We start from the raw sequence: 114,416 nt of genomic DNA on the forward strand, positions 1-114,416 counted from the left end.
GGCGAGGCTATGGCGTATGCGGCGCACGCGAAAGCTCTCAGCGAACTTGGGAACCGCGAAGATCCGATGCAGTCATTCGCCGCAGCAGTGGAGGCGCTTCGTCGGGCACGGGTCGAGGTCGTGGATCCCGGCCGGCGTGCCGACCACGACTTCGCGCTGCGCGACGTCACCACAACGTTGCTGACCGTCGGGGCCGCGGTTGGTGGTGCCGTCGCCGAGCGGGCGTGCTCCAATCTTCTGCTCGACTCGGCACCATTGGGGTTGCGGGCGGACCTCACGGCTCGTTCGCCGGGTCCCGCCATCTCCGACTTCATCTCGAGAGTCGCCGATCTTCCCCGTAGTCGCGGCATCGATACGGCCGTTCGGCGCGCCCTTCTGCAGCAGCTGTCGGCGACAGTCGCCGTGATCGGCACGCACTCCCGGGTCCCATGGTTCGACTTCTCCGACATCCGGACCAACCACCCCGATCACGCGCTGCTGGTGATCGGCGCACCGCAGCACGATGCCACACTTCCGCTTGCTTGGGCGGTGCCGACCGCGACCGGTCCCAGCTTCGTACTCGTGCCGCTGGATCAGGAGGTGGTGGACAGCCTCGACGGTCTGGGGTCCGCGATAGGCTCCGATCGCTCCGCCCCGTTGTGGGAAGAGTTGGCACGTCAGTGGCAGGTCCAGCTAACCGAGGTGCTGCTGCCGGCGGAGCTGCAACGATGGGTGATGCATCCGGGTGGCCGGCTCGCGGTCATCTTGCCGTCCGTACTGGCACACCTACCTATCGAGGCTCTGCTGATCGATGACGTACCACTCGGGGTGCGCGCAGCGGTGAGCCGGATACCCGCGCCCAATGGAGCGCCCCTCGGACCGGCGCAGTCAATGGCCGACATCAACGGCTACCTGGATCCTGCGTTTTCGTGGGCCCCCGAGAAGGCGGCGCTCGGTGCGGAGGATGCACATTGTGTTGGTGATGTGGCGCAGGTTCCCGAGTTGCTTGGCACCGACACCCTTACGCTTGTCGGCTGCCACGGAACTGCCGATACACGTCTCGACGGGGCCCTGGTGTCCACAGCAGGAGAGCGGGTCCTCGATGCGATCGATCTCCTGCGCCGACCGCTCACCGATAGTGTGGTCGTCTTCGAATCCTGCTACTCGGGCCGCTACATGGGCGAGCGAACCGGGGAGCAGTTGACGCTCGCCACCTCTGCTCTGATTGCAGGTGCGACCGCTGCGGTCGCCGGGCTATTCAGCCTCCCCGCCGACGACCACACGACCGGCATCATTGTGGCGGCGCTGATCAGAGCCGTCGCAGGGGGTGAGGACGCTGCCGAGGCGCTCCGCCAGGCACGGGAGATCTATTGGGAGAGTCGTCCCGAGCGCGTCCGACGCCCTGGAGGGGAGTCGGATTCGATGCCGTCCGATGCTCCGTGGGCATGGGCAGGGCTCGTAGTGTTTACGTCGTGAGTAAGGGGCGCCTGGTACGGCGCCGGTGCTGTCTGCGCACGAGAGGGCCACAGGTCCGCACGGTGGAAGTCGACCCCGGGACGTCGCGTACCGGCCTAATGGAATCTCAGAAGCACAGGTCCCGAATCGCGTGCAGGTCGATTCCGTGGTGAGTGCAGATCGTGGGGTGTTCTCGCCGGTGAAGCCGGTGCGGCTGTTCGATCGTCAGACGTCGATGCAGGTCACATCTCCGGCCAATCGTGTTCGAGTCCGGTCAGAATGAACTCGACCTTGGTGTCCATCGCCGACCGGGTTGCCCAGGATTCCTCCGGGCGAAATGCGCCGTCTGCCTCACCGACGGCGCCGCGAACCCGGTCGAGTCCGCTGGTGCCGCTGTCATCGACGGCCCGCATGCTGTCGACACCCAGGTGTGACGCGAAGACGGTGTCACCGATGAAGTCGAGGGCGAACATCGCCTGCCGCGGCGTCCTGCCCTGCGCGGCAAGGTTGTCCGCGTAGGCGGCGAAGACGTGGGCGATCCGGGTGGGCGCAATCGGGAAGGCGTACACCAGGCGGCTCAGCCCTGGATAGTCCTCGCAGACGCGCCAGCATTCGTCGGCCCACAGCCGCAATGTGCTGCGCCAGTGCATATCCGGCTGAGGGAGGGCGATCGACGCGCCGGCGGCGTCCAGGCAGGCGATCACCAGGTCCTCCCGCGAGGGGAACAGCCGGTAGATCGCGGTGGTGACCACGCCGAGGCGTTCGGCCACCGCGGCGAGGGTGAAGCGGTCGATGCCCTCGGCCACGGCGGCGCCCACCACCTCGGCGGCGGTGAAGGCCGGTTTGCGTCCGACCTTGCGGCCACCCCGCACCGCGCCACCCCGACTCGCGCCGCCACGTGCCGCCACCGAGTCGCTCACCGCATCAACCCTTCGCGTCGGCCAATTGCCACCCCTGTGCCTGGTGCAGGCGCTCCCAGAATCGCGCATAGGTGCCGCCCGCGGCGACCAACTCGCCGTGCGTACCCTGCGCTTCGACACCGCCGTCGTCGTCCAGGGACACGATCAGGTCGGCGGCGGCGATGGTGTCGAGCCGGTGCGCGATGATCAGAATGGTTGCCTGCCTGCGCAACTGTTCCACCGCGGCGACGATATTCGCTTCGTTCTCCACGTCGAGCGCCGAGGTGGCCTCGTCGAGCAGCACGATCGGCGACCGCTTGAGCAACGCCCGGGCGATCGCAACCCGTTGGCGTTCGCCACCGGAGAGGGCGCGCCCGCCTTCGCCGACCCGCGACTGCCACCCGTCGGGCAGCCGCTCGGCGATCTCGGTGACACCGGCCAGATCGGCGGCCCGCCGAATCTCCTCGGGACTCGCGTCCTCCCGGCCGACGGCCACATTGGTCTCCAGGGTGTCGTCGAAGAGGTAGACGTCCTGGAAGACCATCGACAGCTGACTCATCAACTGTTCGGTCGTTTGCTCGGTGACCGGCACGCCGCCGACCTTCACCGTTCCCGAATCGGCGTCGTGGAAGCGACTGATCAGCCGAGCGATCGTCGTCTTTCCGCTGCCGGACGGCCCGACCAGGGCGACCATCGCCCCCGCCGGAACCGACAGCGAGACCCCGCGCAGCACCGGTTCGGCGTTCGGTGAATATGCGAAGGTGACGTCTTCCAGTTCGACGGTTCCCGGTGCGGACAGCTCGGCCGCGGATGTCGGCTCGGGCAGCGGCTCGGCCGTGAGCACCTCGTCGATCGCGTCCAGTAGCGGCCGTCGCGATTCGAGACCCATCGCGCTTTCGGTGATGGTCGACAGCGTCGACGAAAAGCGCAGGGCCAGGCCGATGAACGCCAACGCCGGGATCGGCTCCAGGGTGCCGGCCACGGCGAGGGAGCCGGTGACGGTGATCAGCGCGACGATGACACCCTGAGTGGCGGCACCGCTGAGCAACAACCCGACGGTCTCGATCCACTGGGCGCGGGTCTTCGCGGCCCGGGTGTCCTCCAACGCCGCCGCCAGCGGCGGGAAGTTGTCGCTGCGACCGCAGGAGCGCAGGGCGCCCTGGCACTGCGCGAACTCGACGATGCGGTTCGCCAGGTTGACCTCCTCCGGCTCGTGAATGGCGCTGCCCCGCCGCATCAGATGGGTGGAGGCCAGGGTGATCAGGACGAAGACCGGGATCGAGACGGTCAGCACCAGACCCAGCAACGGGTTCCAGAACCACGCGGCGATCACGATGGTCAAAGCGGCGGTCACGCGGCTGACCAGCGGCCCCATCATGTGCGCAAAGATCTCGCCGGACATCATCAGTTCCGACGAGACCATCCGCGACAGGCGTCCGGCCAACGGTCGAGCGAACCAGCCGAGCGGCTGCTTGGCCACCTGGTCACCGACCAGACGGTGGATGCTGTTGAGGAAGTCCAGTGCGACGGCGTAGGTGCGCTGCTGTTGCAGGTAGTACAGGCCGAAGCTGGCGACGGCGAGTATCGCGAGCACCCATAGCCAGCCGCCGATGGTCAACCCCCACACGGGCTCACCGGATGCGAGCGAACTGATCGCGGGCAGCAGCGCCGCCAGGGCGAGGCCCTCGGCCAGGCCGGTGACGGCGGCGATCCCGAGGGCCGGACCCAGCCGTTCGGGCCGAGAGGTCATGCGCCGCAGGCGCGGAACGATATCGATCAGAGGCAGATTCATGCGTCCACTCCTCGATTCGCAGGTGCCGTCGTCGATGTCCACAGATGCGCATAGCCGGGGTGATCACGCAACTGGTCGTGGGTCCCGGTGGCGACGACGCGGCCGTGGTCGACCAGCACGATCTGGTCGGCGCCCGCGACCACCTCCGCGCGGTGGCCGATCAACAGAACCGTCTTGCCCCGCGCCAGATCCGACAACGCCTGCTGGATCTGATGTTGTGATTCCGGATCGGTCAATGCGGTCGCCTCGTCCAGGATGAGCACCGGGGCGTCGACCAGGATCGCGCGCGCGATCGCGATGCGCTGCGCCTGACCGCCCGACAATCCGGTATCGGCTCCGTAGACCGTGTCGAATCCGCCTGGCAGTGCCTCGATCTCGTCGAGAATCCGGGCGGTGCGCGCCGCCTCGCGGACCTGTTCATCGGTTGCGTCGGGGCGGCCCAGGGCGATGTTGTCGCGGATGCTGATCGAGGGCAGTTGCGGATCCTGCAGCACGAAGCCGACGTGCGCGTACAGTTCGCCGATCCGGTCGATCGGGACACCGCCGATGCGGATCCGTCCGCGCAGTGGATCGTCGAAGCGGGCGAGCAGGGTGGCGATGGTCGATTTCCCGGACCCGGACGGACCGATCAGCGCCGTGATGGTGCCCTCGCGCAGGGTGAAGGACACGTCGTCGAGGGCGAGTTCGGCATCGGTGCCCGTGCGGTAGGAGTAGCTGACGCCGTCGAAGACGACGTCGTGCCCGTTCGGAGTCAACTGCTCGGAGGTGTCGGGGAGGATCGGCGTTTCCAGAAGGTCGGTGAGACGCCGAGCGGAGGCGCCGGCCATCTGCTGGGCCCACATCGAGTTCATCAGAACCTCGAGGCCGTACGGAATGAGCAGAGCGATCAGCGAAGTCGCCAGCACGTCCGCCGCGGTGACCCAGCCGCGATCGACCATCCACGCACCGCCGCCGATGTTGACCAGCAGGATCAGCGGCACCGCGAGCAGGGAGTTACCCAGCGCGCTCACCGTGATCAACGGCCGCACCCAGTCGTAGTAGAAACTCTGGAACTCCTCGGCGGCATCCTGATACGCGCCGTGTGCGCGGCCGACCCGTCCGAAGGCTTTCACCACGGTGATCCCGGTGACGAACTCGACCATGCGGGCCGAGACGACGCCCAACTTCGCGTCCATCTGCACGGTCTTGGCGCCCATGCCACGCATCGACAGCGCCATCGCCGCGACGTACAACGGAAGTGTCGCGATCGCGAGAAGTCCGAGCCGCCAATCGATGACGAAGGCATAGACCATCAGCGCCACCGGCATCACGATCGCGTTGGTTGCCTCGACCGGCCGGTGTGCGATCAGGTTGTGGATCGTGCCGATGTCGTCCTGCAAGGCCTTGCGCACGCGTCCGGAGTTGGTCGAGGTGAACCACACGAGCGGCACCCGCGAGAAGCGTTGCACCATGCGCCCGCGGATCAGATGGCCGAGTTTGATGTCGGCCAGGTGGGTGATCAGCAGAGCCAGGAAGTAGACCGCGAGCCGAAGGGCGAAGGCGATCAACAGGATACGCAACCACCGGTCGACCTCGTCACCATCGACGCCGGTGCCCGTTCGCGCCGCGGCGAGAAGCAGGTCTCCGATCTGTACGAGCGCGACATACGGAACCACTGCCAGGCCGGCCGAGACCACGGCCAGCAGGCGGCCGAGGGTGAGGTTCCACGCGACCGGCCGCATCAGATTCTTCAGCGCGACCGCATCGGCCTTCTGCTGAGCTTTCGGGTCGACGGGATCGTCGTCGGGTGTGGCCCCCGTAGTGGCGTCGGTCGGCGCCTCCGTCGTGGTCAAATCTCTCCTCGGTCGATCCATAGCCGAAGGGCCATTGGTCGGGAAGCTAAGGCTATCCATAATCAATGATGAATGACGTTCAGATTAGAGGCGGTGGGAAGACGGCACAAGTCCTCCGCGACGGCCGACCACACGATCGCGCGGGTGCTCGAGGGGCGGATTCGGAAGGGACGGCCGATTCTTCGAGATTCCTTGGAACCACCGGAGTGAGGTGAGGCTAAACGTCCCGGCTCTGAGAGCGGTGCACCGTGTTGGCGAACTATCTGATCGGCTTTCGAGAGGGTCTCGAGGCGGCGTTGATCGTCGGGATCCTGGTGGCCTACGTCATCCGGGTGGGTCGCCGCGACCTGTTGCCGGGTATCTGGTTCGGCGTCGGTATCGCGGTCGCGCTGTCCTTCGGCTTCGGCGCCGCGCTCACCTGGGGACCGTACGGGCTGACCTTCCAGGCGCAGGAGACGATCGGCGGCGTGCTCTCGCTGATCGCCGTCGGCTTCGCCACCTGGATGGTGTTCTGGATGGGCGCGACCGCCCGCACGCTCAAGGGTGATCTCGAAGGGCGGATGGCGCGGGCCGTGCAGGGCGCCGGGTGGGCGATCGTCCTGTTGGCATTTCTGAGCGTCATCCGCGAGGGCCTGGAGGCCTCGCTCTTCGTCTGGGCCACCGTCAATTCCGCCGCGGACGGGTGGTTTCCCCTCATCGGCGCGCTGCTCGGGATCGCCACCGCCGTCGGGCTGGGGGTACTGCTCTTCCGCGGCGTCGTGCGGATCAACCTCGCGGTCTTCTTCCGGTGGAGCGGAGCGTTCCTGATCCTGGTCGCCGCCGGCGTCCTCGCCTACGGCATCGGCGAATTGCAGAACGTCGGGCTGCTGCCGGGAGCCGGTCGCATCGCCTACAACATCGCCGACGTCGTCCCGCCGACGAGTTGGTACGGCACGGTCGCCCAGGGCATCGTCAACTTCAACGCCGCCCCCACCGTGCTGCAGGTGGCGTCCTGGTTGCTCTTCGTCGCGGTCGTCGGGGTGCTGTACGCGCGCCGACAATGGCCGACCCGAAGGGCGCCGAGCGCGGCGGGCACCGTCCGCGTCGACTCGCAGGAGCGCACCGCATGAAGCGCCGACTGCCGGTGGTCGTCGCCGCCCTGCCGCTGACCATGGCCTCGCTGCTGACCGGATGTGGTGCCTTCGTGGCGAATACCCCCGGCGGCGGCGACGCCGCGGCCCCCACGGTTGTTGTCACCGACGACGCCTGCGATGTCTCCACCGACTCGGCCCCCAGCGGAACGGTCACCTTCTCGGTCACCAACTCCGGAAGCCGGCTCAACGAATTCGAAATCCTGGCCGAGGATCAGCTGCGGATCGTGGGGGAGAAGGAAAACCTCGGCCCCGGCGTCTCCTCGGAACTGGTCGTCCAACTCGCCCCCGGCACCTACTTCACCGCCTGCAAGCCCGGCATGGTCGGCGACCCGGTCCACCTCGCCGCCTTCACCGTCACCCCCGCCGGCGACGGCTCCGCCGCCACGGCCGATCCCTTCCTCGGCCAGGCCGTGCAGGATGCGGAGGCCAACTACCTCGGCTACGTGCGCGACCAGGCCGGACGGCTGTTGACCGCGACGCAGACGTTCGCGGCGGCTTTCGCGGCCGGCGACACCGCGACCGCGCGGGACCTCTACCCCCGGACCCGGGCGTTCTTCGAGCGGATCGAACCGACCGCGGAATCGTTCGGCGACCTCGATCCGCTGCTCGACCGCCGCGAGGCCGACCTGCAGCCGGGCGAGGTGTGGAGCGGCTGGCACCTGATCGAAAAGGACCTCTGGGCGCCGGCCGGGTACACCCCGATGTCGGCCCCGCAGCGCGCCGCCGCGGCCGCCGACCTGGTGACCAATACCCAGAGCCTCTACAACCTGGTCTACGAGCCGTCGTTCACCCTGAGCCTCGACGCGATCGGCAACGGCGCGGCCGGCCTGCTCGAGGAGGTGGCCCGCACCAAGGTCACCGGCGAGGAGGAGGTCTTCTCGCATACCGATCTCTGGGACTTCCAGGCGAACGTCGAGGGCGCCCGGGTCGCCTACGGCACGGTCAGGGACATCCTGGCCGCCAAGGGCAACGCCGGCACCGCCCTCATCGCCCGGATCGAACCGTCCCTCGACGCGATCACCGCCGAACTGGCCGGCTACGGCTCGATCGACGGCGGATTCCCGAGCTACGACACGATCGACGACGCGCAACGGCGGACCCTGTCCAATCACGTGAACGCCCTGTCGGAACCGCTGTCCCGGCTGACCGGAGTGCTCGTGGGCTGAACCGATTGCCGGCACTCTGAGAACGGCCCACCCACCCGATGTGGCAACCGAGCGGAGGACCCGTGGCAGCACCCGCGTCGCCCCGACTGCTGCTGGTCGAGGACGATCCGCGACTCGGCCCGATCATGGTCGACTACCTGTCGGATACCTACGCGGTGACCCACTGCGCGGACGGGGAGTCGGGGCTGAGCGCCGCCATCGAGGAGCCCTTCGCCGTGATGGTCGTCGACCGCCGACTGCCCGGCCGGGACGGCATCGATCTGGTGCGGGCGGTGCGGCGCGCCCGGATCGCCACGCCGATCCTCATCCTCACCGCCCTGGGCACCGTGCCGGACAAGGTGGTGGGGCTGGACGCGGGAGCGAACGACTACCTGGTCAAACCGTTCGAGTTCGACGAGCTGCTCGCCCGGCTGCGGGCGTTGCTGCGCACGTACGACGACGAACGGTCCATCCCGGTTGGGACCTGGGACTTCTATCCGGAGAGCCGCTGCATCTACTCGCCGTACATGGGACCGGTCGTGCTCACCCCGAAGGAGAACGAACTGCTCGCGCTGCTCGCCGGCTCACCGCACCGCACCTTCTCGCGCGAGCGGATCGTCGACGCCGTCTTCTCCGGCTCCGAGCAGTCCGGCACCGTCGACACCTATGTGCACTATCTGCGCCGCAAGACCGAGCCCGGCATCATCGTGACCGTTCGCGGGCAGGGGTACCGGCTGGGGGCGCTGTGAGCGGTGACCTCGACACCGATGCCCGCTCCGTCCGGCGCGCGGCCCGGGTGGTCAGCGTGCAGATCACGGTCGCGTCGTGCCTGCTGGTGCTGGCGATCGTCGTCGTCGCGATCCTGGTGGTCATCGATCAGTCGCGACCGGAGGAGTTGCTCGAACCCCGCGACCCGGGACAGAGCATCTACGTCGACGTCAACGAGATCCTGACCGCGCTCGTGATCGCCGGCGTCCTGGCGATCTGCTTCGCCGGAGTCGTCAGTTGGCTGATCGCCCGTCGTGCGGTGCACCCCCTCGGTGAGGCCCTACGGGTGCAGCGCGCCTTCGTCGCCGATGCGAGCCACGAGCTGCGGACTCCGCTGGCTGTACTCGACGCGCGTATTCAGTTGCTGCAGCACCGCGCCCCGCCGCAGTCCGATGTCGCCGCGGGGTTGGGCGAACTGCGCGCCGACTCGCGCGCCCTGATCGAGATCGTCAATGATCTGCTGCTCGCGGCCGGCGGCGATCCCGGCGACCCGGCGGCGGCACCCACCGACGCCATCGCTGCGGCCGACAGCGCCGTCGACGCGCTGCGGGTGCTTGCCGACGCGCGGGATATCCGCCTGGTGTTCGAACACGGCGACGCGGCGCCGGTACGGATGCCGGAGGCGAGCTTCCGACGCTGTGTGACCGCACTGGTCGACAATGCGATCGCCCACTCCAACGACGGAGCCGACGTCGTCGTCCGGGTGCTGGTCGAGGGTGGCTACGTCACCCTGCGGGTCGTCGACCACGGAAGCGGCATTCGGGGCATTCCACCGAGCCGCATTTTCGATCGCTTCGCCCACACCGACGCGTCGGCGGCGTCGAGCGGCGTGCGGCGCACCGGATTCGGCATCGGCCTCGCCCTGGTCCGCGACCTCGCGGTGCGGCACGGCGGCGACGTCACGGTCACCGACACCTCCGAGCGGGGCACCACCATCGTTCTGCGTCTTCCCGTCGCTGCCTGACCCCCGGCGGTGACTGCCGCATCACACCGAGGCCCGGGAGGCGGCCTTCTTCGACGTTTCTTGGAGACTGCGGCGCAGTATCGGAGATGACCGAAGGGAAGTCCAACCGATGTACACGGCTCTCGCGCTCACCGCCGCCTCCGCCAATCCGCTCGATCCGACCGCGCTGCTGCACAGCTTCGGATCCTGGGCCCTGGCCGGCATCGCCGTGGTGGTGTTCATCGAGTCCGGTGTCCTGTTCCCTTTCCTCCCCGGCGACTCGCTGCTCGTCACCGCCGCGATCCTCGCCCCGGCGCTCGGGCTCTCGTCGCCGACCATCGCGATCGTCGCCACGCTCGCGGCGATCGCCGGCGATCAGGTGGGCTACACCCTGGGGCGCCGCTTCGGACGCCGGCTCTTCACCCCCGACGCCCGGGTGCTGAAAACGTCGCGACTCGAGGAGGCGGAGCGGTTCTTCGAACGCTACGGGCCCGCCGCGCTGGTGCTCGGCCGGTTCGTACCGGTCGTGCGCACCTATGTGCCGCTCGCGGCCGGTACCGCCGGCCTGCACTATCCGCGATTCCTGATGTGGAACGCCCTCGGCGGCAGCCTCTGGGCGTGCGGAATGGTCGCCGCCGGCGTCTTCCTGGGCGGTATTCCACTGGTCGCCAACCATATCGACGTGCTGATGATCGTCATCGTCGCCGTCTCGGTTCTGCCGATCGTGATCAACATCCTGCTGCGTCGGCGACGCGGACACACGACGGTTGCGAGCGATCTGAGCCGGTGAGGGCCGGCCCTCCCGACGCGGATAGTTGATTACAGTCGGGTTTCTGGCCGATGGGCGACGCGCGGAGTTGTGTTAAGTCGCGTGAAAAGGCGGTAAATCAGCGGGCTTCGAGTTGTGGGCATGGCCGATTTCGAGAAAAGCTGACTGTAGTCAAGATTTCGGATCAGCTCCTCGGAAGGAACCGTCATGACCGATCCAGTAGGGGATTCCTCACTGTCGTTTCTCTATCTCGATGAAGCCGCCATGATCGAGGCAGGGGCCACCGACATCGCCGCGTGCATCGACGTCATGGAGGAGACCTTTGTTCTCCTGCGCGACGGCGACTTTCGCATGGCCGGCGCCAATGGCTCCTCCCACGGCGCGATGATCGAATTTCCGCAGAACCCGACGTTTCCCGGAATGCCCGCCGACGGACCGGACCGCCGCTTCATGGCGATGCCCGCCTACCTCGGCGGGCGTTTCCAGATGACCGGCATGAAGTGGTACGGGTCGAATGTGGACAACCGCGAGCACGGACTGCCGCGCTCGCTGCATCTGGTCGTCCTGAACGACAAGGACACCGGCGCTCCGCTCGCCCTGATGGCCGGCAACCTGATCAGTGCCTACCGCACGGCGGCCGTGCCGGGGCTCGGCGTCAAGCATCTCGCCGCCCGGGATGCGACCACGGTGGCGGTGATCGGCCCGGGTGTCATGGCCAAGACCACGGTCGAGGCGATTCTGGCGGTGCGGCCGGGTGTGCACACCCTGAAGATCAAGGGGCGCAGCCGCGCTTCGATCGACAGCTTCCGCGAGTACTTCACCGCCACGTACCCGCAGATCACCACGATCGAGGTCGTCGACAGCATCGAGGCGGCGATCGAGGACGCCGACGTGATCATCTCGGCCGTCACCACCGGCAGCGGTGGGCCCACGACGTTCCCGCACTATCGCGAGGAGTGGATCAAGCCGGGCGCGATCGTACTCTGTCTGGCCGCAGCGCATTTCGACGACGACTTCCTGATCGAACGGGCCCGCAATGTCGTCGACAGCCACGGGCTCTACGAAGCCTGGCACGAGGAATACGGCGTCACCGGCTACCAGGCCTTCGGCATCATCGGCTGCCATATGTACGACCTCGCGCACGCGGGCCGCCTCGACCTGTCGACGATCGAGCAGATCGCGGACATCGCACAGGCGGAGGGACCGAAACGACGCAGCGAGGACGAGATCATCGTCTACTCGGTCGGCGGCATGCCGGTCGAGGATGTCGCCTGGGGCACAACGGTATACCGCAACGCTCTGGAACGGGGAATCGGACAACGGCTGCGCTACTGGGACAGTCCGACGCTGGTCTGATTCGACCGCGACCGTCGAATACGGAAGGGCAGGAGGTTACCGTGATGAAGCAGGTGGACATCGTCGTGATCGGTGCCGGCAGCCTCGGTGCGATGGCGCTGTGGCAACTCGGCCACCGATCCGATCTGCGGGTGCTCGGTATCGAGCGATACGGCCCGGTCAATAGGCACGGCTCGTACGCCGGCGAATCCCGGCTGTTCCGCACCGCCGTCAAGGAGGGGCGGATCTTCAACGACCTCGCCGACCGCTCGGTGGGGCTGTGGCAGGACCTGGAGGAGCGGACGGGTCGCTCGATCCGGCTGCCCTGCGGGGCCTTGAGTATCGGCCCACCCGACATCGCACCGATGGCCGCCACCGCGCGGGTGATCGACGAGTTCGGCATACCGCATCGGATGCTCGACGAACGGCAGTTGCGCGACGAGTACCCGCAATTCGCCATCGACGCGGGGGATATCGGCATCCTCGACATTCGCGGTGGGGCGCTGCGGCCCGAGGTGGCCGTCTTCTCCGCGCTCCAGGTCGCCGAGGAGCATGGCGTTGACATGTGGTACGGGACAGAGGTTGTCGATATCGCTCCCGAGGAGACCGGCGTCGTGGTGACCACGGGGACCACGACGGTGCGGGCCGATCGGGTGATCGTCACCGCCGGCTCGTGGACGACCGAGCTGCTCCCCGAATTGGCCGGGCTGATCGACGTTCGGCCGATCGGGCTGACCTGGGCGATGCCCACGGACATCGCCCGGTACACACCGGAGTATCTGCCGGTGTTCCTGCGGGATCGGGTCGAGCCGGACGGCTCGATCGTCCACTGGTTCGGCACCCCGACCCTCGACGGGTACAGCATCAAGATCGGCCTGTATCCGGAACGGTGGGATGTCGTATCGGCCGTGTCGGACGTCCCGAAGGCCTATACCGAGGAGCGGCTCGACGAGATCGGGCCGCGCTTGGTCGAGTGCATGCCGGGGCTGATGGGTGCGCCGGTGCGCGCGTCGGTGCACCACGACGGCTATACCGGCAACGCGGTGCCCGTCGTCGAACGGTTCGGGGGAGGCCGGGTCATCGTCGCCGCCGGCCTGTCGGGCAACGGGTTCAAGTTCGCACCCGCCTACGGGCTGATGCTTGCCCAGCTGGCCATCGGCGACGAATCGGATCTGCTGCGACCGGAGTTTGCCGCCGACCGACATCCGGAGCGCGGCCCCGTCGCGGGATGACCGCCGCCCGGGTTCGCCGGCTCGGGGTGTTCCGGCCGACCGTTGCGTGGCGAAGGTTGCGGCGCTGACGTACGCGGGCGGCAGGTCAGGGGCCGGGGGTGGCGATCACGGTGGCGAGGTAGGCGCGGGTGGCCCGCTTCGCCCGATCGACGAGGACCGGGTCCGGAGTGGCAGCGCGTCCGTCGACGTGCGCGAACCGGGTGAGGCGATCGGCGATCTCCACCAGCACCAGCAGGTCGTTGTCGTCGCCGAGGAAGGTCATGCCCAGCTGCTCGACCGTCTCGCGCACGAGCAGGCCCAGGTAGCGGTTGGCTTCGAGTTCGGTGATCCGGACCGGCGTCGGCAGTTGGTGGACCATCCACAACATCCGGGCCGACGGCGCCTCGAAGAATCGCACGATCGCGTCGACGAGACGGTCGGCGGCGTCCTGCCACACGGCGCTCGGCTGCGCGAACTCCCGATCGCCGACACCGTAGATCCGTCGGATGCCCAACTGCCGCAGACACTGGACGACCGCTTCGGAGTTCTCGAAGTAGCTGTAGAAGGTGCCGGTGGGCATCCCGGCCCGTTCGGCGATCAGGTGCGGACCGTGCAGGACCGCCTCGAGGCCCTGCTCCTCGAGGACCGCCTGGGCCGCCTGCAGGACATCCAGTACGCGTTGCCAACTGCGCGACTGTTCGGGCGTGCGCCGCAGCAGCGGAAGCAGCGACGCGCGCTCGTCGTCGCCGAGGCGATCGGAGACCACCCGCTGGGCCGGTGCCTCCGTCGGTTCCGCCGCACACATGGCGCTCATGCTAACCCCGGCCCCGGACGCCGAATAGTCGATTACAGCCGGGTTCGTCGGGTGTGACCAGGGTCCCCTCGTCGTGTTACGTCCGGTGACAAGGATGTAAACCCAGTCATCTCGGCTTGTGCCGGACGAATCGGACATTGAAACTTGACCACGGTCAATATTCGACAACCGCTGCCGGCGCCGATCACGAGGAAGCAGACACCATCACCGGCACCGCGGCCGTTGGTCGCGCGTATTGACCCGGATGAAGCCGCCATGATCGAGGCGGGGGACCGATCGCTGCGCAGCGAAATCCGTCCACCGCCGTACTCTTCACCTCGAACGGAAACTCAATGCCTGCAGCTGATCTCGCATGGATGCTGGCCGCTTTCGGCCTGGTCCTGCTGATGTTCCCCGGGCTGGCGCTGTTCTACAGCGGCATGCTCAACGGTCGTAGCGTCCTGAACATGTTCATGATGGTCCTCGGGGCCGCGGCGGTCACGAGCGTGCTGTACGTGCTGTTCGTGCACGGCATGGTCGTCGGCAACTCGGTCGGCGGCTGGGGAATCATCGGTAATCCGTTGGAATTCCTCGGCTTCCACGACTTCATGACCGACTCCGGCGAGGGCGACATCATCGGCGCCGACGCCTTCTGGGGTGCCTTCTACCTTCTCTTCGCCGCGATCAGCATCGGCATCGTCGCCTCGGGCGCGGCCGGTCGCATGAAGTTCGGTGCGTGGCTGGTCTTCTCGGGCCTGTGGATCATCCTGGTCTACGCACCCCTCGCGCACTGGGTCTTCACCTTCAGCGACCCGGACGCCGGCTACGTCGGCGGTTGGATGCGCAATGTCCTCGGTCTGCACGACTATGCCGGCGGCACCGCGGTGCACATGAACGCCGGTGCCTCGGCCGTCGCGCTCGCCCTGGTGCTCGGACCCCGCACGGCCCCCGTCGGCCGCCCGCACAGCCTGCCCCTGGTCCTCATCGGTGGCGGCATCCTGTTCTTCGGCTGGATCGGCTTCAACGGCGGTACCGCCGGCGGCGCCAACTTCCTGGCCAACTACGTCGTGCTGACCACGCTGCTCGCCGGCTTCGCGGGCATCCTCGGCTACGTTCTCGTCGAGCGGATCCGCCGCGGATACTCCACCGTCCTGGGCCTGGTCACCGGCATGATCTCCGGCCTGGTGGGCATCACCCCGTCGGCCGACGCGGTCAGCCCCATCGGCGCGATCGCGGTCGGCTTCCTGTCCGCCGCGGTGGTCGCTCTGATCATCACCTGGAAGGAGCGCGCCAAGATCGACGACTCGCTGGACGCGTTCTCGGTGCACGGCATCGGCGGCATCGTCGGTGCGCTGTTCGTGGTCTTCTTCGGTGCCGCCGCGGCTCCGGGCGGGGTCCAGGGCGTCTTCTTCGGCGGTGACTGGGCGCTGCTCGGCAAGGAACTGGTGGCGATCGCGGTCACGCTGATCTATGCCTTCGGCGTCACCTGGTTGATCGCGACGGTCATGAACCGGATCTCGCCGATTCGCGTCAGCGACGAGGTGGAGAGTGCGGGTCTCGACGCGAGCCTGCACGCCGAGACCGCCTACGACCTCAGCCCGCGCTGACCTGTCGTTCGACCCGACAGTCTTTCGACCCGGCAGTCTTTCGACCCGACACCGACGCGTGCGGCACCGTTTCGATCCGGTGCCGCACGCGTTCGGCGTTGTCGGGGTCGGGCCGATGCGCCGGCGGCTTACTCGCGCATGATCAGGCAGGTCGTCACCGCGTGCGCGATCGTCCGCTCGGCGGCGTCGACGATGCGTCCCTCGGCTGTGGCCGTGCGCCGGCCGATCGTGATCACGGTGCCGGTGCAGGTCAACCGGCCCGCGGCGAGCGTCGCCGCCCGGGTGAACTTGATCGTCAGGTCGAGCGAGGTGTAGCGGGCACCGGCCGGCAGCTTGGTGTGCACGGCGCAGCCGAGGGCGGTATCGGCGAGCGTCGAGAGGATGCCGCCGTGGACCGATCCGATCGGGTTGTAGTGCCACTCCTGCGGGGCCAGCTCGAAGGTCGCCCAGCCGTCGCCGACCGCGACCGGTTCGATGCCGGTGGTGGACGCGACCGGCGCCGCCGGATACTCGCCGCTGCCGATCTTGTTGAGGAACTCCAGGCCGGACTCCCCGGCTGCGGCCGTCGCCAGCACGGTCGGATCCGCCCAGGTGTAGGTGCGCGCTCGGGCGGTGTCGGTCACGGCGCGACTCGCTGCAGCTGCGGATAGAGCGCCTCGAGCGGTCCGGCGAGCCCGGCCTTGAGTCCGCGGCTGACCTCGTCGACCAGGATCTCGTAGTCGCCGCGCTCGATGCCCTCGTAGGCCGCGCGCACCACGTCCGCCGGATCGAGCTTCGGCGCATCCGTTCCGCTGGTCATCGGGGTGTCGGCGTAGCCGAGGTGCAGCGAGGCGACGTGGATGCCCTCGGGGACCAGCGTGGCGCGCTGGGTATTGGTCGCCGACCACAGCGCCGCCTTGGTCGCGCTGTAGGCGTCGCCCATGCCGTGCCAGCTCAGCGCCGACAGGACGTTGAGGATCACCCCACCCGTCGGCAGAACCGGACGAAAGCCGTTGGTCACCTGCAGGGCGCCCCAGAAGTTGGTCTCGAACAGCTCGCGCGCTCCGGTCAGGTCGCCCAGCACGCTCGAACCGTTGACCGCGCCCGCGTTGTTGATCAGCACGGTGACGTCCCCCGCGGCCGCCACCGCTTCGGCGATCGAATCGAGCGAGGTCACGTCGAGACGCAGCGGAACGATTCGCTCGTCGTCCCAGTCCCGTGGGGTGCGTGCGGCCGCGTAGACCTTGGCCGCACCGCGGTCGAGTGCCTGACGAACGAAGTGGGCGCCGAGACCACCGTTGGCGCCGGTGACCAGGACCACGGAGTCGGGGAGTGAGGGCATCGCAGTGCCTTTCGGTGCGGGCGCGGGCGGAAGGGCCGCGCCGATCATCTGACTGACCTAAACACTAGCCAGACTCTCACACTGACTATCGAAAAGGCGAGCCAGGGGTACCATGCAGGGATGGTGGACGACGAAGGGGCGAACGGCGCTCGGCCGATCGTGCGTCGGCTGGGCGCCTTCGAGGAGCGCGACGACTGGTCGGCGGCCGGGTGGTGTCGCGTCGAGCGTGCGCTCGAGGTCGTCGGCACCCGCTCGGCGATGGTGCTGGTACGCGAACTCTTCTACGGCGGAACCCGTTTCGACGATCTCGCGCGCCGCGCCGGGATCAGCGAGGCGGTCGCCGCCCGCCGGCTGCGGCAGCTACTCGACGACGGGATCGTCGAACGGGTGCCCTATCGCGAGCCGGGGCAGCGCACCCGGGAGGGCTATCGGCTGACCGATCGTGGACGAGCGCTCTTCCCGATCGTCGTCGCACTGACCCGCTGGGGCGACACGTTGAAGGACGACCACCGCACCGGCCTCGAATTTGTCCACGACTCCTGCGGGGCGCCCCTCGACGTCGAGGTGCGGTGTGCCGACGGTCACGTCGTCGACCTCGCCGAGAGCGCCGTCCGCTTCACGGACGAGGAATTCGCCTTGCGCTACAAGGCCGCCCACCGCCCATAACGCGCGCGGTGCCACACTTCTGTGCACAATCTGCTGCGACGGAACGTCACGACAGCGCGTGCGAAGAGGTGTGGGATGAGCGTTCGTGCCCTGGCCCGGTCCGGGCCGCATCGGTCCGAGGTCGGCCCGGTCGAGCTGTTCTTCGACCTGGTGTACGTCTTCGCGATCATCCAGCTCTCGCACTTGTTGATCGACGACCTCACCGCGACCGGCGCCGCCCGCACGGTGGTGGTCTTCGCCGCCGTCTGGTGGGGCTGGAACTACACCGCCTGGGCGATGAACTGGCTCGATCCCGGCCGAACACCGGTACAGCTGTTCACCGGGGTGCTGATGCTCGCCGCATTGGGCATGTCGATCGCCATCCCGAACGCATTCGACAGCGCGGCATGGCTCTTCGTCGGGTGCTATCTGTTCATGGGCATCGCCCGGCCGGTGTTCATGATGGTGAGCTACCGGGGTACACAGCTGGCGACCAACTACCGGATGCTGCTGATGTGGACGCTGCTGGCCGGTGTCTTCTGGGTCATCGGCGCGGCCCTCGAACCAGAATGGCGTCTGGCGGTCTGGCTGATCGCCGTGCTGATCGACTACGCCGCGCCGCTCGCGCATTTCCGCGTCCCCGGGGTCGGGGCGGCCCCGATGCACCTATGGGACACCGATGCCGAGCATCTCGCCGAACGCAATCGGCTGGTCTTCATCATCGCGCTCGGCGAATCGATCCTGCTGATGGGCGGCTCGATCGTCTACCAGGGGCAGCTGACGACGTCGTCGGCGATCGGGCTGGTCGTCGGCTTCGCGACGCTGTTCGTCCTGTGGTGGAACTACTTCGCCGTCGCCGGTCACGACGCGCACGGCGGTGACTCGTCGACCGGCGCGCTGCGCTCGGCCTACGCCTACGCCCACGCGCTGATGGTGCTCGGCGCGATCCTGGTCGCGGTGTCGATCGAGGTGCGCCTGACCCACGAACACCTCACTCCGGCGATGATCGCGGTGACCATCGCCGGACCGGTGGTCTACCTGGCCGGCAACCTGCTGTTCCTGCGATCGAGATTCGGGGGCCTGGCGCGATCCCGGGGTGCCGCTGCGGTGGTGTTGATCGCGATCGGCGCGGTGCTGCTGCCGATCCACGAGAACGTTCCGGTGGTGGTCGCGGGCCTGGCGGTACTCGCCGTCCTGACCGCTCTGGCGGCCTATACCGCCCACTCGCGTTCGACGGTGGTCGCCGGCCGAGCCGCGGGGTAGCTGTGGTCAGCCCGCCGTGATCCGTGGGCCGGGATCGCCGAGGTTCGGATTCGCCTGCAGGTACGCCTCGAAGACGTCGAGATCCGGTCGGCCGACCACCTCGTCGGTGCCGGAGGTGAACACCGTGAAGCCGTCACCGCCGGAGGCGAGGAAGTTGTTGGTCGCCACCGGGTAGACCGCGACGGGATTGAGCGGGGCGCCGCCGACCAGCACGCTCGCCCGATCGACCTTCGCGCCGGCGTCCGCGGCCGGGTCGTAGCGATAGGTCATCCCGGCCACGTCGAGGATCGCGACGTCCTGCGGGTCCTGCCACTGCTGCTCGAGCAGGTCGAGGATCTGCGTGCCGGTCAGCGAGACCGTGACGATCTGATTGCCGAACGGCTGGACGGTGTACGCGTCACCGAAGGTGACCTCCCCGGCGGTCAGGTCGGCCCGGACGCCGCCGGGGTTCATGAACGCGATCACCGCCTCGGCGGGGTCGGGGGCCCTGGTGGCGGCGAGCATCGCATCGGCGATCACATTGCCCAGGGGAGTGTCGCCGCCCGGGTACTCGTCGCGGGTCAGATCGACCGCGATCGAGCCGACCGGGCGGGAGGCGCGCGGGGCGGCCTCGGCGGCGTAGAAGTCGATCAGCTGCCGGGTCTCGACATCGGGGGCGACCGTGCGGGTCACCGCCCGATTGACCGCGGACGCCTGCACGCCGTCGCTCCCGAAATGCAGGGTGAGGTCGGTGATCAGCCGCCCGTAGGAGGCGGCCTGGGTGAGCGGTCGCCCGTCGACGGTGCACGCATAGAACTGGTGGGTATGCGCGCTGAGAACCGCGGTGACCGCCGGGTCGAGCCGCTGGTTGATCCCGACGATCGGGCCGTCGAGGTTGTCGCAGCTGTTGGGGTCGGCGGTGGTGCCCTCGGACGGTTCCTGCGCTCCGCCCTCGTGGATATAGGCGACGATCGCCTCCGCGCCCGCTGCCCGCATGTCCGGGACGTACCGGTTGATCGCGTCGGCCTCGTCGCCGAAGGTGTATCCGCGAATACCCTCGGGGAAGACGATGCGCGGCGTCTCGGTGGTCACCGCGCCGACCACGGCGATCCGCCGACCGTCGATCTCGAGCATCGTCCACGGCTGCAGCCCCACGGGAGGTTGCCCCTGATCGTTGGTGACATTCGCCGCCAGGTACTGGAATGCCGCCCCGGTGAAGGGCTCACCCGGCTCGCAGCCGGACGGCGCGCAGCCACCCGCCTGGAGTCGTTCGAGTTCGAGCACGCCCCGGTCGAATTCGTGATTGCCGACCGTCGAAGCCGAGACCCCCTGCATGTTCAGGAAGTCGATCGTCGGTTCGTCGGCGAACAGCGACGAGATCAGCGGGCTCGCACCGACGTTGTCGCCACCGGCGATCACGGCGCTGTTCGGATACGCCTCGCGCAGCCGCTTCAGGTGCGTGGCCAGGTAGGCGGCGCCACCGGCCTCGACGTCGCCGATCCGCCCGGTCGACCCCGACGGCGGCTCGAGGTTGCCGTGGAAGTCGTTGAAGGCGAACAGGTGCACCTCGTCGGGCCCCGCCTCGGGCAGGTCGTCGGTCGAGGGGAGCCCCGTGCCGGTGGTGCTCGACTGCGCGGAGGTGCCCGACTGCTCGGCGGCCGACTGCTCGGCGGAACCGCACGCGGGGACCAGGACCAGTATCGCGGCGGTGGCGGCCGCAAGGATTCCGTGACGTCGCACGGCACGAACACTGCCGTCTCCGCCCACCCGGGTGGTGATCGCGGGATGTCATTCGGGTGAACTCCGGCGTGCGGCATAGGTCCGACATGGAGCGCACTCCAGTAAAGACTCCGCTGCCCGCCGTCGCCGGTTCGGTTGCCCTCGCGTCGCGGTACGGTCGCCGCGTTGTGGCGTGCATCTCATGATGTGGGAACTCGATTTCATTATTCGGCGGAGTCGGCGCATGATGGAGGTCGGCTCGGCGAGGAACCCGCACGAGCGCTTGTATCGTCACGCAGCACCGCCCCGCGGACCCGGGACGCGATACGGACGAACCCACGTCGTCATCAGCGCACCCCGGAGACCGCCATGCCCGATCAGGATTCGATAGCCCCCGCCGCCCCGCTCGCCCGCCGTCTCGACGGGGTGTCCAGTTCGGCGATCCGCGACCTGCTCGCGATCACCCAGCGGCCCGACATCATCAGCCTTGCGGGCGGACTACCCGATCCGTCGCTGATGCCGGCCGACCGCATCTCCACCGTGGTCGCCGAGGCCCTGTCCGAGCGCACCACGCTGCAGTACACCGCGACGGTCGGGACCACCCCGTTGCGCGAGACGATCGCCGCCCGTGCCGGAGCGCATCCGGACGCCGTTGTGGTGACCCACGGTTCGCAGCAGGCACTGAGCCTGCTGTCGCAGGTGCTGCTCGACGCGCCGGGGGAGGGCGGCAGCGACGTCGTCGTCGAGGACCCGGCCTATACCGGCGCCCTGCAATGCTTCGACCTGATCGGGGCCCGCCTGCACCGGGTGCCGCTGACCGCCGACGGCCTGGACACCGACGCCCTCGAGGGGATGCTCGCCGCCGGGCTGCGCCCGACGGTCGTGCACACCGTCTCGACCTTCCACAACCCCGGCGGGGTGACGCTGTCCCCGCGTCGTCGCCGGCACCTCGCCGATCTGGCCGAGCGCTACGGCTTCTGGATGATCGAGGACAACCCCTACGCCGACCTCTGGTACGACACCCCGCCGCCGGCCGCCCTGGCGACCTACTCCGACCGGGTGATCTCGCTCGGATCGACCTCGAAGATCCTGGCGCCGACCCTGCGCGTCGGGTGGATGATCGCACCGGAACCGGTCCGCGCGGCGGTCGAATTGGTCAAGCAATCGGCGGATCTGTGCGGATCGACCCTCACTCAGACGGTCGCCGCCCGGCTGCTGGCCGACGACGGTTGGCTCGAGGAACACCTGACCGGACTGCGACGGGTGTACGGCGAGCGGGCCCGGGCGCTGTCCGCGGCCCTCGCCGAGCGAATCCCGCGGCTGTCGACCACCCACCCGGACGGCGGCATGTTCGTCTGGGGCACCTTCACGGACGGAACGACGACCTCCGACCTGCTGGAACGGGCGGTCGACGAGGGGGTGGCGTTCGTGCCGGGCGCTGCCTTCGGACCGGCCCACCGGTCGTCGCTGCGGGTCTGCTTCGCCACCGCCGATCCGCGGACGCTCACCGAAGGTGTCGACCGGCTCGCACGCGCGGTCGACGCTTCGGCGGTGCGGTAGCCGTGGGCGACGGTCACCCGGAGCCGGCGACCGACCCGATCTCGCGGAGATGGACCCGAGCGTTGCCGATCCGGTCGAGCACGCGTTTCCGCTTGATCAGCGGCAGACGTTCGAAGAAGAGCATGTCGACGGGATGCCAGAGGGCGATCCACCCGACGATCACGAGACCCTCGCCGATGAAGTCGCGCAGCCAGTCCGGGCCGACCTCGAAAGCTGTCAGCGCGCTGCCGCCCAGCAGGCACAGCGCCAGAAAGGTGAGGCCGAAGACCAGTTCCTGTTGCCCGAGGCGACGGATGCGCAGCATGTCCCGTTCGGCCCGGGCGGTCTGCGCGGCCGCATAGCCGGCGAGGGCACGCTCGAGGAGCTCGTCGGTATGGCGGGCATCCGGGCTCTCGGTCACCGTGATGTCGATGTGCAGGGGATCGCGCGAGGCGTCGACATCGTCGAGAAGGCGTTCGACCCCCGACCGGTCGTCGAACCGGCCGCGCAGCGGATCGGCGGGGCGTGCGGCGAAGAGGTCCTCGACCTCGTCCAGTACCAACGATATCGATCCGGGCCCTGCGGTCATCACGGCCTCCCCGGCGGGATCGGTTGGGAAGCAAGGATATCGAGCCCGAGCTCCTCGGACAGCGCGCGGGCGCACAGCCGGCCGCGCACGCTATTGCCCTCGGCGTCGAGGCGCGGCGAGAACGTGCCGAGCGCCCCCTTGCCGGGCGATACCGTCACGATCCCGCCACCGATACCGCTCTTGCCGGGCAGGCCGACGTCCATCAGCCAGGACCCCGACGTCTCGTAGAGCCCCGCGATCGTCATCACCGCCAGAGTCGCCCGCGCCGCCTCGGGGCCGACCACCCGCTCACCGGTGACCGGATTGACGCCGCCGTCGGCGAGCGTCGCGCCCATGACGGCGAGGTCGATCGCGGTGACGCTCAGGCAGCTCTGCCGGGTGTAGAGCTCCGTCGCGGCCAGTGGATCGCCCTCGATCGCGCCGGCGTCGGCCAGCAGCAGCGACAGCGCCCGATTGCGGAGATTGGTCGCCCGGGCGGAGTCCAGCATCTCCTCGTCGATGTCGAGTCGGCGCCCCGCGAATCGGCTCAGGCCGTCGGCCAACGTCTCCCAGCGCCGCTCCACCGACGAACCGGGCAGCAGGCTCGTGGTGGCGATCGCGCCCGCGTTCACCATCGGATTGGTCCGGCCACCGGCGTTGCGCTCGACCGCATGGGCGGAGTTGAAGGGCAGACCCGTGGCGTCCACCCCGACGAATCTGCGGACCCGATCGGTCCCGATCCGCTCGCCGACCAGGGCGAAGACAAATGGCTTCGCGACGCTCATGATCGTGAACGGCACCCGCGCATCCCCGGCCTCGTGGATCGCACCGTTGGCGCCGACCAGGGCGAGACCGAAACACAGCGGATCGGCGCGACCGAGAGCCGGGTAGACCGTCGAGAGGCGTCCGTCGTCGATCGTGGCGAATCTGCGTCGGGTCCGGTCGAGTACCCCGGCGACGGTCGCCGAATCCGGCAGCAGGCCCGTCGAGACATACCGCCGATCCGGCCGGTGGACGTCGTCGATCGTCATCGGCCGCCGCTTCGGTGATGCCGGGTCACGGAGCGACTACCCACGCCGCGGCGGCCGGAAGTTCAGGACGAGTCGGATCAGCAGCCGCACGCCGAAGGCGGTCGGACCGCGGTTGATCCACCGCCGCGCGCTCGAGGACTGCGCCGTGCCCGCGATATCGATATGCGCCCACGGGGTGCCGTCGACGAACTCCTCGAGGAAGAGCCCCGCGGTGATCGAGCCGGCGTTCGGGCCGCCGATGTTCTTGATGTCCGCGATATCGGAGTCGAGCTCCGCCCGATAGCTGCGGACGAGCGGCAGCCGCCAGACCGGCTCGTCGACCGCATCGGCGGCCGCGGTCACCTGCCCGGCGAAGTCGTCGGAGTTCGCCATGAGCGCCGCGACGTCCTCGCCGAGAGTGCGCAGAGCCTGCCCGGTCAGGGTGGCGATGTCCAGAATGGCGTCGACGCCCTCCTCGACCGCCAGGACCAGTGCGTCCGACATGACGAGGCGGCCCTCGGCGTCGGTGTTGAGCACCTCTACCGTCTTGCCGCCGCGGGTGGTCAGCACGTCGCCGAGCTGCATCGCCGAGCCGGACGGCATGTTGTCGGTACACATCAGGTAGCCGGTCACCGCTGCCGTCGCGCCGAGTTCCCCGAGCACCGACATCGCGGCGAGCACATTCCCGGCGCCGGTCATGTCGTTCTTCATCTGGGAGTGCGACAGGTCGCCGGGCTTGAGGCTGATGCCGCCCGAGTCGTACATGATGCCCTTGCCGACCAGGGCGAGATGGCCGGTCGGTTCCGCGGCCGGAACGTACTTCAGCACGATCATGCGCGGCTCCTCCACGGAGCCCCGGTTGACACCGAGCAATCCGCCGAGCCCCATCTCGACCACGGCTGCCTTGTCGAAGACCTCGACCTGCAGGCCGGTCGCCGCGCCGACCTCGATGGCGAGGTCGCCGAGGCGGCCGGCGGTCAGGAGGCCGGCCGGGCAGGTGGCGAGATCACGGCCGAAGGACGCCGCGCGTGCGGTCGCCAATCCGGTCTTCGCGCCGGCCGCCACCGCATCCTGATCGCCGTCGGGGGCCACCAGCACCAGCGAGGTCACCGCGGCGGGGCCGTGATCCTCGCTGCGCAACGAGAAGCGGTACCGCGCGAGCAGGATCCCCTCGACGATCGCCGCGGCCGCCGCACCCGGGTCCGCCCCCGCGGGTACCCGGGTGGCCAGCTTCGCGTCGTTCGGGACCGCCCGCGCGAACGCCGCGGCCGCATCGCGCAGCCGGGTCGTATCGAGATCCGTCACCGTGCCGACCCCGACGGCCACCAGCACCGGCGCCACCGACGCCGGAAAGGCGATCGCCTGCCCCACCTTGGGGGTGAAGCCGGCCTTCTCGAGCGCCGGCAGGTCGACGCCCAGAATCTCCGGTACCGCGCCGTCGCTGGTGACCGGGATGGCGAGGGCATCGGCATCGATCTGCTCGCCGCCGGCGACATCGCCGGCCGAGACGACCCGGATGGCGACCTCGGTGTAGAGGGACGGGGCGACCGTGGGGGTGCTCACAACACTGTCCTTTCGCTGGCGGATGTCGGGCGGCGCAGGGGCGCTCAGCCGGTCGGGATGTCGACAGGGGAGCCGGGACCCCACGGGATGCCGAGCAGGAACCAGATCACGTAGAGACCCGTCCAGGACAGCAGCACCGCGATCGAGTACGGCAGCATCAGGGCGATCACCGTGCCGATGCCGGCGTCCTTCTTGTACCGCTGCGCGATCGTCACGATGAACGCCAGATAGACCATCAACGGGGTGATCACGTTGAAGGGCGAGTCGCCGACGCGGTAGGCGGCCAGCAGGGTCTGCGGTGCGACGTCGAGGGTGGCGAAGATCGGGATGAACACCGGTGCGAAGATCACCCACTTGGGCACCAGCCCCGGCAGAATGATGTCGAGTACGACGATCACGAAGATGAAGGCGACCAGCAGCACGATCGCGGGAACGTTCGCCTGTTGGAGCAACTCCGCGGCGGAGACGGCGGCGACGGTGGGCAGGTTGGTCCAATTGAAGACCGCGATGAACTGGGCGATCATCAGGAACATCAGCAGCAACCCGCCGAGGCTGCCGAAGGTCTTGGCCACCGCGCCGACGGTCTCTTCACCGCCGGAGAGGGTCTTGGCGCCCGCGCCGTAGGCGACGCCGCAGACCAGGAAGGCCAGCGAGATCACGAAGATCAGGCTCGCCATGAACGGCGTTGTCCCGATGATGTTTCCGGTTTCGGGATCGCGCAGCGGAGCGCCGGGGGGCGCGGTCAGCAGTGCGATGATCACGATGTACCCCAGCATCGCCCAGCCCGCGAACTTCAGGCCGCGCCCCTCGGCACTGTGGTCGATCTGCTCGTCGGGATCGGTATAGCTCCCGCTCGTGGTGTCCCACGGCCCGAGACGCTTCTCGGTGATGAAGACGGTCACCAACAGGACCACCAGCGCCATCAGCACGCCGGAGACCGCGGCGAAGTAGAAGTTGTGGGTCACCTCGATCGTTGCCATACCGGCCGACGAGAGCACCTCGTTGGTGATCTCGGTGAGCATGCTGTCCGATGGGGTGATCAGCAGGTTCGCGCCGAAGATCGCCCCGACGGCAGCGAAGGCGGCCGCCATGCCCGCCAAGGGATTTCGTCCGACGGTCTTGAAGGCGATCGCCGCGAGCGGGACGAGGATCAGATAGCCGGCGTCGGTCGCGACCGACGAGAGCACGCCGACGAAGATCAGGATGAAGGCGAGCAGGCGCGGCGGAGCGACCGTGACGGTCTTGCGGATCAGCGCACCCATCAATCCGGCGACCTCCGCCACGCCGACACCGGCCATCGCGACGAGCGTGACCGCCACGACTCCGAATCCGGCGAAGTTGTCGACAAATGACGTGAAGACGAAGCGGATTCCGTCGATGGACAACAGGTTGCGAACCGCGAAGGTCTCCTCGGAGACGATCAGATCCGGCACCTCGGCCGGCTCACCGGTGGTCGAATCGTAGATCGACCAGGTGCCGCCGAGGTGCTCGTTGATCTGGTTGAACTCGTCGCGGGGCACCGGGGTGACCACCTCGTCGGTCACGCTGATGTCGAACCAGGAGAGCACCGCCGACAGGGCGGCGACAAAGAGGATCAGATACAGGAACATGATGGTCGGGCTGGGCACGGCATTGCCGATCCGTTCGACCCGGTCCAGCAGCCCCTTGTTCGGCGCCTTTTCCGGTTGCGCTTCAGCAGTCGATGACATGTCCCGCCCAATCCGCCCGGTTTTCGGGCCGATGCGTATACCTGTGGTCGAGTGGCACGGCGCGAGCCGCGGGGTGCCGCCGCCGTCACAGTAATCGCGGGTCGGCCTCCGAATTCACCCCCGGAAGTGGGGGATTCGCGATGCCGGCGGATCTCAGAGGGGGAGCAATATCGGCACCCAGAGGACGGCGACGACCAGGTACAGCAGCAACAGCGGCAGGCCGAGTTTCCAGTAGTCGCCGAACCGGTAGCCGCCGGGCTCCATCACCATCGTGTTGGCCGGCGTCGCGACCGGGGTGAGGAACGAGGCCGCCCCGGCGATCGCCAGCGCCATCATGAACGGCAGCACCGACGCCCCGAGATCGGCCGCGACGGAGATCGCCACCGGCGCGACGATCAGCACGGTCGCGGTATTCGAGATCAGTTGGCCCAGAACCATCGTCAGTACACAAATCGCCAACAGCGCGACGGTGGGCGAGGCGTCGCCGGTCAACCGCAACAACCCGTCGGCGATCACGTCGGCCGTTCCGGTGGTGACGAAAGCCGTGGAGAGCGGGATCATTCCGGCGATCAGAACGACCGTCGTCCAGGAGATGCTGCGGTACGCCTGCTCCGGGGTGACCACGCGCAGCAGGATCAGCGCGGCCGCCGCGAGCAGTCCGGCTATCGCGGCCGGCACCGCGCCGGTCGCCAGCAGCGCCACCATCACGACGAGCACCCCGATCGCCCGCTTCGCCCCGTGTCCCAGCGGGACCCCACGCCGCAACTGCGCGGGCGGGGTGACCACCACGACCTCGGTACCGGCCGTATGGCGTTCGAGGTCGTCCCACGATCCGCTCAGCAGCAGGGTGTCGCCCGCCCGCAGCACCGCCTCCGGGCCGGTGACATCGAAGCCTCCGCGTTGCAGTCCGACGACGACGAGATCTCCGCTCGGCGTGGTCATTCCGGGGAACAGTCGCAGTCCGATCAGGGTGGAGCGCGGCGCGACGAGCACCTCGGCGACGCCCTGCTCGGGACCGGTCAGTTGCTGCCCGTCGGTCAGTTCGTACTGGGTGCGCAACTCGGCGGTATGAGCGGCGAGGTCCATCGGCAACTCGGCGGGGGTGCGGGTGGGCAGCAGCAGCCGGCCGAATACCAGCACGATCACCAGAGTGCCGATCAGCAGCGGGATTCCCGCGAGCGCGAACTCGAAGAACCCGAACGGCCGGGCACCGGAATCGCGCGCCAATTCGCTGACGATGATGTTGACCGGACTGCCGGTGAGCGCGAGCAACGAGCCGGCGTGCGCGGCGAACGCGAGGGGCAGCAACATATGCGAGGCCGGGATCCGCGCGCGCATGGCGACGACCACGACCATCGGGATCAGCGCGGCCACCGCGCCGTTGACGCTGATGAACGCGGTCACCACCGCGACCAGCAGGCAGATCACGGCCAACAGCACCGCCCGCGCCCCGCCGGCGCGGCGGATCACCCGGCTGCCGGCCCAGGCGGTGACCCCGGTCGCGTCGAGGGCCTCGCTGACCACGAAGAGGGTCGCTATGAAGATGACCGTCGGGTCGCCGAAACCGGCCAGGGCCTGCTCGAGCTCGAGCACGCCGGTGAACCAGAGCGCGACCGCGACGCCGATCGCGACCATGCCGATCGGTACCCGGCCGGACATGAAACCGACGACCGCGACGGCGAGGATGACCAGGGTGGCGACCATGACGCTGCCGGGTCCCGCTTCTAGACCGCGTAGCGCAGGATGCCCGCGGCCCGCACCCCGTCCGGCAGATCCGCGGCGCGCACCGCGAGGACCCGAGCGCCGGTCGCGAGCGCGCGACGGGCGATCTCCTCGAGCGCGTCGTGTCCGGGTGGCGCCGGGGTTCGGGAGTCGTCGGTGCCGGGGTCGTCCGCGGCGGGGTGGTCGCCGAGGACGAGGGCACCGTCATCGGTGACCGTGCCGTGCACGACGGCGTCCATGTCGACCGCGAGGGTGGCAAGAGCTCCGAAGGTCGCCGCTCGGGCGAGGTCGCTGAGGTCGGTTGTCGCGCGGCCGCTGTTCTTCCGGTCGGCGAAAACCTCGGTGAGCGAGGCCAGCTCCTCGGCGTGGAGGTCGTCGAGGATCGTATGCGCGGCGGTGGCCAGTTGCGCCTCGGTCAGTTCGTCGGGGTTGCCGTCGATGCCCGCCGCGACCAGCCCGGAGTAGCCATTGACCCCGCGGTAGATCGATGCCAACGGCTCGGCCGCAGCGACGATGAGCGGGAGCGACTCGCCGTTGAGCAGCGGTCGCACGGCGTGGTCGACGGCGCGGGCATACTGCGTCAGCCGCACCTTGCGCCCCTCGTCCCCCTGCAGGCGGCCGTACGGGGATCGTCCACCGATCGAGCGCAGGCCGATCGACCGTTCCGCGCTGCGGGGAAGGCCGGGAACGTCGACCTCCCGCGCGGGTAGATCGGCGCCGACCTCCACCAGGCGTGCCCCGTTCTGCGAGATCGCCAGGACGAACGCGGCGCGCGGAAAGGTGACTGCGCGCAGCAGCGGTGTGATCGCGAAACGGTCCGCGACCGTGACGGATTCGGTGAGCTCGTTCGCGAGCCTGAACTCCACGATTCCCGACGGGGTGACGAAGACGGCCAGGCTGCGGCCGAGATCGGCCCAGAAGTCGTCGTCGTCCAGCAGGGAGTACAGGTTCTCTTCGACGGTCTTGGCGGTGCTCGTGTCGGCGAGGATCCGCACCCGCTCGATCGCCTGATCGAATAGCGCCCGCGCGCGGAGGCGGTTCTGCTCGTCGCGGTCCGGAAGGGGGCTCGTCGGCAGGTAGACAGTCACGCTCGGGGAGTGGCGGGCGACCGCCAAACGCTCGATATCGGCGCGCGTGGGCATGTCTATGTGCACAATTCACCTTCCGGTCGGGGTACGGGCCCCACGACCATAGGAGCCGGCCGCGCGGTCCGTATGCCCCAAGATGCGGGGGAATCTCCGCAGCCCGATGTCGCGTGTTCGTGATCACGTGCCCGTGGTCAGGAGCGGGAGAGCACCCGGCCGTCGGGGGCGAGGTGCACCTGCTCCGAGGTGTTCCCGGTCTGCACGACGACGCTCATCGCGGCCGCGCGCCCCGCGGGCAGGCTGCGAACGGTGATGCGCCCCTCGGTCGTCGGGGAAATGAGCTCGACGATCCGCAGGGCCACCGCGGCGGGTATCACCGGGTCGCCCGCCGGCGGTTCGCCGAGGACGACGACGGCGACCCCACGCGCGCGCAGCCGCGCGAGTTCCTCGACGAGCAGCGGATGCTGCAGATGCGGCGCCCGGATGCGGTCCCGGATGGCGGCCTCGACCACGGCCAGCTGCGTGCGCATCGTCTCGTCGATCGATTCACCCGCCCCGATCCGGGCGAGCAGCGGTCCGACTTCGGCACGGATATCGGCGAATTCGCGGCGGGACGCGTCGATCGCCTCGTCGGCCGCCGCCGCTCGGTCCGCCGCGAGTGCGCCCGCATCGCGATGGGCGCGCTCCCTGCGGACGATCCACCGCAGGGCGAGTCGCCAGACGATACCGGCCGCGACGCTGCCGACCGGGACTCCGAGCAGGAAGACGAGACCGGCGCCCGAGGGATCCGCGGTCAGCCCCCAGCCGAGGGCGTAGCCGATCACGAGCGAACCGCCGACCGCGCCGGCGACGATATTGCCCCGCGGGATCACGAAGGCGACCAGATAGGTCGCGAACGTCAGAGCCGGAACATTCGCGACGACGGGGGAGCGGTGCAGGGCGATCACCGCGACGTACAGCGCAAGGACCACCAATGCGGTCACCCGGCGGCGGGTGAGGGGGGCCGCCCCCGGGGTGGTCAACAGCAGCCCGCCGGCGAGACCGGCGAGATAGGCCGACGCGTTGAGCGGATCGAGCGGGGTCAGGTCGGTGAAAACGCCGAACCAGACGCCGCACGACCACACGAAGACGAAGACCCACCGCGCCGGGCGGGTACCGAGTCCGCCGGCTCCGGTGGCCGCCGAGATCACGTCGGCCACGTCAGCGCCACCTTCGTGCCGTGTCCCGGCCGGGACCGGAGCAGGACCGAGCCGCCGAGCTCCGACATGCGGCGCTCCATGCTGTCCGGAATCCCCATCCCGTGGTGCACGGTCCCCGGGACGAAGCCGATGCCGTCGTCCTCGACGGTGACTCGCACCCGCTCCGACGACACGGTCAATCGCACGTGGCGCGAGGCCCGACCGCCGGCGTGGCGCACGCTGTTGCGCAGCGCCTCACCGGCCGCCAGCGCCGTCGCCTCGGCGACATCCCGCCGGATCGGGCCCTCGAAGACGCAGGTCTCCAGCGTGACCGTGTCGTCGATCAGGCGGAGGTTCCCGGCGATGATCCCGACGGCCTCGTCCGCCGGGATGAGGGCCACCCCGGCCGGATCGGCCCGGGCCGCGCCGCCGAGCGCGCTCATCGCGCGTCCGGCCGCGGCACGCAGCACCGCCGGCGGCGGTCCGTCGGTGTGCATCGCGGTCGACAGCACCGACAGCACCTCGTCGTGGACGACCCGCGCGAGCCGGGTGTGCTGCTCGGCGAGCACCGCGGTGCGGATGCGCCGACGTTCCTGGGCCCTCGCCTCGCCCTCGACGATGCGCAGCCGCTCGAGTTGCAGGTGGACACCGATGAAGATGACGACGTACAGCACATTGCCGAGCTGGTTGGGCGTCTCGCGCAGGACCGCCTGCGGGATCGCGCCGAGCACGATCAGGCTCGCCAACGCAGGGGTGGACGAGATCACCAGGGACGCCGCGACCGCCGCGACCGGGCGCAGGACCAGCAGCAACATCGTGATGATCGGTGGTTCGACCGTCCACAGCCAGGGGATCGCGGCGTCCGGATCCTCTCCCCGATAGCCGTACATCCAGGTGGCCTGCAGCGTCACGAAGAGAATCGGAAGGATCCACCATGCCGCGCCGAGCACTCGCTGCGGTAGGACCAGGCCGCCGACCGCGAGCAGGACGATTCCCGCGACGACGACCAACGATCCGGCGTTCCACCAGACCGACCACTCGTCGAACTCGGAGATTCGGAAGATCGTCTGGTCGAGGATGACGATGCAGCCGCCGAGGGCGATCAGCCATCCGAGTTGGCGGTCGATCAACCGGCGGGTGCGCCGATCAGGCTCCCGGGTCATGCCCGGCGGGGATCAGTCCGTCCTCCAGCGCGCGGCGATGCAGGTCGATCTTCGTGCGGGCGGGCCGATTGGCGTCGGCGTACTTGATGCGGATGCGCCGGATGTGGTCGAGGACGGTCTCGCGCGAGATGAACAGCAGAGCGGCGACCCGCTCGGCGGTCTCGCCCGATGCGTAGTGTCCGAGGACCTCGGCCTCGCGTGGTGAGAGGTGCACGTCGACGAAGTCCGGATCGACGTCGATCGCCGCGGCCCAGTCCGCCGATGCCGCGACCTCGCCGCGCAACATGGCACGCACGGCCTCGACGATCGCAGTGGGGAACTCCGACTTGCGCACCATGCCGACCGCTCCGGCTCGGGCCGCTTCGCGGATGAGGTCCGGTCGATCCCCGGAGGTGTAGACGAGTACGGGGACCCGCAAATCGGCGAGCGCTCGCAGATTGGCCTCCGGCGTCGACCCGTCGTCCAGGGCCAGATCGAGCAGGATGCCGTCGACCCGCTGATCGAGCGCGAGCAGTTCGGCCACCGTGGTCGCCGTCGCCGTCACCATGAGGTCGTCCTGCGCGTTGAGGATCGAAGCGACCCCGAGCATGACCGCCGGATGGTCGTCGATGATGCCGATCGGTGCCTTCATTCCCCCGCCTGCAGATCGTCGGTTGCGCAAAGGTTATCGGAGCGAAAGATCGCCCGCGAAGCGGAGTATCGCACTTCACCTCGGGGTGGGAATTGTTGCCCAATACGGCCGGGCGCCATTTATCGCGCCCGGTCGTGAGGTGAATGCTCCTCCCGGAAACCAGTTTTCGTTCCTTTTGTGGGCGGGTATGTGGCGATGATCGAATCAATGTCGACACCCGGTTCGGCGGAATACCCCCATTCGTACCGCAGGTAGGAAATGGTGTCCTCCGGCGGGCGTCGGGACCGTTGATTTCCGCGGATTACGACGCGGCGGACCGGGCTATCGTCCGCTCGCGGTGACCGATTCCGAACGGGCACGCGACGGTGGTCAGCCGGCAGACCGCCAGGAGGATCACCGCGATCAGCCCGATCGCGCCGACCGCGATCGCGCCGGCGGCGGGCAATTCCAGCGCGAGGACGACCGCGCCGGTGACCAGGACGAAGACTCCGAAGCCCCGTTGCAGGGTGGCGGCCGGGACCCGACCGGAGATCCGGGCGCCGACGAGTGCGCCGAGGACCGCCATCGCCGTCACGGCGGCGACCACCGGCCAGTTCAGCGACACCGTGGTCAGATAGCCGGCGGCACCGGCGAAGGACTTCATCGCGATCACCAGCAGCGACGTGCCGACGGCGATCGGCATGCTCAGTCCGCCGAGCAGCACCAGCGCGGGGACGATCAGGAAGCCGCCCCCGGCGCCGACGACGCCGGTGACCAGGCCGACGACCACCCCGTCGATCAGGGTGCGGACCACCGGCAGGTCGTGGCTACCCCCGGTCGAGCCGTCATCATCGGCGGTCCCGGCGCCGGGAGTATCGGTGTGGGGGGCCGGCGACGATCGGGTGATCATCGCGAGCGCGGTCGCGATCATCACCAGCGCGAACGCCACCATCAGAACCGCGCCCGGCAGATGCCCGCCGATCATTCCGCCGGCGAAGGCGCCCACCATGCCCGCGGCGCCGAAGATCAGGCCGGTGCGCCACCGCACCCGACGATGCCGGGCGTGTACCCCCAGGCTGAACAGCGAGGTCACCCCGACGACCACCAGCGACGTCGCGATCGCCTCCTTGGGGGGCATGCCCGCGACGTAGGTGAGCAGCGGCACGGTGAGGATCGATCCGCCGCCGCCCAATGCTCCGAGCGCGACGCCGACCAGGGCGGCCAGGACCAGGGTCGGGATCAGGGATGCGGTCATCGCTCGTGCCCCGGACAGTCGAGGTGGTGGGGGAGAGCCGGCCGGTCGGGGTGGCCCGGGCGATCGTGCCCCCGGCGGTTGGTGGTCACAGCCGGATCGAGGTGACGGGGAGCGAACCGATCGCGCCGGCCATGCTCGGGGTGGCCTTCGCCCGGTTCCACGGCATGCGGGAGAGGGCTTGGCCCATCAGACAGGAATCGGTGAGCGCGGCGACCACCAGGCCGCCGCTGATCGCGAACGCCCCGAAGCGCAGGGCCGGTCGGACGAATTCCGCGCCGAGCAGGCTGGTCAGTACGATCGCGCCGGCGGTGAAGCGGACCTGCCGCTCGATCGCCCAGCGTTGGACGCCGCGCACCACCCGACCGCCGGCGGCCTCGTAGGCTCCCACCCCGCCGGTCAGCACCGTCGCGGTCGTGACGCCTGCCGCAGCCAGGCGATCCTGCGCTTGGGTCGCCCGGTTGCTGGACTGGCAGACCAACACCGCGCGCAGGCCGAGTCGATCGGCGAGTTCCGAGGTGTGCTCGGACAGTATCGGCAACGGCACATTGTAGGAGCCGTGGATGTGGACCGATTCGAATTCGGCGGAGGAGCGGACGTCGATGATCGTCACATCGTCGTGGTGATGCTGCCAGTCGCGCAGCTCCTCGGCGGAGATGGTGCGCAGGTCGGTGGACTGATCGGCCATGGGGAATCCTTCTGTGCGGGACAGGATCTGTCGAGTGGAGCGAGGTCGCGCCGGCGGAGCCCGGTCGGGCGGTTGTGGTCAGGTGAGGGCAGGCGAGGCCGCGGCCGAGTTTCGGCGGGACTGTTGTGCCGCCGACCAGGCCGCGTAACTTCCCTCGAGTTCGACGACGTCGAATCCGGCGCGGCGCAGGGCGCTCGAGGCGACGGTATTGCGTGTACCCGACTGGCAATAGGTCACGATCGTGCCGGACCGGGGAAGCCGGTCGAGATGCCACAGAACCCGTGCGGCACTGAGCTGCTCGGCGCCGGGAATGTGGCCGGCCGCATATTCGGTGCGCTGTCGCACATCCAGGAGCAGGGCGGCGTCGACGTCCGGCAATCCCTCCGGCGTGACCATCGGCGGAACGAACGCCGGCAGCCCCTCGATCGTCGTGACGTATCCGGCGGTCCGATCGATGCCGACCCGCAGCAGGCGGTCCGCGATCGACTGTGCGGCAGCCTGATCGGGCGCGAGCAGCACCAATGGACGGGCGTCGCGCTGCGGGTCGTAGGCCCACGCGGCGTGGGTGACGGTCTTCGGGCCGTCGGGGACGTTCAACGATCCGGCGACCGTGCCGAGATGGGCTTCGTCGGGAGATCGGGTGTCCACGAAGGTGATCGCGTCGCGCTCGAGCCCGTCCGCCACCGCCTCGACCGTCAGCTCGGCGACCGGTGCGCGGTCGCCGAGGATGGCCGGACCCTCGCGGTTCTGCATCTTCATCCGCGCGAAGTAGGCATGGGCGTCGGGCTGTCCGTCGAGGAGTTCGTCGATGAAGCCCTGCTCGTCGCCGGCCGTCAGGTAGCGACTCCACCACGCGTTGCGCCGCTCGTATCCGACCGTGGTCGACGGCAGCGCGCCGAGCGCCTTGCCGCAGGCGCTTCCCGAGCCGTGTCCGGGGAAGACCTGCAGGTGATCGGGCATCGTCAGGAAGACGTCGCGCAGCCCGGCAAAGAGCTGCCGGGCACCCTCGAAGCGGGTGTCGATGCCGCCGGCGGCCTCGTCGAGCAGGTCGGGACGGCCCAGATCACCGGCGAAGACGAAGTCTCCGGAGATCATGTAGCCGGGCTCGTCGCTGAAGGCGCCGTCGGTCACCAGGAAGACCAGGTGTTCCGGGGTATGCCCCGGGGTGTGGCGGGCACGGATCGTGATATTGCCGACCGTGATCGTGTCGCCGTCGTGGAGGCGTTCGGCGTCGAAGCCGTACTGCCAGTCGGCGCCGCCCTCGCCGGAGACGTACATCCGCGCCCCGGTAGCCGCGGCGAGTTCCCGTGTACCCGACAGGTAGTCGGCGTGGATGTGGGTCTCGGTCACCGCGGCGATCCGCATGCCGTGCCGGGCGGCGAGCGCCAGGTACTCGGCGATATCGCGGCGGGCGTCGATGACCACGGCCTCGCCGGTCGCCTGACAGCCGATCACGTACCCGGCCTGCGCCAGGTCTTCGTCGTAGATCCGTTCGAGGAGCATGTGCACCCTTCCGTCGCCTGCTGACCATCCAACTGCTTGATACCCCGTGGGGTATCTACACCGTGACATACCCCTGGGGGTATTGCAAATGGTTGCGGGTGCCCGGCTTCGGATGCGTCGTCGGGTCGGGTTCTACCGTGGGTCGGGGGAGTGGAATCTGCCGATACCCGGCACGAAGCGGCCGACCCGGGCACCGTACTCGCGGTAGCTCGCGCCGTGCGTGGCAAGCAGATATGGCTCCTCCACGACGCGGACCTGCACCTCGATGGCGACCGTGAGGGCGAGCACCGCGGCGACGGCGATCGGGTTGGGGACGAGCAGGGCCAGTCCGATCGCGGTGAGCATCAGGGCGGTGAAGAACGGATTTCGGACGAACCCGAACAGGCCGGCCCGCACCAGGTCGGTCGTCTCGTCGTCGCGGACACCGACCCGCCAGTTGCGTCCCATCGCCGTCTGGGCGAGCAGCGACAGGGCCGTGCCGAGCAGCATCACCCCGACGCCGAGCGCGGGGGCCGCGGTCGGCATCGGCGCCGGATCGATGACGCCGAGCATCTGGAGGATCGGTGCGGCCAGGCCGAGCAGGAGTGCGGCGATGAATCCGACACCGCCCCACCAGCCGGCCGAGCCGACCGGCCCGGACAGTCCCCGATACCCGGTGGAGCCCGTCCGTCGGTACATCAGCCACGCCCGCACTCCGAACGCGGCGACGAGATAGCCCGCGTAGAGACAGAGGGCCAGGGCGGCCGGGCTCATCGCCGCGAACCCGTCACGGGACGGGTCGCCTCGAGCCGGGCTCGGGCAGTGCGGGCACGGAGGTGCTGATTGGTCAGCGATCGCTGTATAGTCATTGTGTGCTGACTATAGCGTCCCGGCTCGACGCGATGAACCGTCTGGGCCGTGCGATGGCCGACCCCACACGCTCACGAATTCTGTTGTCCCTCTTGGAGAAGCCGGGATACCCGGCGGTGCTCGCGCGCGAGCTCGGGCTCTCCCGCACCAACGTCTCGAATCACCTCGCCTGTCTGCGGGGGTGCGGGATCGTCGTCGCGGAGGCCGAGGGTCGGCAGACTCGCTACGAGATCGCCGATCCGCACCTGACCCGCGCGCTCGAGGCCCTGGTCGAGGTGGTCCTGGCCGTCGACGACGGGGCGCCGTGTCTCGACGCCGCCTGCGTCGTCCCCACCTGCTGTGGATCCGGGGCGACCGAGCCCGGCGACGCCGGTACCCGGTCGCCGTGAGCCGGGAGTGCTGCGGGCCGGACCCGGTGGTGGCGCCCGAGGCCGTCTCCTACAACCCGGACGCCGAGCGGGACCGGATGCCCTGGTGGCGGGATCGCGCCCTGGCCCTGCCGGTCGGCGCCGGCCTGTTGTGGCTGCTCGGAATGATCCTGGAACGCACCGGACCCGAGGTGATCGCATCGGCGGTTTATGCGCTCGCCCTGGCCGTCGTAGGCGCGACCTTCGTGCCGGAGGCGCTGCGCCGCCTGATCCGGCGGCGCGGTGGCGATCGGCTCGGTGTGGGATTGCTGATGACGATCGCGGCGGCCGGCGCGGTCCTGCTCGGCCACATCGGTGAGGCCGCGGCACTCGCCTTTCTCTTCTCGATCGCCGAGGCCCTCGAGGAGCGGGCGATGGAGCGGGCGCGCCGCGGTCTGCGAGCCCTGCTGTCCCTGATCCCGGACACCGCACGCATCGCTCGCCCGGACGGCGCGCATACCGTCCGCGCCGCCGACGTGCGGCGTGGCGACATCCTTGTCGTCGGCGCCGGCGATCGGATCGCCACCGACGGCGTGACGGTCACCGGGCGGTCCTGGGTCGACACCTCGGCGATCACCGGCGAGTCGATCCCCGTCGAGGTCGGCCCCGGCGACGAGGTCGCGGCCGGCTCGGTCAACGGCTCGGGCACGATCACGATCGAGGCGACCGCCGACGGGTACGACAACTCCGTGACCCGCATCGTGCACCTCGTCGAACAGGCGCACGCGGCGAAGGGGGAGCGGGCTCGGCTGGCCGATCGCATCGCGCGCCCCCTGGTGCCGCTGGTGTTGATCGCCGCCGCGCTGACCGCGGGTTTCGGTGTGCTGCTGGGTGATCCGGTGATCTGGATCGAGCGGGCCCTCGTCGTGCTGGTGGCGGCTTCGCCCTGCGCACTCGCGATCGCGGTGCCGGTCACGGTGATCTCCGCGATCGGTTCGGCGAGCCGCTTCGGCGTGGCGATCACCTCGGGCGTCGCCTTCGAGCAATTGGGCACGATCCGCACCGTCGCGGTCGACAAGACCGGCACCCTCACCCGCAACGACCCTCGTGTGGTGACCACGCGCGTCGCCCCCGGCCACACCGCCGACGACCTGCTGCGCGTCGCAGCAGCGGTCGAAGCGACCAGCAGTCACCCGCTGGCACGAGCACTGCTCGCGGCGGCTCCCGGACACCCGCGGGCGGTCGACGTGTCCGAAGTACCCGGTCGCGGCCTCACCGGCAGCGTCGAGGGGCGCCGGGTACGCGTCGGGAGCGACCGCTGGATCGCACTCGGCGAACTCGCCGAGGAGGCGGCCGATCTCGCCGACGAGGGGATGACGATCATCGTCGTCGAGATCGACGGGGCCACCGTCGGCGTCGTCGGGGTGCGCGACGAACCGCGCCCCGAGGCGGCCGAGGCGATCGCGGCGCTGCACGCGCAGGGCATCGACACCGTGATGCTCACCGGTGACAACGCCCGCACCGCGCGAGCGATCGCCGCCCGCACCGGGATCGAGACCGTACACGCCGAGCAACTCCCCGCGCAGAAGGCGGAGCGGATCCGCCGGCTCGCACAACGCCGGCCGACCGCGATGATCGGCGACGGCATCAACGACGCCCCGGCACTCGCCTCGGCAACGGTCGGCATCGCCATGGGCGTCGGTGGCTCGGCCGCGGCGATCGAGTCCGCCGACATCGCCTTCACCGGCAGTGACCTGCGCCTGATCCCCGACGCGATCGCGCACGCCCGTCGCGGTCGAGCGATCATGACCGGCAATATCGCCCTGGCGGTGGCGATCATCGTGGTGCTCTTTCCCCTGGCCCTGACCGGGGTGCTCGGCCTGGCTGCGGTCGTGCTCATCCACGAGATCGCGGAGATCGTCATCATCGGCAACGGACTGCGGGCCGCCCGAACCGGTGGACGCCGCGCGGCCCCGCTGCCGGATTACCCGATCGGTCGAGTCCCCGAGGCTGGAAAGGGGCAAACTAGGCTGTCCGCGTGACTTCGAACGTGACCGTGATCGATCAACGGTTCCAACTGATCGAACAGTTGGGCAGCGGTGGCATGGGCACCGTGTGGCGGGCGTTCGACCTGGCTCTGCACCGGGAGGTCGCCCTCAAGGAGGTGCGGGCCGATACCGACTCGCCCACCGATGCGAGCGTCCACCGCGAGCGGGTGCTGCGCGAGGCGCGGGCGCTCGCCCGCATCCGCCACCCCAACGTCGTCGCCATCCACCACATCGTCGACACCCCGCAGCAGCCGCATCCGTGGATCGTCATGGAACTGGTCCGCGGACATGCGCTCTCGGACGTGCTGACCGACGGTGCGCTGCCGGCCGGGCAGGTGGCCCAACTCGGCCGGGGCATCCTCGCGGCGCTGCGGGCCGCGCATTCGGTCGGCGTCCTGCACCGGGACGTCAAGCCGGCCAACGTCCTCGTTCGGGACGACGGGTCGCCCGTGCTGACCGATTTCGGTATCGCGGCGGTCAACGACATGACCGGCCTGACCGCCACCGGCAGCGTGGTCGGATCGCTCAGCTACGTGGCCCCGGAGCGACTCGGCGGCGTCGAGGGCAACCCCGCGTCCGACCTCTGGTCACTCGGGTTGGTGATGTTCGTCGCGGTCGAGGGCTACAACCCGATGCGCCGCGATACCTCCGTGGAGACCCTCGCGGCGGTCCTGCGAGCGGACATCCCGCCCGCGCAACGCGCCGGCCCGCTGGCCCCGGTGCTGCGGGCGCTCCTGGTCGCCGATCCGGCCGCCCGGCCGTCCGCCGATCGTCTCGACGCCATGCTCGCCGATGCCGCCCGAGCCGGGGGCGCGGCAGCGATGTGGGCGGGTAGCCCCTCGGACTACACCTCCCTGCACCCGCCGACGCCGGCCCCGAGCGTCCCCGACAACCCGCGGACCGGACCATCGGGACCGATGACGTTCCCGCCCGGTCCAGCCAACCCTTCGGATGCACCCGCCGGTCCGCCTCCCGGATGGAACCGGTCCGCCGCCCAGCCGGCCGCCTACAGCGCTCCCGGTCCCACGGCGCACGGATACCCCACCCAACAGGGACATCCGAACCAGCAGGGACATCCGAACCAGCAGGGATATCCCCACCAGCAGGGACATCCGAACGGGCGGGGATATCCGGCCGGCGGTCAACGACCCGCCGGCGCGTACGGCTATGTCCCGGAACGGTCGTCCGGGTCGTCGCGCGGACCGCTGATCGCGATCGGCGCCGTGGTGGTCGGCGTCGTGGCGGCCGCGGCCGGGGTGGTCGCCCTCTGGCCGGAGCGCACCGCGAGCACCACCGATACCGCGGCGGCCACGTCGATAGCGATGCCCGCCGCGATCGACACGTCGGCGGCGGCGCCGACCACAGCGATCGAGGACACCCCCCGGACCACCGCACCCGCGGCACCGGAGATCAACCTGGTGGCCGGGGAGGGGATGGACACCGCGATCGCGGCGCTCGAACAGGCCAGCGGCACATCGCAGTTCGGCCGGACCACGGTTTACCCCGATTTCATCAATACCGAGGCTCCGCTACCGGACAATCCGACGCTCTACGACGACTACTCGTATCGCAACGGTGTCGCGTCCCGCAACGGTGCGGGCGGAATGCTCGATGGGGCGACCGTCGACCTCGGCGCGATCGACTGGAGCATCCTGCCCGGCCTGTACGCGACCGCGGAGGCGGAGTTGGGGATTCCCGCCCCCACGAACCGGTACTTCATCGTCGATCCGGCCTGGGTCTTCAACGACGACAAGCCGACGGTCCTGGTGTACCTGTCCGACGACTACGGCGGCGCCTACCTGTCGGCCAACCTCGACGGGACGGTTGTCAGCATCCTGCCGCGCAACTGATCCGCGGGCGTCGAGGTCGGCCGACCGGCGTCAGCGGCCGACGAGCGGCGCGAGGACCTTGCCGGCGCGCGCGACGGCACCGGGCTCGTGACCGTTGCGCACCATGTTGATCACGACACCGTCGACGCCGGCGTCGAGGACCCGCTTCTGGATCTGCTCGGCGACATCGTCGGGGGTACCGGCGAAGATGCGGTCGGTGGCGGCCGCGTACTCCTCGGGGGAGAGGTTCGTCGGATCCTGCCCGATCGACCGGAGGAAGTCGTCGATCTGGCCGCGGGCGACGTCACCGTTGTCGTCCATCATCACGAAGGCCAGGAAGCTGGTCTCCAGGGTGGCCGGGTCGCGCCCGATCTCCTCGCAGCGCAGCCGCACCGCCTCGACCTTCCGTGGCAGTTCCGATGCGTTGCAGATGATGTTGAGATGGTCCGCGTACCGGGCGGCCAGGCCGAAGGTCTTCTTCTCACCGCCGCCGCCGAGCATGATCGGCAACGAATCGCGGATGCGCGGCTCGTTGATCGTGTCCTTGGCGGTGTACCACTGCCCGTCGACGTTCGGCCGGCGGCCGCGCAGCATCGGTTCGATGATCTGCAGGGCCTCGTCGAGGCGGACGAATCGATCGGTGAACGTACCGAATTCGTAGCCCATCTGCTCGTGTTCGAGCTGATACCAGCCGGCACCGATCGCCAGCACCGCGCGACCACCGCTGACCACGTCGAGGGTGGTGACCGTCTTGGCGAGCATCGCCGGATTGCGATAGGTATTGCCGGTGACCAGCGTCGAGAGCTGGATCGTCGAGGTGGCCGTCGCCAGCGCGCCGAGCGTCGTGTACGCCTCGAGCATGGGCTCGTCCGGGCGACCGAGGCTGGGCAGCTGATAGAAGTGGTCCATCACCAGGACGGTGTCGAATCCGTTGGCCTCCGCCTCGACGGCCTGTGCGGCGACGGTCGGGAAGATGCGGGCGGGATCGCCGCCGGGGTAGGTGAAGTTGGGGATCTGGTACCCGAGCCGAATGCCGGACGAGTTTCGGATTCCTGCCGATGTCATGACTCCACCGTAGGACTGTGAGTTCACTCTAAGTCAAGGCCCAAGCGGGACTTGTTCGTTCGGTCCGATTTCGAATCCTCGGTAACGCGACGAACCGGACATCGCTCGAGTCGGGACGTTCGAGTCGGAGCGATCGAGTCAGAGCAGTGCCGCGACCTTTTCGGCGGTCTCCTTCGCCGACCCCGGATTCTGTCCGGTCACCAGATTGCCGTCGACCACCGCATAGGACACGAACGGCAGCAGCGCCTTCTCGTAGCGGGCTCCGCGGTCCGTGACCACCTGCTCGGCGTTGTAGGGAACCAGCTTGTCCACCCGCGCGAGAACCTCCTCGTTCCAGGAGAATCCGGTCATCCGACGGCCGGCGACCAGATAGGAACCGTCGGAGAGGGTGGTATCGAGCAGCCCGCAGTATCCGTGGCAGACCGCGCCGACGATACCGCCGCGCTCGAAGATCTCCCGGGTGATGCGCTGCAGTCCCTCGCTGGCCGGGAAGTCGAACATCACCCCGTGGCCGCCGGTGAAGTAGATCGCGTCGTAGTCGGCCGAATCGATCCGATCGGGTCCGACCGTGTTCTCCAGCAGCAGCATTCGAGCCGGGTCGGCATGCCACGCCTTGGCGGACCGGTCGTAGCCGGGGAACTTCAGGGAACGCGGCTCGAGGGGCGAGATGCCGCCGGCCGGGCTGACGAGGGTCTGCTCGAAGCCGTGCTCGTCGAAGACCTCCCATGCGTGGGTCAACTCCGACAACCACAACCCGGTGGGGTGGGAGGCGTCGGCATAGTGCCCGACGTTCGTGACCACGTTCAGGATGCGCTTCGGCGCACCGCCCGGCATGTTTACGTTGCTCACATCGGTGAGGGTAGGGCCGCGATGTGACGGCTGTCAACACCGCGGGTTGGGGGCGCCGCGACGGCATCGCCGCGCCCGCCGGGAATCGCACGGGGGGATCGGCAGACCGTGGATAGCCGGCGGTCGGGCGGGTAGAAACGGCCGCAGGGCTTCATACGTTGCGGGTTTCATACGTTGCGCGACGACGGCGAACCGACGGAGGACGGGGCATGGAGATCGATAGGGACGGGCTGGCGGAGTTTCTGCGCCACCGCCGCGAGTCGTTGCAGCCCGAGGACGTCGGCATGCCGCGCGGCCGCAGACGCCGCACGAGCGGGTTGCGCCGCGAGGAGGTCGCGGCACTGTGCCATATGTCGACCGACTACTACGCCCGCCTCGAGCGGGCCCGCGGTCCGCAGCCATCGGAACAGATGATCGCTTCGGTCGCACAGGGTTTGCACCTGTCGCTGGACGAACGCGATCACCTCTTCCGGCTGGCCGGACACAACCCGCCCGCGCGGGGCAGCGGTGGCAGCCATCACGTGGGGCCGGGACTGCTGCGCATCCTCGATCGTCTGCAGGACACGCCCGCCGAGGTGGTCAACGACCTCGGCGAGACGCTCCTGCAGACCCCTTTGGGGGTGGCCCTCGTCGGGGATCTGACCGCGTTCGCCGGTCCCTCCCGCAGCATCGTCTACCGGTGGTTCACCGATCCGGCCGCCCGCACCATCTATCGCCGCGCGGATCACCCGGAGTTGTCCCGGATCTGGGTATCCCACGCCCGGGCGATGGCCACCATGCGCGGACCGGGTTCGCGGGCTGCCGAGATCGCCGAGATGCTGCTCGCCGACAGCGCGGAGTTCCGGGAGCTCTGGGAGCGCCACGAGGTCGGTCTGCGCGCCGGCCCGGTCAAGCACTTCGTGCACCCGGAACTCGGATCGTTGGAGCTGACCTGCCAGACCCTGGTCGATCCCGACCAGCAGCACTTCCTGCTCGTGTACACCGCGATCCCGGGCACCGAGAGCTACGACAAGCTCCAATTGCTCTCGGTGATCGGTACCCAGACCATCGGCTGACCCGCCGAACCCGACGGGATCACCCGTGTGCGGGAGACCCGAGCGTCAGCCGCGGCCAGTGCGCGACATCGCGGAGCAGACGCCGGTCGTGGGTGGAGACCACCACCGCGGCCGGGGTGGCGCACAACGCCTCGGTCAACTCGTCGACCAGCGCGATCGACAGGTGGTTGGTCGGTTCGTCGAGCAGCAGCAGGTTCGGCCGGCCCGCCAGGGCGAGGGCCAGATCGAGCCGGCGGCGCTGCCCGGTCGACAGATCGCCGACCCGCTTGTTCACCTCCGCGGTGTGCAGCAGCCCCAGCGCGGACAGTCCGACCACCTCGCCGGCCGCCACCCGGCCGGCGGTGACCAGCTGCGCGGTCCGACGCCGATAGATCTCCGCGGCGCGCAACTCGCCGGGCAGGTCGGACTCCTGCCGCAGCAGCGCGATCCGCGCCGCGGCCGGGCGATGGACGTGTCCGGTGCTCGCGCCGATATCGCCCGCGAGGACCGCGAGCAGCGTCGACTTGCCGGACCCGTTCGGCCCGGTCACCACCAGACGCGATGCGCCGTGCAGCCGGGCCGACACCGGGTTGACCAGCCGGTCGGCGACGGTCACCCCCTCGGCGGACAGGACCGGCAGGCCCGGGCGGGTCGGCAGGTCGGGGAATCGGAGCACCAGCGGCGGATCGGGCACGGTGACCGGGGCTGCGTCGAGCGCCGCCTGCCGCCGATGGACCGCGCGTACGAGCCCACCGGCGCGCGTGGCGCGTTGATGCTTCGCGGTGCCCTTGTCGGGGCGCCAGCCGGACACCAACCGGTCCTGCGCGGCCGACAGATCGTTGCGCAGTCGGGCGCGTTCGCGCTGCTGGTCGGCGTAGTCCTGTTCCCAGCGTTCGCGTTCGGCGCGGCGGCCGTCGCGGTAGCCGGCGTAGCCGCCGCCGTGGACGCGAGGCCTGCGGTCGGGGCTCGGGTCGAGATCGACGAAGGTCTCCGCCACGTCGGCCAGCAAGGCGCGATCGTGGCTGACGATCACCACCCCGCCGGGTCGGGCCCGCAAACGTTCGGTCAGGAAGTCGAGGCCGCTGCGATCGAGATGGTTGGTCGGCTCGTCGAGCAGTAGAAAGTCGGCGTCGCCGCCGAGCAGACAGGCCAGTCGCACCCGATAGCGTTGGCCGACCGACAGCTCCGATAGTGGCCGGTTGCCGTCGGTTTCGGCGCGCAAGGCGTCGAGCGCGAGGCGCACCCGCCGCTCGGCATCCCACGCATCGAGCATCTCGGCGTGCTCGAGAGCGCGCGCATAGCGGTCGGCGACCTCGGCCGAGGCGTGGGCGGCGGCCAGGGCGCGGCCGGAGTCCTCGAGTTCGTGCAGGGCCGTGCGTGATTCGGCTACGGCATCGGCGATCACCGCGTCGACGGTGCGGCCGTCGGTGATCGACATCTCCTGCTCGGCCAGGCCGAGAGTGCCGGTCCGGGCGACGGTTCCGGAGTCGGGCCGCAGCGTTCCGGCGATCAGGCGAAGCAGCGTCGACTTGCCGCGACCGTTCTCCCCGACGAGCGCGATGCGCGATCGTGGGCCGACGACCAGGTCGACGCGGTGCAGAACCTCGATGTCTCCGAGGGTGATCGATGCGGCGGACACCGCGATGTGGGCGCGCGAGCGCGCGGATACGACGGAGTGGGAGGACATGGGAATCCTTCGGGGAGGGCGCGCACCGCTCACTTGTGTCGAAGGCGTGCACACCTGACGGCGACCCGTCGACGGGTCATGACGACGTCGACCGCCGGCCCTCGGAATGACTCGACGAGGGCGGCGATCGGTCGGGGACCGTCAGAGGTAGTACAGGTGCACGCATGCACGGTAGCGCGGACCCGGCGCGCGACGCATCCGAATATCGGCGGTTGGCCGCCCCGACGGGATCGCGGCCGGGGCACCTCGTATGGTCACGACCATGGACGACAACGGTGTCTCGGCCATCCACGGCGGCGCCGACCTGCGGACCGGCGCCGATGTCACGGGTGTGGTGGAGGCGTACGGCGCCGCCCTGGGCGTCGGTGCTCCGCCCGGCACGATCACCGTCGCACCGAATGCCGGCTTCCTTTCCGCGCGGCTACCGGTCGCCGACCTCGCCCTCGGCTCGATCGGGGCACTCGCCACGGCGATCGACCGACTGCGCCTCGCCCGGAAGCTGCCGAACCGCCCCTGGCGGCTCGACCCCGAGCGGGTCGCCGCCTCGTTCGGCAGCGACAAACTGATCCGCATCGACGGCGCCCCGGTCAACGGATTCGCACCGTTGTCCGGATTCTTCGCCACCGCGGACGGCTGGATTCGGACGCACGCGAATTACCCACACCATCATCGGCGATTGCTCACGGTTCTCGATCTGCCCGACAACTCCGTCGCGGCGGACCTGGCGGCGGCCGTGGCGAACCTGTCGGCCGACGACGTCGAGCAGCGGGCGACCGCGGCCGGCGCCCTCGCCGTGCGGGTTCGGACCGAATCGCAGTGGCGCGCCTCGATGCCGGAGACGTCCGCGCCGATCGTCGAGTACACCGCGACCGGATCGATCGACCGCGCCGCCATCATCGCGGACGATCCGGCGTTGCCGTTGGCGGGAATTCGGGTGCTCGATCTCACCCGGGTACTCGCGGGCCCGGTGGCCGGGCGTGACCTGGCCCTGCTGGGAGCCGATGTCCTGCGGGTGGATCCGCCGCAGCTGCCCGAGATCGAGTGGCAACATACCCTGACGGGCGAGGGCAAGCGCAGCACCCGGCTGGATCTGCGGTCGAGCGACGATCATCAACTCTTCGACGAATTGCTGGCCGGCGCGGACGTGCTGCTGACCGGATATCGACCCGGTGCACTCGAAACATGGGGTGTCGACATCGAACGCCCCGGGCTCGTACACGGCAGCGTGTGCGCTCACGATCCGCGTGGACCGCGGGCCGGGCGGCGCGGCTTCGACAGTCTGGTGCAGGCCGCGACGGGAATCTCGCTGATCGAGGGGGATGCGGACAGGCCGGGAGCCCTACCGGTGCAAGCGCTCGATCACGCCAGTGGGCATCTGCTGGCCGCCGGGGTGATCGACGCGCTGGCTCGGCGGCTCGCCGACGGTCGAGGCGCACAGGTAGCGGTGATCCTGGAGCGGACCGCGGAATATCTGCTCGACGCGCCGGGCCGGATCGCTTCCGCCGCACCGGCTCGGATACCGGGGGAGCGGACCCTGGTCACGACCGGTGGTCTGACCACCGAACGTCCCGCCCTGGTCGAATACGACACGTATCCCTTTGCGGCGCGTCCCCTCGGTGGTGACGCGCCCCGCTGGGCGCAGTGACAGCCGGTGGTCAGTGCGCGGCTTCGAAGGCCCGCTCGATCTCGGCGGGGATTCGCCCACGCGCGGAAACGTTCATTCCGTTCGCGGTGGCCCACTCACGAATTGCCTTTGTCTGTGCCGGATCTCGCTGAATCGCGGAACGCGCCGCGTCGCTCTCGGCCGATTGCTTGGCAGAGCTATTGCGGACCCGCTTCGACTTGGAGATGTAGTAGTCGAACTTGCGGCGGAACTCCACCGCGTGATCGTCGCGCAGATCGATCTCGTACGAGTTGCCGTTCACCGCGAAGGTGATGTGCTCACCGCCGCTTTCGATCGGCTGATCGTCGATATCGTCCACGAGTTGCACCAGGACGCGCTTGGCCATCGGTCTTCCGTCACTTCCACGTAGTTCGTCGGATTGCTGGTCGGGTCGCGGCGCGCGATCGACCGCTAATGTGCGGCGTTGTAAGCCTCTTCGATATTCGCGGGAATGCGGCCCCGTGCGGAGACCTCGTACCCGTTCTCGACCGCCCACTCGCGGACCGCCTTGGTGTTGCCCGGGTCTGCGGACGGACGGCGACCCGAGGGCTTGCGGCCGCGGCGGCTGTTGACCTTGGTCGCGTAATCGATGTAGTAGCCGATTTTGCGGTGGAACTCACGAGCGTTCTTGTCGTTCAGATCGATCTCGTACTCGACACCATCGACGGCAAAGGTGATGTGTTCGCCGCCCGAGGTGATCGGCTTATCGTCGATGTCGTCGACGAACTGAACAACTACCTTTTTCGCCATGGTCGGCTGCTCCAATGTTACTGGTTAGTCAATCAGCGGTGTGCTGTCGTTCGGGAGTATACGCGCACATTCGGAGCCGGCCATTCATTACACACGCCGCGTCTATTTTTATATAACAGACACGAAGTCACGGGTGCGACCCCGACCGTGTTCGGAACCCTTGCTCCTCACCCTAAAAGGTATGTTCAGCCTACCTTCCGGCGGGAGGTGCGATCATTGTCACCATGCCCTGAGCAACTGCTCGCAATTGATTCGAAAGTCAACCAATTGTCCTGGAGTCCGATACAGCAAAAGCATGTGACAAGTGTCTACCGTACAGGGTGATCCGCGTCGCCGGAAATCTGCGCCAACAAATGATCGAGAATGGGATCGAGGACCGCGATTCCGTCCGCCACGCCGCCGGGGGAGCCCGGCAGGTTGACCACGAGGGTGTCTCCCGCGAGTCCGGCCAGACCGCGACCGATCACCGCGAACGGCGTCGTACGCTCGCCGTACCGCCGAATCGATTCGGCTATTCCCGGCAATTCGCGATCGAGAATCCGCGCGGTCGCGTCGGCGGTCGCATCGGTGGGGGAGACCCCCGTGCCGCCGGTGGTCACCAGCAGCCGGGGCCGCCCGCGCAGCGCGGCACGCAGACCTTCGGCGATATCGGCGTCGGCGACGATCACGGGGTCGGCCACCACGAAGCCGCGCGAGCGCAGCCAGTCGACGAGAACCGGTCCGGTCCGGTCGACGCGGGTGCCCGCCGCGCCGGCGGTCGATGCGACGAGCACGACGCCCCGACGCACGTCGTCGACGTCGGCGGCGGAGATCTCCTCGCCGGCGGTCGTGATCGTCTCGGGATCGGCTCCGAGAGCCGGAGCGGTCCAGCTACCGGAGCGGCCGCCGGTCTTCTCGATCAGCCGCATATCGGTCATCCGGGCGGCCGGGTCGACCGCCTTGACCATGTCGTGCAGGGTCAGGCCGGCAACGGCGACGGCGGTCAGCGCCTCCATCTCGACCCCGGTCGGGCCGGTGGTGGCCGCCCGCGCCTCCACGAGGATCGAGGTGTCGTCGAGCTCGAACGACACCTGCACCGAGGACAGTGCCACGTGGTGGCACAGCGGAATCAGCTCCGGGGTGCGTTTGGCGGCGGCGATGCCTGCGATTCGGGCGGTCGCCAGGACGTCCGCCTTGGGCAGATCGTCGCCGCGTACCAGTGCGATGACGTCGGGACGGGTGACGAAGCGGCCGGTCGCGATGGCCACGCGCTTGGTCGACGGCTTGTCCCCGACGTCGACCATCCGGACCCGGCCGTCCGGAGCCAGATGGCTCAGCTCGCTCATATCGCCCACACGCGTACCTTGTCACCCTTCGCGACCGCGACGACGTCCGCGGGGATATCTATCAGGACGTTCGCCGACGCCATCGTCGCCAACAGATGCGACCCCGGACCACCGACCGGTTCGACGACGCCGTCGGCCACCCGGCCGCGCAGGAACTGCCGCCGACCGGCGATCGAGGAGATATCGCGACCGGCTGCGGCCGTGGTCCGCGGCGTCGCCGGCCGACCGGCCAGTTCCCGCAGAACAGGGGCGATGAAGACCGCATAGGACACCAGGGAACTGACCGGGTTGCCCGGCAGGCTGATCACCGGGGTGTCGTCGACGATGCTCAGCCCCTGGGGACCGCCGGGCTGCATCGCGACCTTGCCGAATCGACCGCCGCGCGGCTCCAGGACATCGCGGACGACCTCGAAGTCGCCCATCGACACCCCGCCCGAGGTCACGATCAGATCCGCGGCCGCGGCGGCGGCCGTCAGCAGGTGCAGGAAACGGTCCGGGCGATCGTCGCTGCGGTCGACCAGGGTGACCTCGGCGCCGTCGGTACGCAGCGCCGCCGCCAGCATCGGGGCGTTCGAGTCGTAGACATGGCCGAAGGGCAACGGTCCGCCACGCGGGGCGAGCTCGTCGCCGGTTGCGATCACCGCCACCCGGGGGCGTCGCCGGACCGGGATCGTCGTGAGGCCGAGCGCGGCGATCGCACCGATCCGCGCCGGATTGAGATGCCCGCCCGCGCCGAGCACCACCTCGTCGAGCCGGATGTCCTCACCGCGGCGACGAATGAAGCTGCCCGGCCCCGCGGCGGTACCGATCGTGACCGCGTCGGGGCCGGCGGGGGTGGTGTCCTCGACCGGAACGATCGCGTCCGCGCCCTCCGGTAGGGGAGCGCCGGTCATGATCCGCGTGACGGAGCCCTCGGGCAGCCGCGTCGGCCGCCCGTCACCGGCGGCGATCGTCGTATGGACCGGCAGCGTCACCGGCGCGGCGCGCACATCGACGCTGCGCACGGCGAAGCCGTCCATCTGCGAGTTGTCGAAACCGGGGAGGTCGATCGGTGCGATCAGGTCGACGGCGAGCGCCCGACCCACCGCGTCCGCGACATCGAGATCCTCCGATCCCGATCCGACCGCCGCGAGTATCGCCTCGCGCACCGCACCGGCGTGCTGTTCCACCGACCGAGCGAAGGGTTCCGCCACCGGCCGCGCAGAGGCGGGGGGTCCTTCCATGGGTGCCATCGTAGGCGTCCCCGCGGGGAGCTCTCTTAGACGCGCCCGACTCCGCCGCGGGCCGAACGCTGCCGGCCCCTCCTGCCCGGGCGTGTCCATACTGAATACATGCAATCGCGTGTCGTGGCCCTCGGACTGCCGACGGCCTCGGTCCGGTCCGCCCCGGTCCGGGGTTCCACCGCGACCCTCGACGACGGTCGCCCCGACCGCCCGGAGCTGATCGATCGGTACGGCCGAATCGCCCGGGACCTGCGGGTATCGATCACCGAGCGATGCTCGCTGCGCTGTACCTATTGCATGCCCGAGGAAGGGCTGCCGGTCATCCCCGAGCAGCTTCTGCTCTCGACCGACGAGATCGTCCGGTTGGTCGGGATCGCGGTCGACGACCTGGGCGTGCGCGAGATGCGGCTGACCGGCGGCGAGCCGCTGATGCGTCGGGACCTGGTCGACATCGTCGCCGGATGCCGTCGACGGTGCCCGGATCTGCGGATCTCGATGACGAGCAACGCCGTCGGCCTGGCCCGCCGGGCGGACGCCCTGGCCCGCGCCGGTCTCGACCGCATCAACATCTCCCTCGACACCGTCGACCGGGTGCGATTCGCCGACATCACCCGCCGCGACCGGCTGCCGGCGGTGCTGGCCGGCATCCGCGCCGCCGTCGCCGCCGGCCTCGATCCGGTCAAGGTCAACGCCGTCGCCCACCGGGCGACCCTGCGCGACGCCTCCGACCTGTTGCGCTGGTGCATCGCCGAGGGCGCATCCCTGCGCTTCATCGAACAGATGCCGCTCGACGCCGAGCACGGGTGGCAGCGCGCCGAGATGATCACCGCCCGCGATGTGCTCGACGAGCTGTCCCGCAGTTTCCGGCTCGAGCCGATCGGCCGCGACGACCCGTCCGCCCCCGCCGAACTGTGGCAGGTCGACGGGGGACCGGCGGTCGTCGGCATCATCGGGTCGGTCACCCGGCCGTTCTGCGACGATTGCGACCGCACCCGGCTGACCGCCGAGGGCACCGTCCGGTCGTGCCTCTTCGGCGACGACGAGGTCGATCTGCGGGCCGCGCTGCGATCCGGCGCGGACGATGCGACGGTGGCGGACCTGTGGCGCGGGGCGATGTGGCGCAAGCCGGCGGGACACGGCATCGACGAGATCGGCTTCGTACCGCCGGAGCGGTCGATGGGACAGATCGGAGGGTGATCGGTGACTAGCGGGGGCCATCGTCTCGACGGTGACAATCGTCTTGACGGGGACAATCGGATCGACGGGGACCACCGGGTCGGTGGGGTCGACCGCGCGGCTGCGGTCGAGGTCGCGGCGACGACGGTCGCGGTGAACTACTTCGCCTCCGCGGCGGAGCTGGTCGGACTCTCGCGCGAGACGCTCGAGGTCGACCGGCGAACCGTCGGCGACCTGCGGCGGAGCATCATCGCCGCACATCCGGCGCTGGCCGAACTCCTGCCGGTGTGCACCTTCCTGGTCGACGACGCGCTCGTGCGGGCCGAGGAGGAGCCGATCGGCGACAGCGTCGACGTGCTGCCACCCTTCTCCGGCGGCTGAGCTACGCGCCGGGCTCAGCCGCGGTCGGTCGCCCGGACGTCGAGGATGCCGCTCGCCAGGTCGATCCAGGCCGCCCCGATGTGGTCGATCGACATGCCGAGGCGCTCGGTCTGGTGCAGCACCAGACCCGCCTCCAGGGGACTCATCAGGGCATAGGCCAGCGGTTCGACGTCGCCGACCACGCCCGCGTCGCGCAGCAGGATCGACAGATGGCGGATCGCCAGGAGATAGGGCGGCGCGGTGAAGCGCATCTCCGAGGACTGCTCGACGGCCTGCTGGACGCGGGCCTGCACCTCGACCAGCGCGAGGCGGGCCGGGCCGAAGGCGAGCAGCCGGGTGCGCGGATCGGCCGGCGGACCCAGCGGCGCGGGGCCGAACATGTAGGCATTCTGGAAATGACGCTCGGAGTGATCGAGCAGTTCGAGCATCAGCCCGGACCGGCTGCCGAAATGCCGGAAGACGGTGCCCTTGCCGACACCGGCCCGCTGAGCGACCGCGTCGGTGCTGAGCCGGTCGACGCCGACCTCCTCGACCAGGGCGGCGGCCGCCTCCAACAGCAGGCGGCGGTTGCGCGATGCATCGGAGCGTTGCGGGGTTGCCGCCTGCAGCACCGGCAGGGCCTTGATCGGTCGGGGAGAGGCGGGGGTGTCGTGCCCGGGACGGGCGGGGGTGTCGTGCCCGGGACGGGCGGGGCCGTCGGGCTCGGGACAGGCACGTTCGCCGGCCGCGTCCGGTGCCGACGGGGGCTCGTCGGCCGACGCGTCGGGCCCCGTCGTCGTTTTGTTCCCGGTCGATGGCGAAATGCTCGTCACAGTCGCAACCCTACCGCCGGGAATGTAATCGGACTAGAGTCCGTTTAAGATCTCGACCAAGAGCATGCGAGCGCAACGGCGCGGTCGGAATGCCGAATGTGAACTGTCAAGCGATGTAAAGGGTGGGAACGATGTCGGATGCCAAGGTAGTCGTACTGATCGGGAGTCTGCGGGATCAGTCGGTCAGCAAGCAGATCGCCGAGGCCGCGGTGGAGAACTCGCCCGCCGGCGTCGTGCTCGAGGTGCGCGACGGGCTCGAGAACCTGCCCTTCTACTCCGAGGAGACCGACAACGCGGACGCGCTGCCGGCCGCGGTTGCCGATGTGCGCGCGACGATCGCCGACGCGGATGCCGTGCTGGTCGTCACCCCCGAGTACAACGGCACAATCCCGGCCGTCCTGAAGAACGTCATCGACTGGGGCTCGCGGCCCTACGGCGCCGGCGCCCTCAAGGGCAAGCCGGTCGCGGTGATCTCGCATTCGATCAGCGGTCGCGGCGGCCAGTGGGCCAACGCCGATACCCGCCGTTCGGCCGAGGTCGCCGGCGCGCTGGTCTCCGAGGAGCTGCGCCTGGAGCTCGGCCCGACCGGTGAGCTGTTCGACGGCATCCACCCGCGCGAGCACGGCGAGGTTGTCGCCAACATCGGCACGCTGGTGACCGATCTGCTGCGCGTCGAGGCCCCCGCCGCGGTCTGATCACCAACCGCTTCGTTCGTGCCCCGTCCGGTCCGCCGGGCGGGGCACGGTCGTATTCCGGGGTATGGTGCACAGCCCGCCCGCAGGCGCCTCCACGGGGCGCTGCGCGGCCGTTTCGGGGCCCTCGGGCGACGGGATCCGCCGATCCGCGCGGCGACACGCCCGACGGGCCGCAACACGCCGGCAATCGCCGGGCGGGCGGGCCGCCCACCTTGGATTACGTGCTCGGAACTACATCCGTGTGACACAACGCGTTGTGGTCGCTTGTCTTGTCGGCCACTAGGTGTAGTGTCTACCCCGTTGCCAACAGCCCGATCCGCAACTCACGCACCACGAGGTGGGAAGCCGGAAACGGAAGCCTCGGCGACGTGAGTTGGGGAAGGGTGGGACACCGATTTCGGTGCCCGATAACGACACAGCGATCGGTCGCCCGTCGATCGACATCGCGCTCACGGATTGGGGAAGATCCATGACTGTCACCGTCTACACCAAGCCCGCCTGCATGCAGTGCAAGGCGACGTACCGTGCCCTCGACAAGGAAGGCATCGAGTACGCGGTCATCGATATCACCGAGGATGACGAGGCGCGTGACTACGTGATGGCCCTCGGGCACCTGCAGGCGCCGATCGTGGTGGCCGGCGACGACCACTGGTCGGGCTTCCGCCCCGACCGCATCCGGGCATTGGTGGCATCGGCGGCCTGACACGGGCTGCCTCGATCCGAAACGGGGAGGCGGTGGCGGGTGAGTATCGAGACGGGGAATCTCGACGAGCGGGCAGCGGAGCGGATCGTTTACTTTTCGTCGACATCCGCCAATACGCACCGTTTCGTCCAGAAGTTGGAGCTCCCCGCCCGCCGTATCCCGATTCGTGAGGCCGAGTCGATTCGCGTCGCCGAGCCCTATGTGTTGATCGTGCCGACCTACGGCGGTGGCCTCACCCCGAACGGCAGGGATCGCAAGCACGTTCCTCGGCAGGTGATTCGTTTTCTCAACGACGTACACAACCGATCGCTCATCCGGGGGGTGATCGCGGCGGGAAATACCAACTTCGGTGAATCCTTCTGCATCGCCGGCGACATTATCGCGCGCAAGTGCGAGGTCCCATTTCTTTACCGTTTCGAGCTGATGGGCACACCGGACGATGTGGTTCGGGTGCGGCAGGGTCTCGCCCGGTTCTGGGCCGGCGTCGACTCCGGTGTCGGCGCTCGTTAATACCTCTTTCGCCTTCGAACTTCTAGGACTCACCATGGTTTCGACCGTCATCCAGCCCTCCGCCGGGCGGCATCTCGACGAAGACTCCGATCTGGACTACCACGCGCTCAACGCGATGCTGAATCTCTACGGACCCAATGGTGAGATCCAGTTCGACAAGGATCGCGCCGCGGCTCGGCAGTATTTCCTGCAGCACGTCAACCAGAACACGGTCTTCTTCCACAATCTGGACGAGAAGCTCGACTATCTGGTCGAGGAGAACTACTACGAGACCGAGGTCCTCGACCAGTATTCGCGCGACTTCGTCAAGCGTCTCTTCGAGCACGCCTATACCAAGAAGTTCCGCTTCCCGACCTTCCTCGGGGCGTTCAAGTACTACACCTCGTACACGCTGAAGACGTTCGACGGAAAGCGTTACCTGGAGCGGTTCGAGGACCGGGTCTGCATGGTCGCGCTGACCCTGGCCGCCGGTGACGAGGACCTGGCCACCGGCCTGGTCGACGAGATCATCACCGGCCGCTTCCAGCCCGCGACGCCGACCTTCCTCAACTCCGGCAAGAAGCAGCGCGGCGAGCCGGTCTCCTGCTTCCTGCTGCGCATCGAGGACAACATGGAGTCGATCGGTCGCGCGATCAACTCCGCCCTCCAGCTGTCGAAGCGTGGCGGCGGAGTTGCCCTGCTGCTGAGCAATATTCGCGAATCCGGAGCGCCGATCAAGCGGATCGAGAACCAGAGCTCCGGCGTCATCCCGATCATGAAGCTGCTCGAGGACTCGTTCTCCTACGCCAACCAGCTCGGAGCGCGGCAGGGCGCGGGCGCGGTCTACCTACACGCCCACCACCCGGACATCTACCGCTTCCTCGACACCAAGCGCGAGAACGCCGACGAGAAGATCCGCATCAAGACGCTGTCGCTGGGCGTCGTGATCCCGGACATCACCTTCGAGCTGGCCAAGCGCAACGACGACATGTACCTGTTCTCGCCGTACGACGTCGAGCGCATCTACGGCAAGCCCTTCGCCGACATCGACGTCACCGAGAAGTACTACGAGATGGTCGACGACAAGCGGATCCGCAAGACCAAGATCAAGGCCCGCGAGTTCTTCCAGACCATCGCCGAGCTGCAGTTCGAGTCCGGGTACCCGTACATCATGTTCGAGGACACCGTGAATCGGGCGAACCCGATCGCGGGCAAGGTGACCCACTCGAACCTGTGCTCGGAGATCCTGCAGGTCTCCACCCCGTCCGAGTACAACGACGATCTGTCCTATTCCCATGTGGGCAGCGATATCTCGTGCAACCTCGGCTCGATGAACATCGCCAAGGCGGTGGATTCGCCGGACTTCGCGCAGACCGTCGAGCTGGCCATCCGCGGTCTGACCGCCGTCTCCGACCAGACGCATATCGACTCGGTGCCCTCGATCGAGCGGGGCAACAACGAATCCCACGCCATCGGCCTGGGCCAGATGAACCTGCACGGCTTCCTCGCCCGCGAGCGGATCCACTACGGCTCGGAGGAGGGGGTGGACTTCACCAATATCTACTTCTACACCGTGCTGTTCCACGCGCTGCGCGCCTCGAACCGGATCGCCCGCGAACGCGGCAGTTCGTTCGTCGGCTTCGAGAAGTCGGCGTATGCGTCGGGGGAGTTCTTCGACAAGTACATCGACAAGACCTGGGAGCCGGCGACCGAGCGGGTGCGCACGCTGTTCGCCGACGCGAACATCGCCATCCCGACCGTCGACGACTGGGTGACGCTGCGCGACGACATCCGCGAAGGCGGCCTGTACAACCGCAACCTGCAGGCGGTCCCGCCGACCGGCTCGATCTCGTACATCAACCACTCCACCTCGTCGATCCACCCGGTGGCGTCGAAGATCGAGATCCGCAAGGAAGGCAAGATCGGGCGCGTCTACTACCCGGCGCCCTATATGACCAACGACAACCTCGAATACTTCGAGGACGCGTACGAGATCGGCTACGAGAAGATCATCGACACCTACGCCGCGGCCACCCAGCACGTGGACCAGGGGCTGTCGCTGACGCTGTTCTTCAAGGACACCGCCACCACGCGCGACCTGAACAAGGCGCAGATCTACGCCTGGCGCAAGGGAATCAAGACGCTCTACTACATCCGACTGCGGCAGATGGCCCTGGAAGGCACCGAGGTGGAGGGTTGCGTGTCGTGCATGCTGTGACCGCCACCGCAGCCGGCACCCGACCGGCAGTCACGTGTCCGCCCGTCCCCACGGTTACGAGGTTTCAGCGATGAGCACGAGCGTTCCCCACTCCCCGGCTGCCCACAATCGGGTGAAGCTGATCGACCGGGTGACGGCGATCAACTGGAACCGGGTACCCGACGAGAAGGATGCCGAGGTCTGGGACCGCCTGACCGGCAACTTCTGGCTGCCCGAAAAGGTGCCGGTGTCGAACGACATCCCGTCGTGGAACACCCTGACCGCATACGAAAAGCAGCTGACTATGCGGGTTTTCACCGGCCTGACGCTGCTGGATACCATTCAGGGCACCGTCGGCGCGGTCAGCCTGATCCCGGATGCGCTCACCCCGCACGAGGAGGCGGTGTACACCAACATCGCGTTCATGGAGTCGGTGCACGCCAAGAGCTACAGCTCGATCTTCTCGACGCTGTGCTCCACCCGCGAGATCGACGACGCCTTCCGCTGGTCGGAGGAGAACGAGAACCTCCAGCGCAAGGCGCAGATCGTCCTGGACTTCTACCGCGGTGACGACCCGCTCAAGAAGAAGGTCGCCTCGACCCTGCTCGAGTCGTTCCTCTTCTACTCGGGCTTCTACCTGCCGATGTACTGGTCGTCGCGGGCCAAGCTGACCAACACCGCCGACCTGATCCGGCTGATCATCCGCGACGAGGCGGTGCACGGTTACTACATCGGCTACAAGTACCAGCGCGGCCTCGAGACCCTGAGCCAGGAGCGGCGCGACGAGCTGAAGGACTACACCTTCGAGCTGCTGTTCGAGCTGTACGACAACGAGGTCGACTACACCAGCGACCTCTACGACGAGGTCGGCCTGTCCGAGGACGTCAAGAAGTTCCTGCGCTACAACGCGAACAAGGCGCTGATGAACCTCGGCTACGAGGCGATGTTCCCGTCCGACGAGGCGACGGTGAATCCGGCGATCCTGTCGGCCCTCTCGCCGAACGCCGACGAGAATCACGACTTCTTCTCCGGCTCGGGCAGCTCCTACGTCATCGGCAAGGCGGTCAACACCGAGGACGAGGACTGGGACTTCTGACGTCCCGGGCGCACGCGCCCTACCGGGAGGCTCGGATCTGCAGATCGATGCAGGTCCGGGCCTTTCTCGTTCCCGCCAACACGAGGCTGCTCGTCGGGATGGCGGGCGGCCGGATGGCCGATGGTCAGCAGTCGAGCAGGTTGGCGTCCGAGTGAACCAGGGCGAGCACCTCATCGAAGCTCGGCGGTGCTTCGGCGCCGTAGTACAAGTCCTGCATGGCGTTGTCGTGCGCGGCGCGGAGACGATTCGCGAACGGTGAGTGCGGGTCGAACGCCGGCGATTCGGCGAACCCTCCAACAGGCGTCGGAAGGTCGGGCTTGCCGAAAGCGTCCGATACCTTTCTGGCGCTGAACAAGATGTTGGTGACCAATGCCTTGTCGGCGAGTAGCTCTCGTACGGTGGGGTCGCGCAGAAGCGCGTAGATGTCGTAGAACTGGCGGCCGATGCGCGGCCAGCCGTGCGGCCCGGCAACGGTGTCGGGGGAGGCAGTGAAGTTGTTCACCCGCAGCAGCTTTTCCAACAGTGTCCGGCCGGGGTGCAGGATCGGCACGGTGAAGGAGGCGAGGTCGGGCCATGCGTCCGCGTCGAAGTCCGCCTTCCTCAACTCCCGGGACAGGAGTGAGGTAATGGGGTAGTCGGAGTGCGGATTCGGTCCACCGGACTGACCGAGTTCCACGAGAATCGCGGCGGGGTCGGCGATCGTGCCGGACTCCCCACGGTGTGCCAACGGCGGGCCGAGGTAGCCGGATCGGTGGAAGGACCCGGAGCTACCGCCCGCCCTGACGTCGGTCGGATCTGTCCCGGTCACCTTGGCTGCGGTGTCGAGAAGGTGCCGCAGTGCGCGCTTCTCGGCGTTCACCGACGGGTATCGGCCGATGACGAGTAGGTCGAGATCTTCGGAGAATCGACGGATGATCCGCAGCTTTTCCAGGCTTGTTCCGCCCTTGAAGACGACCTCTCCCACATGCACGGTAGTAATCGCGCGTAGCGCTTCGCACACCCAATAGTCCTTCTCGATCGCGAGTGGCTGCACGCCAAGGCGTTCCGCCGCAATGAGGATAGTGCCGCGGAAAACCTCCGGATCGTCGTCCCGCCACAGCCTCGCAGCGGATAGGGAATCGGTCACGCCTCGACTCCCAGGGGGGCGAGAGCCTGCCGGCGTGTGCGGGGATCGGGCGTTGGAACCCGGTCTGCGAGGTCGTCCATTCCAGCTGCCGTCAGCAAGGCGGCGAGTCGGGCGCGGGTGCGTCCCGGTTCGGTGGCCGAGGCCCGAACCATCCGGTCGGCCCTGAGTGACTCGGAGCGCAGTAGATCGGCGAGCCGCGCAACGGCCTCTGTCGGAGTGACCTCGAGCACGTTCTGCCACGCCTCGAGGACTTCGAGTGCGGCAACCTCGACGGCACTCAATCCAGCTGTCGTCCGGCCGTTGCGTGCCGCCCGGGAGACGAACGCGACCGATCCGGTATCCGATGGTGCTCGTTCGGGAACAGCCACCAGCGCACGGCGGGGGATCTGGGTCGACAGATGTAGCAGGTTCGCCGCAGACAGGCCGGCCGGGCCGACCCCGGGGCCGGGAGCGAGAGCCTCGACGAGCCGCTCGGTCGAAGGAGGAGCCATGCCCAACGGCGTTCTTGTGCCGCGCCAATAGAGACCGCGCCGCACACGTCGAAGCTCGCCTCGATCCTCCAGTTCCCCGAGCAGGTGGTGCGCGGTTGAGGCGGGCAGTGCGAGGTCGCTCGGCTTCCAGAAACGTTCCCGAGAGGCAAGCACCGAACGCCGGGAATCGGCAGCTCCCTTGAAATTGCGCCGGGGCGCGAGCGAAGTTGTCATCACGTTCTCCTCGAGGCATTTGGATACGAGAACCTGCTTAATTCACTCTACATAACGCAACGAGAAGCTGCGGTATGCCCTTGGCTGTCGACAGGGAGGGCCTCGATGTCGAAGAGGTGGTCATCGCATCGACGTACCGCGATCGGATACACGCTCCCCGGAGGCTGTTCGTCCGGCAGACTCAATCCCGCGCGGCTTCGCCCGAAGGCGGAGTGCTTCGGGTCTGGAACGCGGAATGAATCGGACTCGAGGAGGATCGCCCATGGCCGACACAGCGAACACCGACTGGCTGCGAGCACGTCCGAACGTCGACGGGGAGCGAGCCGCGACGATCGCCCGGGAGCGCTACGGCGTGCTCGGCGACGTCACCGAACTCGGCAGCCAGCAGGACCGCAACTACCGCATCGTCCCGACGGGCGCCGGCAGCGGCGCGCCGACCGGCGGCATCATGCTCAAGATCAATCACCCGTCGATCTCCGAGGACGAGCTCGACCTGCAGTTCGTCGTCTCCGACACCCTGCTGGCCGCCGGGGTGACCACGCCGGCGGTGGTACCCACCGTCGACGGCGAGCGGCGGTTCGGGCTGCCGCTCGGAGAGGACACCTCGTCGTGGGTATGCGCCTTCGAGGTGGTGTCGGGTCAGTCCCTGCTCGACGCGGGCGACCTGACCGGCGCGCGCGCCGAGGAACTCGGCCGACTGTGCGCCCGCACCGATGCCGCACTGGCACCGGTGCACCGACCGGCCGCGAACCGGAACCTGCAGTGGGAGATGGGGCAGGCCGCCGAGGTGGTCACCACGCTCGCGCCCAGCGTCCCCGACGCGGAGCGCGCCATCGTGATCGCCCGAGCCGAAGCGGCGTGGAGTGCGCTCGAGCGGCTGCGCGACGACCTGCCCCGCCAACTCATCCACGGCGACCTGACCACCGACAATGTCATGGTCGACGCCTCGGGGCGGCTCTGGGTGATCGACCTCGGCGACGCGGTCGACTCGTGGCGCGTGGCGGATCTGGCGATCCTCGCCGCCGACGTCTTCGGGCGCACCGGAAGCCTCGCGATCACCGGACGCGTCGTGCGCGGGTACGCCGCCGTGATGCCGTTGTCGGACAGCGAGATCGACGCGATCTGGCCGATGGTCGTGCTGCGCGGCGCCGTGCTCGCGGTCAGCGGGTGGAGCCAGCAGCAGATCGATCCGGGCAACGAATACGCCCGGGTGCGCATGCAGCACGAATGGAATCTGTTCGTGCGGTCCGCCGACCTGGACGCCGAACAGGTCGCCGCGCAGCTGCGGGTGGCCGTCGGGCTGCCGCACCGTGCGGACATCCCGCCCTACGTACCGCTGATCGACGGCCTCGACGTGGCGGCGGTGGTCGATCTCGAGGTGCGCAGCCCCCTGCTGGACCGTGGTGAATGGACCGACCCGGCCACCGAGGACGCTCTGGCCCGCGCGGCCGCCGGATCGGGCGCCGCGATCTTCCGCTTCGGAGAGACCCGCCTGACCCGGGTCGCCTGGGACGTCTCGACCCCCGCACCGGCCCGTGCCCGACTGGTCGAACTGTGGACCCGGCCGGGCGTGGTCGTGCGCGCCCCGTTCGCGGGCGAGGCTCGTGCCGACGGCGACGCGGTCGAGCTGACCGCCGCCGGCATCACGCTGCGCATCGACGGCGTCGAGGCGCCCGCGACCGGACCGGTGGACGGCGGACAGTCGCTGGGCCACGTGGCCGCCGCGGCGCCCGGCGTCGGACGGCTGCGGGTGACGCGGCGCATCCTCGACGCGCCGGCCGACGCATCGTTCACCGGCGCCGAGGGGGAGTACGAAACCGACGGCGCCGCGGATCCCTCACCGCTGCTGGGGATCTCGTCGGTCGCCGATCCCGTGCTCGCCACCCGCGATCAGCAGCGCCGACGCGACCGAGTGCTCGGCAGCGCCGCCGAACGGTTCTACGACGACCCGCCCCAGTTCGAGCGGGGCTGGGGGACCCGGCTGGTCTCGACGCAGGGCCGCGCCTACCTCGACCTGGTCAACAACGTCACCGCGATCGGACATTCGCACCCGCGCCTGGCCGACGCCGTCGGGCGCCAGATGCACGTGCTCAACACCAATTCCCGATTCCTTTACCAGGCGTACGCCGATCTGGCCGACAAGCTGCTCGCGCACTCGCCCGACCCGTCCCTGGACGTCGTCATCCCGGTCAACAGCGGTTCGGAGGCGATCGAACTCGCGCTGCGACTGGCCCGGGTGGCTACCGGCCGCCGGGACGTGATCGCCCTGCGGGAGGCCTATCACGGGTGGACCACGGGAGCGGACGCGGTGAGCACGTCGGTCTTCGACAATCCGAACGCCCTGGCCTCCCGCCCGGACTGGGTGCACCTGGTCGACGCTCCCAACGCCTATCGCGGGCCCTTCCGCGGCCCCGACGCCGGCGCCCGCTACGCCGCACAGGTCGCGCAGCTCGCCGCCCGACTCGGCGACGAGGGCGCCGGCGTGGCCGCGTTCCTCAGCGAACCGGTCCTCGGCAACGCCGGGGGAGTGATCCCGCCCGACGGCTACCTCGCCGCGGCCTACGACGCGGTCCGGGCCGCCGGCGGGCTCGCGATCGCCGACGAGGTGCAGGTCGGCTACGGCCGGTTGGGTGCCGCGTTCTGGGGGTCGACGATGTTGGGAGCGGTGCCGGACATCATCGCGACCGCCAAGGCGGCGGGCAACGCCTTCCCGTTCGGCGCGGTGATCACCCGCCGCGAGATCGTCGACGCCCTGGCCCGCGAGGGCATGTTCTTCTCGTCCGCCGCCGGCGCGCCGGCCAGTGCGGTCGCCGGCTCGGTGGTGCTCGACGTGATCCGCGACGAGCGGTTGCAGGACAACGCCGCGCGGGTGGGCGCGCATCTGAAGGGTCTGCTCGAGGATGTGGCGCGGCGGCGCCCGCTGATCGGCGCCGTACACGGCACCGGCCTCTATATGGGGGTCGAACTGGTGCGTAATCGGGAGACCCGGGAGCCGGCCGGTCGGGAGGCCGCCGAGGTCTCGCGCCGGCTGCTCGACCACGGCATCATCGTGCAGCCCGCGTCCGAACGGCAGAACGTGCTGAAGGTCAAGCCGCCGCTGACCTTCTCGATCGACGATGCGCGGGCATTCGCCGCCGCGCTGGACGCCGTGCTCGGCGGGCCGGACCTGGCGCCGACGGGGGAGTGACGTACGGCCGGGCGGGGTTCGCCGCGCCCGGCCGGCCCGCTCAGGTGCGGAACCACGCCCGTTCGTCGCCCGCGAGCGCCTTCTCGATGCGCAGCACCGACGTCTCGGTCATATCGGCGGGCAGATCGTCGGGGGAGAACCAGCGCACCTCGAGGTTCTCGTCGTCGTTGACCCGCGCGTCGGTGCTGCCGAGCGGATGCGCCAGGAAGCACAGATCGAGGAAGCGGGTGCGATCACCGTTCGGGTAGATGTTCGTCGCGGTCACATCGACGCTCGTCAATCGATCGACCCGGACCGTCAGACCGGTCTCCTCGGCAACCTCGCGGACGACGGCGGTCGCGGGCTCCTCGCCAGGTTCGAGAATCCCGGAGATCACCGCCCACAGGTTGTTGTCGGCGCGGCGGGCCAGCAGGATCCGGCCGTCGTGATCGATCACCACCGCACTGACGCCGCTGAGCCACAGCTCCGCGGTACCGATATGCGCGCGCAGGTCGACGATGAAGTCAGGGATAGGCATCGGCGGTGAGCCTACCGGCGCGGATCAGGACGCGTAGATATCGATCGAGCCGACCACGTCGGCGACGATCGCCCGGGCGGCGGTCGGGCCGTAGCCGGTCCAGACCTGCGGGTCGACCGCGAAGGTGCGATTGTCGGAGACCGCACCCAGATCGAGCCACGGTGTGCTGCGCATCACCGACTCGCCGAACGTCTTGCCCGCGTCACCGTCGAAGATGATCCAGATCAGGTCGGCGTCGACCACCCGCGGATCGACGGTGTCGACATCGACGGTGTCGGTGGGGGCGATCGAGGGGCGGCGCACCCCGATATCGGCCAGCACACCGCCGGCGAAGCTGTCGGTGCCGAGCAGGCGGGCGGAGTCGGGTGCGAACTCGACCACCGACGCGAGGGTATTGCGGGCGATCACCCGATTACCGGCGTCGAGCGCGTCCGCGCGATACCGGTCGAGGGCCGCCAGCGACGCGTCCCGGCGTCCGGTCGCGGCCCCCAGTTCGAGGAAGCCGGCCTGCCAGGACCCCTCGACCCGCACGACCGCGGTCGGAGCGATCGCGCTCAACTCCCGGTAGAGCGCCTCGTCGATCGCCCCGGAGCCGATGATCACGTCCGGCCGTACTTCTGCGATGCGGCCGAGGTCGAGCCCGTCGAGGGGGCCCATCGTGGGGATATCGGAGATGCCGGTGCCCAGATACTCCGGTCGTGCCACCCCGTCGGGCAGGCCGACCACCCGCTCCCATATGCCGAGCGCGCACATCGCGTCCAGGCTGGTGGTGTCCAGGACCAGGATCCGACCCGGATCGGCGGGGACCTCGACCGGCCCGGCGGCGCCGCCCACCACGCCCGGTTGGTCGGAATCCGGGGTCGACGGCGCCGGGCAGGCATCGGTGGTGTCCCGCTCGATCCCCAGCACCGCGGCGCCCGCGATATTCGTGGTGGTGACCTCGATGGTCGACGGATCGTCGCTGCTCGTATCGGCCGAGCACCCCGCGGCCACCACGACCAGCAGCAGGACGCCCGCCGACGACACGAAACGACGGCGATGTCGGGGGCGGCCACGCAGCGCGAACATGAGTCTGGAGGGTACTGGTCGGCCGCCGACGACCGCGGCCGGCGGTGCCCCCGGGTCGCCCGAACTCCGGCCGGCTCGGGCGGTCCCGAGGCCCCGCCGCCGACGCAACTACGACACTGGGTAGGACCAAGGGGGCAAAGCGTAGGGGGAGGGTTTACGATCAGGGAGGCGCCGACGGGATCAGCCCTGTGCCCGGTGCCGTACCGGACGACGTTTACACGTCGCGACCGCGCGGAACGCCCGGCGTGACCGGGTGAACGATTAGCAGGAGGACCGTTGACTGCCGTAGCGCCCAGGCCAGTCCCCGAGCTGACGCCCTCGCGGCCGTACCCCGATCGGGTAGGGCGCAAGGGGTCGTTCATCTATCGACTGATCACCACGACCGATCCGAAGGATCTCGGGGTGATGTACCTGTTCACATCCTTCGTGTTCTTCATGATCGGCGGCCTGATGGCCCTGCTGATGCGTGCGGAACTCGCGGTGCCGGGACTGCAGTTCCTGTCGAACGAGCAGTTCAATCAGCTCTTCACCATGCACGGCACGATCATGCTGCTGTTCTACGCGACGGCGATCGTGTTCGGCTTCGCGAACTACCTGGTGCCCCTCCAGATCGGCGCACCGGACGTCGCCTTCCCGCGACTGAACTCCTTCAGCTACTGGCTGTACGTCTTCGGTGGCACGATGGCCACCGCCGGCTTCCTGACGCCGGGTGGCGCCGCCGACTTCGGCTGGACCGCCTACACCCCGCTGTCGGACTCCCTGCACTCGCCGGGCCTCGGTGCCGACCTGTGGATCCTGGGTCTGACCATCTCGGGTCTCGGCACGATCCTCGGTGGCGTCAACTTCACCACCACGATCATCTGCCTGCGCGCCCCCGGCATGACGATGTTCCGGATGCCGATCTTCACCTGGAACATCCTGATCACCAGCCTGCTGATCCTGCTGGCCTTCCCGCTGCTCGCCGCCGCCCTGATGGGTCTGGCGATCGACCGGCACCTCGGCGCTCACCTGTTCGACCCGGCCAACGGCGGTGTGCTGCTCTGGCAGCATCTGTTCTGGTTCTTCGGGCATCCCGAGGTCTACATCATCGCGCTACCGTTCTTCGGCATCGTCTCGGAGATCTACCCGGTCTTCAGCCGTAAGCCGATCTTCGGATACTCGAACCTGGTCTTCGCGACGATCGCCATCGCCGCCCTGTCGATCGCCGTGTGGGCGCACCACATGTACGCGACCGGCGCGGTGCTGCTGCCGTTCTTCTCGTTCATGACCTTCCTGATCGCGGTACCGACAGGCGTGAAGTTCTTCAACTGGATTCTGACGATGTGGAAGGGCCACATAACCCTGGAGACACCGATGTTGTTCTCCATCGGCTTCATCGTCACCTTCCTCCTGGGTGGTCTGTCCGGCGTCCTGCTCGCCAGCCCGCCGATCGACTTCCACGTCACGGACACCTACTTCGTGGTCGCGCACTTCCACTACGTGCTCTTCGGCACGATCGTGTTCGCCACCTACGCCGGTATCTACTTCTGGTTCCCGAAGATGACCGGCCGGTTGATGGACGAGAAGCTCGGCCGGATCCACTTCTGGACCACGATGGTCGGCTTCCACACCACCTTCCTGGTGCAGCACTGGCTCGGCGCCGAGGGCATGCCGCGTCGCTACGCGGACTACCTGCCGTCCGACGGGTTCACCACGCTGAACACGATCTCCACGATCGGCGCGTTCATCCTCGGTGCCTCGACGCTCCCGTTCATCTGGAACGTCTTCAAGAGCTACCGCTACGGCGAGGTTGTGACCGTCGACGATCCGTGGGGCTACGGCAACTCCCTGGAATGGGCCACCAGCTGCCCGCCGCCGCGTCACAACTTCACCGAGTTGCCGCGGATTCGTTCCGAGCGGCCGGCGTTCGAACTGCACTACCCGCACATGGTCGAGCGGATGCGAGCCGAGGCTCACGTCGGGCCCGGTTCGGCCAAGAAGCACGGCACCACCGAGGCCATCGCGGCCGGGGAGGCCGAGCGGAAGTAGTATTTGCCGCGACACGCACAAGAATCGGGAGCTCTCCCGCCGACCCGGCGGAGGGCTCCCGTTCTGTGGAAGGGAACCTACAGTGGGGCAGTGGACCAGATGCTGATCACCGTGACCGGAGTTGACCGACCGGGTGTCACCTCGGTGCTGTTCGGCACCTTGTCCCGGTATCGCAGCCGGTTGCTCGATGTCGAACAGGTCGTCATCCGGGGGCGCCTGACCCTGGGTGTGCTGGCCGAGGTCGACGCTGCGGCCGAGGAGATCGGTCGGGAGTTGACCGAGGCGCTCGGCCCGATGGGCATGCGCGTCGACATCGAAACCGCGGCGAACGCGCCCGGTAAGCGGGCGTTGTCCACCCATGCGGTCGTGGTCCTGGGCAGCCCGGTCACCGCCACCGCGATCAGTGCGTTGGCCGCGGCGATGGCCGAGCGCGGCGCCAATATCGACACGATCCGTGGGGTGGCCGACTACCCGGTGACCGGCCTGGAACTGTCGGTCTCGGCCCGCCATCTCACCGACAGCGCGGACGCCGAGATGCGGCGCGCGTTGGCCGCGGTGGCAGCCGAACAGGGCGTGGACGTCGCCGTCGAACGCGGCGGGCTGGCCCGCCGCGCCAAGCGCCTGATCGTCTTCGACGTCGACTCGACCCTGATCCAGGGCGAGGTCATCGAGATGCTCGCCGAATGCGCCGGAGTCAGCGAGCAGGTTCGCGAGGTCACCGAAGCGGCGATGCGCGGGGAACTCGACTTCTCCGAGTCGCTCGAGCGGCGGGTGGCGACGCTCGCCGGGCTGCCCGCGTCCGTGATCGACGATGTCGCCGAACGGATCGAACTGACCCCGGGCGCCCGCACGACGCTGCGCACCCTGCGTCGCCTCGGCTACCACTGCGGTGTCGTGTCCGGCGGCTTCCGGCAGGTGATCGACCCGCTCGCGCACGAACTGGAACTCGACTTCGTGCGCGCCAATACCCTCGAGGTGATCGACGGCAAGCTCACCGGCCGCGTGGTCGGCGAGATCGTCGACCGGGCCGGCAAGGCCGTAGCGCTGCGGGAATTTGCCGGTCTGGTCGGCATTCCGATGGAGCAGACCATCGCCGTCGGCGACGGAGCGAACGACATCGACATGCTCACCGCTGCCGGCCTGGGCGTCGCGTTCAACGCCAAGCCGGCCCTGCGCGAGGTGGCCGACGCGGCGCTGACCCATCCCTTCCTCGACACCCTGCTGTACGTCATCGGGGTCACCCGCGACGAGATCGAAGCCGCCGACGCCGAGGAAGGTCTGGTCCGGCGAGTACCGATCCCATGACCGCACCGAGCCCGAAGTTCGGCGACGAAACGGCCGCCGATCGGCCGGGGCGGGCTCCGGCGGACTTCCCGGATGGCCCCGACGACTTCGCCGATGGCAGTGACGATTTCGCCGATGGCAGTGACGATTTCGCCGATGGCAGTGACGACTTCGTCCACCGCTTCGCGCGGGTTGCGGCCGGCTACGGCGGACGGCCCGATCCGGACGATCCGGCGGAGGTGCGGGCCATGCCGATCGTCCTGCACATCCCCAAGGTCGACCCGCCGTCGCCGCCGGAGTTGCTGGCCGCGGCCGCGAGCGCGAGCATCCTGGTCTGCCTGGCGCCCGCCGCGGGTGCCGGCGGTGACTGGTTCGAACCGGTGACCACGTGGATGTCCGGGCGGATCCGCAAGATCGCGCGGCGCGCCCGCGGCTCGCATTGGACCGCGGTCCAATCCGTTCCCGGCGTGACGGTCACCGGACCGACCGGCGCGGCCGCGCGGGCCTTCGTCCCCGGGCCGGTCGGCATGGTCGATCGCCGGATCGGGCGCCTCCAGATCGGCGGCACCGCGCTTCCCGACGCGGTCGACGTCGGTAGCACCGCGCTCGACGGACAGTGGGCGCCGACCCTCTGGGTGCGCGACTCGTTGCACATGACCGTCGGCAAGGCCGCCGCCCAGGTCGGGCACGCGTCGATGCTCATCGCCGCGACCCTCGATCCGGTAGCGGCGCACCGTTGGTACGACGACGGTTGCCCGTGCACGGTCCGGTATGCCGACGAACCGGCCTGGGCGCAGCTCGAACAGCGGGTGACAGCGGGAACGGCGGTCGCGGTGCGCGACGCCGGCTATACCGAGGTCGATCCGGGGGCACGAACGGTGATCGCCACCGCGGACGCACCTCCCACCGACTGATCGACCGCCGCCTCGGTCCTCGTCTCGGCCGTCGTCTCAGTCGTCGCCGAGCAGCACGATCACACAGGGGCCGGAGACCTCGATGGCGTCGCCGGGCTTGAGGATCTCCGACTCGTGGACCGTTCCGGTCGGGGCGGTGGAGTCGAAGACCTTCCGCAGGCCCGCGACCTCGCCTTCGGGTTCCGGCAGGATCAGGTCCGCATCGTCGCCGGCGTGCAGGATCGCGACCATCGTCGGGTTGGCGCCCGAGGTGGCGTGCAAACCGGCCCCCTGGGCCTCCGGCAGCGGGTGATACCAGGCCTGGATCGTCGGGATCGTGTGGTCGTTCCACCCGTCGACGGTCATCGGATTGCCGTGTGCGTCGAACCATTCGAGATCGTCCGAGCCGGTGAAGAAGTCGTGCCGCTGCAGGGCGGGCACCCGGCGGCGGATCCGCAACGCCTCCGCCACGGTCGCCGCCAGGTCGTGATCGGCGGACTCCCAGTCGATCGCGTAGGCTTCCTCGGCCGGGGTGGCCAACGGGACGCAGTAGGCGTTGTTGTTGCCGCCCTGGGAATGTCCGAGTTCGTCGCCGGCCAGCAGCATCGGGGTGCCCGCCGACAGCGCCAGACTCGCCAGCAGGGCCCGCACATGCCGATCGCGTTCCTCGAGAATCTCGGGGTCGGAGGTCGGCCCCTCGACGCCGTGGTTGACCGAGGTGTTGTTCGTCGTCCCGTCCCGGTTGTTCTCCCCGTTGGCGTCGTTGTGCTTCTCCTTGTAGGACACCAGGTCGCGGACGGTGAAGCCGTCGTGCGCGGTCACGAAGTTCAGCGATGCCCAGGGGTGGCGGCCGCCGGCGGCGAAGATGTCGGCGGAGCCGGCCAGGCGGGAGGCGATCCGATCGACACCGGATCCGGATGCCCAGAAGCTGCGCACCACATCGCGATAGCGGTCGTTCCATTCCGACCAGCGGGTGTCGAAGCCGCCGGTCCGGTAGCCCTCGGCGGTCGCGTCCCAGGGCTCGGCGATCAACTTGCAGTCCGACAGGATCGGATCGGCGGCGATGGCGACCAGCAGCGCCGCCTGCGGGTCGAAGGCGCCGCCGCCGGGCCGTCCGAGTACCGAGGCCAGGTCGAAGCGGAAGCCATCGACATCGAAAACCGTTGCCCAGTACCGCAAGCTGTCGCAGACCAGGCGGGCGGTGGTCACGGTCGCCGGATTGACCGTGTTACCGCAGCCGGTGATGTCGATATCGCGGCCCTTGTCGTCGAGCAGGTAGTAGCCGGGTGCGTCGAAGCCGCGCAGGGACAGCGACGGCCCGCTGACCCCGGCCTCGCAGGTGTGGTTGTAGACGACGTCCATGATCACTTCGATCCCGGCCGCGTGCAGTTCGGCGACCATCCGGCCGAACTCCTCGACCTCGCGGCCCGGCGCGGTCGCGTACCGCGGATGCGGGGCGAACCAGGCGGCCGGCGAGTATCCCCAGTGGTTGCGCATTCCGCGCTCGAGCACCGAGGGCTCGGTCAGAAAGGCCTGGACCGGCAGCAACTCCACGGCGGTGACCCCGAGTTCGAGCATGTGCTCGACCATCGGTGCCGAACTGACCCCCAGGAAAGTGCCGCGCAGATGCTCGGGAACGTCGGGGTGGCGGGCGGTCAACGAACCGACGTGCACCTCGTAGACCACCGTCCGCGACCAGGGGATGTGCAGGCGTCCGTCGCCGGGAGCCAAGCGGGGCTCCGGGGTGACGACGCCGAGCGCCGCGTCCTGCAGGGAGTCGGTCGTCGAGCGGGGGCCGAACGGATCGTCACCGGCGTAGGCGTAGGTGCTGGGCGCGGTGGTGTCGCCGCCCTCGATCCGACGGGCGTACGGGTCGAGCAGCACCTTGTGCGGGTTGAAGCGCAGCCCGCGGCGCGGATCCCAGGGGCCGTCGACCCGGTAGCCGTACCGCTGGCCCGGGCCGACGTCGGGAACGTCGACATGCCAGACCCCGAAGGTGTGGTCGGTGACCGGGACGCGTCGCTCCACTCGATCGGCCGTGCCCGGGGTGTCGATCGGATGCGGACCGTCACCGTCGATCAGGCACAGCTCGACCGATGTCGCCTGTGGTGCATGCACCGCGAATCGGGTTCCGAGGGGATGTGCGTGCGCTCCCAGGGGAAACGCGGCGCCGGCGGTGGGAGAATACGAAGCACACACGGGATCCATGGTGCCCGAACCGGGCGGTTCCGCGCTTGTCGTGCGATGTTGACCACTCCCGTACTGATCGGTCGGTTGTGCTCGACGGCTGCCGACACGAGGTGAGCCGGGGTTATCCGCAACGGACCGCGGTCGGTGCGACAAGATGGGGGCGTGGCCAAGCATCGTGCTGAAGTTTCCGTCGCCCCGTCCGCCGGTCCCGCCCGCCGCTTCGCGGCCACCGCGGAATTCCCCGGGAGCGGCGGCAGTTGGGGGAGCGCGGTGACCGCCGCGGGTCCGACCGAGGTCGAGGTGGAAACCGACCCGGACCTGTTGATCGACTTTCGGGACGTTCGCGTGCGCCGCGGCGCGACCACGCTGGTCGGTCCGGTGTCCTGGCAGGTCGAACTCGACGAGCGGTGGGTCGTGCTCGGGCCCAATGGTGTCGGCAAGACGACGCTGATGCGCCTGGCCGCCGCGGACCTGCACCCCTCGGACGGGGTGGCCTTCGTCCTCGGGGAACGCCTCGGCCGTGTCGACATCGCCGAACTCAAACCGCGCATCGGTCTGTCGTCGGCGGCGACCGCGGCCCGGGTGCCCGGCGAGGAGAAGGTGGTCGACCTGGTGCTCTCCGCGGGCTACGGGGTGCTCGGCCGCTGGCGGGAACGCTACGACGAACTCGACACCGAACGGGCCCTCGAGGTGCTGCGCCTCCTCGGTGCCGACCACCTCGGCGATCGCCTCTTCGGCACCCTGTCCGAGGGGGAGCGCAAGCGGGCGCTGATCGCCCGCGCGCTGATGCCGGACCCGGAACTGCTGCTGCTCGACGAACCGGCCGCCGGCCTCGACCTCGGCGGCCGCGAGGATCTGGTCGCGGTGCTGTCCGACCTGGCCCACGATCCGGACGCGCCCGCTCTCGTGCTGGTCACCCACCACGTCGAGGAGATCCCGCCCGGCTTCACCCATGCCCTCGTTCTCGGGCACGACGGCGTGGTTGCCGCCGGCCCGGTGGAGGAGGTCATCACCGCCGAGGTGCTCGGGAGCGCCTTCGAACAGCCGATCCGGGTCGAACGGCTCGACGACCGCTGGTTCGCCCGGCGCGCCCCGATCGAGCGTCGGCGATGACCGCCGGTCTCGACCTGGTCGACCACGACGTCCCCACCCGCGATGCGGCCACGGTCGTGCTGGTGCGCGACGGTGTCGAGGGGCTCGAGGTCTTCCTGCAGCACCGGCAGTCGTCGATGGCGTTCGCTCCGGGGATGACGGTTTTCCCCGGTGGTGGCGTCGACCCGTCCGACGGGACCCCGCCGAGCCGCTGGTTCGGCTCGGAGCCGGCCGCGATCGCCGCGATCCTCGATGTCCCCCTGGAGCGGTCGGTCGGCTGGATCTGTGCGGCGGTGCGCGAGACATTCGAGGAATGCGGCGTCCTGCTGGCGGGCGCCGGCGCGGACGAGGTGGTCTCCGATACCGCACCGATGGCCGGTCAACGCGCCACGCTCGGTCGACACGGTGATTCGTTGGCCGCCCTGCTCGACGGTCACGGACTGGGCCTGCGCGGCGATCTGCTCGTGCCGGTCGCCCGGTGGATCACCCCGCGCGGCGAGCGGCGCCGCTACGACACGCTCTTCTTCGGTGCGGTGCTCCCGCCCGCGCAGGCCGCCGACGCGGAGAACACCGAGGTCACCCACGCCGGGTGGCGCCGTCCGGTCGATGCGCTGGCCGACTGGACCGCGGGCAAGGTGCTGCTGATGCCGCCCACCTGGGCGCAGTTGACCCACCTGGCCACCCTGGAATCGGCGGCCCAGCTCGCCGAGTCCGAGGTCGATCTGCGGCCGATCGAGCCGCGCCTGGTGCGGACCGAGGCGGGGCGGCGGGTCGACTTCCCCGGCTGCGAGGACTACTACCGGGACCTGCCCACCTACGGCTGACCATCGGGCACGGCCTGCCTCGGGTGACCATCGGGTGGGTGACCAGTCGGCACGGGGCGGGCTACCGGCCCGGAACGAAGTCGGGATTGGCCAGCTCGAACCCGGCGAACTCGAACGCCGGTGTCACCGTGCAGCTGACCAGCGTCCAGGCGCCGAGCGGCCACGCCGCCTGCCACCAGTGCGCCGGCACCCGCAGCTGCGGATGCTGGTCGTCGTCGAGGTCGATGCCCAGCACCCGGTCGGTCGGCGCGGTCGCGTCGTTCGGGCTGGTGGCCAGTACCAGCGGCGCCCCGGCGTGGAAATGCCAGATCTCGTCGGCGTCGACCCGATGCCAGTGCGAGCGCTCGCCCGCCGCGAGCAGGAAGTGGATCGCGGTACCGGCCCCGCGCCCCTCGGCGGGCCGGTCGCGCCAGGTCTCCCGGAAATGGCCGCCCTCCGGATGAGGCTGGAGTTGCAATCGGTCGATGACGTCCTGAGCGGACAGCGAAGAGATACCGGAGGTCATCCGCCGATTCTGGCCCCTGTGGACCCGATCCGGCGCGGCCGGCCGCGGCATCGACGTTAGGCTCGGCGGGCGGAAGCGCCGGCGAGGGGAGTGGAATGGCCGAGTTCGTGCACGTCACCTCGACGACCGATGGGGTGGCGATCCTGCTGATCGACAACCCGCCGTGGAACACCCTGAGCCGTCAGGTCGACGACGAACTGGTCGACGCCGCGGCGTCGATCGCCGCCGACCCCGCGATCCGGGTCGCGATCGTCCACGGCGGCCCGAAACTGTTCTGCGCGGGAGCGGACCTGGCCGAGCGCGCCGACCTGACCGTCGAGCAGTACGACCGTATCGGTGGCCTCGAGCGCGGTATCGAGGCGATCGCGGCCCTGCGGATCCCGACGATCGCCGCGATCACCGGCCACGCGATCGGCACCGGCCTGCACCTGGCCGCCGCGACCGACCATCGGGTCGCCGGCGACAACGTGCGCTTCGGGCTGCCGGAGATCCGCTACGCCGCGATCCCCTCGACGGCGGCGCTGCGCCGCCTCGCCGACCTGATCGGCCCATCCGCCACCACCGACCTCGCTCGCGCCGGCACCCCCTTCGGCGCCGCCGAGGCGCTGCGCCTGGGCCTGCTCGACGCCGTCGTCGCCCCCGACGACGTGCTGTCCGCGGCCCTGACGGTCGCCGGGCGCTACCGGGGCCGACCCGACCTGCTCGCCGCGATCGCCGACGCCGTCGCCGACCGGCGGGAGCCGTCCGCGCCGCAGGTCGATCCCGTCCGGGCCCTGCTCGCCGACCCGGACCACGGCGAGCGGATCCGCGCCTATCTGGCGGGCGGACCCGCCGCGGTCGGTACGTCCCGCTAGGGCGCCTCGACCCGGCGGCCCCTCCGAACGGCGGGTTGCGCCCGGGTGTCGGTCGGGTGGCACCCGGCGCGAGGGGTGATGAGGCTGCCATTACTCTGCTGCTATGACTGCCGGCTCCACACCCGTACCCCACCCGTCGACCGAGGCCGAGGAGGTCGTGGTGGACACCGTCGAGGACGCGACCATCGATCCCGCCCCGCGGCCGCACGCCACCGCGGAGGAGGTCGCCGCGGCGCTCGAGGACACGAAGCTGGCGCAGGTGCTTTACCACGACTGGGAAGCCGAGACCTACGACGAGAAGTGGTCGATCTCCTACGATGAGCGGTGCATCGACTACGCCCGCGGCCGCTTCGACGCCGTCGCCGGTGACCAGCCCCTGCCCTACGGGCGCGCCCTGGAACTGGGCTGCGGTACCGGCTTCTTCCTGCTCAACCTGATGCAGGCCGGCGTCGCGGAGAAGGGCTCGGTCACCGACCTGTCGCCCGGCATGGTCAAGGTCGCCCTGCGCAACGCCGAGAACCTCGGCCTGGACGTCGACGGACGCGTCGCGGACGCCGAGACCATCCCGTACGAGGACAACACCTTCGACCTGGTCGTCGGCCACGCGGTGCTCCACCACATCCCCGACGTCGAGCAGTCGCTGCGCGAGGTGCTGCGCGTGCTCAAGCCGGGCGGGCGCTTCGTCTTCGCCGGCGAGCCGTCGACCGTCGGCAACTTCTACGCCCGCTGGCTCGGCCGCGCGACCTGGGAGGTCACCACCCGGGTCACCAAGATCCCGGCCCTGTCGAGCTGGCGGCGCCCGCAGGAGGAGCTCGACGAGTCGTCGCGCGCCGCCGCGCTCGAGGCCGTCGTCGACCTGCACACCTTCGACCCGTCGGATCTCGAACTGATCGCGCGCAGTGCCGGCGCGCGCAATGTGCACGCCGAGACCGAGGAATTCGCCGCCGCCCTGCTCGGCTGGCCGGTGCGCACCTTCGAAGCGGCCGTCCCCGCCGACAAGCTCGGCTGGGGTTGGGCGAAGTTCGCCTTCGGCGGGTGGAAGACGCTCAGCAAGCTCGACGAGCGGGTCCTGCGCCACGTCGTGCCGCGGCGGTTCTTCTACAACGTCGCGATCACCGGGACCAAGCCCGTCTCCTGACCGGCCGGCCCCGCATCGACTCGTGTCCTACCGGTACACCCCTGCCGACGTCGCGTACCTGACCTCACCGGATGGTGTGGCCGCTGCGGCCGACCTCGCCGCATCCCTGGCGCTGACGCCGGCCTCCCTGGTCGGCGACATCGCCCGGGCCGGCAAACGGTACGGGCAGTTCGGAGCGGCCCTGGTCGACACGGTCGCGCTGCGGCGTCGCGCGCTGGCCAAGATGCCGGCCGCCGACGCCGAGCGCAGGCTGTTCACCGACGACGGCCTCCAGCAGGCGACCCCGCATATCGTCGCCCGGCACCGGGCGGTGCGGCTGACCGGTCGGCGGGTGCACGACGTCACCTGCTCGATCGGCGCCGACCTGGCCGCTGCGGCGTGCACCGCCGATTTGGTGGTCGGCAGCGACCTCGACCCGGTGCGCCTGCTGATGGCGCGGCACAATGTGCCCGGCGTCGAGGTGCTGCGGGCCGACGCGCTGACGCCGACCACCCGGGGCACCACGGTGGTCGCCGACCCGGCGCGCCGCTCCGATGGGCGCCGCACCGTCGACCCCGCCGCCCTCGAGCCGTCCCTGCCGAGCCTGCTGGAGATCTATCGCGGCCGGGACCTGGTGATCAAATGTGCCCCCGGGCTGCACCCCGAACGGTTGGATTTCGACGGGGAGGCCGAGGTCGTCTCGCTCGACGGCGGGGTGCGGGAGATGTGCCTGTGGTCGCCGGGCCTCGCCGGACCCGGGGTGCGCTCGCGCGCGACCATCCTGCGGTCCAACGGATTTGTCGAGCAGGTCACCGACCTCGACCCGGACGACTGCGGCGTCGGCGAACCCGGCGCCTACGTGATCGACCCGGACGGGGCCATCGTCCGCGCCGGACTGGTCCGCCACTGGGCGAAGCGGCACGGCCTGCGGCAACTCGACCCACGGATCGCGCACCTCACCGGCGACGCGATCCCACCCGGCGCGAGCGGCTTCCCCTTCCTCGAGATGCTGCCGATGCGACCCAAACCGCTGCGCGCGCGGCTGCGCTCCCTCGACTGCGGGCCCCTCGAAATCCTGGTGCGCGGCGCGGACGTCGACCCGGATCACCTGCGCAAACAGATCAAGCCCACCGGTTCGACCCCGCTGACCGTCGTGGTGACCCGCATCGGCAGCCGGGTCACCGCGCTGATCTGCGGTGCGCGGGAGTTCGCGGGGTCGCTGTCCTAGGGAGCGTGTGCAATCAACGCCCTCGGCGGGCCGCCGAGGCGATAGTCTCCTCGGGGCTCGCCGAGGGCGAGGAACGCACATCGGTCGAGGGGTATGCGAGCCTGGGGGCATGGGACTTTTCGGAAATGGACGGTCCACCGGCGATATCGAACGTCTCGAACGGCGGGTCGGTGAACTCGAGCGGCAGGTCGCGCAACTGCGCGCTGCCGCGGGCTTCGGTACCGCCGCCGCCCCGCTCGAGGAGTGGGAGCAGCAGGTCCGGCAGCTGAACGACGCGGGCAAGAAGATCGAGGCGATCAAATCCGTGCGGGAAGCCACCGGCTGGGGCCTGCGCGAAGCCAAGGAATACGTCGACCGGATCTAGGGTGCACCCCGGCCGTTCCTACGGCGCGGCGTCGCCGGAGTTCTCCACCCGGCTCAGGATCACCACCGCGGTGTCTCCGGACCGCAGGGCGGCGTAGCGGTCCAAGCCCTTTCCCCATCCCGTGGTCGTCCCGCACAGGTCCCACAACTCGGCCGCATCGTCGGCCGCCGCGCGGCGCGCCAGCACCTCGCCTGTGCCGTCGGCCAGATCGACCCGGGCACGCGGCTGGGTCTGCAGGTTCAACCACCACGCCGGGTCGGCGGTGTCCCAGCCGTTCATCGCCAGGGTCACCAGATCATCGCCGCTTGCGACGTAGCGGAGCAGAACGTCGCGCGGTAGTCCGCTGCGCCGCCCCGTGGTCCACAGTCTCAGCAGTCCGGCGTGCCCCGGGGCCGGCGTGCTCAGGCTCCAACGGCCGCCGCGCAACCTGCCGGCGAGGGCTCGGTGGATCGACCAGATCGTGCGAATGACGCGGCGCGGGGGCAGTCGAGGGGTGCGGTGGTCGGAGTGGGCCATGGGTGGCTCCTATCGGGATGCCGGCCGGAGGTCGATGGGGTCCGCACAAGCGACGTAGACGCTGTACGTATACGTAGTATATTCCAGAAGCCCGCTTCCCGCCCAGTAACCTCGGCGCATGCCCGCGAATCCCGGTCGGACCTCGGCGCCACGCCCTCGGGGGACCGCACGGTTGACCCGGGAGGCGATCGTCGCGACGGCGGTCGGCGTGGCGGACCGCGACGGCTTGGCCGCCGTCACGATGCGCCGGGTCGCGCAGGAACTCGATGCCAACCCGATGGCGCTCTACCGGCACGTCGGAGACAAGGGTGGTCTGGTCGAGGCGATCGCCGATCATGTGATCGCCTCGATCCCGTCGGAGCTACCGGATGGACCGGCATCCGTTGTGCCGGAAACGATTCCGGTAGAGCAGCCCGCCACCGCTTCGGGCTCGGGGGACGGTCCGCCGCCCTGGCCGGAACAACTGCGGTCGCTTGTCCTGGCGGCGCGCGGAGTCGCGGTGGCGCACCCGTGGGTCGCCGATGTCCTGGTCGGCCTGCCGGTGCCGACGCCGGCGATCCTGCGCCACCTCGACCGGATTGTCGGCGTCCTGCGCGAGGCCGGGTTGTCGATCGGACTCGCGCACCATGCGCTGCATCTCCTGGGAAGTCGGGCCTTCGGCTTCAGCCAGGATCTCTTCGACGACTCGCCGCCGACCGCGCCGGTCTCGATCGACACGCGGGATCTCCCCGACCTGTCCGAGCTGCCGCATCTGGCCGAACTCGCGATCGCGGCCTCGCATCAGGGCGCGCTGGGCGGCTGCGACGACGATGCCGAATTCGACCTCGCGCTGACGGTATTGATCGACGGGCTCGTCCGCCTCGCCGAACAGGAGCGGCCCGCCTGACCACGGCCGCGGGCGTCGCCGACGCGGTCGACCGAAGAGCATCGACGCCGCTTGCGCGGTGCCCGAGGGGCTACCGCAGGACTCGCACCTCGCCCAGGGCCGAGGTCACCACGACCTCGCCGTCCGGACCCACCGCGACGCCGGTCGCGTAGCCCGCGTCGTCGGGCAGGCCGACCGTCCACAGCGTGTCGCCGGTGGCGACGTCCAGGCCGACCAGCGCCTGCGAACCGGCGCCGCCGACCACCTGCAGCAGGGTGGAGTCGGCGACCGCCATGGCGCCGCGCTGGCTCAGGTCGTACCGATCCCAGGCCGATTCGAGGCTCTCGCCGGTATCGCGCAGTGCGCGCAGGTGGGTGTTGTCACCGGTGGACGGGATGATCAGGTGGTCGGCGGTCACCACCGGGGAGTCGGTGCCACCGACCGAGGGAATCGCCCAGCGCCGAGCGCCGGACTCGGTGTCGAAGGCCAGCAGGTTCCCGTCGGTGTCGGCCAGATAGACGGTGCCGGCGTCCGCGGACAGCACCGGACTCGACGACACCGCTGCCGGCAGCAGGTCCGACGACCACCGTTCGGTCAGCGTCGGGTTCGCTCCGCCCGTGTACTGCAGCGACACCAGCTGCGGGGCGATCGCGCCGGCCCGCCAGAGGACGAGATAGAGGGTTCCGGAGGTCGCGTCGAAGGCCGGCGCGGCAGCGACCGGGCAGGCGGCGCCTCCGTCCGCACAGTCCTGCACGCCGGCGGTCGGATCGCCGAATTCGACCGGGCCATCGGAGTAACTCGGCGATGGCAGCAGATCGAGGATCGGCATGCTGTGCTGTCCCGAGGTCGTATCGAGCACGTTGACCTGACCGATATGGGTGACCACCAGGACGTTGCCGTCCTTCAGATCAACCGCGGGGCGCGGCGTCCCGTAGACGCGGGCACTCCACCGGATTTGGCCGTGCTCGTTCATCGACCGGGACTCGCCCGCGAAGCCGGTGTAGACGTTCGCCACCGAGTCGGTGGTCGGCGGGGTGACCGCGGGGCCGAGGTTCGAACAGAAACGTTTGCGGCCGGACTCCATGTCGAGGCCGTAGAGATTGCAGTAGGGCGCGTCGACGGCGACGAAGATCTGGCCGGTCGAGGCGATCACCGCCGGGCTGGGCGTCGGCTCGCCGAAGGTGCGCGACCACGCGGTCTCCGGCGACACGATCGCCTCGCGGGCGACGGCCGAACTGTTGTGACCACCCGCTCCGGCGGAGAGCCAGGCGGCGCCCTCCGGCGGCTGCGGCGATCCCGAACAGGCGGCCAGGGCGGTCAACAGGACCACCGCGGCTGCCGACCGCACACCCCGACGACCACGATCAGCGGCGTATCGGTCGAACATCGGTCTCCGTCGTCGGGGCCACAGGCCGTTCGGTCATCGGCAGTCGGTCGTCGGCAACGGGGTGTCGACGGATGGACGCCGCGAGGGCGCCCCGAGGCAGACTATCGGCAACCCGCGACGTACTCGTCACGACCCGACACTCCCGGCCCGTCGAGGGGGCCTGCCCGGAGGGGCGATCCGGCCGCCTACTCTGACGGACCATGACGTCGATGTGGAATGCGCCACTGCACGAGCGGGTGCGATTCGCCCAGCGCGATCCCGAGCAGGCCCGGTTCCTGACGCTCGCCTCGCTGCAGTGGGTGCTGGCCAACAAGGCGTACACCCCCTGGTACCTGGTGCGGTACTTCCGGCTGCTGCGCTTCCGGCTGGCCAATCCGCACGTCATCCTGCGCGGGATGGTCTTCCTGGGCAAGAACGTCGAGATCCACGCGACACCCGGCCTGGCGCGGCTGGAGATCGGCCGGTGGGTCCACATCGGCGACGGCAACGCCATCCGCTGTCACGAGGGGTCGCTGCGCATCGGCGACAAGGTCGTCTTCGGCAAGGACAACGTCGTCAATACCTACCTCGACATCGAGATCGGGGAGTCGACGCTGGTCGCCGACTGGTGCTATATCTGCGACTTCGACCACCGCATGGACGACATCACCCTGCCGATCAAGGATCAGGGCATCGTCAAGGGACCGGTCCGCATCGGTCCCGATACCTGGGTCGCCGCCAAGGTGACCGTGCTGCGAGGCACGCGCATCGGGCGCGGCTGCGTGCTCGGCGCCCACGCGGTGGTGCGCGGCGATGTCGAGGACTACGGCATCGCCGTGGGCGCCCCGGCCAAGGTCGTGCGGAACCGCAAGGCGGACTGGGAGGCCGGGGCCGCCGACCGCGCCGCCTACGTCGTCGCCCTCGAGGACATCGCGCGCAAGAAGGCCGGTCTGCCCGCCACCGTCGACGCCGGCGTCAACGGCCGCCCCTGACCGAACGCCTCGCCGCGCTCCCGCCCCGCCCCACCCCGCCGCCTCCCGCCGCCGCCTCCCGCGAGAGTGCCGTTACCCGCGGTTCAATCGCAGTTTCCGTCACTCTCGCGAACCGGTTGACGGAGCAACGATGTGCGCGATGCGGTCGGTGGGGCGGGGGTCGACTGTTGGTACGAGGCAGTCTGTTTCGGCGGGTGCCGGCCGGGTTTTCGGTGCGAGGCCCCGCGCCGAGCGCCGGGACAGGGGCACCTCTAAGCTGCGCGCATGGCACAACTCCAGACCCACACCAGGCGGGTCGTCAAAGCCTTTCTGCAAGGCACGAGCGTGCGGGCGCTCAACGGGTCCATGGTCGCCTACGAGGGGGACGTGTCGTTCAAATCCGCCGGCTTCGGCGGAGGTGACGGCATCGCCGCCGGACTCAAGCGGCGGGTCGCGGGCGAAGGTCTGAAGTTGATGGAATGCAACGGAAACGGCGTGGTCTACTTCGCCGTCGACGGCCAGGAGGTCGTCGTGATCGACCTCAACAACGAGACGTTGTCGATCGAGTCCGAGCACCTGTTGGTCTTCGCCGGAAACCTGCGCACCGACGTGGCCTTCTCCGGAATGCACGGCATGGCCTCCGGGCAGGGCTTGGCCACCACGACGGTCACCGGTCAGGGGCAGGTCGCCATTCTCTCGTCCGGTGGTCCGTTGATCCACCTCGAGGTCACCCCGCAGACGCCACTGGTGGTCGATCCGGACGCCTTCGTCGCCGCTCGCGGGAATCTGCAGCAGTCGATCCGCACCGACGTCGGCTGGCGCAATATGGTCGGCCGCGGAAACGACGAGGCGTTCTCGATCCTGTGGCAGGGCTCGGGTGTGGTGTCGATTCAGCCGGCGGAACGGTAGGCGGGGCAATGGTTTTCGAGAAGGTCAACAGTAAGGTCGTCAGCGTCGACGTCGCCCGCGCCGGCGGCGTTGTCGCCCGCAAGGGAGCGATGCTCTTCTACCAGGGGGATCTCCAGTTCTCGCCGCACCAGGTCCCCGGCCTCGGACAGGGCGGCGGTGGCGGCGGTCTGATCCGGATGGCCACCCGCATGATGCAGGGCGAGCACGAGGCCACGATGCTCGCGCAGGGGCACGGGGCCGTGCACTACGGACTCGCCGGGCTCGAGGTGCACCCGATCGAGGTGGTCCCCGGCGCGGTGTTGACGATCGAGATGTCCCGGCTGCTGGCCCATACCGCGGGGCTCGGATCGTCGGTGGTCAGCGTCAATTCGTCCGGCGGCGGAGGTGGGGGTGGGCTCGGTGGCCTGCTTCGCGGGGCCGCGCAGGGCATGAGTTCCGGGACCGGCTTCTTCACCACCCAGCTGCAGGGCCACGGTGCCGCGGTGCTGCTGGGGCACGGCGGGGTTTTCGAGGTCACGGTGGGCAACCACCCCGTCGTCGTCGACCCGCAGGCATTTGTCGGCACCTACGGCAACGTCACCACCCGACTCAGCGCGGCGATCGGCTGGCGCGATGCCGTCGGCCGCGGATCCGGCGAGGCGATGCAATTGCAGTGTGCCGGGCAGGGTGTCGTTTTTGTGCAGGCCTCCGAAGAGAAACTGTGAGCGGCAATATGGACATTCTGAATCCCTCGATGCTCGGTACCGACAATGTGCCCGGCAATCACTACGCCTTCTCCATCGACATGAGCGGCAATCGCCCGTACATCATTCGCAATGGCGCCATGATCGCCTACTACGGGCAGATTCAGCTGACCGCGCTGCATCAGGGCATGTCCGGAAACATGATGCACATGATCGCCTCGACGTTCTCCGCTCCGCTGTACATGGGGGAGTACACCCTCGCCGAGGGGTTCGGGAAGCTGATCATCGGCGACCGCGGCTACAACATCAACTCCTTCGATCTGGACGACGGCAACCTGACGGTGCGGGCGGCGAACCTGCTCGGTTTCGATCCGGGGTTGAAGGTCAACCAGTCGATCGTCCCGGGCTACCTGACCCTGATCGGAACGGGGAAGTTCCTCGCATCCTCCAACGGTGAGGTCATCTTCGTCGAACCGCCGGTGCGGGTCGATCCGGAGGCCCTGATCGGCTGGGCGGACTGCCCGTCGCCGAGCCACCACTATGACCAGGGCTGGGTATCGAACTTCATGGCCGCCGGCGCCGCGCGTTTCGGAGTGAACAGCGGCGAGGAGCGGCAGTTCGACTTCACCGGCGCCGGAACGGTTCTCGTGCAGTCGAGCGAGAAGGTCATCAACGACTGGGCGACGGTGCGGATGATCGAGAGCCAGATTCACGGCCTGTCCGCCGGTGGTCTGCAACGGATCATGGGGGTAATCCAGACCAAGCTGGGGGAGAACCGGTAGGTCCGTCCTGGTGCGGGGTGGGCGGCGGATTGGTTGGGCCTGCGCGCCGACTTGGTCCCCTCCGGAGGTCGGCCGGGTCTGGCAGTCAGCGGTCAGCGGTCAGCGGCGAACGACAATGGCAGGTTGCAGGTTATGGACCTTCCAGGTCCGGGTTGGGATCCTCCACGCGAATCTCGAGGATCACGCCCGCTCCATACCTGTCGGGAAAGAATAGGCGACCGTCTGCGTCGGCGAACTTGAAGTACGCGATTGACGAGCCGGCAAGCACATGAGCCCGACATTCCACCCGCAGATCGACCGTCTCTCCAGGGGCAGTGTCCGGAACGGGAGTCGAACGAGGCGAGTGAATCTGGCCCACGGCGCCCGTCGAGCCTTGTCTTCGCAAATATCGTCCCACCCACGGGACCGACCCTGAATTGCGGACGCGCCAGATCTTGATAAACGGATGCATCGGTGCCATGACGGTTCCGTCCGGAATGGTCACGTCACTTACCCACTCGGAGGCATCGCCGTCGAGTGGGTAGTCCGATGCATCAACCGAACTCGCCACCCGCTCCTCGATCGTCCGGCCTCGCTTCTCGCGATCATCCGCCAGGATGTCCTCGTAGAGCGCGAGCAGGAGACCGCCAGCGTCCAGATTGTGGTCCCACCCGATCACTACACGCTCGCTCGGTACCGTCAGACCGCGTTCCGCATGGCTGATCGTCGTCTGGGAGCACCCGAGACGGGTTGCGGCCTCTGCCTGGGTTCGACACCCCTTCGATTTGCGCAAGACCCTCAGCTGATAGCCGAATCGTTCGCGCGGTGTCAAATGGCTGTTCGATTTTTCCGGCCGTCCAGAGTGCCTCGACCCCATAGTGCCTTCCTCGAAGAATATTGCCTCTCGCCACTAAATCGGGAACCCACTGATCCTGTTCGTATCTGAGAAACTCTGCCGCCGAGCACGGCGGCCTCACGAAGTGCACGAAGGGATCGCGATGAACAGATTACTGATGGCGTTGGCCATCCTCATGATGACTGTTGTGTCTACTCTGGGTCTGGCCGGGCAGGCTTCGGCGGCACCGACCTCCGGTGACCCGCTGAGCACAGGTTGCGCGAACGGTGCGCAGACGATATGGCAACAGCAGGTGCTAGGTGGCGGGACCATCCAGGTTCGCTACAGCCCTGCATGCGGCACCAATTGGGTCAGGATCAGCGGCGCAACCAATCGCCAGAGTGAGGCCGGGATCTACTCGGCGCGCACCGGCTGGCGCTATTCTCCTTCGTATGGGCGCAGCCCCAGTACGTACTGGACTCCAATGGTCTGGGCCCCAGGCAGCGAATGCGTGTTCTTCTACGCGAAGATCCAACCGGTCAATGGAGCCCTCTACGACACGGGCCAGAAGAAGCTCTGCTGATCCGCTCCCAGTCCGACGGTAGAGTGGGTCCCGCCAAGTCGGGGTTCACTCCACCGTCGCACTCGGCTCGATCACACTCGGTAACGTGCCACGTCCCGACCGTACTGGGTCGTCGAAACCTCGTCCGACAGGCTCAGGCGGTCGCGCCAACCTTCGTCGCCTCCGGAATCTCGACCAGGCGCCCGGTGGTCACGTCGTAGACGTAGCCGTAGATCGGGATGCGCGCCGGCACCAGCGGGTGATTGCGGATGCGGCGCACATCGTCGACGACGGCACCTGCCTGGTCGGAGATGGTCAGCCAGTCGATGTACGCGGCTTCCTGCGAGCCCGGGCCGGTGCCGACGTCGTGGAAGCCCGTCTCATCGAGGGCCGCGGTCTCCAGGCTGTTGGCGAGCAGGCCGCGGATCACCTCGTCGGTGAAAAACTCCATGCCGCAGTCGGAGTGGTGGATGACGAACCACTCCTTGGTGCCCAGCAGCTTGTAGGAGATCACCAGGCTGCGGATCGCGTCGTCGCTGGCCCGGCCGCCCGCATTGCGAATCACGTGCGCGTCGCCCTCCGACAGGCCGGCGTACTTCGCCGGGTCGAGGCGGGCGTCCATGCAGGTGAGGATCGCGAACCCGCGGGCCGGTGGCAGCGCGAGCGATCCCCGTTCCCCGAACTCCGCGGCGTAGGTGTCGTTGGCGGCAAGGACTTCGGGCAAAACAGACATGAGCGACCTTCGGGGATGCGTGAGCGAGGTGGTGCCGGGGCGGCGCCAGCCCAGCTTTTCGGCGGTGACGGGCCGCGTCCAGGTTTTCGAGCCTGCCGCGCGGAAGGCTTGCGGGGGTCCTGCGGTCGCCGTCATTGCCCGAGGGCGGGCTCGACGGTGAAGCCCCCGGCGAGGGCGGTCACGATGGTCGGCGGCGTCAGCACGACCAGCCGGGTATCGGCGGCGGGTGTCGCGATCGGCGCATAGCCGCGCTCCGGATCCCACCGATGCATACCGCTGTCCCAGAGCAGGGCGGGCTGTCCGGCGTGGACGACGAAAGCGCCGTCCGGGAGCGATCCGATGACGGCCACCTGCCGTTCGGCACCGGTGCGCTGCTCGTGCAGCCGGCGATCGATCGCGGCAACCGACGTGGTCACGGCGAATCCGGCGGCCACCTTGAAGTCGCGCAGTCGGTGGTGCTGACATTCGCCGCAGGGCCGGTGACCGGCCGCGAGGGCATGCGTCTCGTCGAAGAAGAACAGCTCGGTATAGCGCCGTCCGGGTTCGCGGAAGACCCGCCGGCGCCCGTTGAAGTCGAGCCTGCAGTAGATCCAGGCGCGGCTCGCCCACGGGCGTCGACCGGGATCATCGGGCAGCGGTCCGCCGCGATTGCCCATCCACCGCCCGCGGTAGGGCGCGCGAACGATCGTTGCGTCCGGCGCGACCCGATTGCGATGCGGCATTCCTCCGGCCCGTCTCAGGGCACGATCAGGGCCTTGACCACCCGCTGGGCGGCGACGTCGTCGAGGGCGGCCTGGGCATGCGCGAGGTCGTATTCGGCGCTGATCAGCTCGGTCCAGGGGAATTGGTCGGCGTAGCGGGACATCACGCGCACCGAGCGGTAGACGTGGCCGGCGTCGCTGCCCCAGCAGCCGCGGACGTCGAGGTGCTTGCGGTTGAGGTCGAGGTGCGGGTTGAACGTCGCCGAACCGGTGTCGGTGTACTGGCCGACGACGACGTACCGCCCGGCGTCGCGGGTCAGGCGCATGCCCTCGGGCACCGCGGCGGGTACGCCGGTGGCCTCGATGGTGATGTCGGCCCCTCGCCCACCGGTCAGATCCCGGATCGCTTCGAGCCGTTCCGCTTCCGTGGTCGACGCGATATCGATGGTGGTGTCCGCGCCGAAGGTGCGGGCGGCGGCCAAACGGACCTCGGGTCCGCCGATCACGATCACGCGTCCGGCGCCGCGCAACTGCGCCAGCGCCGCGGCCGACAGCCCGACCGGCCCGGCGCCCTGCACGACCACGGTATCCCCGAAGTCGATCTCGGCCAGGGTCACCGCGTGCAGCGCGGTCGGCATCCCGCAGCCCGCGGCGAGGAAGGCGCGCCAGTCGAGGTTCTCCGGCAGCGGCACGATGTGCACCCCGGCGCGCAGATGGATGTACTGCGCCCAGCCGCCGAGCAGACCGTCGTCGGCGGACAGGGTGATGCCGTAGACCTTCCGATACGGGCACCGCGTCGTCGCATGCCCCACCGTGCAGTACCAACACCGCCCGCAGGTGCCGTAGACGTCGAGGAAGGTCACCACCTGCCCGACCTCGACCGGCCGCCCGTCGACATCCAATGGCGCCGCGCCGGGGCCGATCTCGTCGATCACCCCGACGCTGACATGCCCCGGAATGATCGGATACGGCACCCCGGACAGCTGACCCTTCGCCAGGTGGGTATCGGTCCCGCAGACCTCGCTGCCGAGGGTCTTCAGCAGCACCGCGCCCGGCTCGAGGACCGGCCGCTCGAAGGTGCGCAACTCGATCGGCCGGTGCGGCTGCGGCATGACGGCGGCGGAGATCATCGCGGGCCTACTTTACGAGTTGTGTTGTCGGTCAGGGAATATCGCGCTCGGGAAGCGGGCGCTCGATCACGGTGGGGCGCGGCAGCGGCTCGCGGACCCGCCGCTTGGCGCCGCGCAGGACACCGACGGTCGCTTCGGCGACGGTGCCCCAGTCGAAGTCCTCCTCCAGCCGGTCGCGGGCGGCGCGCGCCATGTCGGTCGCGGCGGCCGGGTCGTCGAGCGTTGCGGTCACCGCCGCGGCGAGCCCGACGGCGTCACCGGGGGTGAAGGTGCGACCGGTCCGGCCGTCGATCACCGCTTCGGCCAGCCCGCCGGTGCGGGCCGCGATCACCGGGGTGCCGGCGGCCGCCGCTTCGAGCGCCACCAGGCCGAACGGCTCGTAGCGGCTCGGTACGATCAGCGCGTCGGCGCGGTGCAGGTGATCGAGAATGGCAGCGCGGTCCAGGATTCCGGTGAACTCCACCGCCCGAACCACCCGGTGGCGTCGGACGATCTCCCGCAGCCACGTCTCCTGGGTGCCGCCGCCGACGATGGTCAGCGTCGTGCCGGGGTAGGCCCGCCGGATGCGGGGGAGCGCGGCGATCGCGTCGTGGATGCCCTTCTCGTATTCGAGGCGCCCCACGAACAGCAGCCGCGGCGGGCCGGTGCGTCCGCGGCGTTCCCGGTAGGGCCAGGCGTCGGGTTCGATTCCGTTGTGGATCAACACCACCGGGGCATGGAACGGCCCGAACAGGCGGGTGATCTCGTCGCGCATCGACTCCGAGCAGACGATCAGGGCGTCCGATTCGTTGGCCAGCCACCACTCGATCGAGTGGACCTGCCGATTGATCCGGCCCGATACCCACCCGCTGTGCCGGCCCGCTTCGGTGGCGTGGATGGTCGACACCAGCGGCACATCGTAGAACTCGGCCAACGCGATCGCCGGATGGGCGACGAGCCAGTCGTGCGCGTGGACGACATCCGGATGCCAGCCGTCACCCAAACCTGGCTTCCCCAAAGCGATTCCGGCGCGCACCATCGCGTGGCCCATCGCGAGCGTCCACGGCACCATATCGGAGCCGAACTCGAAGACCGGGGGATCCTCGGCCACCGCGACCACCAGGACGCCCTCGTCGAAGTGCGCGGTGGTCGGGTGGGTTGTGGCGTCGGTACCGGTCGGACGGCGGGTCAACACCACCACCTCGTGACCGGCGGCGGCCGCCGCGGTCGCCAGGTGCCCCACGTGTCGACCCAATCCGCCGACGACCACCGGCGGGTACTCCCAGGACACGAGCAGGATGCGCATCGCTCACTCCCTCATTCGAGTCGATCGGCGGTACGGCGCAGGGCAACCGCGTCGCTCGGTGCGAGGCGGCGGGCATCGAGACCCGGGAACGGGCCGTCGGCCACCTGCCATCGGGTCGCGACATCGCAGGCCCGTTCCGATGTTGCCCGCAAAGCGGTTTCGGCGATCTCGCGGGCGGCGTGCGCGTGGGTGCGGGCGCGATCGCGGGCATAGCTCGCGGCGCTGTCCTTGCTGACCATGAACGCCCAGTCGCTCGAGACCGCCAGAACCAGTTCGCGCACGATCTGATCGCGCACCCGGTCGCGCAGCAGCACGCCGTCGCGGTGGCGTGCGGTGTGGTGCTCCTTGTCCAGGATCGCCATCGTCTCGGTCACCACCGAGGCGTTCAGATCGACCAGGTCCGTCACCTGCGGGCCGTTCCACACCCGCCAGTCCTTGCCGGACCCCCAGGAGCTGTCCGCCAGCTCGAAGGGCGCGCCGACGTAGCCGGCGGTCGCGGCATCGGCGAGGGTGCCGACCTCGATCCCGGCGGCCGGCAGCGCCCGCAGCACCCGTTCGAGCCAGACCGGACCCTCGTGCCACCAGTGGCCGAACAGTTCGGTGTCGAAGGCGGCGACCACGTGGGCGGGGCGCCCGATCCGCTCGGACTCGGCGATCAGCCGGCCGCGCACCGTGTTCACGAAGTCGGCGACATGCCGGTCGACGGCGGCGTCGGCGCGGGCCGGGTCGTAGGCGGCCTTGTCCGCCGAATCGACCGTGCGTCCGGTGACCCGGGCCGGCTTGATGCCGGTCATGTGGTCGTAGGTGTGGAAGTCGCGGTAGTCGGCATGCCCCGGATATCCCGACTTCGGTGACCAGACGCGGTAGCTGACCGTCAGGTCGCGGCCGAAGGCCAGTACCCCCGAGTTGCGCACCGGACGGGCCAGGGACGTATCGCCGTGCAGCGCCGGGCCGTCGACCATGAACCGTTCGACGCCCGCCCGCGCGTAGCCGTGCTCCATGCCGACCCGATAGCCGCATTCCGGCGCCCAGATGCCGGTCGGCCGGGTCCCCCAGTGCTGCTGGGCGGTTCGCAGGCCTTCGTCCAACGAGAAGGCGCGCAGCCGGTCATCCAGCAGGGGTTGGAAGGGGTGGGCGAGGGGACCGCCGAGCAGTTCGACGGTGCCCGCGTCGATCAACGGTCGCAGGACCGGCGACAGGCCGTGCCGCCAGCGGCCCTCGAACTCGTCGAGCGCCGCGGCCGCACGGCGACATTCGTAGGCCGCGATCGACCGGGTGCGCGGATCGGGGGAGTCGATCGCCTCGCGGCTGCGCAGCGCCCAGTCGCCCAGCCAGTGGTGCATGCCGCGCAGGCAGTGCGGGTCGTCGAGCTGTTCGGCGAGGATCGGCGTGATCCCCAGCGAGATCGGCGCCGCGGTCTCGTCGCCGGACATCCGGTCGAGCACCCGCAGCACCGGCAGGTAGCAGTCCGCCCAGGATTGGTAGAGCCACTCCTCGCCGACCGGCCACCGGCCGTGGTGGGCCAACCAGGGCAGATGCGAATGCAGGACCAGGGTGAACAGGCCGGGGACGCGGTCGCCCATCAGCGACCCGTCGGCCGGTGGGCGACGGTGAGCAGGTCGAGGCTGGTGGGCAGATCGGTACCGGTGATCGCGAAATCGGCCGTGGTGACGCCGGCGACGTCGGCCACCAGGTCGTCCGGCCAGGGCTCGCCGGCGAGCGCGCGTTCGAGCTGCGCGTCGATGATCGACCCGCCGTGCCGGGCGTCGAGCCGGGCCAGGGTCGGAGCGTGCCGCACGCCGAGCTCCTCGGCGACCGCGAAGCCCGCCTCGATCAGCAGCTCGGTCAGCTCCTCGGGAGCCAGTTCGCGGGTATGGAAGGGGTTGAGCGGCGTATCGCGGCCGGGGGAGAAGGTCAACCGGTTGGGGGTGCTGACGATCAGCGAGCCGCCGGGACGCAGGACGCGCAGGCATTCGCGCAGGAAGCCGACCTGATCCCAGAGATGTTCGATCACTTGGAGATTGACCACCACGTCCACCGCGTCGTCCGGCAGCGGCAGACCGGCGAGGTTGCCGCGCACCGGGTGCACCCGCGGGTAGACCTCGCGGATGTGGGCGATGGCACTGCGGTCGTAGTCGAGCGCGATCACCCGCTCGGCGACGTCGGCGATCATCGCCGCGCCGTAGCCCTCACCGGCGCCGGCCTCGAGGACCCGCGCGTCTCGGCACCGCTCGAGCAGCCACTCGTAGACGACCTCGTGGCGGCGGAACCAGTAGTTCTCCTCGGGGATGCCCGGAATCGTCCGTTCGCCGGTCAGCGGCAACGACCAGTCGCCCGTGGCGGACACCACCGCCGTCCCGATCCCGAGGTCGGCGTCGTCGACCCGATCGATCGAGAACGTGTTCCCGTTTTTGGGGTCGCTCATCCGGGTGACTCTAGTCGTACCGGCCAAAAGGGCGGCAGGCCCCGCTGTCGGCAATGCCACACGCTAAGTTACTCACGAGTAACTTGGGATGGGGTAACGTCGCCCCAGATCGTCGCTCGAGTGATGCATCTCGCACCTCGGGTGTTCACACCCCGGGCGCTACCACCGACACAGGAGGTCGACGCAGACCCATGCCCAATATCGTTGTATTGATCAAGCAGGTTCCGGATACGTGGTCCGAGCGCAAGCTTTCCGATGGCGACTTCACTCTTGACCGTGAGGCGGCGGACGCGGTCCTCGATGAGATCAACGAGCGCGCCGTCGAAGAGGCCCTGTTGATCAAGGAGCGCGACGGCGGCGAGGTCAAGGTCGTCTCGGCCGGACCGGAGCGGGCCGGCGAGGCCATCCGCAAGGCCTTGTCGATGGGCGCCGACAGTGCGGTGCACATCAGCGACGAGGCGCTGCACGGCTCCGACGCCATCCAGACCGCCTACGCCCTGGCGGCGGCCCTCGGCCAGGTCACCTTCGAGGACGGGGAGTCCGCCTCCCTGGTCATCGCGGGCAACGAGGCCACCGACGGTCGTGTCGGCGCGGTCCCGGCGATCATCGCCGAGTACCTGGGCCTGCCGGCGCTGACCCAGGTCCGCAAGGTCGAGATCTCCGGCACCACGATCACCGCCGAGCGCGAGACCGACGAGGGCGTCTTCGGCCTCGAGGCCGAGCTGCCCGCCGTGGTCAGCGTGACCGAGAAGATCAACGAGCCGCGCTTCCCCTCCTTCAAGGGGATCATGGCGGCCAAGAAGAAGCCGGTGCAGACCCTGACCCTGGCCGATATCGGCGTCGACCCGAGCATCGTGGGCGTCGCCAATTCGAGCACGCAGGTTGTCTCCTCGACGCCGAAGCCCCCGAAGGCTGCCGGTGAGAAGGTCGCGGACGACGGTGACGGCGGCATCAAGATCGCCGAGTACCTGATCGCGCAGAAGATCATCTAGCGCCCGTCCGCCCAGCTCACCGCACTTCACTCACACGGAAAGAACTAGAGGAATGGCTGAAGTACTCGTTCTCGTCGAGCAGGCCGACGGGGCACTGAAGAAGTCGACGGCGGAACTGTTGACCGCCGCACGCGTCCTCGGCGAGCCGTCCGCGGTCGTCGTCGGGGCCCCCGGCACCGCCGATCCGTTGGTCGAGGCCCTCACCGCGGCAGGCGCCGAGAAGATCTACGTCGCCGAGTCGGCGGAAGTCCCGCAGTACCTGATCACCCCCAAGGTCGGCGCGCTCGCCGGACTGGTCGAGGGTGTCGCCCCCGCCGCGGTGCTGACCTCCGCGACGATCGAGGGCAAGGAGGTCGCCGGTCGGCTGGCCGCCCGCCTCGGCGCCGCGCTGCACAGCGACGTTGTCGGCATCGAGGGTGACGGCAAGACCCTCTACTCGATCTTCGGCGGCGCGTTCACCGTCGAGGCCGCGACCGCCAACGACGCCGCGCCGGTGATCTCGCTGCGCCCCGGTGCGATCGAGGCGGCCCCGGCCGCCGGCGCCGGCGAGCGTGTCGACATCGAGCTCCCCGACTTCTCCGAGGCCGCGGTCAAGATCACCTCGTCCGACCCGATCGTCGGTGGCGATCGCCCGGAACTGACCGAGGCATCGGTCGTCGTCTCCGGTGGTCGTGGCGTGGGCAGCGCCGACAACTTCGCGGTTGTCGAGTCCCTGGCCGACGCCCTCGGCGGTGCCGTCGGTGCCTCCCGCGCGGCGGTCGACTCCGGCTACTACCCGGGCCAGTTCCAGGTGGGTCAGACCGGCAAGACCGTCTCCCCGCAGCTGTACATCGCGCTGGGTATTTCCGGCGCCATCCAGCACCGGGCCGGCATGCAGACGTCCAAGACCATCGTCGCGGTCAACAAGGACGAAGAGGCCCCGATCTTCGAGATCGCCGACTACGGCATCGTGGGCGATCTGTTCAACGTCGCCCCGCAGCTGACCGAGCAGGTCAAGAAGCACAAGGGCTGATCGGCCGACACGCCGATCGACATCGATCGACACCGATCCCCGCGATCGGTCGCCGCGGACCCGGGTCTCCTCGACCCGGGTCCGCGGTCGTTTCCGGACCCCGCGGCGGCGTGCGCACCGGGCGTGATCGGGATCCCCGCAGGCCCGGGCGGTACCCTGGACCGGCTATGACCGGAAATCCCGCACAATCCCGGGGCGCCGAATCCTCGGCGATCTACCTCGACCACGCCGCGACCACCCCGATGGTCCCCGCGGCCGTCGAGGCGATGGTCGACGTCATGGCTCGGGTGGGCAACGCCTCGTCGGTGCACGGGGCCGGTCGCGCGGCGCGCCGCCGCCTGGAGGAGGCGCGTGAATCGATCGCCCGGGATCTCGGTGCCCGCCCGTCCGAGGTGATCTTCACCACCGGCGGCACCGAGAGCCTCAACCTCGCGCTCAAGGGGATCTTCTGGGCGCGCCGTGACGCCGACCCGCGCCGTCGACGCATCCTCGCGAGCAGCGTCGAGCATCACGCGGTCATCGACACCGTCGAATGGCTGGTCGCGCACGAGGGCGCCGAGGTCACCTGGCTGCCCGTCGACGCGCGGGGAGTGGTCACACCCGAGACCCTGGCCGCCGAATTGGCGGCACACGCGGACGAGATCGCCCTGGTGACGATCATGTGGGCCAACAACGAGGTCGGCTCGATCATGCCGATCGCCGAACTCGCCGAGCTGACCCGCGCCGCCGGCATCCCGTTCCACACCGACGCCGTGCAGGCGGTCGGCATCCTGCCGGTCGACTTCGGCTCCGGAGCCTTCTCCGCCCTGTCGTTGACCGCACACAAGTTCGGCGGGCCGACCGGGGTCGGTGCGCTGCTGCTGCGCCGCGATGTCGCCTGCGTGCCGCTGCTGCACGGGGGCGGCCAGGAGCGCGACGTGCGTTCCGGCACTCTCGACGTCGCCGGCGCCGCATCGATGGCCGCGGCCCTGCACCAGGCGGTCGACCGCCGGGAGGCCGCGGCCGCCGAACTGTCCCGCCTGCGCGATGCGTTGATCGCCGGGATCGTACGGGTGGCTCCCGACGCGGTGATCAACGGCCCGCTGACCGATCGACTGCCCGGGAACGTCCACGTGTCGTTCCCCGGGTGTGAGGGAGATTCGTTGTTGATGTTGCTCGACGCCGCCGGGGTCGAGGTCTCGACCGGCTCCGCGTGCACCTCCGGTGTCGCGACCCCGAGCCACGTGCTGTCCGCGATGGGTATCGAGCGTGCCGCGGCGCGCGGTTCCCTGCGACTGTCGCTCGGCCACACCTCGACCGACGCCGATGTCGCCGGCGCGGTGGCGGCCCTGCCGTCGGTGCTGGCGCGGGCCCGGGCCGCCGGTCTCGCCGCGGTGGGAGGTCGATGATGCGCGTTCTGGTGGCGATGAGTGGTGGCGTCGATTCCTCGGTCGCGGCCGCCCGCCTGGTGCGCGCCGGGCACGACGTGGTCGGCGTTCATCTCGCCCTGTCGACCGTCGCCGGCGCCCTGCGCACCGGCTCGCGCGGGTGCTGCACGCGCGAGGACGCCGGCGATGCCCGCCGGGTGGCCGATCTGCTCGGGATCCCCTTCTACGTCTGGGATTTCGCGGACCGGTTCAAGGAGGACGTCATCGACGACTTCGTCGAGTCCTATGCCGCCGGCGAGACGCCGAACCCCTGCCTGCGCTGCAACGAGAAGATCAAGTTCACCGCGCTCGCCGACCGGGCCTATGCGCTCGGCTTCGAGGCGGTCGCCACCGGGCACTACGCCCGACTGGCGGACGGGAAGCTGCGGCGCGCGGTCGACGCCGACAAGGACCAGTCCTATGTGCTGGGTGTCCTGGACGCGCAGCGACTTTCGCGGGCGATGTTCCCCATCGGTGACACCCCCAAGCCGCAGATCCGCGCGGAGGCAGCGGAACTCGGCCTCGCGGTCGCCGACAAGCCGGACAGCCACGACATCTGCTTCATCCCGTCCGGCGATACCCGCGCCTTCCTCGGCGCTCGCATCGGGCTGCGGCCCGGCGCCGTCGTCGACGACCGCACCGGCGCCCCGCTGGCGGAACACTCCGGCGTGCACGGGTTCACGATCGGCCAGCGTCGCGGCCTCGGCCTGGCCGGCCCCGGTCCCGATGGCGGCGCGCGGTACGTGACCGGCATCGACGCGGACACCGGAACGGTCCGGGTCGGTTCGGCCGATCGTCTCGACATGTGGTCGATCGAAACCGGTCCCGCGGTGTGGGCGATCGCAGACGGAGCTCCGGACGAGTCGATCGATTGCCTCGTTCAGGTGCGCGCGCACGGTGCGCCGGTCGAGGCGACGGTCTCGGTGACCGAGGACGGCGGCCTGCTCGCCCGACTGCACACGCCGATCCGCGGCGTCGCGCCCGGCCAGGCGATGGTGATCTATCGGCCGGACGTCGACGGCGACATCGTGCTCGGCAGCGGCACCATCCGCGTGGCCCGGCCCGCGGAATCGGTCGCGGCACGGTGACCGAGGCGCCGATACTCGATGGTCCGCCGACGGCGTCGGGAGTCGGCTCCTGGCCCGGCACCGATCCGCTGGCCGCCGCCGAGGTGATCCTCGGCGAACTCGACCGCCTGCCCTATCTGCCGGAGTTGCCGGCGCGCGGTATCGGTGCCGACATGATCGGCCGGTGCGCCGCGGTGCTGGTCGACATCGAATTCGACACCTCGACCACCGGATATCGGGTGGCGTCACGGCCGGGCCCGGTCGGTCGGCGCGCCCGCGACCTGCTCTCCCGCGACCTCGACGCCTTCGAGGAAGCCCTGGAGAAGGCCGGCGGCATCGGCGGCCGCGAGCGACCGACGCTCAAGGTGCAGTGGGCCGGGCCCTGGACGCTGGCCGCCACCCTCGAGCTGAGCGGCGGCCACCGCGTCCTGACCGACCGCGGCGCCGCCCGGGACATCGCCGCGTCGCTGGCCGAGGGCATCGCCGAACACAGCGCCCGGCTCGAGAAGCGCTTCGGCGTCTCGGTGGTCGTCCAACTCGACGAACCGGAACTGCCGTCGGTGCTGGCGGGCTCGCTCGGGGCGGTCAGCATCCTCGACTCGGTGGCCGCGGTCCGCGAGCCCCGGGTACAGGACGTCCTCGAGACCGTCATCGCGCGTATCGGTCGGCCAGTGGTGCTGCATTGTTGTGCGCGAAGGGATTCCACGCCCGACTCGCGGGTCGGCGGGGTTCCGTTCGCGCTGCTGGGGCGCACCGGTGCCGCCGGTATCGGCTTCGATGCCACCGGCCTGACCACCGAGGACCTCGACGGGGTCGCCGAGGTGGTCGACGGCGGTACCCGCCTCTTCCTCGGGTTGGTGCCCTCGACCGCCCCGGCGCGTCCGGCGGACTGGAAGACCGTCGTGCGTCCGGCCCTCGACCTGGTCGACCGCATCGGATTTTCGCGCACCCTGCTCGGTACCGCCGTCGACGTCACCCCCACCTGCGGCCTGGCCGGGGCGACGACCGCCTGGGCGCGGCGGGCCACCGACCTGTCGGTCGAGGTGGCGCGGGCGCTCGCCGAGGAACCGGAAACCCTCGGTCGCTGAACCGGGGCTCGCACGGGTCGCGGGCGGTCGGCGTTCGGGAAAGACGTCGGAGGCGTCCGTTAACCTGCCTGAGTGAGCGATCCCGACGTGTCCGCAGCCGCCGGACCGGTCCCGGAAGCCGGTGACCTGCCCGACGATGTGCGCCGTGAGTGGCAGGACGTGGCCGACGAGGTGCGCGGCCACCAGTTCCGGTACTACGTCAAGGACGCACCGGTCATCAGTGACGGTGAGTTCGACGCGCTGCTCGGACGCCTGCAGGACCTCGAGGATCGCTATCCCGGGCTGCGGGTGCCCGATTCGCCGACCAAGCTGGTCGGCGGCGGATTCGCGACCGAGTTCACCACCGTCGACCACATCGAACCGATGCTCAGCCTCGACAACGTCTTCTCCGAGGACGAGATGCGCGGCTGGGTCGAGAAGGTCACCCGCGAGGTCGGCGGCTCGGACCTGCACTTCCTCTGCGAGATCAAGATCGACGGCGTCGCGCTGTCGCTGGTCTACCGCGACGGTCGGCTCGTGCGCGGCGCCACCCGCGGCGACGGCCGCGCGGGGGAGGACGTCACCCTCAACGCACGCACCATCGAGGACATCCCCGAGGTGCTCACCGCGTCGGACGAGTACCCGACGCCGAGCCTGTTGGAGGTGCGCGGCGAGGTGTTCTTCGAACTCGCCGACTTCGAGGCCCTCAACGCCTCGCTGACCGCGGAGGGCAAGGCGCCGTTCGCCAATCCCCGCAACTCCGCCGCCGGGTCGCTGCGCCAGAAGAACCCGGCGGTGACCGCCCGTCGCCGGCTGCGGATGACCTGCCACGGCCTCGGCGCCGCGGAAGGCTTCGATCCGGCCTCGCAGCACGAGATCTACCTGGCCTTCGCCGCCTGGGGGCTGCCGGTCTCGCGCCACACCACCCGCGAGAAGGGGATCGACGGCGTCCTCGATCGGGTGCGGTACTGGCACGAGAATCGGCATTCGATCGAGCACGAACTCGACGGCCAGGTGGTCAAGATCGACGAGATGGCGCTGCACCGCCGCCTCGGCGCGACCTCGCGGGCACCCCGGTGGGCGATCGCCTACAAGTATCCGCCCGAGGAGGTCACCACCAAGCTGCTCGACATCCGGGTCAACGTCGGGCGCACCGGCCGGGTCACCCCGTTCGCCTATATGGAACCGGTCCTGGTGGCCGGCTCGACGGTCGGCCTGGCCACCCTGCACAACGCCGAGGAGGTCGAGCGCAAGGGCGTGCTGATCGGCGACACGGTGGTCATCCGCAAGGCCGGCGACGTGATCCCCGAGGTGGTCGGCCCGGTGGTCGACCTGCGCGACGGCACCGAACGCCCCTTCGTCATGCCGGCGAACTGCCCGGAATGCGGCACCCCTCTGGCGCCGTCGAAGGAGAGCGACGTCGACATCCGCTGCCCGAACGCGCGCAGCTGCCCCGCCCAATTGCGGGAGCGGGTCTTCCACGTCGCCGGACGCGGCGCCTTCGACATCGAAGGCCTGGGCTACGAGGCGGCGACCGCCCTGCTCAAGGCCGAGGTGATCACCGACGAGGGCGATCTGTTCGGGTTGACCGAGGACGACCTGCTGCGCACCGACCTGTTCACCACCAAGGCCGGGGCCGTGTCGGCCAACGGGGCGAGGCTGCTGGCGAACCTGCACGCGGTGCTCGACCGGCCGCTGTGGCGGGTGCTGGTGGCCCTGTCGATCCGGCACGTCGGACCGACCGCGGCCCGGGCGCTGGCCGCGGCCTTCGGCAGCGTCGAGGCGATCCGGGCGGCGACCGAGGAACAACTCGCCGATACCGAGGGGGTCGGGCCGACGATCGCGCACGCGGTGATCGACTGGTTCACCGTCGACTGGCACAACGAGATCGTCCGCAAATGGGCCGAGGCCGGCGTCCGCATGGCCGACGAGCGGGATGCGTCGATCGATCGCAACCTCGAGGGCCTGTCGATCGTGGTGACCGGGTCGTTGCGCACGTACTCGCGCGACGGGGCCAAGGAGGCGATCCTGCAGCGCGGCGGCAAGGCGGCCGGTTCGGTGTCGAAGAAGACCGCCTTCGTGGTGGTCGGCGACGCCCCGGGATCGAAATACGACAAGGCGGTCTCGCTCGGCGTACCGGTGCTCGACGAGGACGGGTTCACCGTCCTGCTCACCGAGGGGCCGGAGGCGGTGACCCCGCTGCCGACCGAGGAGCCGGAGGCGCTCATCCCGCCGCCGAGCGCGCAGCCGTCCGCCGAGTCCGCCGGGTCGGCTGGGTCGGCGGAGGATGCGCCGGCCGGGGAGGCGCCGCCGGAGGGACAGGTCGACACCGAGCAGTCCACTCCCGCCGACGGGTAGCATTGCCGGGGAAGGTATTCGGCTGCCGGTATCTCGGCGGTGGTGTGTGACCGGAACGTGAGGTGACCGATGACCGCGGGTGCGGAGCTCGATCCGACCGCGGTCGAGGTGGGCAACTTCCTGCCGCATCCGCCGGAGGCGGTATGGCGGATGCTGTCCGAGGCGGAGCTGCTCGAACGATGGCTGTTGCCGTCCAACGGATTCGATACCCGGGTCGGGGCGCACTTCGTCTTCACCCTGCCGCCGCCGCGGGTGGGGGAGATCGCCTGTGAGGTGCTCGACTGTCGGCCGGTCGAACAGTTGACGATCACCTGGGTCGACCTGCGCGCGGATCAGCCCGCCCGGTGGGTTCTGGACTGGACCCTGCGCGGCGAGGGGCGAGGCAGCCGACTACTGGTGACGCACAGCGGATTCGATATCACCGACCGTCGGCAGAAGATGGCGCGCAATGCGATGGAACGCGGCTGGCGGGCTACCTTCGCGCCGCTGCGGGCGGTGCTGGACAGCGGCGCCGCCGACGGCTGAGCCTGTGACCGAGCGCCGGGGGTGACGCGTCAGCCGTGCTCGATCGCCCGGCCGAGGGCCCGGATGAACCCTCCTGCAGCGGTTTCCGGTAGTCGGGCGTAGCCGACCACGATGCCCGGCGGCTGCCGGTTCGGGCTGTAGCGGGCGAGGCCGGAGACCAGAAAGCCGCCGGCCTCCAGACCGTCGAGTACCTCGCGTTCGGAGCGTGCGGGCGCCCCGGCGCCACCCTCGGGTAGCAGCAGCGTGCAATGCAGTCCGGCGGCGGCGCCCACCACCCGCACCGCCGGCAGCCGAGCGTGCAGCGGCTCGATCAGGGCTCGTCGCCGCGCGGCGTAGGTGCGCATCGCCCGCGCCCGATGCCGAGCCAGCGCCCCGGTGGTGATCAGGTGGGTCAACGCCCGCATGGCGGGACCGGAGACGTCGGTCAGCTCCCGGGCGCCGGGCGGATCGAGAGTCCCGGCCGGCGCCACCACCCACGCCACCCGCATCTCGGGGGTGAGGATCTTCGAGGTGGTGCCCAGATAGATCACCCGATCGGCACCGCTGTGCATCGTCCGCATCGCCGGCAGCGGGGTTGTGTCGTAGCGGAACTCGCCGTCGTAGTCGTCCTCGATGATCAATCCGCCGGTGGCGTGCGCCCATTCGAGCAGGCGGCGCCGCCGATCGAGGGTCAGCGGCACCCCCAGCGGATACTGGTGCGGGGGTGTGACGTACACCGCGTCGACCCCGTTCGGGATGCGGTCGACCACCAGCCCGTCGTCATCCACCGGCACCGGGACCACCCGCATCCCGTGATGGGCGAACTCCCTGAACGCCTCCGGATAGCCGGGATCCTCCATGGCGATCGTTCGACCGGCCAGCCGGGACGAGACGGCCAGCGCCGCACAGGCCGCCGAGACGCTCGGCATCAGGGTCACCAGATCCGGATCGGCGGTGATCCCGCGAAAGGTCCGAAGATGTTCGAGCACCGCCACTTTGGCCGCGGCCGGCGCGTGGCCGGTCGGCTGCAGGTCGGTGACCTCCGCCGTTGCGGCCCGCCAGGCACGACGCCATTGCGGGCGATCGATCAGGCCGATATCCGGTACCCCCGGCCGAAGATCGAGGACCGGTCGTCCCGACCGAAGCGGGATGTCCGGGATCGAGGGATCGTCGTCGGCGACGGCGGGCACCGCGGTGCGCGCTCCCGCCCGAGCGAGGGCGCCGGCGCCCGGCGCCACCCAGGTGCCACCGCCGGGTCGACTGGTCAGCACCCCGGCACCGGTCAACGATTCGTACGCCGCGACCACCGCGGAGCGGGCGAAGCCGTGGGTTCCGGCCAGGGTGCGGGTGGCCGGGAGTCGGTCGCCGTCGAGGAGCAGACCATCGGCCAGCGACCGCCAGATCAGATCCGTCGGCGACTCCGGGCCACCGCTGCCGCCCGACGGGTCGCCGGGCAGGGGAAGGGCTGCGGTCACCGCCGAGGTACGCACCCTCCCACCATAGTGGTCTCGAGGTATCGCTGCTTTGTGGTCTGGCAGGACGACCGCATTACCGGGAAGGTGGTGATATGAGCACACAGCCACGCCAGTTGACCCGCAAGAAGGATCGCGGGCTGACCGACCGCACCGAGTTGTACGACATCCTCGACTCGACCCTGGTGGGGACGTTGACCACCGTCGATGCGGACGGTCTGCCGGTGTCGGTGCCGGTGCTCTACGCCCGCGACGGCGATCGCATCCTCGTGCACGGATCTACCGGCGCCGGAGCCTTCCGTCGGGCCGCCCATGGTGCGCCGGTGGCCTTCTGCGTCGCCGAGATGGATGCCCTCGTCGTGGCGGCCACCCTCTTCGACTCCTCCGCGAACTACCGATCCGCCGTGGTCAACGGGGTCGCGCGGACCCTCGACGGCGACAGTGCGGTCGTCGCCCTGACCACCCTGAGCGAGGTCCTGCTGCCCGGCCGGACGACCGAGGTGCGCGGTCACCTGCCCAAGGAGGTCGCCGCCACCCTGGTGCTCGCCCTGGACATCGTCGACGGCGAGTGGACCGCCAAGCGCCGGGTCGGCGGAGCGGGCGACGGGCCCGAACCAGGGGTCTGGCGCGGTGTGGTGCCGGTGGTGCGGGGCTGGGGTGCCCCGATCGCCGAGGCCGGCACCGACGCGGAGGTGCCCGCCTCCGTGCGCGACCTGATCGCCGGCTGACCGGACGCCGCGTCAGCTCGCGGCGCTGGCGGCGGTACCGGCGGACGCCCGCAGAATCGAGTCGAGGATCTCCCCGGAGCGGATGGCGATATTCGACAACAACGACGACGACATGCCGTGGGTGTGCTCGGTGCCGCCCTGCAGGTAGATGCCGCCCGACGTCGGACGGCGGGTGACCAGTCGGTAGTCGCGGGTGACCGCCGGCGCGCCCGGGTGACGGTCGTCGTAGAGGTCGCCGAGCAGGCCGCCGAGTGGCATCGGGCGGAAGCCGGTGGCGTAGACGACCGCGTCGCAGGTCAGCACGTCGGTGTGCCGGGTGGGGCCGTGTCGGACGGTCAGATCCACCCCGGCGTCGTCCGCGGCGATCGCCTCGACATCGGACGCGCCGCGCATGAACAGTCGGCGGTCGTCGGCGACCCGTTCGGCGTACTCCCGCCGGTACAACTCCTCGATCAGCGGCAGGTCGACGCAGGAGTAGTTGGTCGAGCGGTGGTAGCTCAGCAGGCGTCGGCGCACCGGCTCGTCGGCGGCGTAGAAGTCGTCGACCGCGGCCGGGTCGAAGATCCGATTGGCGTACGGGCTGTCGTCGGCGGGGGAGTAGCCGTACCGCGCGAAGATCCCGTGCACCTCGGCATCCGGGAAGGTCTCGTGCAGGTGGGCAACAACTTCCGCCGCGCTCTGGCCCGCGCCCACCACCGCGAACCGCCGGTGGCGCTGCTCGGGAAGGGCCTCGAGGCGCTCGAGCAGACGATGGTTGTGGAAGACCCGGTCGGATTCGGTGATCCCGGCCGGCAGGTGCGGGACCAACCCACCGGCGACGACGACATGCCGTGCGCGCAGTGGTGTCTCGCCGTCCGCCGTCGCGACCTCGAAGAAGTCGCCACAATCCCGAATGGAGACAACCGATGTCGAGTAGCGCACGTCCGCCTCGACCTTGTCCGCCGCCCACCGCAGATAGTCGTGGAATTCCAGTCGGGTCGGGAAAAACGTTTGGTGATTGATGAATTCCGATAAACGCGACTTTTCGGACAAATAGTTCACGAAGGTGAAGGCGCTGGTGGCCGACCGCTGCGTCGCGAGATCCTTGAGGAACGAGATCTGCATGGTCGTCCCCGGCAGCAGCATGCCGGTATGCCAACCGAACTCGCTCTTCGACTCGACGAAGGCGGCGCGGATGCGGCGGTCGCCGGTCCGGTCGACGTCGGCATTGTGTTCGGCGACCGCTATCGCCAAACCCAGGTTGGAGGGCCCGAATCCGAGTCCGACGATGTCGAACGGGTCGCGATCGGGATGATGAGCGACGGTGCCGCGGCCGGAAAGGGTGGCGGTCGAACTGACGGCTGGCATAGGGCCTTCCCGGTCGAGACGTCGAAACAGTAGCTATCGAGACAGTAGCTTAGGTTAGGCTACGTTCTGCTACTAAGTCGAGGCGAGGGCCGCATTCGTGTACAGGTCGGCGTCGGGACTGCCGCCTTCCTCGCGGGCCGTCGGCCGGCGGCTCAGCGGGCGAGATGCTCGTCGAGCAGGCGCCAGGTGGTGTCCGCGGCCGTCGGGCCGGTCAGGATGCCGAGATGGCCACCGGGCACCCGTTCGAACCGCACCGAGGTGCCGGTGAGCACCCGGGTGATCGCCTCGACCGCCGCGGCCGGGGCGATCGCGTCCGCGTCACTGCCGATCGCGAGGACCGGCGGCGTGATCGCCGCCAGATCGATCGTCCGGTCGCCGAGGTGCAGCGTTCCGGAATTGAGGTCGTTCGCGACGATCAGCCGCCGCCAGATCTGATCGAAGGCGCGACCGGGATAGCCGGGCATCGTGCCCATGAACCGGTCGACGGCGGCCAGATGCCGCATCTTGGCCTCGTCGTCGGCGTGCCGCAGGACGTAGAGCGGCCGTTCCAGCTCGCGGTTGATCGCCGAGAGGCGATACATCATCTGCACGCCCAGCGGGGGCACCCCACCCAGCAGTCGGCCGAGCCCGGCGACCACTCGGCCGCCGTCGATGCGCGCCGCGGTGCGGGCGGGGGCGAGTGCCGGGATGCGGCGATAGTCGATCGGGGTGCCCACCGCCGCGATCGAGCGGATCGGCAGGTCGGGATGGGCGGCGGCGGTCAGCAGGGACATTGTGCCGCCCAGGCTCCAGCCCACCACCGGCATCGGTGCGCCGCCGTGGTCCGCGGCGGTGGAAATCGCCCGCGGGATGATCCGATCGATCCAGTCCTCCAAGCCCATCCCGCGGTCCGCCGCGTCGACGTGACCGTAGTCGGCCAGGTAGACCGGATGGCCGCGGTCGACCAGGTGGGACAGCAAGCTGCACCCCGGTCGCAGATCGAAGGCGGACGCGGGCGCAGCGAGCGGCGGGATCAGGATCACCGGCGGCCGGGTCGCGGGACCGGCCGGTGCGTATCGATCGAGGCGCAGATGATGCTCGTCGATCAGGGTCTCGGTCGCCGGCCGCCGGGTCGGGGCCGGCAGCCGGCCGAAGAGTGCTGCGCGGGCGGTCCCGGCGGAGTCGCCACGCACGAACGGCACAGTTGTCATCGGTCACGCACCCCTTCGGCAGCGCCCGGCATCCGGGCATCCCGCGTCATGGTAAACGGGACAACGCGTACCGCTCACCGCCGCACCACGTTCGGGGTGCGGCGGTGAGGGGGTGCGGGCTACTCCAGCCAGCGGTGCACGGCCGGCACCACCCCGGAACCCTCGCCCGCGGCGGCGGCGACGCGCTTCATCGAACCGGCGCGAATATCGCCGACCGCGAAGATGCCCGGCACGCTGGTCGCCAGACTGGACGGCGGGCGTCCCTCGACCCACGACTCCGGAGCCGTATCGCGACCGGTCAGGACGAAGGAGTGGCTGTCGAGCTGGATGGTGTCCGGTAGCCACTCGCAATGCGGAGCGGCGCCGAGCAGCAGGAACAGCCCGGCCGCGTCCATCCGATCGACGGTGCCGGTGACCGTATCGCGCAGGTCGACCCAGGCGAGTCGGTCCTCGCCGCCGGCGTCGATCACCTCGCAGCACGGCCGCACGTCGATCCGCGGGTTGTAGGTGATCTGCTGGATCAGGTAGTCCGACATGGTCGCGGCCAGGTCGGTGCGGCGGATCAGGATCGTCACCGACGAGGCATACCGGGCCAGGTGCATCGCCGCCTGCCCGGCGGAGTTGCCGCCGCCGACCACGAAGACGTGCCGGCCGTGCATCTCGCTGGCGGCGCCCATCGCCGCGCCGTAGTAGACCCCGCGGCCGACCAGATCCTCGACCCCGGCCACCGGCAGCCGCCGATAGGCGACGCCGGAGGCGATCACCACGGCCTTCGCCCGGATATCGCCACCCTCGGTGCACAGGGTGTGCGGCTCGCCGTCGGTGCCCGGAATCAGCTCGGTGACCGGCCAGCCGCTGAAGAAGCGGGTCCCGAAGTTGATCGCCTGCATGCGGGCGCGCTGGGCGAGCCGCATACCGGAGATCCCGCGCGGGAAGCCGAGATAGTTGCGGATCATCGAGCTGGTGCCCGCCTGGCCGCCGATCACCTCCGACTCGACGACGACGGTGTTGAGGCCCTCCGAGGAGCCGTAGACCGCCGCGGCGAGGCCCGCGGGCCCCGCGCCGACGATCGCCAGGTCGACCTCGGTGGTCACGTCGATCTCGTCCGGCCGACCGAAGAAGGCGGTCAGGATCTGACGCGGATCGCTGGCCGAACTGACGAAGCGGCCGCGCGACCAGCAGACCGGGTACACCGGCTCGCCGAGGCCGGCCTCCGCGTAGTCGTCGAGGACCTCCCGCCCCTCCGGCGAATCCGGCGACACCACGCTGTAGGCCATGCCCATCCGGTCGAGGTAGTCGCGGACGGTCACCGTCGCCAGGTCGGTGGTCGGGGTGACCACCCGCGCGAATTCGACGTCCGGCGCCGGCACGGTCGAGCCCCAGTCCGACAGCAATTCGGTGACCGCATAGTGGAATTCCTCGTCGCGGGAGCCCTGCGGGATCAGCAGCCGCGCGTCGATCTTGCCGGTGGCCATACCGAGGCGCAGCATCTCGCTGTCCTCGGTGAAGTTCGAAATATGGGAGACGACCAGCCGTCTGGCGGTCGGAACGAATTCGCGGACCTTGCCGATCGCCGCGAAGAGCGGGAAATCGGGCATACGGGATTCGAAGACGATCAACGCGATCTTCTTGTGGGCGTCGCGAAAGTCGATGGCGGTGGTCTTGGCCTCGCCGGCCGACTTGACCAGCACGACGTTGTAGTCGCGACGGTAGCGGTCGAATTCGCTGCACAGGATGTCGTGGTGTTCCGGAGCAACCAGAACGATGACCGGTCGATCCGACTCAGGTGACGTAGGGCTCACCGACCAAGCCTGGCATACCGCCGGCCGGCCGTCACCCCGGTTTCGCCGGTAGAAAACGTCCGGCGATCAGGGAATAGCCGCGATGTACTCCACCAATGCGCCGAAGCCCGACGAATCGGGCAGATCGTCGATGGGCCACCACTTCAGGTCGATCGACTCGTCGCTGCGCTCGATGATCGCATCGGCCGGCGCGATCGCCCGGAAGTAGAGATCGATATGCCGGGTCGGCACGCCCAGCGAGCAGGTCAGCGCGAAGACGCGCAGCGCCAACGCCCGTGGCTCGACGGTGAGGTCCGCGATCCCGGATTCCTCTCTGGCCTCGCGGGCCGCGGCGGCCGCGACGTCGACATCCTCGGGCTCGCAATGTCCCCCGAGCTGTACCCACCGGCCCAGGCGCGGATGCAGCGTCAGCAGTACCCGCGAGCGGGTGTGGTCGAAGATCATGGTCGAGGCGGTGACATGGCCGGGCACGTTCGCCCGCGCGCAGGCGAGCGGCTGCGCCACCAGATAGGCGGAGATCGCCTGGCGCAGGGACAATTCCACCGCATCGGTCGACTCGGGCAGGTCTGCGACGGCGGCGACCGCGGAGTCGTGCAGGGTGGCGAAGCTCATCGCTCGATCACCGCCTCGCCCGGATCACCGGCCGGTCGCGGGCCGACGGCCTGCGCGGGATGGCCGACCGCGACCGCGCCGAGCGGTTGCCAGGTCGGCCCGAGGTCCAATTCGGTGCGCACCACGTCGGCCGCGAAGATCGTCGAGCCGACCCACAGGCTGCCCAGATCCCTGGCCGCCAGGGCGATCAGCAGACTCTGCACCGCGGCCCCGCCGGCGACGGTGAACATCGTGCGCTCGTTCGCTCGCCGCCGCTCGTCCGGATAGTCGTGTGCGCCCGCATCGGTGACCAGGAACGGCAGGATCAGTTCCGGTGCGCGCCAGAGAATATCGCCGCGGGACAGGCGCCGGGTGATCATCTCGTCGGTGAAGCCGTCCTCCGACAGATCGTTGCGCCAGGCCGAACGCATCGCGGTCAACAGTCGTTCGCGCACCTCGCGGGTGCGCACCCAGACGAATCGGATCGGATGCGAGTGATGCGGGGCCGGGGCGGTCCACGCATCGGCGATCGCCGCGCGCAGGACGGCCGGATCGACCGGCTCGTCGGCGAAGTCGCGCACCGACCGACGGTGGGGGACCGCCGCGCGCAGGCCGGCGGCGAAGGCCTCGTCGGCGCCGAGACGGAACATGTCCTCGTCCTCGGTGCGCAGCAGGTCGGCCGCGCGGCTGCCGTCGTCGACGATCGGCAGGCCGCGCACGATAGCCATCGGACGACCGGTGGTCTTGCCCTTGACCAGATCCGCGGCGGCCGCGATCTCGTCGGCGATCGCGGTATTGGTCACCTCCAGCACGTTCCCGTGCGGGTCGGTCTGGCCCGCATAGGGTTTGAGCACCGTCAGGCCTGCCGCCCCCAGGGCGGCGTCGGTCTGGCCGACGCGCCACGCACGTCCCATCGTGTCGGTGATCACCACCGCAACGCGGACGCCGAGGCGGTCGGCGATCTCCTTGCGCAGGGTCTGCGCACTGCCGTCCGGGTCGACCGGCAGCAGAGCCAACTGCCCGGCGCCGACGTTGGAGGCGTCGATCCCGGACGCCGCGGCGACCACGCCGAGGCGGCTGCGGGTGATCATGGTGTTCCCGCGGCGCGCGACAACCGAACGCGCTTCCCGTTCGACGAGATCGCGGCGGAAGGCGTCGCGGTCGACCCCCGCCGGTACGTCGACCAGTCGGCCCTCGGCCTTGGAGATCACCTTGCTGGTGACGACCAGTACATCGCCGTCGCGCAGGTCGACCCCGGTCGCCAGCAGCGCACCGACCAGGTCGGTCCCGGCGGTCACCTCCGGCAACCCGTCGATCGGCAGGACGGTCAGGGCGTCCGCGGTGCTCACGGCAGGCTCACCCCGGCCGCCTCGAGCGCGTCGCGGGCCATCCGGGCGGTCGTGTCGACGTCGGTCATCAGCAGGGGCCGTTCGACGACGTCGAGGGGCTCCGAGCGGTATCCGTCGCCGGTGTGCACCATCCACGCGTCGAGCAGGCCGGCTTCCTTGCGGGAGCCGTACCAGTCGCCGACCGCCCGAGCGGAGGTCTCCACGCCGATCACCTGCAGGCATTCGTCGGCCATGCCGCGCAGATGCTTGCCGCCGATGATCGGCGAAATCCCTACGACGCCTGCCGATGTCGTGCGAAGGGCGCCGCGGATACCGGGTACGGCGAGGATCGCGCCGATGCTGACCACCGGATTCGACGGCGCCAGCACGACGGCGTCCGCGCCGGTGATCGCGTCGAGCACGCCGGGGGCGGGCGTCGCCTGCTCCGCGCCGACGTGGATGAACGATTCGGTCGGGATGCCGGCCCGGTACCGGACCCACCACTCCTGGAAGTGGATCGCCCGCTTGCCCTCCGCGTCGCCCGGGTCGACCACCACGTGGGTCTCCGACCGGTCGTCGGTCACCGGGATCAGGGACACGCCCGGCTGCCATCGGGCGCAGAGCGCCTCGGTGACCTGCGAGAGCGGATAACCGGCGCGCAGCATGCGGCTGCGGACCAGGTGGGTGGCGACGTCGCGGTCGCCGAGGCCGAACCAGTCCGGGTCGACCCCGTAACCGGCGAGCTCCTCCTTGACCGACCAGGTCTCGTCGCGGCGCCCCCAGCCCTTTTCGGTGTCGATCCCGTCGCCGAGGGTGTACATGCACGTATCGAGATCCGGGCAGATGCGCAGTCCGTGCATCCAGACGTCGTCGCCGACGTTGACCACCGCCGTGATCGTGTCGTCGGGCCCGAGCGCAGCGCGCATGCCGAGCAGGAATCGAGCGCCGCCGACCCCGCCGACCAGAACGGTTACCTTCACGTCCTCGAGCCTAGGAGCCGGCCGGCGGCGGGCGCAGGCGGGGCCGACCGCGCCGGCCGGGGCGTCGCGGTGCCGACGCGCGCGTGTCGCCTCCCCGACACGCGGCGTGTCGCTGCGACGCGCCGGGGAGGCGAGGCGCAATACTGGACGACCCCTCCTCCGGCTTGACGCCGTACCGCCGCTGCGTGTCTAATCACAGGCGTGTCATTCGATATTCGTTCGGCGACGCTCTCGGGTGGTAATTCGTCCGTCGAATATATGTTCGAACGCTGAAAACCTGTACGTCGGTTCGGGGCAAACATCGGGAATTCCGTTCGCGGTGTCGATGAGCCGAAGGTGCTGAGGGTTTCCGGGTTCGGTGGCATCGGGTCGGTGAAACATGTTGTGACACAACAGGCGAGGAGGCGAAGCCGGTGATGGAGAACCATTCGTCGCAGGACCTCGAACCGACGGGGGACGAGGCCGATCCCGAGGTGGATCAGGTGCGGCAGTTACGCCCGGTCGATGATTTCGACTATCTCTTCGACGGTGCCGAGGAAGAATGGCAGGAGCGCGCATTGTGCGCTCAGACCGACCCCGAGGCGTTTTTCCCGGAGAAGGGTGGTTCCACCCGCGAGGCGAAACGTATCTGCCTCGGTTGCGAGGTCAAGGACGAGTGCCTGGAGTACGCCCTCGCCAACGACGAGCGTTTCGGTATCTGGGGTGGCCTCTCCGAGCGAGAGCGTCGCCGCCTCAAGCGCGGCATCATCTGACGCGTCCCGCGACGGTCATCGGGCCGCAGGGGGATCGACGGCATTCGGACGGCGTCGGGGGCGGGTCGACCGCCGCCCCGGCGCCGTTCGTGTCCGCACTGACGTTCGTGTCTGCACTGATTTGGCGTCCGGCGCGGTTTGCGTCGACGGTGGTCCCGGCAAGCGGTCCCGCCGGCCGCATCGGCCGGAAGGGAAACCCGGCAGGTGCGATCGGGCAGGGGCGATCAGGCGCCGTCCGGCGGATCGATCAACTCGGGGTCGATGACCTCCGGATCGACTCCCAGGTAGGACGCGACCTGCGCCACCAGAACCTCGTGAATCAGCTCCATCAACATCTCGGGCTGCCGGGCGCGGCGCTCCAGCGGCCGCCGAAACAGCACGATCCGCGCGCGGGTGGGCTCGCCCCGAGCATCGACCCCGGCCGGAACCAGGCGGGACAGCGGGATCGCCCCCTCGGTCACCACATCATCGGCCCATACCGGAAGGTCCGGTCCCACCGACTTGATCGGCGGCACCTCGTCGACGGCGATGTCGAGCGCGGTGAGCCGCTCGTGCCACTGGTTGTCGATCCGCGCGAACGCGTCGACGGCCAGCTGATCGAAACGCTGCGCGCGCGTGCGGTACGCGGGCACGGACGTGGGTATGACGGGGCCGCGCATCCCGCGACCCCGCCGACCTGCGCTGCGTGAGCCGTGTCGAGACCTGCCACCCATGACGGCCCAGGATACCGACATCCCGCGGCGCCCGGCGGCCGACCGTCGGTGTGTCCCTGCCGAGTCGAACGGCCGACGAGCGCTAGGGTCGGGAGCGTGAGATCTCCCCGCGCGTGCAGTCGCCCCGGATGCAGCAGGCCGGCGGTGGCGACCCTGACGTACGTGTACTCGGAATCGACGGCCGTGGTCGGACCGCTCGCCACCGTCGACGAGCCGCATTCCTGGGACCTGTGCGACGTACACGGCACGCGCATCACCGCCCCGAAGGGGTGGGAGATGGTTCGTTACCAAGCCGCCTTCGACAGTCCCGGCCCCGACGACGCGGATCTGACCGCGCTGGCGGAAGCGGTCCGCGACGCCGGCAAGGGCGAGCGGGCGCCGGCGACCGTGGTCGTCGAGAGCGATTCCGACTCCTCGCCGGGCATCGTGAGCACCCACCGCACCGGGCGGCGCGGACACCTGCGGGTCCTGCCCGACCCCAGCCATTAGCGGCAGCGCCGAACGAGAGTCGGCTCCGGCACTCCGGTGCCCGGGATCGCGGCGGTGTGGGTATCGTCGTGCGCACCCGGGTGGGGGACCCGGCTCGTCGACATCGATCGACGTTCTCATCCGCGTCGTCATCCTCGATCCACCGTGATCGGAGCGACGCCAATCATGCAGGGAGGGCCACGTGTCCGTGCCTCGAACCGCTGAAGCCATCGACGCGGTCGTCAAGGCCTACGACGTGCGCGGCATCGTCGGTGAGCAGATCGACGCCGGGTTCGTCCGGGACGTCGGAACCGCATTCGCCCGTCTGATGGCCGCCGAGGGGGCGCCGCGTCGGGTCGTGATCGGTCACGACATGCGCGGTTCCTCGCCGGAACTCGCCGCCGCCTTCGCCGAGGGCGTCACCGCCACCGGCAGCGACGTCACCGCGATCGGCCTCGCCTCGACCGACGAGCTCTACTTCGCGTCGGGCCGGCTCGACTGCCCGGGCGCGATGTTCACCGCGAGCCACAATCCGGCCGCCTACAACGGCATCAAGCTGTGCCGGGCGGGCGCGAAGCCCGTCGGCACGCAGACCGGTCTCGCCGCCATCCGGCAGGCGCTGATCGATGGGGTCGAGGCGCCGGCCGGACCGGTGGGCACCGTCGAGACGATCGACCTGCTCGACGACTACGCCACGTTCGTGCGCGACCTGGTCGGGGTGCCGACCCGCCGCCGGCTGACCGTCGCGGTCGACGCCGGCAACGGCATGGCCGGACACACGGTGCCCGCCGTCTTCGCGACGCTGCCGATCGACCTACGGCCGCTCTACTTCGAGCTCGATGGCACCTTCCCGAACCACGAGGCCAATCCGCTCGACCCGAAGAATCTGGTCGATCTGCAGCGCCTGGTGGTCGAGACCAAGGCCGACATCGGGCTGGCCTTCGACGGCGACGCGGACCGCTGCTTCGTCGTCGACGAGACCGGCGCCGCGGTGTCGCCGTCGACGATCACCTCGCTGGTCGCCGATCGCGAACTCGCCCGACATCCCGGATCGACGATCATCCACAACCTGATCACCTCGCGCGCGGTCCCGGAGTTGGTGACCGAACAGGGCGGCAAGCCGCTGCGCACCCGGGTCGGCCACTCCTACATCAAGCAGGCGATGGCCGAGTCGGGGGCCGTCTTCGGCGGTGAACACTCCGCCCACTACTACTTCCGCGACTTCTGGGGCGCCGACTCCGGCATGGTCGCCGCCCTGCACGTGCTGTCCGCGCTCGAGCAGACCGACGGGACGCTCTCGGAGCTGACCAACGGCTACGTGCGCTACGCCGCATCGGGGGAGATCAACTCGACGGTCACCGACCAGAAGGCCGCGGTCGACGCGGTCCTCGCGGCGTTCGCCGATCGGACCGTCGATGTCGACACCCTCGACGGCCACACCGTGACGCTCGACTCCGGCGCCTGGTTCAATCTGCGCCCGTCCAATACCGAACCGCTGCTGCGGCTCAACGTCGAGGCGGCCGACGACACCGCGGTCGCCGCGATCGTGGACGAGGTGCTCGGCATCATCCGTCGATAGGGTGGTACCCGTGGTTGGCGTGTGCGGGTCCGCAATTCCGGCGGGACGGGACCACCGAGAGGAGCGCGGAGACTGATGACGGTTCCGGTTCCGCGTCCCGATCTCGACGACACCGACGGGCTGCTCGCGGTCGATCGCGCCGGCGCGCTGCGTTCGGCGGCGATGGCGGGTGCCCAGGTGCGGGCGGTCTCCACCGCCATCGAGGAGGGCGTGCTCGGGCGGCTGCGGGGTATGCAACCGCGCGCGATCACCTTCGTCGACTCCGGCGCCGCCGCCTCGCGAGCGATGGCCCTGGTCGAGGCGACCGTCGGTGCGGCGTCGCGCTATCCGCTCTCGAGGGTGCGGGCCACGCCGGCGCGGGTCGGACCGCTCGATGTGGTCGTCGTCGCAGGCGACGACCCGGGCGATCCGCTGGCCGCCGAATCGATCCACGCCGCGGTGCGCCGCGGCGCGGAGGTCGTGGTGGTGGCCCCGCTGGACGGCCCGCTGCGCGATGCCGGCGCCGGTCGGGCGCTCGAGTTGCCGCCGCGCATCCCGGTCGCGCCCCGCAATCGGATGATCGGCCACGTCGCGGCGATCCTGGGGGTCCTCGCGGTCCTGGATGCCGGACCGGTCGATATCGACCTGCTCGCTCGCACCGCCGACGCGCTCGACGCCGAGGCGCTGTCCGGGCAGCCTTCGGCCGACGTGACGGTCAATCCCGCCAAGCAGCTGGCCGCCCGGCTGGCCAATCGCCGCTTCGTGCTCGTCGGCGGCGATCCGGCCGCGATCGAGGTCGCCGGACACGGCTGCGCGGTCATCCTGTCGGCCACCGGAATCGCCGGTGCGTCCGCGGAACTGCCCGAGGTCCTCGCGGCGGTGCACGAGCATCGCGCGATCGGCTCGACCGGAGCGCTGTCCGATGTCGACGCGCTCTTCCACGACGAGGAACTCGACGGTCCGCTGCCGACCGAGGCGGATCGACTGATTCTGATCGACACCACCGGTGACCCGCACCTGCTGCGGCGCCGCGCCGCATCCCTCGGCGAGCCCGATCTGGTCGCCGTCGACGACGCGGTCGACCTGCCCCTGCAGCGAGCACTGCTGATCGCCGAACGATTCGACATGGCCGCCGCCTATCTGCGGCTGACCGGAGGCTGACGCGTGGATCTGCTCGAAGGTGCCGTCCGGGCGTACGCCTGGGGCTCGCGCACCGACCTGGCCGACCTACAGGGGCGGACGACACCGACCGAGCACCCCGAAGCGGAGATCTGGTATGGCGCGCACCCCGCCGATCCGGCGATGTTGGTGCGCCCGGAGTCCGGTGATCCCAAGGAACGTTCGCTGCTGGCGGTCATCGACTCCGACCCGGTCGGCTGCCTCGGCGCGTCGACCGCCGGGACCTTCCACAACCGGTTGCCCTTCCTGCTGAAGCTGCTGGCCGCCGCCGAACCGCTGTCGTTGCAGGCCCATCCGAGCGCCCTGCAGGCGGCTCAGGGCTTCGCCGCGGACAACTCCCGCGGCATCCCGCTCGATTCCCCGGTGCGCAACTACAAGGACGACAGCCACAAGCCCGAGCTGATCGTGGCGATCGGCGAATTCCACGCGCTCGCCGGCTTCCGCGACCCGGCGCGCACGCTCGACTTCCTCTCCGCCCTCGCCGTCGACGAGATGGCGCCCTATGTGGACATGCTCGGCCGCCAACCGGACGAGCACGGCCTGCGCATGCTGTTCACCTCGTGGATCACCCTGCCGCAGGCGCGGCTGCGCGAGCTGCTGCCCGCCCTGCTCGACGGGTGCGAGCGCCACGTCGCGGCGGGCGCGGCGGTACCGTTCGCGCGCGAGGCGGCGACGATCGTCGAACTCGGCGCCGCCTATCCCGGCGACCAGGGGGTGCTGGCCGCGACACTGCTCAATCGGGTGGTCCTGCAGCCGGGGGAAGGGATGTTCCTCGACGCGGGC

General features: G+C 69.5%; 104 protein-coding genes and 1 pseudogene (1 of these 105 running past the window's edge). 53 read left to right on the plus strand and 52 right to left on the minus strand.

The window, feature by feature from the left end:
- A partial coding sequence (locus MB1_RS18040) for a CHAT domain-containing protein (protein ID WP_157084151.1) occupies window positions 1-1,455 on the plus strand: 1,455 nt, incomplete at its 5' end.
- 221 nt (window positions 1,456-1,676) lie between these two features.
- On the opposite strand, the gene MB1_RS18045 is transcribed toward MB1_RS18040, so the two are convergent.
- Genes MB1_RS18045 through MB1_RS18055 form a run of 3 tightly spaced genes read right to left on the minus strand, consistent with a single transcriptional unit; the run spans window position 1,677 to window position 5,978 of the window.
- Window positions 1,677-2,354, minus strand: coding sequence for a TetR/AcrR family transcriptional regulator (locus MB1_RS18045; protein WP_245650250.1), 678 nt, complete (start codon window positions 2,352-2,354; stop codon window positions 1,677-1,679).
- A gap of 4 nt (window positions 2,355-2,358) precedes the next feature.
- Window positions 2,359-4,125, minus strand: coding sequence for an ABC transporter ATP-binding protein (locus MB1_RS18050; RefSeq protein ID WP_066910546.1), 1,767 nt, complete (start codon window positions 4,123-4,125; stop codon window positions 2,359-2,361).
- Window positions 4,122-5,978, minus strand: coding sequence for an ABC transporter ATP-binding protein (locus MB1_RS18055; protein ID WP_084352118.1), 1,857 nt, complete (start codon window positions 5,976-5,978; stop codon window positions 4,122-4,124). Before MB1_RS18055 ends, MB1_RS18050 begins: the two co-directional genes overlap by 4 nt.
- A 230-nt stretch (window positions 5,979-6,208) precedes the next feature.
- On the opposite strand from MB1_RS18055, the gene efeU reads away from it, so the two are divergent.
- From efeU to MB1_RS18090, 7 genes are all read left to right on the plus strand, one after another.
- The gene (gene efeU, locus MB1_RS25710) at window positions 6,209-7,066 is read left to right on the plus strand and encodes an iron uptake transporter permease EfeU (RefSeq protein ID WP_218000269.1); all 858 of its coding nucleotides are present in this window, start codon (window positions 6,209-6,211) and stop codon (window positions 7,064-7,066) included.
- The gene (gene efeO / locus MB1_RS25715) at window positions 7,063-8,256 is read left to right on the plus strand and encodes an iron uptake system protein EfeO (protein WP_066910555.1); all 1,194 of its coding nucleotides are present in this window, start codon (window positions 7,063-7,065) and stop codon (window positions 8,254-8,256) included. Before efeU ends, efeO begins: the two co-directional genes overlap by 4 nt.
- A gap of 62 nt (window positions 8,257-8,318) precedes the next feature.
- Complete coding sequence (locus MB1_RS18070) at window positions 8,319-8,984, plus strand: response regulator transcription factor (RefSeq protein WP_218000270.1); 666 nt, start codon at window positions 8,319-8,321, stop codon at window positions 8,982-8,984.
- Complete coding sequence (locus MB1_RS18075) at window positions 8,981-9,967, plus strand: sensor histidine kinase (RefSeq protein WP_066910561.1); 987 nt, start codon at window positions 8,981-8,983, stop codon at window positions 9,965-9,967. Before MB1_RS18070 ends, MB1_RS18075 begins: the two co-directional genes overlap by 4 nt.
- Before the next feature lie 109 nt (window positions 9,968-10,076).
- Window positions 10,077-10,736, plus strand: coding sequence for a DedA family protein (locus MB1_RS18080; RefSeq protein WP_066910564.1), 660 nt, complete (start codon window positions 10,077-10,079; stop codon window positions 10,734-10,736).
- Between the two features lie 186 nt (window positions 10,737-10,922).
- Window positions 10,923-12,071 carry a tyramine oxidase subunit B gene (locus MB1_RS18085; RefSeq protein WP_066910567.1) on the plus strand — a complete coding sequence of 383 codons (1,149 nt, stop codon included), beginning with the start codon at window positions 10,923-10,925 and terminating at the stop codon, window positions 12,069-12,071.
- Window positions 12,072-12,115: 44 nt separating this feature from the next.
- Window positions 12,116-13,282 carry an FAD-dependent oxidoreductase gene (locus MB1_RS18090; protein WP_066910569.1) on the plus strand — a complete coding sequence of 389 codons (1,167 nt, stop codon included), beginning with the start codon at window positions 12,116-12,118 and terminating at the stop codon, window positions 13,280-13,282.
- A gap of 85 nt (window positions 13,283-13,367) precedes the next feature.
- Here MB1_RS18090 and MB1_RS18095 read toward each other — a convergent pair whose 3' ends face one another.
- A complete protein-coding gene (locus tag MB1_RS18095; RefSeq protein WP_169801697.1) occupies window positions 13,368-14,066 on the minus strand; it encodes a TetR/AcrR family transcriptional regulator in 699 nt (232 codons plus the stop codon).
- A 341-nt stretch (window positions 14,067-14,407) separates the two neighbouring features.
- Between MB1_RS18095 and MB1_RS18100 the strand changes: the two genes are divergently transcribed.
- Window positions 14,408-15,661, plus strand: a complete 1,254-nt coding sequence (locus tag MB1_RS18100) for an ammonium transporter (RefSeq protein WP_066910575.1) — start codon at window positions 14,408-14,410, stop codon at window positions 15,659-15,661.
- A 128-nt stretch (window positions 15,662-15,789) separates the two neighbouring features.
- Here the strand turns inward: MB1_RS18100 and MB1_RS18105 are convergent, their stop codons facing one another.
- Both MB1_RS18105 and MB1_RS18110 read right to left on the minus strand, forming a co-directional pair.
- Entirely contained in the window at window positions 15,790-16,284 is a 495-nt protein-coding gene (locus tag MB1_RS18105) for a PaaI family thioesterase (protein WP_066910578.1), read from the minus strand.
- The gene (locus tag MB1_RS18110) at window positions 16,281-16,982 is read right to left on the minus strand and encodes an SDR family oxidoreductase (protein ID WP_066910581.1); all 702 of its coding nucleotides are present in this window, start codon (window positions 16,980-16,982) and stop codon (window positions 16,281-16,283) included. The genes MB1_RS18105 and MB1_RS18110 overlap by 4 nt, the downstream gene beginning before the upstream one ends.
- A gap of 120 nt (window positions 16,983-17,102) precedes the next feature.
- Between MB1_RS18110 and MB1_RS18115 the strand changes: the two genes are divergently transcribed.
- Together MB1_RS18115 and MB1_RS18120 are read left to right on the plus strand one after the other, a co-directional pair.
- A complete protein-coding gene (locus MB1_RS18115; protein ID WP_066910588.1) occupies window positions 17,103-17,648 on the plus strand; it encodes a winged helix-turn-helix transcriptional regulator in 546 nt (181 codons plus the stop codon).
- Window positions 17,649-17,723: 75 nt separating this feature from the next.
- Window positions 17,724-18,890 carry a low temperature requirement protein A gene (locus MB1_RS18120; protein ID WP_066910590.1) on the plus strand — a complete coding sequence of 389 codons (1,167 nt, stop codon included), beginning with the start codon at window positions 17,724-17,726 and terminating at the stop codon, window positions 18,888-18,890.
- Window positions 18,891-18,896: 6 nt separating this feature from the next.
- On the opposite strand, the gene MB1_RS18125 is transcribed toward MB1_RS18120, so the two are convergent.
- Window positions 18,897-20,609, minus strand: a complete 1,713-nt coding sequence (locus MB1_RS18125) for a bifunctional metallophosphatase/5'-nucleotidase (RefSeq protein ID WP_066910886.1) — start codon at window positions 20,607-20,609, stop codon at window positions 18,897-18,899.
- A gap of 348 nt (window positions 20,610-20,957) precedes the next feature.
- Here MB1_RS18125 and MB1_RS18130 point away from each other — a divergent pair, with 348 nt between their 5' ends.
- Window positions 20,958-22,148 carry an aminotransferase-like domain-containing protein gene (locus tag MB1_RS18130; protein ID WP_066910594.1) on the plus strand — a complete coding sequence of 397 codons (1,191 nt, stop codon included), beginning with the start codon at window positions 20,958-20,960 and terminating at the stop codon, window positions 22,146-22,148.
- A gap of 13 nt (window positions 22,149-22,161) precedes the next feature.
- On the opposite strand, the gene MB1_RS18135 is transcribed toward MB1_RS18130, so the two are convergent.
- From MB1_RS18135 to MB1_RS18195, 13 genes are all read right to left on the minus strand, one after another.
- Window positions 22,162-22,716 carry a hypothetical protein gene (locus MB1_RS18135; protein ID WP_066910597.1) on the minus strand — a complete coding sequence of 185 codons (555 nt, stop codon included), beginning with the start codon at window positions 22,714-22,716 and terminating at the stop codon, window positions 22,162-22,164.
- Window positions 22,716-23,726: a glutaminase A gene (gene glsA / locus MB1_RS18140; RefSeq protein WP_066910600.1), complete on the minus strand. Its 1,011-nt coding sequence runs from the start codon at window positions 23,724-23,726 to the stop codon at window positions 22,716-22,718. The genes MB1_RS18135 and glsA overlap by 1 nt, the downstream gene beginning before the upstream one ends.
- Before the next feature lie 36 nt (window positions 23,727-23,762).
- Entirely contained in the window at window positions 23,763-25,268 is a 1,506-nt protein-coding gene (locus MB1_RS18145; protein WP_066910603.1) for a leucyl aminopeptidase family protein, read from the minus strand.
- Between the two features lie 44 nt (window positions 25,269-25,312).
- Complete coding sequence (locus MB1_RS18150) at window positions 25,313-26,977, minus strand: AbgT family transporter (protein WP_066910606.1); 1,665 nt, start codon at window positions 26,975-26,977, stop codon at window positions 25,313-25,315.
- 153 nt (window positions 26,978-27,130) lie between these two features.
- Entirely contained in the window at window positions 27,131-28,681 is a 1,551-nt protein-coding gene (locus tag MB1_RS18155) for an SLC13 family permease (protein ID WP_066910609.1), read from the minus strand.
- 20 nt (window positions 28,682-28,701) lie between these two features.
- A complete protein-coding gene (locus MB1_RS18160; protein WP_084352122.1) occupies window positions 28,702-29,841 on the minus strand; it encodes a baeRF11 domain-containing protein in 1,140 nt (379 codons plus the stop codon).
- Between the two features lie 137 nt (window positions 29,842-29,978).
- Window positions 29,979-30,983 carry a hypothetical protein gene (locus tag MB1_RS18165; RefSeq protein WP_066910615.1) on the minus strand — a complete coding sequence of 335 codons (1,005 nt, stop codon included), beginning with the start codon at window positions 30,981-30,983 and terminating at the stop codon, window positions 29,979-29,981.
- Window positions 30,971-32,125: a sensor histidine kinase gene (locus MB1_RS18170; RefSeq protein WP_066910618.1), complete on the minus strand. Its 1,155-nt coding sequence runs from the start codon at window positions 32,123-32,125 to the stop codon at window positions 30,971-30,973. The genes MB1_RS18165 and MB1_RS18170 overlap by 13 nt, the downstream gene beginning before the upstream one ends.
- Window positions 32,109-32,756 carry a response regulator gene (locus MB1_RS18175; RefSeq protein WP_066910621.1) on the minus strand — a complete coding sequence of 216 codons (648 nt, stop codon included), beginning with the start codon at window positions 32,754-32,756 and terminating at the stop codon, window positions 32,109-32,111. The genes MB1_RS18170 and MB1_RS18175 overlap by 17 nt, the downstream gene beginning before the upstream one ends.
- 301 nt (window positions 32,757-33,057) lie before the next feature.
- Entirely contained in the window at window positions 33,058-33,990 is a 933-nt protein-coding gene (locus MB1_RS18180) for a sulfite exporter TauE/SafE family protein (RefSeq protein ID WP_066910624.1), read from the minus strand.
- Between the two features lie 85 nt (window positions 33,991-34,075).
- A complete protein-coding gene (locus tag MB1_RS18185; RefSeq protein ID WP_066910627.1) occupies window positions 34,076-34,675 on the minus strand; it encodes a rhodanese-like domain-containing protein in 600 nt (199 codons plus the stop codon).
- 78 nt (window positions 34,676-34,753) lie between these two features.
- On the minus strand, window positions 34,754-36,178 hold the full coding sequence (locus tag MB1_RS18190) for an MBL fold metallo-hydrolase (protein WP_066910630.1): 1,425 nt from the start codon (window positions 36,176-36,178) through the stop codon (window positions 34,754-34,756).
- A gap of 132 nt (window positions 36,179-36,310) precedes the next feature.
- On the minus strand, window positions 36,311-36,931 hold the full coding sequence (locus tag MB1_RS18195) for a methyltransferase family protein (RefSeq protein ID WP_066910633.1): 621 nt from the start codon (window positions 36,929-36,931) through the stop codon (window positions 36,311-36,313).
- 98 nt (window positions 36,932-37,029) lie between these two features.
- On the opposite strand from MB1_RS18195, the gene cmtR reads away from it, so the two are divergent.
- The 3 genes from cmtR to MB1_RS26205 are packed head-to-tail and all read left to right on the plus strand — an operon-like array spanning window position 37,030 to window position 41,272.
- Window positions 37,030-37,416 carry a Cd(II)/Pb(II)-sensing metalloregulatory transcriptional regulator CmtR gene (cmtR, locus tag MB1_RS18200; RefSeq protein WP_066910636.1) on the plus strand — a complete coding sequence of 129 codons (387 nt, stop codon included), beginning with the start codon at window positions 37,030-37,032 and terminating at the stop codon, window positions 37,414-37,416.
- Window positions 37,413-39,416, plus strand: coding sequence for a heavy metal translocating P-type ATPase (locus MB1_RS18205; protein WP_439646956.1), 2,004 nt, complete (start codon window positions 37,413-37,415; stop codon window positions 39,414-39,416). Before cmtR ends, MB1_RS18205 begins: the two co-directional genes overlap by 4 nt.
- Entirely contained in the window at window positions 39,413-41,272 is a 1,860-nt protein-coding gene (locus tag MB1_RS26205) for a serine/threonine-protein kinase (protein ID WP_218000271.1), read from the plus strand. The genes MB1_RS18205 and MB1_RS26205 overlap by 4 nt, the downstream gene beginning before the upstream one ends.
- Window positions 41,273-41,302: 30 nt before the next feature.
- On the opposite strand, the gene MB1_RS18215 is transcribed toward MB1_RS26205, so the two are convergent.
- Window positions 41,303-42,316 (minus strand): LLM class F420-dependent oxidoreductase, encoded by a 1,014-nt coding sequence (locus tag MB1_RS18215; RefSeq protein WP_066910892.1) that lies wholly within the window; start codon window positions 42,314-42,316, stop codon window positions 41,303-41,305.
- Between the two features lie 138 nt (window positions 42,317-42,454).
- On the minus strand, window positions 42,455-43,150 hold the full coding sequence (locus MB1_RS18220; RefSeq protein ID WP_066910642.1) for a type 1 glutamine amidotransferase domain-containing protein: 696 nt from the start codon (window positions 43,148-43,150) through the stop codon (window positions 42,455-42,457).
- 224 nt (window positions 43,151-43,374) lie between these two features.
- Between MB1_RS18220 and MB1_RS18225 the strand changes: the two genes are divergently transcribed.
- A complete protein-coding gene (locus tag MB1_RS18225; RefSeq protein ID WP_066910645.1) occupies window positions 43,375-44,220 on the plus strand; it encodes a helix-turn-helix transcriptional regulator in 846 nt (281 codons plus the stop codon).
- Window positions 44,221-44,239: 19 nt separating this feature from the next.
- Here MB1_RS18225 and MB1_RS18230 read toward each other — a convergent pair whose 3' ends face one another.
- Window positions 44,240-45,886, minus strand: a complete 1,647-nt coding sequence (locus MB1_RS18230; RefSeq protein ID WP_066910648.1) for an ABC-F family ATP-binding cassette domain-containing protein — start codon at window positions 45,884-45,886, stop codon at window positions 44,240-44,242.
- Window positions 45,887-46,148: 262 nt separating this feature from the next.
- Here MB1_RS18230 and MB1_RS18235 point away from each other — a divergent pair, with 262 nt between their 5' ends.
- Window positions 46,149-47,531 carry a CoA transferase gene (locus tag MB1_RS18235; protein WP_084352176.1) on the plus strand — a complete coding sequence of 461 codons (1,383 nt, stop codon included), beginning with the start codon at window positions 46,149-46,151 and terminating at the stop codon, window positions 47,529-47,531.
- A 10-nt stretch (window positions 47,532-47,541) separates the two neighbouring features.
- Here MB1_RS18235 and MB1_RS18240 read toward each other — a convergent pair whose 3' ends face one another.
- The 4 genes from MB1_RS18240 to MB1_RS18255 all read right to left on the minus strand — a co-directional run bounded on the left by MB1_RS18240 (window position 47,542) and on the right by MB1_RS18255 (window position 50,847).
- A complete protein-coding gene (locus MB1_RS18240) occupies window positions 47,542-47,895 on the minus strand; it encodes a histone-like nucleoid-structuring protein Lsr2 (RefSeq protein WP_066910651.1) in 354 nt (117 codons plus the stop codon).
- 65 nt (window positions 47,896-47,960) lie between these two features.
- Complete coding sequence (locus tag MB1_RS18245) at window positions 47,961-48,299, minus strand: histone-like nucleoid-structuring protein Lsr2 (RefSeq protein ID WP_066910654.1); 339 nt, start codon at window positions 48,297-48,299, stop codon at window positions 47,961-47,963.
- 308 nt (window positions 48,300-48,607) lie between these two features.
- Window positions 48,608-49,624: a bifunctional molybdenum cofactor biosynthesis protein MoaC/MoaB gene (gene moaCB, locus MB1_RS18250; protein ID WP_066910898.1), complete on the minus strand. Its 1,017-nt coding sequence runs from the start codon at window positions 49,622-49,624 to the stop codon at window positions 48,608-48,610.
- Window positions 49,621-50,847, minus strand: coding sequence for a molybdopterin molybdotransferase MoeA (locus MB1_RS18255; RefSeq protein ID WP_066910657.1), 1,227 nt, complete (start codon window positions 50,845-50,847; stop codon window positions 49,621-49,623). The genes moaCB and MB1_RS18255 overlap by 4 nt, the downstream gene beginning before the upstream one ends.
- Window positions 50,848-50,955: 108 nt before the next feature.
- Between MB1_RS18255 and moaA the strand changes: the two genes are divergently transcribed.
- The gene (gene moaA / locus MB1_RS18260; protein WP_066910660.1) at window positions 50,956-52,044 is read left to right on the plus strand and encodes a GTP 3',8-cyclase MoaA; all 1,089 of its coding nucleotides are present in this window, start codon (window positions 50,956-50,958) and stop codon (window positions 52,042-52,044) included.
- Between the two features lie 3 nt (window positions 52,045-52,047).
- Window positions 52,048-52,404 (plus strand): MoaD/ThiS family protein, encoded by a 357-nt coding sequence (locus MB1_RS18265; RefSeq protein WP_245650251.1) that lies wholly within the window; start codon window positions 52,048-52,050, stop codon window positions 52,402-52,404.
- Between the two features lie 14 nt (window positions 52,405-52,418).
- On the opposite strand, the gene MB1_RS18270 is transcribed toward MB1_RS18265, so the two are convergent.
- The gene (locus MB1_RS18270; RefSeq protein WP_066910904.1) at window positions 52,419-53,030 is read right to left on the minus strand and encodes a TetR/AcrR family transcriptional regulator; all 612 of its coding nucleotides are present in this window, start codon (window positions 53,028-53,030) and stop codon (window positions 52,419-52,421) included.
- Between the two features lie 317 nt (window positions 53,031-53,347).
- Here MB1_RS18270 and MB1_RS18275 point away from each other — a divergent pair, with 317 nt between their 5' ends.
- From MB1_RS18275 to nrdF, 5 genes are all read left to right on the plus strand, one after another.
- Window positions 53,348-53,911, plus strand: a complete 564-nt coding sequence (locus MB1_RS18275; RefSeq protein WP_066910662.1) for an NAD(P)H-dependent oxidoreductase — start codon at window positions 53,348-53,350, stop codon at window positions 53,909-53,911.
- Window positions 53,912-54,380: 469 nt separating this feature from the next.
- The gene (gene nrdH, locus MB1_RS18280; RefSeq protein ID WP_066910907.1) at window positions 54,381-54,614 is read left to right on the plus strand and encodes a glutaredoxin-like protein NrdH; all 234 of its coding nucleotides are present in this window, start codon (window positions 54,381-54,383) and stop codon (window positions 54,612-54,614) included.
- An 84-nt stretch (window positions 54,615-54,698) separates the two neighbouring features.
- On the plus strand, window positions 54,699-55,124 hold the full coding sequence (gene nrdI / locus MB1_RS18285; RefSeq protein WP_066910910.1) for a class Ib ribonucleoside-diphosphate reductase assembly flavoprotein NrdI: 426 nt from the start codon (window positions 54,699-54,701) through the stop codon (window positions 55,122-55,124).
- Window positions 55,125-55,158: 34 nt separating this feature from the next.
- Window positions 55,159-57,321 carry a class 1b ribonucleoside-diphosphate reductase subunit alpha gene (gene nrdE / locus MB1_RS18290; RefSeq protein ID WP_066910665.1) on the plus strand — a complete coding sequence of 721 codons (2,163 nt, stop codon included), beginning with the start codon at window positions 55,159-55,161 and terminating at the stop codon, window positions 57,319-57,321.
- Between the two features lie 70 nt (window positions 57,322-57,391).
- A complete protein-coding gene (gene nrdF, locus MB1_RS18295) occupies window positions 57,392-58,396 on the plus strand; it encodes a class 1b ribonucleoside-diphosphate reductase subunit beta (protein ID WP_066910668.1) in 1,005 nt (334 codons plus the stop codon).
- Window positions 58,397-58,520: 124 nt separating this feature from the next.
- Here the strand turns inward: nrdF and MB1_RS18300 are convergent, their stop codons facing one another.
- Complete coding sequence (locus MB1_RS18300) at window positions 58,521-59,522, minus strand: nucleotidyl transferase AbiEii/AbiGii toxin family protein (protein WP_245650252.1); 1,002 nt, start codon at window positions 59,520-59,522, stop codon at window positions 58,521-58,523.
- Complete coding sequence (locus tag MB1_RS18305; RefSeq protein WP_245650253.1) at window positions 59,519-60,013, minus strand: hypothetical protein; 495 nt, start codon at window positions 60,011-60,013, stop codon at window positions 59,519-59,521. Before MB1_RS18305 ends, MB1_RS18300 begins: the two co-directional genes overlap by 4 nt.
- A 475-nt stretch (window positions 60,014-60,488) precedes the next feature.
- Here MB1_RS18305 and MB1_RS18310 point away from each other — a divergent pair, with 475 nt between their 5' ends.
- Entirely contained in the window at window positions 60,489-63,413 is a 2,925-nt protein-coding gene (locus tag MB1_RS18310) for an aminotransferase class III-fold pyridoxal phosphate-dependent enzyme (protein WP_066910674.1), read from the plus strand.
- A gap of 40 nt (window positions 63,414-63,453) precedes the next feature.
- Here the strand turns inward: MB1_RS18310 and MB1_RS18315 are convergent, their stop codons facing one another.
- Both MB1_RS18315 and MB1_RS18320 read right to left on the minus strand, forming a co-directional pair.
- Window positions 63,454-63,930 (minus strand): NUDIX hydrolase, encoded by a 477-nt coding sequence (locus MB1_RS18315; protein ID WP_066910677.1) that lies wholly within the window; start codon window positions 63,928-63,930, stop codon window positions 63,454-63,456.
- A 24-nt stretch (window positions 63,931-63,954) separates the two neighbouring features.
- Complete coding sequence (locus tag MB1_RS18320; protein ID WP_066910680.1) at window positions 63,955-64,998, minus strand: ABC transporter substrate-binding protein; 1,044 nt, start codon at window positions 64,996-64,998, stop codon at window positions 63,955-63,957.
- Window positions 64,999-65,274: 276 nt separating this feature from the next.
- On the opposite strand from MB1_RS18320, the gene ctaD reads away from it, so the two are divergent.
- The 3 genes from ctaD to MB1_RS18335 all read left to right on the plus strand — a co-directional run bounded on the left by ctaD (window position 65,275) and on the right by MB1_RS18335 (window position 69,224).
- Window positions 65,275-67,026 carry an aa3-type cytochrome oxidase subunit I gene (ctaD, locus tag MB1_RS18325; RefSeq protein WP_084352124.1) on the plus strand — a complete coding sequence of 584 codons (1,752 nt, stop codon included), beginning with the start codon at window positions 65,275-65,277 and terminating at the stop codon, window positions 67,024-67,026.
- Between the two features lie 99 nt (window positions 67,027-67,125).
- On the plus strand, window positions 67,126-68,331 hold the full coding sequence (gene serB, locus MB1_RS18330) for a phosphoserine phosphatase SerB (RefSeq protein ID WP_066910919.1): 1,206 nt from the start codon (window positions 67,126-67,128) through the stop codon (window positions 68,329-68,331).
- Window positions 68,328-69,224, plus strand: coding sequence for a peptidyl-tRNA hydrolase (locus tag MB1_RS18335; protein WP_084352126.1), 897 nt, complete (start codon window positions 68,328-68,330; stop codon window positions 69,222-69,224). Before serB ends, MB1_RS18335 begins: the two co-directional genes overlap by 4 nt.
- 36 nt (window positions 69,225-69,260) lie before the next feature.
- On the opposite strand, the gene glgX is transcribed toward MB1_RS18335, so the two are convergent.
- Window positions 69,261-71,411 carry a glycogen debranching protein GlgX gene (gene glgX / locus MB1_RS18340; protein WP_066910683.1) on the minus strand — a complete coding sequence of 717 codons (2,151 nt, stop codon included), beginning with the start codon at window positions 71,409-71,411 and terminating at the stop codon, window positions 69,261-69,263.
- Between the two features lie 282 nt (window positions 71,412-71,693).
- Here glgX and MB1_RS18345 point away from each other — a divergent pair, with 282 nt between their 5' ends.
- Both MB1_RS18345 and MB1_RS18350 read left to right on the plus strand, forming a co-directional pair.
- A complete protein-coding gene (locus MB1_RS18345; protein ID WP_066910922.1) occupies window positions 71,694-72,506 on the plus strand; it encodes an ABC transporter ATP-binding protein in 813 nt (270 codons plus the stop codon).
- Window positions 72,503-73,309 carry an NUDIX hydrolase gene (locus MB1_RS18350; RefSeq protein WP_066910686.1) on the plus strand — a complete coding sequence of 269 codons (807 nt, stop codon included), beginning with the start codon at window positions 72,503-72,505 and terminating at the stop codon, window positions 73,307-73,309. The genes MB1_RS18345 and MB1_RS18350 overlap by 4 nt, the downstream gene beginning before the upstream one ends.
- A 61-nt stretch (window positions 73,310-73,370) precedes the next feature.
- Here MB1_RS18350 and MB1_RS18355 read toward each other — a convergent pair whose 3' ends face one another.
- On the minus strand, window positions 73,371-73,814 hold the full coding sequence (locus MB1_RS18355) for a cupin domain-containing protein (RefSeq protein WP_174531978.1): 444 nt from the start codon (window positions 73,812-73,814) through the stop codon (window positions 73,371-73,373).
- A gap of 95 nt (window positions 73,815-73,909) precedes the next feature.
- Between MB1_RS18355 and MB1_RS18360 the strand changes: the two genes are divergently transcribed.
- The 4 genes from MB1_RS18360 (at window position 73,910) to MB1_RS26975 (ending at window position 77,377) form a co-directional block, all read left to right on the plus strand.
- Window positions 73,910-74,668, plus strand: coding sequence for an enoyl-CoA hydratase-related protein (locus MB1_RS18360; RefSeq protein ID WP_066910689.1), 759 nt, complete (start codon window positions 73,910-73,912; stop codon window positions 74,666-74,668).
- A 103-nt stretch (window positions 74,669-74,771) separates the two neighbouring features.
- Entirely contained in the window at window positions 74,772-75,806 is a 1,035-nt protein-coding gene (locus MB1_RS18365; protein WP_084352128.1) for a class I SAM-dependent methyltransferase, read from the plus strand.
- Between the two features lie 22 nt (window positions 75,807-75,828).
- Complete coding sequence (locus MB1_RS18370; protein ID WP_066910695.1) at window positions 75,829-77,013, plus strand: THUMP-like domain-containing protein; 1,185 nt, start codon at window positions 75,829-75,831, stop codon at window positions 77,011-77,013.
- A 109-nt stretch (window positions 77,014-77,122) separates the two neighbouring features.
- Window positions 77,123-77,377 (plus strand): ribosomal protein L7/L12, encoded by a 255-nt coding sequence (locus MB1_RS26975; protein WP_066910698.1) that lies wholly within the window; start codon window positions 77,123-77,125, stop codon window positions 77,375-77,377.
- Window positions 77,378-77,395: 18 nt separating this feature from the next.
- Here the strand turns inward: MB1_RS26975 and MB1_RS18380 are convergent, their stop codons facing one another.
- Entirely contained in the window at window positions 77,396-77,893 is a 498-nt protein-coding gene (locus tag MB1_RS18380; RefSeq protein ID WP_066910701.1) for a nitroreductase/quinone reductase family protein, read from the minus strand.
- Between the two features lie 118 nt (window positions 77,894-78,011).
- On the opposite strand from MB1_RS18380, the gene MB1_RS18385 reads away from it, so the two are divergent.
- Window positions 78,012-78,779, plus strand: a complete 768-nt coding sequence (locus MB1_RS18385) for a TetR/AcrR family transcriptional regulator (protein WP_084352130.1) — start codon at window positions 78,012-78,014, stop codon at window positions 78,777-78,779.
- Between the two features lie 70 nt (window positions 78,780-78,849).
- On the opposite strand, the gene MB1_RS18390 is transcribed toward MB1_RS18385, so the two are convergent.
- On the minus strand, window positions 78,850-80,106 hold the full coding sequence (locus MB1_RS18390; RefSeq protein WP_169801698.1) for an outer membrane protein assembly factor BamB family protein: 1,257 nt from the start codon (window positions 80,104-80,106) through the stop codon (window positions 78,850-78,852).
- A 239-nt stretch (window positions 80,107-80,345) separates the two neighbouring features.
- On the opposite strand from MB1_RS18390, the gene MB1_RS18395 reads away from it, so the two are divergent.
- The 4 genes from MB1_RS18395 (at window position 80,346) to MB1_RS18410 (ending at window position 83,469) form a co-directional block, all read left to right on the plus strand.
- Entirely contained in the window at window positions 80,346-81,116 is a 771-nt protein-coding gene (locus MB1_RS18395; protein WP_066910710.1) for an acyltransferase, read from the plus strand.
- Window positions 81,117-81,380: 264 nt separating this feature from the next.
- Entirely contained in the window at window positions 81,381-82,004 is a 624-nt protein-coding gene (locus MB1_RS18400; protein WP_066910713.1) for an AIM24 family protein, read from the plus strand.
- An 8-nt stretch (window positions 82,005-82,012) separates the two neighbouring features.
- Window positions 82,013-82,708 (plus strand): AIM24 family protein, encoded by a 696-nt coding sequence (locus MB1_RS18405; RefSeq protein WP_066910716.1) that lies wholly within the window; start codon window positions 82,013-82,015, stop codon window positions 82,706-82,708.
- 8 nt (window positions 82,709-82,716) lie between these two features.
- The gene (locus tag MB1_RS18410) at window positions 82,717-83,469 is read left to right on the plus strand and encodes an AIM24 family protein (protein ID WP_066910928.1); all 753 of its coding nucleotides are present in this window, start codon (window positions 82,717-82,719) and stop codon (window positions 83,467-83,469) included.
- 130 nt (window positions 83,470-83,599) lie between these two features.
- Here the strand turns inward: MB1_RS18410 and MB1_RS18415 are convergent, their stop codons facing one another.
- On the minus strand, window positions 83,600-84,127 hold the full coding sequence (locus tag MB1_RS18415) for an NBR1-Ig-like domain-containing protein (RefSeq protein ID WP_066910719.1): 528 nt from the start codon (window positions 84,125-84,127) through the stop codon (window positions 83,600-83,602).
- A 6-nt stretch (window positions 84,128-84,133) separates the two neighbouring features.
- Window positions 84,134-84,325: pseudogene (locus MB1_RS26980) on the minus strand (helix-turn-helix domain-containing protein); the annotation flags it as partial.
- A 121-nt stretch (window positions 84,326-84,446) separates the two neighbouring features.
- On the opposite strand from MB1_RS26980, the gene MB1_RS18420 reads away from it, so the two are divergent.
- Window positions 84,447-84,866, plus strand: coding sequence for a DUF2690 domain-containing protein (locus MB1_RS18420; protein WP_157084152.1), 420 nt, complete (start codon window positions 84,447-84,449; stop codon window positions 84,864-84,866).
- A 133-nt stretch (window positions 84,867-84,999) separates the two neighbouring features.
- On the opposite strand, the gene MB1_RS18425 is transcribed toward MB1_RS18420, so the two are convergent.
- From MB1_RS18425 to MB1_RS18450, 6 genes are all read right to left on the minus strand, one after another.
- A complete protein-coding gene (locus tag MB1_RS18425) occupies window positions 85,000-85,578 on the minus strand; it encodes a beta-class carbonic anhydrase (RefSeq protein ID WP_066910725.1) in 579 nt (192 codons plus the stop codon).
- Window positions 85,579-85,709: 131 nt separating this feature from the next.
- Window positions 85,710-86,300, minus strand: a complete 591-nt coding sequence (locus MB1_RS18430; RefSeq protein ID WP_066910728.1) for a hypothetical protein — start codon at window positions 86,298-86,300, stop codon at window positions 85,710-85,712.
- A gap of 14 nt (window positions 86,301-86,314) precedes the next feature.
- Window positions 86,315-87,409: a zinc-binding dehydrogenase gene (locus tag MB1_RS18435; protein WP_066910731.1), complete on the minus strand. Its 1,095-nt coding sequence runs from the start codon at window positions 87,407-87,409 to the stop codon at window positions 86,315-86,317.
- Between the two features lie 31 nt (window positions 87,410-87,440).
- Window positions 87,441-88,694: a glycosyltransferase family 4 protein gene (locus MB1_RS18440; protein WP_066910735.1), complete on the minus strand. Its 1,254-nt coding sequence runs from the start codon at window positions 88,692-88,694 to the stop codon at window positions 87,441-87,443.
- Between the two features lie 11 nt (window positions 88,695-88,705).
- On the minus strand, window positions 88,706-90,277 hold the full coding sequence (locus tag MB1_RS18445; RefSeq protein WP_066910738.1) for a 1,4-alpha-glucan branching protein domain-containing protein: 1,572 nt from the start codon (window positions 90,275-90,277) through the stop codon (window positions 88,706-88,708).
- Entirely contained in the window at window positions 90,277-91,119 is an 843-nt protein-coding gene (locus tag MB1_RS18450) for a class I SAM-dependent methyltransferase (protein WP_084352136.1), read from the minus strand. The genes MB1_RS18445 and MB1_RS18450 overlap by 1 nt, the downstream gene beginning before the upstream one ends.
- Before the next feature lie 191 nt (window positions 91,120-91,310).
- Here MB1_RS18450 and MB1_RS18455 point away from each other — a divergent pair, with 191 nt between their 5' ends.
- From MB1_RS18455 to MB1_RS18485, 7 genes are all read left to right on the plus strand, one after another.
- Window positions 91,311-92,111 carry an electron transfer flavoprotein subunit beta/FixA family protein gene (locus MB1_RS18455; RefSeq protein ID WP_066910741.1) on the plus strand — a complete coding sequence of 267 codons (801 nt, stop codon included), beginning with the start codon at window positions 91,311-91,313 and terminating at the stop codon, window positions 92,109-92,111.
- Window positions 92,112-92,163: 52 nt separating this feature from the next.
- Window positions 92,164-93,123: an electron transfer flavoprotein subunit alpha/FixB family protein gene (locus MB1_RS18460; RefSeq protein ID WP_066910744.1), complete on the plus strand. Its 960-nt coding sequence runs from the start codon at window positions 92,164-92,166 to the stop codon at window positions 93,121-93,123.
- A 167-nt stretch (window positions 93,124-93,290) separates the two neighbouring features.
- Window positions 93,291-94,511, plus strand: coding sequence for a cysteine desulfurase family protein (locus MB1_RS18465; protein ID WP_066910747.1), 1,221 nt, complete (start codon window positions 93,291-93,293; stop codon window positions 94,509-94,511).
- A complete protein-coding gene (gene mnmA / locus MB1_RS18470) occupies window positions 94,511-95,617 on the plus strand; it encodes a tRNA 2-thiouridine(34) synthase MnmA (protein WP_066910750.1) in 1,107 nt (368 codons plus the stop codon). The genes MB1_RS18465 and mnmA overlap by 1 nt, the downstream gene beginning before the upstream one ends.
- A complete protein-coding gene (locus tag MB1_RS18475) occupies window positions 95,614-96,684 on the plus strand; it encodes a methionine synthase (protein WP_066910753.1) in 1,071 nt (356 codons plus the stop codon). Before mnmA ends, MB1_RS18475 begins: the two co-directional genes overlap by 4 nt.
- Window positions 96,685-96,771: 87 nt before the next feature.
- On the plus strand, window positions 96,772-99,021 hold the full coding sequence (gene ligA, locus MB1_RS18480) for an NAD-dependent DNA ligase LigA (protein WP_245650257.1): 2,250 nt from the start codon (window positions 96,772-96,774) through the stop codon (window positions 99,019-99,021).
- Between the two features lie 69 nt (window positions 99,022-99,090).
- Entirely contained in the window at window positions 99,091-99,546 is a 456-nt protein-coding gene (locus tag MB1_RS18485) for an SRPBCC family protein (RefSeq protein WP_066910757.1), read from the plus strand.
- A 29-nt stretch (window positions 99,547-99,575) separates the two neighbouring features.
- Here the strand turns inward: MB1_RS18485 and MB1_RS18490 are convergent, their stop codons facing one another.
- Window positions 99,576-101,015: an aminotransferase-like domain-containing protein gene (locus tag MB1_RS18490; RefSeq protein WP_066910760.1), complete on the minus strand. Its 1,440-nt coding sequence runs from the start codon at window positions 101,013-101,015 to the stop codon at window positions 99,576-99,578.
- 77 nt (window positions 101,016-101,092) lie between these two features.
- Between MB1_RS18490 and MB1_RS18495 the strand changes: the two genes are divergently transcribed.
- Window positions 101,093-101,725 carry a pyridoxamine 5'-phosphate oxidase family protein gene (locus tag MB1_RS18495; RefSeq protein WP_066910763.1) on the plus strand — a complete coding sequence of 211 codons (633 nt, stop codon included), beginning with the start codon at window positions 101,093-101,095 and terminating at the stop codon, window positions 101,723-101,725.
- Between the two features lie 12 nt (window positions 101,726-101,737).
- Here the strand turns inward: MB1_RS18495 and MB1_RS18500 are convergent, their stop codons facing one another.
- The 6 genes from MB1_RS18500 to cofD form a co-directional block, all read right to left on the minus strand.
- Window positions 101,738-103,072, minus strand: a complete 1,335-nt coding sequence (locus MB1_RS18500) for a lysine N(6)-hydroxylase/L-ornithine N(5)-oxygenase family protein (protein WP_084352140.1) — start codon at window positions 103,070-103,072, stop codon at window positions 101,738-101,740.
- Window positions 103,073-103,224: 152 nt separating this feature from the next.
- Window positions 103,225-104,262, minus strand: coding sequence for an alpha/beta fold hydrolase (locus tag MB1_RS18505; RefSeq protein WP_084352142.1), 1,038 nt, complete (start codon window positions 104,260-104,262; stop codon window positions 103,225-103,227).
- Window positions 104,263-104,381: 119 nt separating this feature from the next.
- Window positions 104,382-106,064 carry an NAD(P)/FAD-dependent oxidoreductase gene (locus tag MB1_RS18510; RefSeq protein ID WP_066910769.1) on the minus strand — a complete coding sequence of 561 codons (1,683 nt, stop codon included), beginning with the start codon at window positions 106,062-106,064 and terminating at the stop codon, window positions 104,382-104,384.
- A gap of 66 nt (window positions 106,065-106,130) precedes the next feature.
- Window positions 106,131-106,676 carry an NUDIX domain-containing protein gene (locus MB1_RS18515; protein ID WP_066910772.1) on the minus strand — a complete coding sequence of 182 codons (546 nt, stop codon included), beginning with the start codon at window positions 106,674-106,676 and terminating at the stop codon, window positions 106,131-106,133.
- The gene (locus MB1_RS18520; protein WP_066910775.1) at window positions 106,673-108,004 is read right to left on the minus strand and encodes a coenzyme F420-0:L-glutamate ligase; all 1,332 of its coding nucleotides are present in this window, start codon (window positions 108,002-108,004) and stop codon (window positions 106,673-106,675) included. The genes MB1_RS18515 and MB1_RS18520 overlap by 4 nt, the downstream gene beginning before the upstream one ends.
- On the minus strand, window positions 108,001-108,963 hold the full coding sequence (gene cofD, locus MB1_RS26625) for a 2-phospho-L-lactate transferase (RefSeq protein WP_066910778.1): 963 nt from the start codon (window positions 108,961-108,963) through the stop codon (window positions 108,001-108,003). The genes MB1_RS18520 and cofD overlap by 4 nt, the downstream gene beginning before the upstream one ends.
- Window positions 108,964-109,379: 416 nt before the next feature.
- Here cofD and MB1_RS18530 point away from each other — a divergent pair, with 416 nt between their 5' ends.
- Entirely contained in the window at window positions 109,380-109,715 is a 336-nt protein-coding gene (locus tag MB1_RS18530) for a WhiB family transcriptional regulator (RefSeq protein WP_084352143.1), read from the plus strand.
- 224 nt (window positions 109,716-109,939) lie between these two features.
- On the opposite strand, the gene MB1_RS18535 is transcribed toward MB1_RS18530, so the two are convergent.
- Complete coding sequence (locus tag MB1_RS18535; protein WP_066910940.1) at window positions 109,940-110,428, minus strand: metallopeptidase family protein; 489 nt, start codon at window positions 110,426-110,428, stop codon at window positions 109,940-109,942.
- Between the two features lie 96 nt (window positions 110,429-110,524).
- Here MB1_RS18535 and MB1_RS18540 point away from each other — a divergent pair, with 96 nt between their 5' ends.
- The 4 genes from MB1_RS18540 to manA all read left to right on the plus strand — a co-directional run.
- The gene (locus MB1_RS18540; RefSeq protein ID WP_066910781.1) at window positions 110,525-110,917 is read left to right on the plus strand and encodes a DUF3499 domain-containing protein; all 393 of its coding nucleotides are present in this window, start codon (window positions 110,525-110,527) and stop codon (window positions 110,915-110,917) included.
- Between the two features lie 187 nt (window positions 110,918-111,104).
- The gene (locus tag MB1_RS18545) at window positions 111,105-112,475 is read left to right on the plus strand and encodes a phosphomannomutase/phosphoglucomutase (protein WP_066910943.1); all 1,371 of its coding nucleotides are present in this window, start codon (window positions 111,105-111,107) and stop codon (window positions 112,473-112,475) included.
- Between the two features lie 75 nt (window positions 112,476-112,550).
- Window positions 112,551-113,615 carry a hypothetical protein gene (locus MB1_RS18550; protein WP_066910784.1) on the plus strand — a complete coding sequence of 355 codons (1,065 nt, stop codon included), beginning with the start codon at window positions 112,551-112,553 and terminating at the stop codon, window positions 113,613-113,615.
- 3 nt (window positions 113,616-113,618) lie between these two features.
- On the plus strand, window positions 113,619-114,416 hold the 5' portion of the coding sequence (gene manA, locus MB1_RS18555) for a mannose-6-phosphate isomerase, class I (protein WP_066910787.1). The gene runs 522 nt beyond the window's last position; only the first 798 of its 1,320 coding nucleotides appear in the window; the start codon lies at window positions 113,619-113,621; its stop codon lies beyond the right edge, outside the window.

Origin of the sequence: Millisia brevis NBRC 105863 (genome assembly GCF_001552615.1) — a bacterium.
GTDB classification, from domain to species: domain Bacteria; phylum Actinomycetota; class Actinomycetes; order Mycobacteriales; family Mycobacteriaceae; genus Millisia; species Millisia brevis.

Excerpts from the sequence above, each read along its gene's own strand:
- MB1_RS18180 (WP_066910624.1), bottom strand. The coding sequence starts at position 33,990 with ATGACCGCATCCCTGATCCCGACCCTGGTCCTGGCCGCCCTGGTCGGC.
- MB1_RS18360 (WP_066910689.1), top strand. The coding sequence starts at position 73,910 with ATGGCCGAGTTCGTGCACGTCACCTCGACGACCGATGGGGTGGCGATC.
- MB1_RS18100 (WP_066910575.1), top strand. The coding sequence starts at position 14,408 with ATGCCTGCAGCTGATCTCGCATGGATGCTGGCCGCTTTCGGCCTGGTC.
- MB1_RS26975 (WP_066910698.1), top strand. The coding sequence starts at position 77,123 with ATGGGACTTTTCGGAAATGGACGGTCCACCGGCGATATCGAACGTCTC.
- MB1_RS18425 (WP_066910725.1), bottom strand. The coding sequence starts at position 85,578 with ATGTCTGTTTTGCCCGAAGTCCTTGCCGCCAACGACACCTACGCCGCG.
- MB1_RS18385 (WP_084352130.1), top strand. The coding sequence starts at position 78,012 with ATGCCCGCGAATCCCGGTCGGACCTCGGCGCCACGCCCTCGGGGGACC.
- serB (WP_066910919.1), top strand. The coding sequence starts at position 67,126 with ATGCTGATCACCGTGACCGGAGTTGACCGACCGGGTGTCACCTCGGTG.
- MB1_RS18465 (WP_066910747.1), top strand. The coding sequence starts at position 93,291 with ATGACCGGAAATCCCGCACAATCCCGGGGCGCCGAATCCTCGGCGATC.
- MB1_RS18175 (WP_066910621.1), bottom strand. The coding sequence starts at position 32,756 with ATGAAGGCACCGATCGGCATCATCGACGACCATCCGGCGGTCATGCTC.
- moaCB (WP_066910898.1), bottom strand. The coding sequence starts at position 49,624 with ATGAGCGAGCTGAGCCATCTGGCTCCGGACGGCCGGGTCCGGATGGTC.
- MB1_RS18400 (WP_066910713.1), top strand. The coding sequence starts at position 81,381 with ATGGCACAACTCCAGACCCACACCAGGCGGGTCGTCAAAGCCTTTCTG.
- MB1_RS18405 (WP_066910716.1), top strand. The coding sequence starts at position 82,013 with ATGGTTTTCGAGAAGGTCAACAGTAAGGTCGTCAGCGTCGACGTCGCC.
- glgX (WP_066910683.1), bottom strand. The coding sequence starts at position 71,411 with ATGGATCCCGTGTGTGCTTCGTATTCTCCCACCGCCGGCGCCGCGTTT.
- MB1_RS18500 (WP_084352140.1), bottom strand. The coding sequence starts at position 103,072 with ATGCCAGCCGTCAGTTCGACCGCCACCCTTTCCGGCCGCGGCACCGTC.
- MB1_RS18155 (WP_066910609.1), bottom strand. The coding sequence starts at position 28,681 with ATGGTCGCCACCCTGGTCATCCTCGCCGTCGCGGTCGTCGGTTTCATG.
- MB1_RS18350 (WP_066910686.1), top strand. The coding sequence starts at position 72,503 with ATGACCGCCGGTCTCGACCTGGTCGACCACGACGTCCCCACCCGCGAT.
- MB1_RS18535 (WP_066910940.1), bottom strand. The coding sequence starts at position 110,428 with ATGGGTGGCAGGTCTCGACACGGCTCACGCAGCGCAGGTCGGCGGGGT.
- MB1_RS18355 (WP_174531978.1), bottom strand. The coding sequence starts at position 73,814 with ATGACCTCCGGTATCTCTTCGCTGTCCGCTCAGGACGTCATCGACCGA.
- MB1_RS18150 (WP_066910606.1), bottom strand. The coding sequence starts at position 26,977 with ATGTCATCGACTGCTGAAGCGCAACCGGAAAAGGCGCCGAACAAGGGG.
- MB1_RS18255 (WP_066910657.1), bottom strand. The coding sequence starts at position 50,847 with ATGGAAGGACCCCCCGCCTCTGCGCGGCCGGTGGCGGAACCCTTCGCT.
- MB1_RS18055 (WP_084352118.1), bottom strand. The coding sequence starts at position 5,978 with ATGGATCGACCGAGGAGAGATTTGACCACGACGGAGGCGCCGACCGAC.
- nrdE (WP_066910665.1), top strand. The coding sequence starts at position 55,159 with ATGGTTTCGACCGTCATCCAGCCCTCCGCCGGGCGGCATCTCGACGAA.
- MB1_RS18195 (WP_066910633.1), bottom strand. The coding sequence starts at position 36,931 with ATGAGCCCGGCCGCCCTGGCCCTCTGTCTCTACGCGGGCTATCTCGTC.
- MB1_RS18085 (WP_066910567.1), top strand. The coding sequence starts at position 10,923 with ATGACCGATCCAGTAGGGGATTCCTCACTGTCGTTTCTCTATCTCGAT.
- MB1_RS18050 (WP_066910546.1), bottom strand. The coding sequence starts at position 4,125 with ATGAATCTGCCTCTGATCGATATCGTTCCGCGCCTGCGGCGCATGACC.
- MB1_RS18335 (WP_084352126.1), top strand. The coding sequence starts at position 68,328 with ATGACCGCACCGAGCCCGAAGTTCGGCGACGAAACGGCCGCCGATCGG.
- MB1_RS18160 (WP_084352122.1), bottom strand. The coding sequence starts at position 29,841 with ATGCCCACGCGCGCCGATATCGAGCGTTTGGCGGTCGCCCGCCACTCC.
- MB1_RS18275 (WP_066910662.1), top strand. The coding sequence starts at position 53,348 with ATGTCGGATGCCAAGGTAGTCGTACTGATCGGGAGTCTGCGGGATCAG.
- MB1_RS18310 (WP_066910674.1), top strand. The coding sequence starts at position 60,489 with ATGGCCGACACAGCGAACACCGACTGGCTGCGAGCACGTCCGAACGTC.
- MB1_RS18225 (WP_066910645.1), top strand. The coding sequence starts at position 43,375 with ATGGAGATCGATAGGGACGGGCTGGCGGAGTTTCTGCGCCACCGCCGC.
- MB1_RS18090 (WP_066910569.1), top strand. The coding sequence starts at position 12,116 with ATGAAGCAGGTGGACATCGTCGTGATCGGTGCCGGCAGCCTCGGTGCG.
- MB1_RS18495 (WP_066910763.1), top strand. The coding sequence starts at position 101,093 with ATGAGCACACAGCCACGCCAGTTGACCCGCAAGAAGGATCGCGGGCTG.
- MB1_RS18530 (WP_084352143.1), top strand. The coding sequence starts at position 109,380 with ATGGAGAACCATTCGTCGCAGGACCTCGAACCGACGGGGGACGAGGCC.
- MB1_RS18430 (WP_066910728.1), bottom strand. The coding sequence starts at position 86,300 with ATGCCGCATCGCAATCGGGTCGCGCCGGACGCAACGATCGTTCGCGCG.
- efeO (WP_066910555.1), top strand. The coding sequence starts at position 7,063 with ATGAAGCGCCGACTGCCGGTGGTCGTCGCCGCCCTGCCGCTGACCATG.
- MB1_RS18395 (WP_066910710.1), top strand. The coding sequence starts at position 80,346 with ATGACGTCGATGTGGAATGCGCCACTGCACGAGCGGGTGCGATTCGCC.
- MB1_RS18365 (WP_084352128.1), top strand. The coding sequence starts at position 74,772 with ATGACTGCCGGCTCCACACCCGTACCCCACCCGTCGACCGAGGCCGAG.
- MB1_RS18550 (WP_066910784.1), top strand. The coding sequence starts at position 112,551 with ATGACGGTTCCGGTTCCGCGTCCCGATCTCGACGACACCGACGGGCTG.
- MB1_RS18170 (WP_066910618.1), bottom strand. The coding sequence starts at position 32,125 with ATGACCCGGGAGCCTGATCGGCGCACCCGCCGGTTGATCGACCGCCAA.
- MB1_RS18455 (WP_066910741.1), top strand. The coding sequence starts at position 91,311 with ATGCCCAATATCGTTGTATTGATCAAGCAGGTTCCGGATACGTGGTCC.
- MB1_RS18185 (WP_066910627.1), bottom strand. The coding sequence starts at position 34,675 with ATGGCCGATCAGTCCACCGACCTGCGCACCATCTCCGCCGAGGAGCTG.
- MB1_RS18305 (WP_245650253.1), bottom strand. The coding sequence starts at position 60,013 with ATGGCTCCTCCTTCGACCGAGCGGCTCGTCGAGGCTCTCGCTCCCGGC.
- MB1_RS18190 (WP_066910630.1), bottom strand. The coding sequence starts at position 36,178 with ATGCTCCTCGAACGGATCTACGACGAAGACCTGGCGCAGGCCGGGTAC.
- nrdF (WP_066910668.1), top strand. The coding sequence starts at position 57,392 with ATGAGCACGAGCGTTCCCCACTCCCCGGCTGCCCACAATCGGGTGAAG.
- MB1_RS18460 (WP_066910744.1), top strand. The coding sequence starts at position 92,164 with ATGGCTGAAGTACTCGTTCTCGTCGAGCAGGCCGACGGGGCACTGAAG.
- MB1_RS18135 (WP_066910597.1), bottom strand. The coding sequence starts at position 22,716 with ATGACCGCAGGGCCCGGATCGATATCGTTGGTACTGGACGAGGTCGAG.
- MB1_RS18130 (WP_066910594.1), top strand. The coding sequence starts at position 20,958 with ATGCCCGATCAGGATTCGATAGCCCCCGCCGCCCCGCTCGCCCGCCGT.
- moaA (WP_066910660.1), top strand. The coding sequence starts at position 50,956 with ATGCAATCGCGTGTCGTGGCCCTCGGACTGCCGACGGCCTCGGTCCGG.
- MB1_RS18485 (WP_066910757.1), top strand. The coding sequence starts at position 99,091 with ATGACCGCGGGTGCGGAGCTCGATCCGACCGCGGTCGAGGTGGGCAAC.
- MB1_RS18235 (WP_084352176.1), top strand. The coding sequence starts at position 46,149 with ATGGACGACAACGGTGTCTCGGCCATCCACGGCGGCGCCGACCTGCGG.
- MB1_RS18095 (WP_169801697.1), bottom strand. The coding sequence starts at position 14,066 with ATGTGTGCGGCGGAACCGACGGAGGCACCGGCCCAGCGGGTGGTCTCC.
- MB1_RS18410 (WP_066910928.1), top strand. The coding sequence starts at position 82,717 with ATGGACATTCTGAATCCCTCGATGCTCGGTACCGACAATGTGCCCGGC.
- MB1_RS18240 (WP_066910651.1), bottom strand. The coding sequence starts at position 47,895 with ATGGCCAAGCGCGTCCTGGTGCAACTCGTGGACGATATCGACGATCAG.
- MB1_RS18515 (WP_066910772.1), bottom strand. The coding sequence starts at position 106,676 with ATGAGCTTCGCCACCCTGCACGACTCCGCGGTCGCCGCCGTCGCAGAC.
- MB1_RS18320 (WP_066910680.1), bottom strand. The coding sequence starts at position 64,998 with ATGTTCGCGCTGCGTGGCCGCCCCCGACATCGCCGTCGTTTCGTGTCG.
- mnmA (WP_066910750.1), top strand. The coding sequence starts at position 94,511 with ATGCGCGTTCTGGTGGCGATGAGTGGTGGCGTCGATTCCTCGGTCGCG.
- glsA (WP_066910600.1), bottom strand. The coding sequence starts at position 23,726 with ATGACGATCGACGACGTCCACCGGCCGGATCGGCGGTATGTCTCGACG.
- MB1_RS18115 (WP_066910588.1), top strand. The coding sequence starts at position 17,103 with ATGGTGGACGACGAAGGGGCGAACGGCGCTCGGCCGATCGTGCGTCGG.
- MB1_RS18080 (WP_066910564.1), top strand. The coding sequence starts at position 10,077 with ATGTACACGGCTCTCGCGCTCACCGCCGCCTCCGCCAATCCGCTCGAT.
- MB1_RS18450 (WP_084352136.1), bottom strand. The coding sequence starts at position 91,119 with ATGAGCGACCCCAAAAACGGGAACACGTTCTCGATCGATCGGGTCGAC.
- MB1_RS18110 (WP_066910581.1), bottom strand. The coding sequence starts at position 16,982 with ATGCCCTCACTCCCCGACTCCGTGGTCCTGGTCACCGGCGCCAACGGT.
- MB1_RS18440 (WP_066910735.1), bottom strand. The coding sequence starts at position 88,694 with ATGCGCATCCTGCTCGTGTCCTGGGAGTACCCGCCGGTGGTCGTCGGC.
- MB1_RS18245 (WP_066910654.1), bottom strand. The coding sequence starts at position 48,299 with ATGGCGAAAAAGGTAGTTGTTCAGTTCGTCGACGACATCGACGATAAG.
- MB1_RS18230 (WP_066910648.1), bottom strand. The coding sequence starts at position 45,886 with ATGTCCTCCCACTCCGTCGTATCCGCGCGCTCGCGCGCCCACATCGCG.
- MB1_RS18380 (WP_066910701.1), bottom strand. The coding sequence starts at position 77,893 with ATGGCCCACTCCGACCACCGCACCCCTCGACTGCCCCCGCGCCGCGTC.
- MB1_RS18315 (WP_066910677.1), bottom strand. The coding sequence starts at position 63,930 with ATGCCTATCCCTGACTTCATCGTCGACCTGCGCGCGCATATCGGTACC.
- MB1_RS18505 (WP_084352142.1), bottom strand. The coding sequence starts at position 104,262 with ATGACAACTGTGCCGTTCGTGCGTGGCGACTCCGCCGGGACCGCCCGC.
- MB1_RS18435 (WP_066910731.1), bottom strand. The coding sequence starts at position 87,409 with ATGATCTCCGCCGCCGTCATGCCGCAGCCGCACCGGCCGATCGAGTTG.
- MB1_RS18215 (WP_066910892.1), bottom strand. The coding sequence starts at position 42,316 with ATGACATCGGCAGGAATCCGAAACTCGTCCGGCATTCGGCTCGGGTAC.
- MB1_RS18220 (WP_066910642.1), bottom strand. The coding sequence starts at position 43,150 with ATGCCGGGCGGTGCGCCGAAGCGCATCCTGAACGTGGTCACGAACGTC.
- MB1_RS18420 (WP_157084152.1), top strand. The coding sequence starts at position 84,447 with ATGAACAGATTACTGATGGCGTTGGCCATCCTCATGATGACTGTTGTG.
- nrdH (WP_066910907.1), top strand. The coding sequence starts at position 54,381 with ATGACTGTCACCGTCTACACCAAGCCCGCCTGCATGCAGTGCAAGGCG.
- MB1_RS18445 (WP_066910738.1), bottom strand. The coding sequence starts at position 90,277 with ATGGGCGACCGCGTCCCCGGCCTGTTCACCCTGGTCCTGCATTCGCAT.
- MB1_RS18120 (WP_066910590.1), top strand. The coding sequence starts at position 17,724 with ATGAGCGTTCGTGCCCTGGCCCGGTCCGGGCCGCATCGGTCCGAGGTC.